Source organism: Sphingomonas sp. AC449 (genome assembly GCF_979253475.1).
In genome coordinates this window covers 387,934-502,230 of sequence record NZ_CEEDCZ010000002.1, presented here as the reverse complement: position 1 = coordinate 502,230, position 114,297 = coordinate 387,934, and the positions used below count along the sequence as shown (strand labels likewise).

General features: G+C 67.4%; 107 protein-coding genes, 1 tRNA gene, 1 pseudogene and 2 riboswitches (2 of these 111 cut by a window edge). Of the genes and pseudogenes, 45 read left to right on the top strand and 64 right to left on the bottom strand.

All coding sequences use genetic code 11. The annotated features are described in order from the left end of the window. From AC0CH3_RS05925 to AC0CH3_RS05905, 5 genes are all read right to left on the bottom strand, one after another. Nucleotides 1–860: the 5' portion of an NAD(P)H-dependent flavin oxidoreductase gene (locus tag AC0CH3_RS05925; RefSeq protein ID WP_056021641.1), read on the bottom strand. 544 nt of this gene lie to the left of the window's left edge; only the first 860 of its 1,404 coding nucleotides appear in the window; its start codon is at nt 858–860; the stop codon falls past the left edge of the window. A gap of 62 nt (nt 861–922) precedes the next feature. After that, complete coding sequence (locus tag AC0CH3_RS05920) at nt 923–2,065, bottom strand: glycosyltransferase family 4 protein (RefSeq protein ID WP_354302605.1); 1,143 nt, start codon at nt 2,063–2,065, stop codon at nt 923–925. A 67-nt stretch (nt 2,066–2,132) separates the two neighbouring features. Continuing rightward, a complete protein-coding gene (locus AC0CH3_RS05915; RefSeq protein ID WP_354302603.1) occupies nt 2,133–3,242 on the bottom strand; it encodes a glycoside hydrolase family 130 protein in 1,110 nt (369 codons plus the stop codon). A 168-nt stretch (nt 3,243–3,410) separates the two neighbouring features. Continuing rightward, nucleotides 3,411–4,169 carry an SDR family oxidoreductase gene (locus AC0CH3_RS05910; protein WP_354302601.1) on the bottom strand — a complete coding sequence of 253 codons (759 nt, stop codon included), beginning with the start codon at nt 4,167–4,169 and terminating at the stop codon, nt 3,411–3,413. A gap of 63 nt (nt 4,170–4,232) precedes the next feature. Continuing rightward, nucleotides 4,233–5,114: an alpha/beta fold hydrolase gene (locus AC0CH3_RS05905; protein ID WP_056022334.1), complete on the bottom strand. Its 882-nt coding sequence runs from the start codon at nt 5,112–5,114 to the stop codon at nt 4,233–4,235. Nucleotides 5,115–5,151: 37 nt separating this feature from the next. Between AC0CH3_RS05905 and AC0CH3_RS05900 the strand changes: the two genes are divergently transcribed. Together AC0CH3_RS05900 and astD are read left to right on the top strand one after the other, a co-directional pair. Continuing rightward, nucleotides 5,152–6,519 carry a protein adenylyltransferase SelO family protein gene (locus AC0CH3_RS05900; protein ID WP_354302599.1) on the top strand — a complete coding sequence of 456 codons (1,368 nt, stop codon included), beginning with the start codon at nt 5,152–5,154 and terminating at the stop codon, nt 6,517–6,519. Nucleotides 6,520–6,556: 37 nt separating this feature from the next. After that, the gene (gene astD / locus AC0CH3_RS05895) at nt 6,557–8,008 is read left to right on the top strand and encodes a succinylglutamate-semialdehyde dehydrogenase (RefSeq protein ID WP_354302857.1); all 1,452 of its coding nucleotides are present in this window, start codon (nt 6,557–6,559) and stop codon (nt 8,006–8,008) included. A gap of 31 nt (nt 8,009–8,039) precedes the next feature. Here astD and AC0CH3_RS05890 read toward each other — a convergent pair whose 3' ends face one another. Then, a complete protein-coding gene (locus AC0CH3_RS05890) occupies nt 8,040–9,860 on the bottom strand; it encodes a DUF885 domain-containing protein (RefSeq protein ID WP_354302597.1) in 1,821 nt (606 codons plus the stop codon). Between the two features lie 161 nt (nt 9,861–10,021). On the opposite strand from AC0CH3_RS05890, the gene cobA (AC0CH3_RS05885) reads away from it, so the two are divergent. From cobA (AC0CH3_RS05885) to AC0CH3_RS05865, 5 genes are all read left to right on the top strand, one after another. Next, nucleotides 10,022–10,825 carry a uroporphyrinogen-III C-methyltransferase gene (gene cobA / locus AC0CH3_RS05885; protein WP_354302595.1) on the top strand — a complete coding sequence of 268 codons (804 nt, stop codon included), beginning with the start codon at nt 10,022–10,024 and terminating at the stop codon, nt 10,823–10,825. Further along, the gene (locus AC0CH3_RS05880) at nt 10,822–11,118 is read left to right on the top strand and encodes a DUF2849 domain-containing protein (RefSeq protein WP_465237696.1); all 297 of its coding nucleotides are present in this window, start codon (nt 10,822–10,824) and stop codon (nt 11,116–11,118) included. Before cobA (AC0CH3_RS05885) ends, AC0CH3_RS05880 begins: the two co-directional genes overlap by 4 nt. A gap of 237 nt (nt 11,119–11,355) precedes the next feature. After that, nucleotides 11,356–12,987, top strand: a complete 1,632-nt coding sequence (locus AC0CH3_RS05875) for a nitrite/sulfite reductase (protein WP_354302591.1) — start codon at nt 11,356–11,358, stop codon at nt 12,985–12,987. Then, nucleotides 12,980–13,420: a DUF934 domain-containing protein gene (locus AC0CH3_RS05870; RefSeq protein ID WP_056021613.1), complete on the top strand. Its 441-nt coding sequence runs from the start codon at nt 12,980–12,982 to the stop codon at nt 13,418–13,420. The genes AC0CH3_RS05875 and AC0CH3_RS05870 overlap by 8 nt, the downstream gene beginning before the upstream one ends. Continuing rightward, nucleotides 13,413–14,165, top strand: coding sequence for a phosphoadenylyl-sulfate reductase (locus tag AC0CH3_RS05865; RefSeq protein WP_354302589.1), 753 nt, complete (start codon nt 13,413–13,415; stop codon nt 14,163–14,165). The genes AC0CH3_RS05870 and AC0CH3_RS05865 overlap by 8 nt, the downstream gene beginning before the upstream one ends. A gap of 162 nt (nt 14,166–14,327) precedes the next feature. Here the strand turns inward: AC0CH3_RS05865 and AC0CH3_RS05860 are convergent, their stop codons facing one another. Further along, the gene (locus AC0CH3_RS05860) at nt 14,328–15,818 is read right to left on the bottom strand and encodes a replicative DNA helicase (RefSeq protein WP_056021608.1); all 1,491 of its coding nucleotides are present in this window, start codon (nt 15,816–15,818) and stop codon (nt 14,328–14,330) included. Nucleotides 15,819–15,962: 144 nt separating this feature from the next. Between AC0CH3_RS05860 and AC0CH3_RS05855 the strand changes: the two genes are divergently transcribed. From AC0CH3_RS05855 to AC0CH3_RS05845, 3 genes are read left to right on the top strand one after another with little or no spacing between them, the layout of a single operon-like run. Then, the gene (locus AC0CH3_RS05855; RefSeq protein ID WP_354302587.1) at nt 15,963–16,445 is read left to right on the top strand and encodes a UPF0262 family protein; all 483 of its coding nucleotides are present in this window, start codon (nt 15,963–15,965) and stop codon (nt 16,443–16,445) included. A gap of 9 nt (nt 16,446–16,454) precedes the next feature. After that, nucleotides 16,455–17,132 carry a glycoside hydrolase family 25 protein gene (locus AC0CH3_RS05850; protein WP_354302585.1) on the top strand — a complete coding sequence of 226 codons (678 nt, stop codon included), beginning with the start codon at nt 16,455–16,457 and terminating at the stop codon, nt 17,130–17,132. Further along, a complete protein-coding gene (locus tag AC0CH3_RS05845) occupies nt 17,129–17,593 on the top strand; it encodes a cytidine deaminase (protein ID WP_156350422.1) in 465 nt (154 codons plus the stop codon). Before AC0CH3_RS05850 ends, AC0CH3_RS05845 begins: the two co-directional genes overlap by 4 nt. Before the next feature lie 11 nt (nt 17,594–17,604). On the opposite strand, the gene AC0CH3_RS05840 is transcribed toward AC0CH3_RS05845, so the two are convergent. Then, nucleotides 17,605–18,510 (bottom strand): Gfo/Idh/MocA family protein, encoded by a 906-nt coding sequence (locus AC0CH3_RS05840; protein ID WP_465237695.1) that lies wholly within the window; start codon nt 18,508–18,510, stop codon nt 17,605–17,607. Between the two features lie 139 nt (nt 18,511–18,649). Here AC0CH3_RS05840 and dcd point away from each other — a divergent pair, with 139 nt between their 5' ends. After that, complete coding sequence (dcd, locus tag AC0CH3_RS05835; protein ID WP_056021596.1) at nt 18,650–19,204, top strand: dCTP deaminase; 555 nt, start codon at nt 18,650–18,652, stop codon at nt 19,202–19,204. 91 nt (nt 19,205–19,295) lie between these two features. On the opposite strand, the gene AC0CH3_RS05830 is transcribed toward dcd, so the two are convergent. The 5 genes from AC0CH3_RS05830 to AC0CH3_RS05810 form a co-directional block, all read right to left on the bottom strand. After that, entirely contained in the window at nt 19,296–19,640 is a 345-nt protein-coding gene (locus AC0CH3_RS05830; RefSeq protein ID WP_056021593.1) for a tetratricopeptide repeat protein, read from the bottom strand. 201 nt (nt 19,641–19,841) lie between these two features. Then, on the bottom strand, nt 19,842–20,270 hold the full coding sequence (locus AC0CH3_RS05825; RefSeq protein WP_056021590.1) for an ExbD/TolR family protein: 429 nt from the start codon (nt 20,268–20,270) through the stop codon (nt 19,842–19,844). A gap of 33 nt (nt 20,271–20,303) precedes the next feature. Then, nucleotides 20,304–20,783 carry an ExbD/TolR family protein gene (locus AC0CH3_RS05820; protein WP_056021586.1) on the bottom strand — a complete coding sequence of 160 codons (480 nt, stop codon included), beginning with the start codon at nt 20,781–20,783 and terminating at the stop codon, nt 20,304–20,306. A 92-nt stretch (nt 20,784–20,875) separates the two neighbouring features. Beyond that, nucleotides 20,876–21,670, bottom strand: a complete 795-nt coding sequence (locus tag AC0CH3_RS05815) for a MotA/TolQ/ExbB proton channel family protein (RefSeq protein ID WP_056021583.1) — start codon at nt 21,668–21,670, stop codon at nt 20,876–20,878. A gap of 50 nt (nt 21,671–21,720) precedes the next feature. Then, nucleotides 21,721–22,401, bottom strand: coding sequence for an energy transducer TonB (locus tag AC0CH3_RS05810; RefSeq protein ID WP_056021581.1), 681 nt, complete (start codon nt 22,399–22,401; stop codon nt 21,721–21,723). A 223-nt stretch (nt 22,402–22,624) separates the two neighbouring features. Between AC0CH3_RS05810 and AC0CH3_RS05805 the strand changes: the two genes are divergently transcribed. Further along, entirely contained in the window at nt 22,625–23,701 is a 1,077-nt protein-coding gene (locus tag AC0CH3_RS05805) for a hypothetical protein (RefSeq protein ID WP_465237694.1), read from the top strand. A gap of 1 nt (nt 23,702) precedes the next feature. Here the strand turns inward: AC0CH3_RS05805 and AC0CH3_RS05800 are convergent, their stop codons facing one another. After that, nucleotides 23,703–23,987 carry a Rossmann fold domain-containing protein gene (locus tag AC0CH3_RS05800; protein ID WP_354302577.1) on the bottom strand — a complete coding sequence of 95 codons (285 nt, stop codon included), beginning with the start codon at nt 23,985–23,987 and terminating at the stop codon, nt 23,703–23,705. A gap of 4 nt (nt 23,988–23,991) precedes the next feature. After that, nucleotides 23,992–24,363 carry a dihydroneopterin aldolase gene (locus tag AC0CH3_RS05795; protein WP_056021574.1) on the bottom strand — a complete coding sequence of 124 codons (372 nt, stop codon included), beginning with the start codon at nt 24,361–24,363 and terminating at the stop codon, nt 23,992–23,994. Nucleotides 24,364–24,503: 140 nt separating this feature from the next. Between AC0CH3_RS05795 and AC0CH3_RS05790 the strand changes: the two genes are divergently transcribed. From AC0CH3_RS05790 to AC0CH3_RS05775, 4 genes are all read left to right on the top strand, one after another. Further along, nucleotides 24,504–25,013 (top strand): GNAT family N-acetyltransferase, encoded by a 510-nt coding sequence (locus AC0CH3_RS05790; protein ID WP_354302575.1) that lies wholly within the window; start codon nt 24,504–24,506, stop codon nt 25,011–25,013. A gap of 127 nt (nt 25,014–25,140) precedes the next feature. Further along, nucleotides 25,141–25,737, top strand: a complete 597-nt coding sequence (locus AC0CH3_RS05785; RefSeq protein ID WP_333996429.1) for a DUF1285 domain-containing protein — start codon at nt 25,141–25,143, stop codon at nt 25,735–25,737. After that, the gene (locus AC0CH3_RS05780) at nt 25,734–26,330 is read left to right on the top strand and encodes a CoA pyrophosphatase (RefSeq protein WP_354302573.1); all 597 of its coding nucleotides are present in this window, start codon (nt 25,734–25,736) and stop codon (nt 26,328–26,330) included. The genes AC0CH3_RS05785 and AC0CH3_RS05780 overlap by 4 nt, the downstream gene beginning before the upstream one ends. Further along, a complete protein-coding gene (locus AC0CH3_RS05775; protein ID WP_354302572.1) occupies nt 26,321–27,532 on the top strand; it encodes a CCA tRNA nucleotidyltransferase in 1,212 nt (403 codons plus the stop codon). The genes AC0CH3_RS05780 and AC0CH3_RS05775 overlap by 10 nt, the downstream gene beginning before the upstream one ends. Here AC0CH3_RS05775 and AC0CH3_RS05770 read toward each other — a convergent pair. Continuing rightward, on the bottom strand, nt 27,519–29,180 hold the full coding sequence (locus AC0CH3_RS05770; protein ID WP_354302571.1) for a putative bifunctional diguanylate cyclase/phosphodiesterase: 1,662 nt from the start codon (nt 29,178–29,180) through the stop codon (nt 27,519–27,521). The genes AC0CH3_RS05775 and AC0CH3_RS05770 overlap by 14 nt on opposite strands. Nucleotides 29,181–29,300: 120 nt before the next feature. Further along, nucleotides 29,301–31,550 carry a DNA topoisomerase IV subunit A gene (gene parC / locus AC0CH3_RS05765; RefSeq protein ID WP_056021558.1) on the bottom strand — a complete coding sequence of 750 codons (2,250 nt, stop codon included), beginning with the start codon at nt 31,548–31,550 and terminating at the stop codon, nt 29,301–29,303. 230 nt (nt 31,551–31,780) lie between these two features. Here parC and AC0CH3_RS05760 point away from each other — a divergent pair, with 230 nt between their 5' ends. The 6 genes from AC0CH3_RS05760 to purQ all read left to right on the top strand — a co-directional run bounded on the left by AC0CH3_RS05760 (nt 31,781) and on the right by purQ (nt 36,994). After that, nucleotides 31,781–32,677 carry an alpha/beta hydrolase gene (locus AC0CH3_RS05760; RefSeq protein ID WP_354302569.1) on the top strand — a complete coding sequence of 299 codons (897 nt, stop codon included), beginning with the start codon at nt 31,781–31,783 and terminating at the stop codon, nt 32,675–32,677. A gap of 34 nt (nt 32,678–32,711) precedes the next feature. Beyond that, nucleotides 32,712–33,926: a kynureninase gene (gene kynU, locus AC0CH3_RS05755; protein WP_354302567.1), complete on the top strand. Its 1,215-nt coding sequence runs from the start codon at nt 32,712–32,714 to the stop codon at nt 33,924–33,926. 139 nt (nt 33,927–34,065) lie between these two features. Beyond that, a complete protein-coding gene (locus tag AC0CH3_RS05750; RefSeq protein ID WP_354302565.1) occupies nt 34,066–35,154 on the top strand; it encodes an acyltransferase family protein in 1,089 nt (362 codons plus the stop codon). A gap of 147 nt (nt 35,155–35,301) precedes the next feature. Continuing rightward, nucleotides 35,302–36,081, top strand: a complete 780-nt coding sequence (gene purC / locus AC0CH3_RS05745; protein ID WP_031396310.1) for a phosphoribosylaminoimidazolesuccinocarboxamide synthase — start codon at nt 35,302–35,304, stop codon at nt 36,079–36,081. Beyond that, entirely contained in the window at nt 36,082–36,312 is a 231-nt protein-coding gene (gene purS, locus AC0CH3_RS05740) for a phosphoribosylformylglycinamidine synthase subunit PurS (protein WP_031439802.1), read from the top strand. Between the two features lie 13 nt (nt 36,313–36,325). Then, complete coding sequence (gene purQ / locus AC0CH3_RS05735) at nt 36,326–36,994, top strand: phosphoribosylformylglycinamidine synthase subunit PurQ (protein WP_333996421.1); 669 nt, start codon at nt 36,326–36,328, stop codon at nt 36,992–36,994. 120 nt (nt 36,995–37,114) lie between these two features. Here purQ and AC0CH3_RS05730 read toward each other — a convergent pair whose 3' ends face one another. Next, nucleotides 37,115–37,864, bottom strand: coding sequence for a queuosine precursor transporter (locus AC0CH3_RS05730; RefSeq protein WP_354302562.1), 750 nt, complete (start codon nt 37,862–37,864; stop codon nt 37,115–37,117). A 58-nt stretch (nt 37,865–37,922) separates the two neighbouring features. Between AC0CH3_RS05730 and AC0CH3_RS05725 the strand changes: the two genes are divergently transcribed. Beyond that, nucleotides 37,923–37,999, top strand: a tRNA-Arg gene (locus AC0CH3_RS05725). A gap of 7 nt (nt 38,000–38,006) precedes the next feature. Here AC0CH3_RS05725 and AC0CH3_RS05720 read toward each other — a convergent pair. After that, nucleotides 38,007–39,665: a glycoside hydrolase family 43 protein gene (locus AC0CH3_RS05720; protein ID WP_354302560.1), complete on the bottom strand. Its 1,659-nt coding sequence runs from the start codon at nt 39,663–39,665 to the stop codon at nt 38,007–38,009. Nucleotides 39,666–39,859: 194 nt separating this feature from the next. Between AC0CH3_RS05720 and AC0CH3_RS05715 the strand changes: the two genes are divergently transcribed. From AC0CH3_RS05715 to AC0CH3_RS05690, 6 genes are all read left to right on the top strand, one after another. Further along, on the top strand, nt 39,860–40,042 hold the full coding sequence (locus tag AC0CH3_RS05715) for a hypothetical protein (protein WP_354302558.1): 183 nt from the start codon (nt 39,860–39,862) through the stop codon (nt 40,040–40,042). A 136-nt stretch (nt 40,043–40,178) separates the two neighbouring features. After that, nucleotides 40,179–40,499: a hypothetical protein gene (locus AC0CH3_RS05710; RefSeq protein ID WP_235532360.1), complete on the top strand. Its 321-nt coding sequence runs from the start codon at nt 40,179–40,181 to the stop codon at nt 40,497–40,499. Between the two features lie 34 nt (nt 40,500–40,533). Further along, entirely contained in the window at nt 40,534–40,899 is a 366-nt protein-coding gene (locus AC0CH3_RS05705) for a CsbD family protein (protein WP_056021520.1), read from the top strand. A gap of 3 nt (nt 40,900–40,902) precedes the next feature. Then, nucleotides 40,903–42,435: a helix-turn-helix transcriptional regulator gene (locus AC0CH3_RS05700; protein WP_354302556.1), complete on the top strand. Its 1,533-nt coding sequence runs from the start codon at nt 40,903–40,905 to the stop codon at nt 42,433–42,435. Further along, entirely contained in the window at nt 42,432–42,662 is a 231-nt protein-coding gene (locus tag AC0CH3_RS05695; RefSeq protein ID WP_354302554.1) for a CsbD family protein, read from the top strand. Before AC0CH3_RS05700 ends, AC0CH3_RS05695 begins: the two co-directional genes overlap by 4 nt. Nucleotides 42,663–42,700: 38 nt before the next feature. Then, nucleotides 42,701–43,582 (top strand): hypothetical protein, encoded by an 882-nt coding sequence (locus AC0CH3_RS05690; RefSeq protein ID WP_354302552.1) that lies wholly within the window; start codon nt 42,701–42,703, stop codon nt 43,580–43,582. 95 nt (nt 43,583–43,677) lie between these two features. On the opposite strand, the gene AC0CH3_RS05685 is transcribed toward AC0CH3_RS05690, so the two are convergent. From AC0CH3_RS05685 to AC0CH3_RS05675, 3 genes are all read right to left on the bottom strand, one after another. Continuing rightward, complete coding sequence (locus AC0CH3_RS05685) at nt 43,678–45,495, bottom strand: DUF885 domain-containing protein (RefSeq protein ID WP_465237693.1); 1,818 nt, start codon at nt 45,493–45,495, stop codon at nt 43,678–43,680. Nucleotides 45,496–45,585: 90 nt separating this feature from the next. After that, nucleotides 45,586–48,585, bottom strand: a complete 3,000-nt coding sequence (locus AC0CH3_RS05680) for a glycosyl hydrolase family 28-related protein (protein WP_465237692.1) — start codon at nt 48,583–48,585, stop codon at nt 45,586–45,588. Nucleotides 48,586–48,730: 145 nt separating this feature from the next. Next, nucleotides 48,731–48,931 (bottom strand): helix-turn-helix domain-containing protein, encoded by a 201-nt coding sequence (locus AC0CH3_RS05675; protein ID WP_056022313.1) that lies wholly within the window; start codon nt 48,929–48,931, stop codon nt 48,731–48,733. Nucleotides 48,932–49,306: 375 nt separating this feature from the next. On the opposite strand from AC0CH3_RS05675, the gene AC0CH3_RS05670 reads away from it, so the two are divergent. The 5 genes from AC0CH3_RS05670 to AC0CH3_RS05650 all read left to right on the top strand — a co-directional run bounded on the left by AC0CH3_RS05670 (nt 49,307) and on the right by AC0CH3_RS05650 (nt 56,189). After that, nucleotides 49,307–50,653, top strand: coding sequence for a GntP family permease (locus tag AC0CH3_RS05670; protein WP_354302855.1), 1,347 nt, complete (start codon nt 49,307–49,309; stop codon nt 50,651–50,653). Nucleotides 50,654–50,681: 28 nt separating this feature from the next. Next, the gene (locus AC0CH3_RS05665) at nt 50,682–51,374 is read left to right on the top strand and encodes a FadR/GntR family transcriptional regulator (RefSeq protein ID WP_235532340.1); all 693 of its coding nucleotides are present in this window, start codon (nt 50,682–50,684) and stop codon (nt 51,372–51,374) included. Nucleotides 51,375–51,531: 157 nt separating this feature from the next. Beyond that, complete coding sequence (locus AC0CH3_RS05660; RefSeq protein ID WP_457325629.1) at nt 51,532–54,528, top strand: TonB-dependent receptor plug domain-containing protein; 2,997 nt, start codon at nt 51,532–51,534, stop codon at nt 54,526–54,528. A gap of 78 nt (nt 54,529–54,606) precedes the next feature. After that, nucleotides 54,607–55,713 carry a Gfo/Idh/MocA family protein gene (locus tag AC0CH3_RS05655; RefSeq protein ID WP_354302544.1) on the top strand — a complete coding sequence of 369 codons (1,107 nt, stop codon included), beginning with the start codon at nt 54,607–54,609 and terminating at the stop codon, nt 55,711–55,713. Further along, a complete protein-coding gene (locus tag AC0CH3_RS05650; protein ID WP_354302542.1) occupies nt 55,710–56,189 on the top strand; it encodes a cupin domain-containing protein in 480 nt (159 codons plus the stop codon). Before AC0CH3_RS05655 ends, AC0CH3_RS05650 begins: the two co-directional genes overlap by 4 nt. Before the next feature lie 9 nt (nt 56,190–56,198). Here AC0CH3_RS05650 and AC0CH3_RS05645 read toward each other — a convergent pair whose 3' ends face one another. Next, nucleotides 56,199–57,251, bottom strand: coding sequence for an SMP-30/gluconolactonase/LRE family protein (locus tag AC0CH3_RS05645; RefSeq protein ID WP_457325626.1), 1,053 nt, complete (start codon nt 57,249–57,251; stop codon nt 56,199–56,201). 218 nt (nt 57,252–57,469) lie between these two features. Here AC0CH3_RS05645 and AC0CH3_RS05640 point away from each other — a divergent pair, with 218 nt between their 5' ends. Continuing rightward, nucleotides 57,470–60,625, top strand: coding sequence for a helicase-related protein (locus AC0CH3_RS05640; protein ID WP_354302540.1), 3,156 nt, complete (start codon nt 57,470–57,472; stop codon nt 60,623–60,625). A gap of 57 nt (nt 60,626–60,682) precedes the next feature. Here the strand turns inward: AC0CH3_RS05640 and AC0CH3_RS05635 are convergent, their stop codons facing one another. Then, nucleotides 60,683–60,868 carry a hypothetical protein gene (locus AC0CH3_RS05635; protein ID WP_465237691.1) on the bottom strand — a complete coding sequence of 62 codons (186 nt, stop codon included), beginning with the start codon at nt 60,866–60,868 and terminating at the stop codon, nt 60,683–60,685. Between AC0CH3_RS05635 and AC0CH3_RS05630 the strand changes: the two are divergent. The 3 genes and pseudogenes from AC0CH3_RS05630 to AC0CH3_RS05620 form a co-directional block, all read left to right on the top strand. Beyond that, nucleotides 60,786–61,226, top strand: a pseudogene (locus AC0CH3_RS05630) (SLC13 family permease); the annotation flags it as partial. The gene AC0CH3_RS05635 and the pseudogene AC0CH3_RS05630 overlap by 83 nt on opposite strands. 94 nt (nt 61,227–61,320) lie before the next feature. After that, nucleotides 61,321–61,965 (top strand): ArsB/NhaD family transporter, encoded by a 645-nt coding sequence (locus AC0CH3_RS05625; RefSeq protein WP_465237690.1) that lies wholly within the window; start codon nt 61,321–61,323, stop codon nt 61,963–61,965. Nucleotides 61,966–62,024: 59 nt separating this feature from the next. Continuing rightward, the gene (locus AC0CH3_RS05620) at nt 62,025–63,320 is read left to right on the top strand and encodes an MFS transporter (RefSeq protein ID WP_354302536.1); all 1,296 of its coding nucleotides are present in this window, start codon (nt 62,025–62,027) and stop codon (nt 63,318–63,320) included. On the opposite strand, the gene cobF is transcribed toward AC0CH3_RS05620, so the two are convergent. Genes cobF through cbiE form a run of 6 tightly spaced genes read right to left on the bottom strand, consistent with a single transcriptional unit; the run spans nt 63,281 to nt 68,573 of the window. Continuing rightward, nucleotides 63,281–64,096: a precorrin-6A synthase (deacetylating) gene (gene cobF / locus AC0CH3_RS05615; RefSeq protein ID WP_354302535.1), complete on the bottom strand. Its 816-nt coding sequence runs from the start codon at nt 64,094–64,096 to the stop codon at nt 63,281–63,283. The genes AC0CH3_RS05620 and cobF overlap by 40 nt on opposite strands. Beyond that, nucleotides 64,093–64,848: a uroporphyrinogen-III C-methyltransferase gene (cobA, locus tag AC0CH3_RS05610; RefSeq protein ID WP_354302533.1), complete on the bottom strand. Its 756-nt coding sequence runs from the start codon at nt 64,846–64,848 to the stop codon at nt 64,093–64,095. The genes cobF and cobA (AC0CH3_RS05610) overlap by 4 nt, the downstream gene beginning before the upstream one ends. Further along, nucleotides 64,845–66,158 carry a cobyrinate a,c-diamide synthase gene (locus AC0CH3_RS05605; RefSeq protein ID WP_354302531.1) on the bottom strand — a complete coding sequence of 438 codons (1,314 nt, stop codon included), beginning with the start codon at nt 66,156–66,158 and terminating at the stop codon, nt 64,845–64,847. Before AC0CH3_RS05605 ends, cobA (AC0CH3_RS05610) begins: the two co-directional genes overlap by 4 nt. Beyond that, entirely contained in the window at nt 66,155–66,940 is a 786-nt protein-coding gene (cobM, locus tag AC0CH3_RS05600; RefSeq protein WP_354302529.1) for a precorrin-4 C(11)-methyltransferase, read from the bottom strand. Before cobM ends, AC0CH3_RS05605 begins: the two co-directional genes overlap by 4 nt. Further along, on the bottom strand, nt 66,937–67,380 hold the full coding sequence (locus tag AC0CH3_RS05595; RefSeq protein ID WP_354302527.1) for a cobalamin biosynthesis protein: 444 nt from the start codon (nt 67,378–67,380) through the stop codon (nt 66,937–66,939). Before AC0CH3_RS05595 ends, cobM begins: the two co-directional genes overlap by 4 nt. Then, the gene (cbiE, locus tag AC0CH3_RS05590; RefSeq protein ID WP_354302525.1) at nt 67,362–68,573 is read right to left on the bottom strand and encodes a precorrin-6y C5,15-methyltransferase (decarboxylating) subunit CbiE; all 1,212 of its coding nucleotides are present in this window, start codon (nt 68,571–68,573) and stop codon (nt 67,362–67,364) included. The genes AC0CH3_RS05595 and cbiE overlap by 19 nt, the downstream gene beginning before the upstream one ends. Between cbiE and AC0CH3_RS05585 the strand changes: the two genes are divergently transcribed. Then, nucleotides 68,572–69,321, top strand: a complete 750-nt coding sequence (locus tag AC0CH3_RS05585) for a cobalt-precorrin-6A reductase (RefSeq protein WP_465237689.1) — start codon at nt 68,572–68,574, stop codon at nt 69,319–69,321. The genes cbiE and AC0CH3_RS05585 overlap by 2 nt on opposite strands. On the opposite strand, the gene cobJ is transcribed toward AC0CH3_RS05585, so the two are convergent. The 7 genes from cobJ to AC0CH3_RS05550 form a co-directional block, all read right to left on the bottom strand. Further along, nucleotides 69,297–70,046: a precorrin-3B C(17)-methyltransferase gene (cobJ, locus tag AC0CH3_RS05580; RefSeq protein ID WP_354302522.1), complete on the bottom strand. Its 750-nt coding sequence runs from the start codon at nt 70,044–70,046 to the stop codon at nt 69,297–69,299. The genes AC0CH3_RS05585 and cobJ overlap by 25 nt on opposite strands. Next, nucleotides 70,043–70,792, bottom strand: coding sequence for a precorrin-2 C(20)-methyltransferase (cobI, locus tag AC0CH3_RS05575; protein WP_465237688.1), 750 nt, complete (start codon nt 70,790–70,792; stop codon nt 70,043–70,045). The genes cobJ and cobI overlap by 4 nt, the downstream gene beginning before the upstream one ends. Next, nucleotides 70,789–71,418, bottom strand: coding sequence for a precorrin-8X methylmutase (locus AC0CH3_RS05570; RefSeq protein ID WP_354302518.1), 630 nt, complete (start codon nt 71,416–71,418; stop codon nt 70,789–70,791). Before AC0CH3_RS05570 ends, cobI begins: the two co-directional genes overlap by 4 nt. Continuing rightward, on the bottom strand, nt 71,419–72,564 hold the full coding sequence (locus tag AC0CH3_RS05565; protein ID WP_354302516.1) for a cobalamin biosynthesis protein CobG: 1,146 nt from the start codon (nt 72,562–72,564) through the stop codon (nt 71,419–71,421). Beyond that, entirely contained in the window at nt 72,561–75,845 is a 3,285-nt protein-coding gene (gene cobN / locus AC0CH3_RS05560; protein ID WP_465237687.1) for a cobaltochelatase subunit CobN, read from the bottom strand. Before cobN ends, AC0CH3_RS05565 begins: the two co-directional genes overlap by 4 nt. Before the next feature lie 5 nt (nt 75,846–75,850). Next, entirely contained in the window at nt 75,851–76,915 is a 1,065-nt protein-coding gene (gene cobW / locus AC0CH3_RS05555; RefSeq protein ID WP_354302513.1) for a cobalamin biosynthesis protein CobW, read from the bottom strand. Between the two features lie 137 nt (nt 76,916–77,052). Continuing rightward, nucleotides 77,053–77,268, bottom strand: a riboswitch (cobalamin riboswitch). Between the two features lie 105 nt (nt 77,269–77,373). Further along, entirely contained in the window at nt 77,374–78,363 is a 990-nt protein-coding gene (locus AC0CH3_RS05550; RefSeq protein ID WP_457325734.1) for a HoxN/HupN/NixA family nickel/cobalt transporter, read from the bottom strand. A 228-nt stretch (nt 78,364–78,591) separates the two neighbouring features. Then, nucleotides 78,592–78,803: riboswitch (cobalamin riboswitch) on the bottom strand. 256 nt (nt 78,804–79,059) lie between these two features. Here AC0CH3_RS05550 and AC0CH3_RS05545 point away from each other — a divergent pair. Both AC0CH3_RS05545 and lexA read left to right on the top strand, forming a co-directional pair. After that, nucleotides 79,060–80,244, top strand: coding sequence for a molybdopterin molybdotransferase MoeA (locus AC0CH3_RS05545; RefSeq protein WP_354302509.1), 1,185 nt, complete (start codon nt 79,060–79,062; stop codon nt 80,242–80,244). Between the two features lie 67 nt (nt 80,245–80,311). Then, nucleotides 80,312–81,025 carry a transcriptional repressor LexA gene (gene lexA / locus AC0CH3_RS05540; RefSeq protein WP_354302508.1) on the top strand — a complete coding sequence of 238 codons (714 nt, stop codon included), beginning with the start codon at nt 80,312–80,314 and terminating at the stop codon, nt 81,023–81,025. Between the two features lie 337 nt (nt 81,026–81,362). Here the strand turns inward: lexA and AC0CH3_RS05535 are convergent, their stop codons facing one another. Further along, nucleotides 81,363–83,573 carry a ComEC/Rec2 family competence protein gene (locus tag AC0CH3_RS05535; RefSeq protein WP_457325615.1) on the bottom strand — a complete coding sequence of 737 codons (2,211 nt, stop codon included), beginning with the start codon at nt 83,571–83,573 and terminating at the stop codon, nt 81,363–81,365. Nucleotides 83,574–83,612: 39 nt separating this feature from the next. Here AC0CH3_RS05535 and gltX point away from each other — a divergent pair, with 39 nt between their 5' ends. The 3 genes from gltX to AC0CH3_RS05520 are packed head-to-tail and all read left to right on the top strand — an operon-like array spanning nt 83,613 to nt 86,601. Next, nucleotides 83,613–85,058: a glutamate--tRNA ligase gene (gltX, locus tag AC0CH3_RS05530; RefSeq protein WP_465237686.1), complete on the top strand. Its 1,446-nt coding sequence runs from the start codon at nt 83,613–83,615 to the stop codon at nt 85,056–85,058. A 25-nt stretch (nt 85,059–85,083) separates the two neighbouring features. After that, the gene (locus tag AC0CH3_RS05525) at nt 85,084–86,367 is read left to right on the top strand and encodes a citrate synthase (RefSeq protein WP_056021445.1); all 1,284 of its coding nucleotides are present in this window, start codon (nt 85,084–85,086) and stop codon (nt 86,365–86,367) included. Nucleotides 86,368–86,400: 33 nt separating this feature from the next. Continuing rightward, on the top strand, nt 86,401–86,601 hold the full coding sequence (locus AC0CH3_RS05520; protein ID WP_056021442.1) for a hypothetical protein: 201 nt from the start codon (nt 86,401–86,403) through the stop codon (nt 86,599–86,601). Here AC0CH3_RS05520 and AC0CH3_RS05515 read toward each other — a convergent pair. From AC0CH3_RS05515 to AC0CH3_RS05500, 4 genes are all read right to left on the bottom strand, one after another. Continuing rightward, nucleotides 86,575–87,990: a sensor histidine kinase gene (locus tag AC0CH3_RS05515; protein WP_354302504.1), complete on the bottom strand. Its 1,416-nt coding sequence runs from the start codon at nt 87,988–87,990 to the stop codon at nt 86,575–86,577. The two genes, AC0CH3_RS05520 and AC0CH3_RS05515, sit on opposite strands and share 27 nt — an antisense overlap. Beyond that, entirely contained in the window at nt 87,990–89,096 is a 1,107-nt protein-coding gene (locus tag AC0CH3_RS05510; RefSeq protein ID WP_354302502.1) for a DUF2336 domain-containing protein, read from the bottom strand. Before AC0CH3_RS05510 ends, AC0CH3_RS05515 begins: the two co-directional genes overlap by 1 nt. 56 nt (nt 89,097–89,152) lie before the next feature. After that, entirely contained in the window at nt 89,153–90,334 is a 1,182-nt protein-coding gene (locus AC0CH3_RS05505) for a hypothetical protein (RefSeq protein ID WP_354302500.1), read from the bottom strand. A gap of 143 nt (nt 90,335–90,477) precedes the next feature. Further along, nucleotides 90,478–90,771: an Hpt domain-containing protein gene (locus AC0CH3_RS05500; RefSeq protein WP_354302498.1), complete on the bottom strand. Its 294-nt coding sequence runs from the start codon at nt 90,769–90,771 to the stop codon at nt 90,478–90,480. Nucleotides 90,772–90,954: 183 nt separating this feature from the next. Between AC0CH3_RS05500 and AC0CH3_RS05495 the strand changes: the two genes are divergently transcribed. Next, nucleotides 90,955–93,147 carry a coiled-coil domain-containing protein gene (locus AC0CH3_RS05495; protein WP_333996390.1) on the top strand — a complete coding sequence of 731 codons (2,193 nt, stop codon included), beginning with the start codon at nt 90,955–90,957 and terminating at the stop codon, nt 93,145–93,147. A 22-nt stretch (nt 93,148–93,169) separates the two neighbouring features. Here AC0CH3_RS05495 and AC0CH3_RS05490 read toward each other — a convergent pair whose 3' ends face one another. From AC0CH3_RS05490 to AC0CH3_RS05385, 22 genes are all read right to left on the bottom strand, one after another. After that, complete coding sequence (locus tag AC0CH3_RS05490; protein WP_056021424.1) at nt 93,170–93,451, bottom strand: DUF1467 family protein; 282 nt, start codon at nt 93,449–93,451, stop codon at nt 93,170–93,172. 4 nt (nt 93,452–93,455) lie between these two features. Then, complete coding sequence (locus tag AC0CH3_RS05485) at nt 93,456–95,093, bottom strand: ribonuclease J (protein ID WP_333996389.1); 1,638 nt, start codon at nt 95,091–95,093, stop codon at nt 93,456–93,458. Nucleotides 95,094–95,148: 55 nt separating this feature from the next. After that, the gene (locus tag AC0CH3_RS05480) at nt 95,149–95,946 is read right to left on the bottom strand and encodes a type III pantothenate kinase (RefSeq protein WP_056022295.1); all 798 of its coding nucleotides are present in this window, start codon (nt 95,944–95,946) and stop codon (nt 95,149–95,151) included. A 66-nt stretch (nt 95,947–96,012) separates the two neighbouring features. Then, nucleotides 96,013–96,699, bottom strand: coding sequence for a biotin--[acetyl-CoA-carboxylase] ligase (locus AC0CH3_RS05475; RefSeq protein WP_457325606.1), 687 nt, complete (start codon nt 96,697–96,699; stop codon nt 96,013–96,015). A 47-nt stretch (nt 96,700–96,746) separates the two neighbouring features. Next, nucleotides 96,747–98,192, bottom strand: coding sequence for an NADH-quinone oxidoreductase subunit NuoN (gene nuoN, locus AC0CH3_RS05470; protein WP_354302495.1), 1,446 nt, complete (start codon nt 98,190–98,192; stop codon nt 96,747–96,749). Next, on the bottom strand, nt 98,192–99,724 hold the full coding sequence (locus AC0CH3_RS05465; RefSeq protein WP_354302493.1) for an NADH-quinone oxidoreductase subunit M: 1,533 nt from the start codon (nt 99,722–99,724) through the stop codon (nt 98,192–98,194). Before AC0CH3_RS05465 ends, nuoN begins: the two co-directional genes overlap by 1 nt. After that, nucleotides 99,724–101,829: an NADH-quinone oxidoreductase subunit L gene (nuoL, locus tag AC0CH3_RS05460; RefSeq protein ID WP_354302491.1), complete on the bottom strand. Its 2,106-nt coding sequence runs from the start codon at nt 101,827–101,829 to the stop codon at nt 99,724–99,726. Before nuoL ends, AC0CH3_RS05465 begins: the two co-directional genes overlap by 1 nt. A gap of 5 nt (nt 101,830–101,834) precedes the next feature. Continuing rightward, nucleotides 101,835–102,143 carry an NADH-quinone oxidoreductase subunit NuoK gene (gene nuoK, locus AC0CH3_RS05455; RefSeq protein ID WP_443019319.1) on the bottom strand — a complete coding sequence of 103 codons (309 nt, stop codon included), beginning with the start codon at nt 102,141–102,143 and terminating at the stop codon, nt 101,835–101,837. After that, nucleotides 102,140–102,751 carry an NADH-quinone oxidoreductase subunit J gene (locus AC0CH3_RS05450; RefSeq protein WP_056021408.1) on the bottom strand — a complete coding sequence of 204 codons (612 nt, stop codon included), beginning with the start codon at nt 102,749–102,751 and terminating at the stop codon, nt 102,140–102,142. Before AC0CH3_RS05450 ends, nuoK begins: the two co-directional genes overlap by 4 nt. Before the next feature lie 125 nt (nt 102,752–102,876). Then, nucleotides 102,877–103,362, bottom strand: coding sequence for an NADH-quinone oxidoreductase subunit NuoI (gene nuoI, locus AC0CH3_RS05445; protein ID WP_031393837.1), 486 nt, complete (start codon nt 103,360–103,362; stop codon nt 102,877–102,879). Further along, nucleotides 103,359–104,405: an NADH-quinone oxidoreductase subunit NuoH gene (nuoH, locus tag AC0CH3_RS05440; protein WP_056021405.1), complete on the bottom strand. Its 1,047-nt coding sequence runs from the start codon at nt 104,403–104,405 to the stop codon at nt 103,359–103,361. Before nuoH ends, nuoI begins: the two co-directional genes overlap by 4 nt. Beyond that, entirely contained in the window at nt 104,402–106,408 is a 2,007-nt protein-coding gene (gene nuoG, locus AC0CH3_RS05435) for an NADH-quinone oxidoreductase subunit NuoG (RefSeq protein WP_354302488.1), read from the bottom strand. Before nuoG ends, nuoH begins: the two co-directional genes overlap by 4 nt. Further along, nucleotides 106,408–107,709 (bottom strand): NADH-quinone oxidoreductase subunit NuoF, encoded by a 1,302-nt coding sequence (nuoF, locus tag AC0CH3_RS05430; RefSeq protein WP_056050371.1) that lies wholly within the window; start codon nt 107,707–107,709, stop codon nt 106,408–106,410. Before nuoF ends, nuoG begins: the two co-directional genes overlap by 1 nt. After that, nucleotides 107,709–108,377 carry a complex I 24 kDa subunit family protein gene (locus tag AC0CH3_RS05425; RefSeq protein ID WP_055877907.1) on the bottom strand — a complete coding sequence of 223 codons (669 nt, stop codon included), beginning with the start codon at nt 108,375–108,377 and terminating at the stop codon, nt 107,709–107,711. The genes nuoF and AC0CH3_RS05425 overlap by 1 nt, the downstream gene beginning before the upstream one ends. Beyond that, nucleotides 108,377–109,588, bottom strand: a complete 1,212-nt coding sequence (locus AC0CH3_RS05420) for an NADH-quinone oxidoreductase subunit D (protein WP_443019380.1) — start codon at nt 109,586–109,588, stop codon at nt 108,377–108,379. The genes AC0CH3_RS05425 and AC0CH3_RS05420 overlap by 1 nt, the downstream gene beginning before the upstream one ends. A gap of 20 nt (nt 109,589–109,608) precedes the next feature. Then, the gene (locus AC0CH3_RS05415; RefSeq protein ID WP_465237685.1) at nt 109,609–110,457 is read right to left on the bottom strand and encodes an NADH-quinone oxidoreductase subunit C; all 849 of its coding nucleotides are present in this window, start codon (nt 110,455–110,457) and stop codon (nt 109,609–109,611) included. Beyond that, on the bottom strand, nt 110,454–111,002 hold the full coding sequence (locus tag AC0CH3_RS05410; RefSeq protein ID WP_082445964.1) for a NuoB/complex I 20 kDa subunit family protein: 549 nt from the start codon (nt 111,000–111,002) through the stop codon (nt 110,454–110,456). Before AC0CH3_RS05410 ends, AC0CH3_RS05415 begins: the two co-directional genes overlap by 4 nt. Beyond that, the gene (locus AC0CH3_RS05405) at nt 110,993–111,367 is read right to left on the bottom strand and encodes an NADH-quinone oxidoreductase subunit A (RefSeq protein WP_056021392.1); all 375 of its coding nucleotides are present in this window, start codon (nt 111,365–111,367) and stop codon (nt 110,993–110,995) included. The genes AC0CH3_RS05410 and AC0CH3_RS05405 overlap by 10 nt, the downstream gene beginning before the upstream one ends. 399 nt (nt 111,368–111,766) lie before the next feature. Next, complete coding sequence (locus tag AC0CH3_RS05400) at nt 111,767–112,579, bottom strand: inositol monophosphatase family protein (protein WP_056021390.1); 813 nt, start codon at nt 112,577–112,579, stop codon at nt 111,767–111,769. Between the two features lie 162 nt (nt 112,580–112,741). Continuing rightward, nucleotides 112,742–113,305 (bottom strand): elongation factor P, encoded by a 564-nt coding sequence (gene efp / locus AC0CH3_RS05395; protein ID WP_056021388.1) that lies wholly within the window; start codon nt 113,303–113,305, stop codon nt 112,742–112,744. A gap of 73 nt (nt 113,306–113,378) precedes the next feature. After that, nucleotides 113,379–113,978, bottom strand: coding sequence for a M23 family metallopeptidase (locus AC0CH3_RS05390; protein ID WP_354302480.1), 600 nt, complete (start codon nt 113,976–113,978; stop codon nt 113,379–113,381). 4 nt (nt 113,979–113,982) lie between these two features. Then, on the bottom strand, nt 113,983–114,297 hold the final stretch of the coding sequence (locus AC0CH3_RS05385; protein ID WP_465237684.1) for a L,D-transpeptidase family protein. It continues 702 nt past the right edge of the window; 315 of the gene's 1,017 nt are visible here — the last part of the coding sequence; the start codon falls outside the window, past its right edge — the gene reads right to left on this strand; its stop codon occupies nt 113,983–113,985.

The window sequence follows — 114,297 nt, the reverse complement described above, 5'->3', positions numbered from 1 at the left end:
TTGTGCAGCAGCACGTCGCCTTCCTCGATCTGCGTCAGCGCGTTCTTCCAGCCCTCGGGAATCGGGCTTTCGCGCGTCAGCAGCGGGCGCGTGCCGAACTGGAACGCGATCGTGCCGAGCTCGGGATTGTCGATCCAGTCGTTCCAGTCGCGTAAGTACCAGACGCCGCCCGCCATCACGATCGGCACGTCGTCGGAGATGCCGCCCTCGCGCATCACGTCGCGCAGTTCCTTGACGCGCGGATAGGGATCCTGCGGCTTGAGCGGATCCTCCGCGTTCGACAGGCCGTTATGCCCGCCCGCGAGCCACGGATCCTCGTACACGACCGCGGCGAGCCATTCGGCCGCCTTCGAATAGGCGCGCTTCCACAGCGCGCGGAAGGCACGGCCCGAGCTGACGATCGGCAGATAGCTGACGCCGTAGGACGCGGTGATCTCGCTGAGCTTGTAGGGCATGCCCGCGCCGCAGGTGACGCCCGCGACCTTGCCGCGCGTGCGCTCGAGCACGCCGTGCAGGATCCGCTGCGCGCCGCCCATTTCCCACAGCACGTTGATGTTGATCGCACCCTTGCCGTCGGCGATCTCGTACGCGCGCTCGACCTGCTGGACCGCACCGTCGATCGCGTACTGGACGAGCTCCTCGTGCCGGTCGCGCCGCGTCAGCGCCGCATAGACCTGCGGGATGATCTTGCCGTCGGGATCGTAACTATCTGCATTCACGGCGGAAACCGTACCGATGCCGCCCGCTGCAGCCCAGGCGCCGGCGGACGCGTGATTGGTCGCAGCGACACCCTTGCCGCCTTCCACGAGCGGCCACACTTCGCGACCGTTATAGACGATAGGCTTCAGGCCCTTGAACACGACGTCACCTCTCCCGGAAAATACGGCCCCCTATATCGCAAGGACGCAACGTGCGAGCAAATTCAGAGCGGGGTCAACGCGCCCGGCCGCCCCAGCGCCTCTTCATACAGCGTCCGATAGCGCGCGATCATCACCGACTCGTCAAATTCGGCCGTCGCGCGCGCGCGGTTCGCAGCGCCGATCGTCGCGCGCAACGAAGCATCGGACACCAGCGCCTGTAACGCGTCGCGCAGCTTTACCTCGTCGGCATTGGCGGTGATGAAGGGCGCGTTTTCCGGCGACACCATCCGGGCGACATCGCCCACCGGATAGCTCGCGATCGGCAGCCCCGCCGCCATCGCCTCGACCACCGATATCGGAAATTGCTCGCTGCGCGACGAGAGCGCGAGAATGTCGAAATGACCGATGTAGCGATAGGGGCGGTCGAGAAAACCGGGCATTACCAGCACTTTGCCAAGCCCCATTGCGGCGGCGGCCTGCTGGATCCGAGCGCGTTCCGGACCCTCGCCGATGATCACCAGCCGCACGCGCCCCGACACGCCGCCGACCGCACGCACCAGCGCGGCCAGGTCCTTCACCTCGCGCAGTCCGGCGAGCGCGCCGATCACGACCTCCTTGCTGTTCGGGACGAACCCGGGGATCGCCTTGGGGTCGGGCTTTTGCGCGTAATAGGCGGTGCCGATGCCGTTCACGATCCGGTGGACGCGCTCGCGGGGTTGTTTCCACGTCCGCAGCGCGATGTCCTCGAGCACTTCCGAGGGCACCGCCAGCGCGTGCGCCGCCCCCAGCGCGAGCCGGCGATAGATGTTGCGCTCGATCTTGAGGCCACCCGCTTCGTCCGCGTTGAAGCCGTCCTCGTGGTGGACCAGCGGCGGCGCCCCCTTGCCGAACGCGCGGCGCGCCATCGCCCCGTCGATCGCGCCCCAATTATACGTCAGCACGAGGTCGAACCGCCGCATATACTGCGCGATCGCCTCGTAGCGCTTGACCGACGGCTTGCCGGTCAGCGGCGGCGGGTTCTGCGCGATCTCGTACCGGATGCCCTTGGCGATCGACGCCTGCGCACCCAGCGCATCGGGCACGCCCGACACGATGCTGTGCTTCGCGCGATCGCCGAACGCGTTCATCAGCCGTACCGCCCGCGCCTCCTTGCCGCCGAGATCGAACGAGGAATGGAGGTGGAGGATGTTGACGGGAGCAGCCATGCCCGAGCGATGCCGATTCCCGCCGCCGGGTTCAAGGCTCAACAGCGTTTTCGCATGGTCGCCGCATTCAGGCTGCGAAGACCTGCTTCGGGATATGCGTGATCCGGCACGCCAGATCCGCCTCGCCGCTCGCGACGACGTAGAAATCGCCTGCGTCCGCGATGCCCGTCGTGAAGACGACATTGTCGAGATACAGGCTGTCCTTCAGCGGCTCGGTGAGCGCGGGGCTGGGCTCGAGCAGCGGGGCGTGCTCGGTCGCGAGCGTGATCGACGGATCGTCCTTGTCGAGGATCGACCAATAGGTGCGATAGATTCCGACCACGCCCGACGGCTCGACACCGTGCCACAGCGTCAGCCAGCCGCGATCGGTGAGGATCGGCGGGGCGCCGCCGCCCATCCGCGCGGTCGACACGGTCGCGGCATGCGGCCGGATGCCGGGCTTGTCGTGCGGCTTCCAGTGCAGCGCATCGGGCGAGCGCGACAGGTTGATCGAGGGGCCGGCGCGCCACTCGCTGCCCGGCGGATAAGCGAAATACAGGTCGCCGAGCGGCCGCGTCTGCGCCCAATATTGCCCATCGATCAGCCCTTCGAAAATCAGCATGTCCTTGTTCTGGTGATCGAGGACGATCCCCTCGAGCTGCCAGTCGAGCGCGTCGTCGGACGAGTAAAGCGTGGTCGAATGCCGCTCCGGGCTGACCGAACAGGTGGTCATCAGATAGCGGTCGCCGACCTTCGAGATCCGCGCATCCTCGACCCCGTAGCACTGGTACGACGTCCGCGGCGCGATCGCCTTGTCGTAATGCACCGCGACGACCGAGCGGCCCTCGGGGTCGAGCTCGACGGGCAGCAGCCAGGACAGCGAGGTCAGCGCCATCACCTTCCACCCGCCGCCGCGCATCATGAACTTGCGTGGATCGGCGGTGTCGACGAGCTGCAACGGCCATGGATCGAGCAGATAGGCGCCGTCCTGCCAGCGGATCGCATGGACGTTGCCGCCCTTGATTGGCTCGCGCAGCGCCTCGGCCACGCGCACCATCATCAGGAGGTTGCCGTTCGCCAGTCGCGTCATCCCGGGATTGAACGCGCCGAGGACATAGGTCTCGGCGGCGACCTTCCCCGCCAGCGGCGAGCGCGACAGGTCGATGTCCGCGGGGGTGAAGACGAGCTGATCGAACATGCTATTCTCCTTGATGCGAAAGGCGATACCGCCAGTTCCTGATCGTCATCCTGACGAAAGTCAGGATCCAGAGCCACGAAAGACGGCCCTCGGGCACCCTGAATCCTGACTTTCGTCAGGATGACGGTGCGGGTGTGGCCTTCGACGAGGCTGCGCCGTCCGCCTGCGTTATTCCCCCTCGAGCGCGCGGGGCACGATGACGAGCTGCTGGATCACACTTCGCGTCGGCTGCGTCAGCAGGAATTCGACGCCTGCCGCGATGTCCTCGGCGCGCAGCATCTGCTCGGCCGCGACCATTTCCCGCTGCTTCTCGTCGGGCACGTCGGGATATTGCATGTGGGAGCCGACCTTGCCCGGCTCGATCAGCGACACCCGGATCCCCTTCGGCCCCAGTTCGCGACGCAGCGCCTCGGCAAAGCCGGCGATCCCCGACTTGATGCCCGCATAGACGGTCGAGCTTGGTCCCAGGATATGCGCGCTGAGCGAGCCGATCAGGACGAGGTCGCCGATCGGCGTCATCCGGTGCGCGGCATGATGCGCGCTGAGCAGATAGGCGGTGAAATTGACCGCGATCGCATAGCGCAGCGCGTCCTCGTCCATCTGCGTCAGCCCGCCTGCAGCGACCGCGGCGTTGACGACGGTGATGTCGAACCCGCCGAGATAGGCCTCGCCCGCATCGAAGAACGCGCGAACCTTGTCGGGATCGGCCAGTTCGGTGATCATCCCGTCGCCGTCACCAACCTCGCGGATCAGGGCGAGCGCATCGTGCAGATACTGTTCGTCGCGTCCGCAGATATAGACCTTCGCGCCTTGCGCCGCGAGCAGCACGGCGATCGCCCGGCCGATCCCCGTCGTCCCGCCCGTGATTATCGCGCGGCGGCCTTTGAGAGGGCGGACATGGGTATGCGCGTCGGCAGGTGAGGTCATGAAGTATCCCGAGTGAGTAAAGCCTGGAGGACCGCGTACGAGCGATGTCCGTCGCATCTTCCCTTAGGTCGCGACGGCCGCCCTCTCAAGCGCACGGTCGAGCAGCCGGTCGATCGGCCCATGCAGCATCGTCTCGCTCAGCGTCGGCGAGTGCCCGACCCCCGGCACCGTCACGAGCTCGGCCTCGTCGAGCGACGCCGCCATCCGCTCCGCCACCGCGGCCGACAACAGGTCGGAGCGGCCGCCGCGGACGATCAGCGTCGGCACGTCGCGCAACGACCCCAGGGCCTGCCACATGTCCGGCCCCGCCTCGTTCCCCGGGACCCTAAACGGCTCGGCGATCTTCAGGTCGTAGTCGAGCACGATCCGCCCCGCACTGTTCAGCCGGTAAAGCCGCTTGGCCATCGCCAGCCAGTCCTCGATCGACCAGTCGGGATAGACGTCGGCGTTGTTCTCCGCGACGCAGCGCGCGGCATGCATCCAGGTCGGGAAGACGCTCGCCTTGCCGACATAGCCCCTGATCCGCGACAAGCCCTGCGCATCGATCTCGGGGCCGACGTCGTTGAGCAACGCGGCGACCATCCGGCCCCGCGCGGGCCCGCCCATCAACATCGTCACGATCCCGCCCAGCGACGTACCGAACGCGACATAGCGATCGATCCCCTGCTCGGTCAGCAGCGCCTCGACATCCTGGACATAGGTGAGTGGGACATAGGACATCGGGTCCTTCGCGAACGCGCTCTCTCCACGGCCCCGGAAATCGACCGCGATCACGCGCCAGCGCCCCGCAAGCCGGGCTGCCAGCGCGTCGAAGTCGCGCGCGTTGCGCGTCAGCCCGGGCAGGCACAGGATCGGCGGCCGCCCCGGCTCGCCCCCCGGATAGTCGCGCGCATGCAGCCTGAGCCCGTCGTTGGACCACCAATAGAGATTTTCGTAAGCGGCCATGGTTGCGTCCTTCGGGTAGCGGCCACCATATCGCTGCATGCCCATCGACCCGCAAGCCTCCCCAGCCTATCGCCCCGAAACCACGCTGCTCACGCTCGGGGATGCGTTCTTCGATCCCGTCGCGGCGGCGGATTTTCCCGACACCATATTGCGCTTCCGGAACGACCGTGCCGCCGCACAGGTCGGGCTCGCAGGGCTCGACGACGCGGAATGGACCCGGCATTTCGGACGCTTCGCGCCATTGCCGGACACGCTGCCCGGCCCGCTCGCGCTGCGCTATCACGGGCACCAGTTTCGCAACTACAATCCCGATCTCGGCGACGGCCGCGGATTTACCTTCGCGCAGATGCGCGACGATCGCGGCCGGCTGATGGATCTCGGCACCAAGGGATCGGGCCAGACGCCGTGGAGCCGCGCGGGCGACGGTCGCCTGACGCTGAAGGGCGGTGTGCGCGAAATCCTTGCGACCGAGATGCTCGAGGCGCTGAACGTCCCGACCTCGCGCACGCTGTCGCTGATCGAGACGGGCGAGCGGTTGCAGCGCGGCGACGAGCCCAGCCCGACGCGCTCCGCCGTCCTCGTCCGGCTGAACCACAGCCATGTCCGCATCGGGACGTTCCAGCGGCTCGCCTACGAGCGCGACGAGGCCAGCCTGCGCAAGCTCGTCGGCTACACGCTGCGCAACCTTTATGGAGAGGACAGCGACGACCCTGTCCTGCTGCTCGACCGCGTCGTGGCCCGAACCGCGCGCCTCGCGGCACGCTACATGGCGGCGGGCTTCGTTCACGGCGTTCTCAATTCGGACAACATCAACGTGACCGGGGAGAGCTTCGACTACGGCCCGTGGCGGTTCGCGCCGACCTGGGACCCGGGGTTCACGGCCGCCTATTTCGATCACGAAGGCCTGTACGCCTTTGGCCGTCAGCCCGAGGCAATCCACTGGGACGTGATGCAGCTCGCCGTCTCGCTCAGGCTTCTTGCCGAAAGCGAACCGCTGATCGCGGCCCTCGACACGTTCGGCCCACGCTACCAGGCCGAGGTCAGCGAGGCGATCCTCTGGCGCCTCGGCGTCCAGCCAAGCGATCCGGATGGCGATCGTGCACTGGTCCAGGCGACCGAGTTGGCGCTTCGCACGACAGGCGGCAGCCTCGATCGCTTCTTCTTCGATGCGTTCGGGGGCGACCTGCCGCCGGAATATGGCGCGCCATGGGACGACGTCCGAACGCGACTCGCCGGCTATGCCGCGCGCAAGGATCGCGCGCATCCCTATTGGTCGGGAAGCCCGTGCAGCATGCTGATCGACGAGGTCGAGTCGATCTGGTCGGGCATCGCCGACCGCGACGACTGGGGTGCGCTCGGGGCCAAGATCGCGGCGATCAGGGCGATGGGAGAGGCGCTCGCCTGATCCCGCGGCCAGCAACGCGATGCAGACGCCGAGCGCCATGGTGGAAACGGCCTGGAATTTCGGGCAAGAGCCGGACATGGCCGACGAAATTCTTTCCTACGAACCTGCGACCGGTGTCCTGTTGTGGCGCCACCTGATCGGCGATGTCGATGCCGAAGTCGGCATGGCGCGTGGCGGCTGGGCCGGCTGGGCATCGAAACCGCTCGCGTTCCGGATCGAGACGATGCGCCGCTTCGCCAACGTCGTCCGCCAGCGCAACGACGAATTCACCGACCTAATCGCGCGCGAAACGGGCAAGCCGGTCTGGGAAGCGCGGAGCGAAGTCGAGACGGTCATCGCCAAGGTCGACATCTCGGTCAGCGCTTATGCCGAGCGCACCGCGCAGCGCCGGATGGAGGCGCCGATGAACAGCCGCGTCGCGCTGCGTCACAAGCCGCATGGCGTACTTGCCGTGCTCGGCCCGTATAATTTCCCCGCGCACCTTCCCAACGGACACATCGTCCCCGCGTTGATCGCCGGCAATGCGGTGGTGTTCAAGCCGTCCGAAAAGACCCCGGCGACGGGTGCGTTCCTCGTCGAATGCTACCGCGCGGCGGGCGTGCCCGAGGACTGTATCCGCCTGCTCGTCGGCGGCCCCGCCGAGGGCAAGGCGCTCGCCGCGCATCCCGATATCGACGGCCTTCTGTTCACCGGCTCTGCGCATACCGGGCTCGCGCTCAATCGCGCCTTTGCCGAAAAGCCCGAGAAGATCCTCGCGCTCGAGATGGGTGGCAACAACCCGATCATGGTCTGGGACACGCCCGACCTTCACACCGCCGCGGTGCTCGTGGTCCAGTCGGCTTTCACCACCGCCGGGCAGCGTTGCACCGCCGCGCGACGGCTGATCGTCCAGGAACGCCTCGCGCAGCCGCTGCTCGACACGATCGAGGCGATGATCACGCGGATCATCGTCGACCACCCGCATGCCAACCCGGCACCCTTCATGGGCCCGGTGATCGACAATGACGCGGCCGATCAACTGACCGAGAGCTTTCTTGCCCTGCTGATGCGCGGCGGACGCCCGATCCGGCATCTCGAGCGCCCGGTCGACACGCTGCCGTTCCTGCGTCCGGCAATGATCGACGTCACCGACATGGCGGACCGCCCCGACCTCGAGCTGTTCGGACCGATTTTGCAGGTCTTCCGCACCGACGATTTCGACGCCGCGATCGCCGAGGCAAACAACACGCGCTACGGCCTGTCCGCCGCGCTGATCAGCCAGACCCCGTCGCTGTACGACCGTTTCTGGGCGAACATCCGCGCCGGGATCGTCAACTGGAACAAGCCTACCAACGGTGCCTCGTCAGGCGCACCATTCGGCGGCGTCGGCTGGTCGGGCAACCACCGGCCGAGCGCCTATTACGCCGCCGATTACTGCGCCTACCCCGTCGTCAGCAGCGAATCCGAAACCGCGCGCGCCAGCATCGGCATCGGTCTGCGCGACGCCTGACGCGGGGCGACAGGCGGCGCCGCACACGCCGTCATTTCACCCCGCTGAGCCAGTCGTCGATCTTCTTCTCGAGCACGGGCATCGGCAGCGCGCCGGTATCGAGCACCTGCGCATGGAACGCGCGCGGATCGAACTTTGCACCCTGCGCGGCCTTGGCCTTCGCCTTCACCCTCATGATCGTCAACTGCCCGATCTTGTATGCCAGCGCCTGCCCCGGGATCGCGATATAGCGCTCGACCTCCGCGGTGGCATCGGTTCGTCCCATCGGGGAATTCTCGAGCATATAGGCGATGGCCTTGTCGCGGCTCCAGCCCTTGGCATGGATCCCCGTGTCGACCACCAGCCGCATCGCGCGCAGCATCTCGTCGTTCAGCCCGCCCATCCGCTGATACGGATCGGTCTCGACGCCGAGCTCCTTCCACAGCGTCTCGGCATACAGCGCCCAGCCTTCGACATAGGCGGTATTGCCGCCGAACCTGATGAACGCGGGCAGCGCGACGTTTTCCTGTGCCAGGCTGATCTGGTAATGATGCCCCGGCACCGCCTCGTGCAGGTACAGCGTCTCCATCCCCCAGAGATAGCGCGTCGGCAGGTCATAGGTGTTGTAGTAGAAGATCCCCGGCCGCGTCCCGTCGGGCGTCCCCTGCTGGTACGAGCCGCCGGCATCGGTCTTCGCGCGGAAATCGGGAACCGGGCGGATTGCCAGCGGGCTCTTGGGGACCAGCGAGAACTGCGTCGCGATCCGCGCATCGACGCGCTTGCCGATCGCCTCATAGCCCAGCCGCACCGCATCCGCGGTCTTGGGCTGGAATTTCGGATCGGTGCGCAGATAGTCGAAGAATGCTGGCAAACTGCCCTTGAAGCCGACCGCAGCCTTCTGCGCCTCCATCTCGCGCGTGATGCGTGCGACCTCGGACAGGCCGAGCCGATGCACCGCGTCGGGCTCGAGCCGCAACGTCGTGCTGTCCTCGATCCGCTGCGCGTACAGCGCCGCCCCCCCCGGCAGCGCCGAAAGGCCGACCGTGTCACGCGCCTTGGCGAGATATTCGTTCGCCAGGAAGTCGCGCATCCTCACATGCGCCGGGTTGATGACCTCGCGGACCTGCTTTGCATATGCCGCGGTGAGCCGCGTCCGGTCCCCAGCTGGAATCGATGCCGGGAACAGCGTCACCGGCGCATAGAAGGTCGATTTCTCGACGCCCTGCGCGATCAAATTGTCGAACTGGCCGATCATGTTGCGCACGACGAGCTTGGGCTGCGTCACCCCCTTTGCCATGCCTTCGCGCATCAGCGCGATCGCGCGGTCGAACACGGCTGCGTACCCCGCGTTGCGGCGCAGGTTATTGTCATAGTCCATGACCGTCTTGAACGGCGCCCCGCCGGTGCCCGACGCGAAATCGGGATAGAAGGTCTGGAACCCGCCGAAGTGATTGATCGGCAGCAGCCGGTCGATGGCGACGATGTCGGGTGCAAGCCCCCGCAACGCCACCTCCTTGCCATAGCGGAACACGTCGTACGCGATCTGGTCGACGCGGGTCAGCTTGCTGCGGTCGATCGCGGTGATCGCCGCGAGGTCGCTCTCGGCGTTGCGCCGGTCGCGCGCGGTGCGTGCGTCGGTGAGATACTCGCCGAAGCTTGCCGCATAGCGCAGATCGCCGCGGAAGATCGCCTGGATCGGATCGTTGCGAAGATCGCGCTCGTCGCTGTCGTAGAACAGCCGCTTCAGCTTCGCATCCTCGGGCCCGTCGCCGGGGATCGGCGTGGGCGGCGGAAGCGCCTGGCCCGCCGCCGGCACCGCGCCGATGAGAGTGGTCGCGAGCAGCAAGGCGGCAAGGCAGATCGGGCGCTTCATCAAGATATCCTCACGTCGCTGGATCGACGATTAATCACCGGCCCTATCGCGCCGATTTCGACGCCACCAGTCCACAAACGGCATTTGGGGAAAGCAGGACTAGGATCGGGCCAAATAATGCTGGTGTCGCCTTTCGCACGGCGAGCCCCCATCTCCTTATCATGGCTAGTTTGTTGGATCCGAACGCGCGTGGGCGCGTCATTCTCGTCGGTGCCGGTCCCGGCGATCCCGGGCTGCTCACCGTTCGTGCGGTCGAGGCACTCGGGATCGCCGATGTCGTGGTGCATGACGGTCTGATCGATCCGCGCGTGCTCGATTTCGCATCGCCCCGGGCGCAGCGCATCTCGGTCGCCAAGCAGCGCGCGCGTCACACGCTGCCGCAGGAGGCGATTAACGCGCTCATCATCGCGCACGTCAAGACGGGGGCCGTGGTCGTCCGTCTCAAGGGCGGCGATCCCTTCGTCTTCGGCCGCGGCGGCGAGGAGGTTGAGGCGGTCCGCGCCGCGGGCCTGCCCGTCGAGGTGATCCCGGGCGTCTCCGCGGCGCTCGGCTGCGCGGCCGAAGCGATGCTGCCGCTGACGCACCGCGATCATTCCAGCGCGGTCAGCTTCGTCGCCGGTCAGTGCAAGGGGCTGACCGAACAGGACTGGTCGGGTCTTGCCGGACAGGGACGCACGCTCGTGATCTACATGGGCATCGCGACCGCGACCGACATCGCCGACAAGCTGATCGCCGACGGCGTCGCGCCGGACATGCCGGTCGCGGTGCTCGAACGTGGGACATGGCAGGGCTCGCGCGCGATGCGGACATTGCTGGCCGATCTCGGACCGATGGTGGCCCGCGAACGTGTCGCCAGCCCGGCAATCATCGTGGTAGGCGAAGTCGTCGAACTGTCCGACGCGACCGACAAGCTCGCGCGTTGGGCTCGGGTGGCAGATGCTATGGGTGACGAGGTGCAGGCGTGAGAGTGCTGACGGGAAATGATCTGCCGACGGGCGACGTCATATGGTGGACCGGCAATGGCTGGTCGCGCCATATCGAGGACGCGGTCGATGTCGGCGTGGCGGGTGAGTCGATCCTCCAGGCGGAGGAAGGCGCACGCCGCGTCAACGTCCCCTATCTGATCGAGGCGACGCAGACCGACGACGGCCCCCGCCCTGCACATATCAAGGACCGTATCCGGGCGCTTGGGCCCACAATGCGGCCCGACCTGACCCTCAAACCCGCGGATCCATCTGCGGGGAGCTGGGTCATATGATTCACGCGAAGGCGCGAAGGCGCGAAAAAATCAGTGAGAAGGTGGTTCGCGCGGAGGCGCGGAGACGCGGAGGTGTTGCGCGTGCCGCGCAGCGGTACTCAAACTCGCTGATCGAGACAGATCCGATACCCGCTGACGCGGGTTCTTTCTTCTCCGCGTCTCCGCGCCGCCGCGTGAACCCGATCTTCTTCGCGCCATCGCGCCTTCGCGTGAACCAAATTCTACCGGGAACCCCCCATGTATAAGTACGACGAATACGACCAGGCCATCGTCGACCAACGCGTCGACGAGTTCCGCGACCAGGTCCGCCGCCGCCTTTCGGGCGAGCTGACCGAGGACCAGTTCAAGCCGCTGCGGCTGATGAACGGCCTGTATCTCCAGCTGCATGCGTACATGCTGCGCGTCGCGGTGCCCTACGGCACGCTCGACGGCCGGCAGATGCGGATGCTCGGCCATATCGCGCGCAAGTACGATCGCGGCTACGGCCATTTCACGACGCGGCAGAACATCCAGTTCAACTGGATCCAGCTCGACCAGACCCCGGACATCCTCCAGGAGCTGTCGACGGTCGAGATGCATGCCATCCAGACGTCGGGCAACTGCATCCGCAACATCAGTTCGGACCAGTTCGCCGGCGCCGCCGCGGACGAGGTCGCCGATCCGCGCCCCTGGGCCGAGCTGATCCGCCAGTGGTCGACGTTCCACCCCGAATTCACCTACCTCCCGCGCAAATTCAAGATCTGCGTGATCGCGGCGGACGAGGATCGTGCGGCGATGCGGCTGCACGACATCGGCATCGGTCTGCACGTCCGCGACGGTGAACTCGGCGCGAAGATCTATGTCGGCGGCGGCATGGGCCGCACGCCGATGATCAGCCACGAGATCCGCGATTTCGTCCCCGCTGACGACCTGATGAGCTATCTCGAGGCGTGCCTGCGCGTCTATAATCGCTACGGCCGCCGCGACAACATCTACAAGGCGCGGATCAAGATCCTGCTGCACGAGATCGGCCCCGACGAATATCGTCGCCAGGTCGAGGAGGAATTCGCCGCGGTGAAGGGCCTCGGCCTCGATCCGCCGCGCGCCGAGCTGGAGCGGATCACGAGCCATTTCGGCGCGCCCGCGTTCGAGAAGACCGCGTCCGCCGAGATCGACCGCAGCGATCCCGACTTCGCGGTCTGGCTCGACCAGAATGTGAAGGCGCACAAGCAGCCGGGCTATGCGATCGTCAACATCAGCCTGAAGCCCGTCGGCGGCATCCCCGGCGACGCGTCGGCGGACCAGATCGACGTGATGGCCGATCTCGGCACGCGCTACAGCTTCGACGAGCTGCGCGTCACGCATGCGCAGAACATCGTCCTGCCGCACGTCCGCATCGCCGATCTGCACGCGGTGTGGTCGACGCTCAACGAGGCGGGTCTGGCCGAGGCCAATCTCGACCTGATCAGCGACATCATCGCCTGCCCCGGCCTCGATTATTGCAGCCTCGCCAATGCGCGCTCGATCCCGCTCGCACAGAAGATCGCGACGCGCTTCGGCAGTCTCGACCGCCAGCGCGACCTGGGCGAACTGAAGCTCAAGATCAGCGGCTGCATCAACGCCTGCGGGCATCACCATGCCGGGCACATCGGCATCCTCGGCGTCGACAAGAAGGGCACCGAGAATTACCAGCTCTCGCTCGGCGGCTCGGGTGCGGAGGATGTCAGCCTCGCCAAGATCACCGGCCCCGGCTTCTCCGAGGACGGCGTGGTCGACGCGATCGAGCGCGTTACCGACCGGTATCTGCAGGTCCGCGACCCCGGCGAGCGGTTCCTCGACACCTATCGCCGCGTCGGCTTCGAAACGTTCAAGGAGGCGATCTATGGTTGAGTATCCGGACCAGACGCTGCTCCGCTTCCGCGACGACGAGCCGCATGACGAGCCTGCGGTGACTCTCGATTCGTTCATCGGCCAGAGCAATGCGGCCGCCGTCCGCCTCGAGGCAGGCGACGATGCGCGCGCGCTCTTGCCGCAGATCGACCAGCTCGCGCTGATCGAGGTGAGCTTTCCCGGCTATCGCGACGGGCGCGGCTATTCGACGGCACGGATCCTGCGCGAGGCGGGCTATACAGGCGAACTGCGCGCGCAGGGCGACGTGCTTGTCGACCAGATCCCGCTGATGCGCCGCTGCGGCTTCGATAGCTTCGCGCCGCAGGCGCCGATCGACATCGACGTGCTCCGCGCCAGCCTCGAACGCTATGACTCGCCCTACCAGAAGGCGGCGGACGGCGCGGTGCCGATCTGGAAGCTGCGCCATGGGTGAACCCGCGCGCCAGCTCGACATGATCGACGTGACGCCCGCGTTCACCCGCGCGGATGCGCAGGCGATGCAGGCGCGGTTCGAGGGCGTGTCCGCGCAGAACATGCTGCGCGAACTGCTGGCGGGCGAGTTGCGTGGGCGGATCGCGGCGGTGTCGTCATTCGGCGCCGAATCGGCGGTGCTGCTGCACATGGTCGCGCAGGTCGATGTCGAGGTGCCGGTGGTCTTCACCAACACGCAGAAGATGTTCGGCGAGACGCTGGCGTACCGCGACGAACTGGCGGAGCGGCTCGGCTTTACCGACCTGCGCGTATTCCGACCCGATCCGCGGTTGCTCGCGATCAAGGACAAGGCGGGCCTGCGCTGGTCCTACGACCCCGACGGCTGCTGCGACCTGCGCAAGGTCGAGCCGCTGCGGCGCGCGCTCGCCCCGTTCGATTCGTGGATTTCGGGCCGCAAAGGCTTCCAGTCGGGGACGCGCACGGCGTTGCCGCGGTTCGAGGAGGATGAGGGCCGGCTGAAGATCAACCCGCTCGCGGATTGGGACAAGGTCAAGCTCGACGCCTATTTCGCCGAACATGACCTGCCCCGGCATCCGCTCGAAGCGCAGGGCTATCTCTCGATCGGCTGCGCGCCGTGCACGACGAAGGTGGCCCCGGGCGAAGATCCGCGCGCGGGCCGGTGGCGCAGCTTCGACAAGGTCGAATGCGGCATCCACGCCCCCGGCGGCTACGACCCGGTCATCTGATCCGTGTCCCTCTCCCCGTCGGGGAGAGGGAGGGAGGAGCCGGAGGCGACGGAAGGGTGAGGGGCGTTGGGAGGCAACGTCCCGAACCTCACTCCCCTCACCCTTCCCACGGCAAGCGCCGCGGGCCCCTTCCCTCTCCCCCGCGGGGAGAGGGAGATACACTCAATACTCGGCCAGATCCGAGAACTTCGTGATCGTCGGATCGAACTTCATCCGCACCTTGCCAGTCGCACCGTGACGCTGCTTGGCGATGATCAGCTCGGCCAGGCCATAGACGCGCTCCATTTCCGCCGCCCATGACGCGTGATCCTCGAAGATCTTCGCGCTGTCGCCTTCGGTCGGGCGCTTGGGCTCCTTAGACGCGACGTAATAATCCTCGCGGTACACGAACCAGACCATGTCCGCGTCCTGCTCGATCGACCCCGATTCGCGAAGATCCGACAGCATCGGCGTCTTGTCCTCACGCGATTCCACCGCACGCGACAGCTGCGACAGCGCGAGCACCGGCACGTTCAGATCCTTCGCCAGCGTCTTCAGCCCGCGCGAGATCTCCGAGATTTCCTGGACTCGGTTGCCGTCCTTGCTCTTGCCCGACCCCGACAGCAGCTGAAGATAGTCGACCACGACCAGCCCGATCTCGTTGTTGTGGCGACGCTGCAACCGGCGGACGCGCGTGTGCAGCGCGCCGATCGACAGACCGCCGGTATCGTCGATGAACAACGGCAGGTTCTCGAGCTCGGCCGCGGCGGCCGCGAGCTGCGCGAACTCGGTGCGGCTGATCTTGCCCATGCGGAGCGATTCGGACGAAATCTGCGACTGCTCGGCGAGAATACGCGTCGCCAGCTGGTCGGCGGACATTTCGAGGCTGAAGAACGCGACCTTTGCGCCGACCGAGTCCTTCGGCGCGATCCCGTCGGCCATGTCGCGCATCCAGCGCCGCGCGGCGTTGAACGCGATGTTGGTGGCGAGCGAGGTCTTGCCCATGCCCGGACGCCCGGCGAGGATCATGAGATCGCTGTGATGCATGCCGCCGATCTTCGCGTTGATCGAATCGATGCCCGTGGTGACACCCGACAGGTTGCCGCCCGAGTTGAGCGCACGCTCGGCCATCTTGACCGCCGCGGTCGTCGCCTGCGCGAACGACTTCACCGAATTCTCTGAGCCACCATCGGCCGCGACCTTGAACAGCTCTTCTTCGGCGAGCTCGATCTGCGCCCGCGGATTGACCTCTTCCGACGTATCCATCGCCCGGTCGACGAGCGTCCGCCCGACCGAGACGAGCGCACGCAGCATCGCGAGGTCGTAGATCTGCTGCGCGAACTGGCGCGCCCCGATCAGCCCGGCGCCGCTGCCCGTCAGCCCGGCAAGATACGCCGGTCCGCCCAGCTCGCGCATGCCCTCGTCCGCGTCGAACATCGGCCGCAACGTCACCGGCGTGACCAGCATGTCGTTGCCGCGCAGCGTCTTGATCGCCGCGAAGATCCGGCCGTGGACGGGTTCGAAGAAATGCCCGGGCTCGAGCTTGTCGACCAGATCGTCGGCGAGCCGGTTGTCGATCATCATCGCGCCGAGCATCGCCGCCTCGGCTTCGACGTTACGGGGTAGCTGCTGCGGCTCGGCCACAGCGGGGACGGGAAATGCGAGAGTTGCCATGCCGCGTAATACGCACTGCGCCGCGCCGCTCCAAGCCGGGTGCGTCAGAATGATGGGGATAAGTGGCGAAGCCGTGACGGCACGACCTCATGCGGCTGCAGCAGAGAAGTGACAGGCGTAACGACCACCGCTATCGAACGTCGCATGGCCGACCCGCGGATCATCGACGTACAGCTCGACGAGCGCACCATCGCGTGGCGCACCGCGGACATCGAACAGGAGCGGCGGATCGCGATCTTCGACCTGATCGAGGGCAATCACTTCGCGCCGCAACGCCAGCATGCCGACGGCTATGCCGGCCCCTACCGGATCAAGCTCGAGACCGAGGAAGGTCGTCTCGGCATTCATATCCACCGTGAGGACGACACGCATCTTGAGACACTGGTGCTCGCGCTCGGCCGTTTCCGCCGACCGATCAAGGACTATTTCGCGATCTGCGACAGCTATTACCAGGCGATCCGCCAGGCGACGCCTGCCCAGATCGAAACCGTCGACATGGCCAGGCGGGGCATTCACAACGAGGCCGCCGAACTGCTCAAGGATCGCCTGGCGGGCAAGATCGAGGTCGATTTCGACACCGCGCGCCGGTTGTTCACGCTCATCTGCGTGCTGCACCTGCGCGGTTGAGCAACGCTGATGGCGAATACCATGCTGAAGATCGCGACGCTGTTGTTCGGCGCCGGCGGGCTCGGGATCGGCGGCTGGGCCTATGCGACCCAGTGGCATCCGGCGACAGCGCTCTACCCGTTGCAGGGCATCGATCTCGGCGAGAACCCCCCGCCGGTCGAGTGGGGCACGGTGCGCGCGCGCGGGGCCGACTTCGCCTACATCGTCGCGACCTCGGGCAGCGACCGGCGCGATCCCGCGTTCGAAGCGAACTGGGCCGCGCTGCCCGAGGCAGGGCTGCGGCGTGGCGCGGTTCACGTCTATTCGCTCTGCCAGCCCGCAGTCGACCAGGCGAACGCGTTCAACACCTTCGTTCCCGCCGCGAAGGATGCGCTTCCGGTCGCGATCGACATCCAGTTCCGCGACGATTGCACCGCGCGCCCCGACAAGGCCACGCTCGTGAGCGACCTGACGCGGTTCGTGACGATGGTCGAGACGCACACGGCCAAGCCCGTGCTGCTCCGCATCGGCAAGTCGGTCGAGTCGGCCTATGGATTGTCCGCTGCACTGCCGCGACCGATCTGGGCGATGGCCGATATCGTCACGCCCGATTATGCGGCGCAGCCGTGGCGGATGTGGCGTGCAAGCAGCTTTCGCCGCATCGAAGGCATCAAGGGACCGGTGAATTGGGACGTAGTGGCACGATGAGCGAGATATTCGATACCGAGCAAGCAACCCGCCTGATCGCTGCGGCACGCGATGCGGCGCGACATGCACATGCCCCCTATTCGCGGTTCGCGGTGGGGGCCGCCGTGCTGCTCGAAGACGGCAGCATCGTCACCGGCGCGAATGTCGAAAATGCGAGCTACGGGTTGTCGCTCTGCGCGGAGACCGTCGCGATCGCGTCGGCAAGCGCGCAGGGCCGGCTTCGCGAGGTCGTGGCGATCGGCGTGATCGGCGGCGCAATGGATGCGGATGGCAGGGCGACCGGGATCGCCCCCGTCAGCCCGTGCGGCCGATGCCGCCAGGTGATCAACGAGGCCGCACAGCTGGGCGGTCGCGATCTGCCGGTTCATTGCGGTGCGGCCGAAGGCGATGCGATCCGCAGCTATTCTCTGTCCGACCTGCTGCCCGACGCCTTCGGCCCCGCGGATCTCGGGATCCGCTGACCCCTGTCGTATCAGGTCCGCAGCGGACGTCGGTCCCCGTCCGCATGCCGTACGATCGCCTCGCACAACCGGTGCGTCTCGACGATATCGGCGGCATCGGTCGCTAGCCCTGTCCGGACCGCGTCGAGAAAGTCCGCGCACATCGCCTCGAACCCGCGTTGGCGCGCGACCGGCGTCCAGTCGCCCCGACGGCGGTGGCGCTCGACGCCGTCACGCTCGATCGAGTCCGACATATTCGACACCGACACCGTGCGGTCATCGCCGATGACGGTCAGCCGCTCCTCGTCGAGTCCCGAGTCGCGCTGCATCGTCCCCACCGCGTGAAAACCGTCCCCCGCGAGCGTCATCGTTACACCGTGCAGCCGTCGGTCGCGAACGATCGTCTCGATCGTCACGCGCGGCGTCGCCACCGGTGCGAGGAAGCGTAATGTGTCGACGACATGGATGAAGTCGTCGAATACGACGCGACGTGGAGTGTCGGGCTGCGCGTACCGGTGCTTTTCCATCAGCACGAACGACCGGGCCGTGTCGCGCAGCGCGGCATAGCCGGGTGCGTAGCGGCGATTGAAGCCGACACGCAGCAGACATCCCTGCATCACGGCAAGGTCGACCAGCCGCTCCGCCTCTTCCCATGAGTCGGCGAGCGGCTTGTCGACGAACACCGGGATACTCCGGCGCAACAGCGTTTCGACCATCGCCGGGTGCGCTGCCGTCGCGCTGTGGACGAACGCCGCGTCGAAGCCCGTTGTCGCAAGCGCGTCGTCGAGGCTCGAATGCAGCCCCGAGATCCGATACATCGTCCCGAGGCTGGTCAGCGTGGCGGGATCGCGCGTCGCGAGATGGACCTCGAGCCCAGGCGTCGACGCCAGCACGGGGAGATACGCCTTCCGCGCGATATCGCCCAACCCACATAGCAATACGCGCATCCCGTCCCCCATCCCTCGGCGATGGATCGCCGGCAGGCGCCCTTCTCTATCGTCGGTTCGCGCGCTGTCGAGCTTCCCCCTTGCCGTGGCGCGTCATCCGCGCGAAAGCCCCGCGCGAAGGGGAGCTATCATGTCCGTCATGTCCGACCGCTGGATCCGCGAGCGCGCGCTTGGCGACGCGATGATCGAGCCATTCCACGAAGCACAACGACGCGACAGCTGCATCAGCTACGGCCTGTCCTCCTATGGCTATGACGCCAGGGTCGCGGACGAGTTCAAGATCTTCACCAATGTCGACAGCGCGATCGTCGATCCGAAGAACTTCGACGCGAACAGCTTCGTCGACCGCAAGACCGACGTTTGCATCATCCCGCCGAACAGCTTCGCGCTCGCGCGGACCGTCGAATATTTCCGGATCCCGCGCGACACGCTCGTGATCTGCCTCGGCAAGTCGACCTATGCGCGCTGCGGGATCATCGTCAACGTGACCCCGCTGGAACCCGAATGGGAAGGCCATGTGACGCTCGAATTCTCGAACACCACGCCGCTCCCCGCCAAGATCTATGCGAACGAGGGCGCCTGCCAGTTCCTGTTCCTGCAGGGCAACGAGCCATGCGAGGTGAGCTATGCCGACCGCGCCGGCAAATATATGGGACAGCGCGGCGTGACGCTGCCCCGGCTCTAGACGCGGGCATCCGCTTACATATCAGGAACGATGCAAGGCGCGACGGGTAGCCCCCGCGCGCCGAACACCCCCTCGCGTAACGCTTGCGGCTTTACCGCGTGGCGAGCTGTACCGACGGCGTGCCGAGCGCACGGCGGGCCAGCTCATGCGACGACACGACTTCACCCGATGGCATGTCCATCGCGACCGGACGCCGCTCGAGCACCTCGGCGTACAAGGCGCGGGCCGCGGTCGCGCGTCCCGTCTTGCGGTACACCGCGGCCAGATTGAGCATCAGTTCGGGCCGATCCGGATAGATCTGTCGCTCTGCGACAATGCTGCGTTCGGCGGTCGCGAGATCGCCCGCCACGATCGCCTGATACCCGTTCTGATCGGCGGCCAATGCCGGAGCCGCGACACCGGCGAGCGCGAGGATCACCAACCCGGAAATGCGCATGACTTCGTCTCCTATCGCCCTTCCTTGCCGGAAGGTTTCACTTTTGTGACACTGGTGTGTCACTTCCGTGACCGAGTCGCAAGACGTGATTCTTACTGCGCAGGACCGAGACGGATGGGCGGTGCGGCATCCCCGGCGGACAAACGAAAAGGGCGGCCCGTGAGGACCGCCCTGGACGTCGTTGTGTAGCTGTCGCGTGACTTAGAAGTCGTTGCGATACTGCTCGTTGCCGATGAAGCCGAGCTTGCTGATCGCCGACCGCTTCACGACGGCCAGCGTGCGATCCACGACTTCGTACCGTGCCTGCGGATCAGGCTGGAAGTGAAGTTCGGGCTCGGGGTTCATGCTTGCCGTCTGGTCGAGATACTGACGCAGCGTCACCTCGTCGACCGGCGACCCATTCCACGCAACCGTGCCCGCGGCATCGATCGAGATCTTGTTCTTCTCGGGGTCGATCGGGTTCTGCGGCGGGTTCGGGCTGTTGACCGGAAGGTCGACCTTGACCGCGTGCGTCTGGATCGGGATCGTGATGATGAACATGATGAGGAGAACGAGCAGGACGTCGATCAACGGCGTCATGTTCATTTCCATCATCGGCGAGCCGTCTTCTTTGCCGCCGCTCATTGCCATATTATGCTACTCCTAAATACGTCCGAGCGACCGTCAGCGTTCGGTGGTGCCGCCGGGGGGCGGCTCGGAGATGAAGCCGACGCGGGCAAAGCCGGCGCGCTGCATCGTATAGATCGTCCCGCCGATGCACTTGTACGGCGTGTTCACGTCGCCGCGGATATGCGCCTCGGGCAGTTCAAGACCGGCAGCGTTCACGCCACCCTGACGATCGATCTCCGCCTTCAGCTTGGCCACAGCGCGATCGAGCAGCTCGGTCGACGTGACCGGGGACAGACCCCAATACACCGCACAGCTGCCATCGGCATTGGTGGTCACCGACAGCGAGACGTTCTCGGGCTTGGTGGTCGTCGGATCGAACTTAACCTCGGGAAGCTTCAGCTGCACTGCCTGGACCGCAACGGTGGTCGTCACCAGGAAGATGATCAGGAGCACGAGCATGACGTCGACCAGCGGCGTCGTATTGATGTCCGATATCGAACTCTCGGTGGAATCGCCACCAACACTCATCGCCATGTGCGAACTATCCTATCCATTTAATCGCCGCCGGAACCGCCGGCGGCAATGAAGCGGGGCCGCTGTCGCCAGCAGCCCCGCCTTTTCGCGTCTTAGTTGGCGCGCGGCACGCCACCGGTCTGGCCGGCGGTCGTGGTCGGCGTGACAGGCTTCACAGGAGCAGGCTTGGCACCCGATGCGAGGATCGGACGCACGGCGCCGTTCGAAGCAAGGAAGCCCAGCACGTCGTTCGAGAAGGCCGACAGGTCCTCTGCGATCGACTTGTTGCGGCGCTGCAGCCAGTTGTACGACAGAACGGCAGGAACCGCGACGACCAGACCGAGCGCGGTCATGATCAGTGCTTCACCGACCGGGCCTGCGACCTTGTCGATCGATGCCTGACCCGATGCGCCGATCTTCACGAGCGCGCGGTAGATGCCGATAACCGTACCGAACAGACCGATGAACGGCGAAACCGAACCGACCGTCGCGAGGAAGGCGAGACCGCCACCCAGCTTCGAGTTGATCGCGGCTTCCGAACGCGCCAGCGAACCGTGCAGCCAGTCATGCGCCTCGACCGGATCGGTCAGCTTCGAATGCTGCTCCTGAGCGGCCAGGCCGTCGTCGACGATCTGCTTGTAGGCCGAGTTCTTCTCGAGCTTGGCCGAACCCTCGCGCAGGCTGTTCGACGACCAGAAGGCCTGACGGACGCGCTTGCCCTGGCCGATGATCTTCTGCTGCTCGAACAGCTTCGAGAAGAGGATGTAGAACGACACCACCGACATCAGCACCAGGATGCCGAACACGGTCTGCGAAATCAGACCGCCTTCGCGAAGTGCCGCTTCAAGGCCGTACGGGTTGGCTTCGGCTGCTGCGGGCGCCGCCGCGGCAAGGATAGTGGTGAACATGGTCGGATGATCCTCTTAAGATTCGTTGGTCTGTTGCGCCGAGACGCGGATTAATTTTCCGGCAACGTCCACCGGATACGCTGCGTCGCACTCGATCGCATCGGATTGCCGTTCTGGTCGAGCGCCGGCGAGTAGCGACCACGTCGCGTCATCGCGGCACACGCTGCACGATCGAGAGCAGGCGAGCCGCTCGACGTCGTGACGGTGCAATTCTCGACGCGACCCTGGGCGTTGATGTCCCAGCGCATCGCGACCGCGCCCTGCTCACCCGCACGGATGGCGCTTGGCGGATAGTCGTCGACGCTGACCCACGAAGCCGGGTTGCCCTTCGCGCCGGCAGCCTTGCTGACGGCCGGAGGTGCAGGCGGTGCCGGTGGCGACGGCGGCGCGGGAGGCGCCGGCGGAGCGGTTGGCTGGCTCAGCGGGATGATGTTCGACGTCGTGATCGCAGGCGCAGGCGACGGCGTCACCACGACCGGCGGCGGCACCACGACAGTGGTGGGCGGCGGCGGCAGGTTCGGCTGGTCAGGCGGCGGCGGCGGGGGCTCGTCCGGCGGAGGAGGCGGCGGTGGCGGCTCCACGTCGAACGTGTTTAACTTTTCGGTGGCCTTTTTCACGTACTGGTACGCGAGGCCGGTGACGAAAGCATAGCCCAAGGCAGCGTGAATCAGCGCGACGATGATGATCGCGACGATTTTGCCTGAGGACATCTTCTGGTCAACATAGGCCATTCAGCAACGACACTCCCTTATTCTGTCTGCCTTCACGCGGTCGCGCATGGGGGCAGGCGCAACGCAAACGTGTGCCGTGAAGCAAAATTCCACGCGGCAGTGCCTAATGTCTATCGCCACGTCCTGCGACACGCAAACGCTTTGTCAGACGCAACAAACGTACAAGCGCTCGATGGCAGATTTATTTCTGTAACGTTCATCCGCCATCGCGTAGCCAAGGGCGATGACCCTGACCCGCCACATTCCGTCGATCCTTACTATTTCGGCTCTGTTTGCAACGACGTCCGTGCCCTGGCAGCAGGTCGGCGCGCAAACCCCGCCACAGGCGTCGCCCCCCGTCCTGACGGTGCCCGGTCCCGTGTCGGGACAGGATGCCAACCCCGGCCCGGCGTCACCCCCCGAGGCGAGACCCGGCCCGGCGACCGACGGCCTCACGACCATGACGCCGGAGGAGCTTGATCGGCAGTGGAATGCCGGAACGACGGGCGATTCGGGCGCCGCACCTGTCCCGATCCGGGGCGACGGCGCTTCCGTTTCGTCGCAAGGCGGCGATGCCGGCGCTGGCTATGCGGATCTGGCCGACCTGATTCTCGGCGCGCCGGTGATCGCCGACGGCGTGATTCGCTCGACGACGCGGATCAAGGGCGCGGAGGCTGCGGACGTGGTACCGGGGCAGACGCGCTTCTATGTCGAGCTCGACGTCACCGCGCTGATCCGCGGCAGCAACGGCGTGGCGCCGCGGATCGGCTATCTGCTGGACGTCGCGCCGGATGCAAACGGGCGCCCCCCCAAGCTGAAGCGCGCGCGCGTGCTCGTGTTCGCGCGTCCGGTCGCGGGCACGCCGACGCAGGTCCAGCTGGCCGGCCGCACCGCGCAGCGCGACTGGACCCCGGAGCTCGACACGCGCGTGCGCGCGATAACAAAGGCAATCCTGGCGAATGACGCGCCGCCCGTGATCACGGGGACGGGCAACGCGTTCCATGTCCCCGGTGCGCTCCCGGGCGAAGGCGAGACGCAGATATTCCTGACGACCGCCGACCAGCGCCCCGTCTCGCTGTCGATCCTGCGCCGTCCGGGCGAACAGCCCCGCTGGGCGGTGGCTTTGAGCGAGATCGTCGACGAGGCGGCAGGCCCCCCGGCGCGCGGCACCCTGCTCTGGTACCGGCTCGCCTGCGGCCTGCCCCCGGCACTGCCCGACCGCAGCACGGCGTCGCTCGCGCCTTCGGATGCGCAGATCGCGCGTGACGACTACCGGTTCGTGATCGCCGCGCTTGGTTCGTGCGGCCGCGCGCCGAGCTGAGCTAGCGCAGTTCGAGAATCTGCCCGGTCGTCGACCGCGCATTGTCGAGAAACGCGGCCGCGCTCGCGACGACATCGGGCGCGGTCGTCGCACCGGGCGCGACGGCGTTGATGCGCACCCCCGGCGCATATTCGACGGCGAGCGGCCCGACGGCCGCACGCGACAGCGCCGCCGCGAGCGGATCCGCACCGGGCGCGATCACGACCACGATCGACTCCGCGCCATCGGCGGCGGCGTCGCGCACCAGCGTGGCGATGTCCCCGCCGCGTGCAAGCGTCAGGATCACGCGGTCAGCGCCGATGGCGGACCAGCGTGATGCCGATCGCCTCGCCTGCCTCCGCGATCGCCAGCTTCACGATCTTGACGACGACCCGCTGGACACGCGCGTCCTGCAGGAACAGCGTCTCGCAGATATGATCGGCGACCGCCTCGATGAGCGTGAAATGCACCCCCTCGGGAAGCGCGGTCGTCGCCGCATGCTTGAGATCGAGATAGTTCTTCGACGCCGACAGCGGCGTATCGGGGTCGAACCGGCTCGGGCACGTCAGGTCGACGGTAAGCGAAATGCGCAGCGGTTGCGGCAGGTGCGTCTCCTCCGAATAGATTCCGGTGAGCACCTGCACTTCCATGTCGTGCACTTCGAGCTGAAGACTGTCTTGCATCGGCGCGCTCTAGCAGAGCCGTTACCGGAGGGAAGCCCGTGCGCCATCGTCGCGCGCGATCGGTTCCGCTTGCGTTCGACGCCGCCCTGCGTAAAGCGCGCGGCCCCGGACGCGCTCCCGTACCGGCGCTGGAGACACCGGTGATCGAGATCATCCCCCTGCACGACGTATCGGCCGATGCCGTCGAAGCGCTGCTCGACGAGGCGTTCGGCGCCGATCGCCATCGCCGCACGGCCTATGTGATCCGCGGGTCCGCGACGGCGATCGCGTCGCTCAGTTTTGCAGCGATCGAGGAGGGCACGCTGGTCGGGTCGATCCAGTGCTGGCCGATCGCGCTTGTCACCGCGGCCGGACAGCTGCCGCTGGTGATGGTCGGCCCGGTCGCGGTCGCGCCCGGCCACCAGGGCAGCGGCGTCGGACGGACGTTGATGCGCAGCGCGCTGGCGGCCGCGGAGGCGACCGGCCTTGGCGACGCGATGATGCTGATCGGCGATCCCGACTATTATGGCCGGTTCTTCGACTTCAGCGCGGAGCGTACCACCGCCTGGGACGCCCCGGGTCCGGTCGAACGCCACCGCCTCCTGGCGCGGGGACCCAGGGTTCCCGACATGCCCGGCCTGCTGGCGCCACGCGCGCGGATCGACGCCTGACGCCCCCGGGAGAAGCGGATAATGGCGCTGCGCGGGACCGTTTTGGTACATATCAAGCGTCATCAATCACCCCGCTTTGACCGTACCAAGGCTTTACGACAGGCCCGCCGCTCCTTACCTCGCGCCAATGCCCATGGACCCGCTTCCCGACCTGTCCTCGTTGAGCCTCGCCGAGATCGCACGGCTTGCCGACGAGCAGAAACTGCCGCCCGTCGACAAATGGAACCCCAGCCACTGCGGCGATAGCGAGATGCGCATCGCACGCGACGGCACTTGGTATCACCAGGGCACGCCGATCGGCCGCGAAGCGATGGTCCGGCTGTTCTCGACGATCCTGCGGCGCGAGGCCGACGGCAAGTACGTCCTGGTGACCCCCGTCGAGAAGCTGGACATCGTCGTCGAGGACGTCCCCTTCGTCGCCGTGGAAGTAAAGGCGGATGGCGCGGGTGCGTCGTCGCGGCTCACCTTCCGTCTCAATACCGGCGATCTCGTGACTGCGGGCGAGCGGCATCCGCTGCGGTTCGTCGAGGATGCCGACGGGCCCCGGCCCTATCTGATGGTGCGGGGCGGCATGGAGGCGCTGGTGGCGCGGTCGGTCTATTACGAACTCGCCGAGCGCGCGATTGCCAGCGACGACCAGCCCGTCGGGCTGTGGAGCGATGGCATGTTCTTCGCGCTGCAGCCCGGTACCACGCAGGATCCGCCGGAAGACATTGCTGCGTGAGCTTGGCCGATCGACTGCACGCCGCACTGTCGCGCGACGTGGCGCCCGATGTCGTTCTGCTCAGCGGCGATCATCCGGATATTAAGACATCCCCGGACGTACCTGCCTGGCCCGCGGCGGTGCTCGTGGCGATCACCGAGCGGCGCGAACCCGGCGTCATCCTGACGCAGCGGACCGAGACGCTGCGCAAGCATGCCGGTCAGATCGCCTTTCCCGGCGGACGCGTCGATGCCGGCGAGGACGTCGTCACCGCGGCCTTGCGTGAAGCCGAGGAAGAAATCGCGCTCTCACGCGACCATGTGACGGTCATCGGGCAGGCCGACGGCTATCGCACCGTGACTGGGTTTCAGGTCACGCCGGTGATCGGGGTGGTCCCCCCCGACCTTCTGCTCCAGCCAAGCGAGGCCGAGGTGGCAAGCGTGTTCGAGGTCCCGCTGGCGTTTCTGCTCGATCCGGACAACCACGTGGCGGCACAGGTCGAATGGCAGGGACGGATGCGGCAGTATTACGAGATCCTGTGGCACGACCGTCGCATCTGGGGCGCAACCGCCGCGATGATCGTCAACCTTGCACGGCGGCTGCAATGGGCGTGACCCTGCCGCAGGCGGCGTGGCGGACGCGCCCGGGTCTCGTGGCGCTCACCGCGGTGCTCGGCGGCGGCGCGGAATCGCGGTTCGTCGGTGGCGCGGTCCGCGACACGCTGCTTGGCGTCGCCCCCGCCGCGCCCGACGCGCTCGATGTCGACATCGCGACCCGCCATTCGCCGCAGGAGGTGCTCGACCGGCTTGCCGACGCGCGGATCAAGGCGGTCCCCACGGGGCTCGCGCATGGCACGATCACCGCGGTCACCGAAGGCGGTCCGGTCGAGATCACGACGCTGCGACGCGATGTCGCCACGGACGGCCGCCATGCGACGATCGCCTATACCGATGACTGGCGCGAGGACGCCGCGCGCCGCGACTTCACGATGAACGCGCTCTACGCCGACCCGGCGAGCGGCGAGATCTTCGACTATTTCGGCGGCCTCGACGACCTGTCCGCCGGGCGCGTGCGCTTCATCGGCGATCCCCGCCAGCGTATCGCGGAGGATCACCTGCGCATCCTGCGGTTCTTCCGCTTTCACGCGCGGTTCGGAACCGAGGCCGACGCGGCCGGGCTCGAAGCCTGCACCGAGCGTGCGAACGACCTCATGGCGTTGTCGCGCGAACGTATCGCCGCCGAGCTGCTCAAACTGCTGGTCGCGCGGCGTGCGGTATCGGTGATGGGGCTCATGGTCGAACGCGGTATCTGGCGTGCGGTGTTGCCCGAAATCGATGCGGACGGCGTTGCCCGGCTCGCCGCGCTGGCCGAGCGGGAGCACGCAGCGGATATCCCGCCCGATCCGATCCGTCGCCTCGCCGCGCTGATCCCGACCGCCGACGGCGATAGCGTGGCCGCGCGGCTCAAGCTGTCGAACACCAATCGCAAGCGCGTCGTCGCCGCGACGCAGGGTGCCGGCGACGAGGGGCCGCGTGCGCTCGCCTATCGCTGCGGCGTTCCCGGCGCGATCGACCGGTTGCTGATTGCGGGCGACGATATCACCCCGATCGCCGACTGGACGCCGCCCGCCTTCCCGATCAGCGGCGGTGCGCTCGTCGAACGCGGGTTGCGCAAGGGTCCCGACGTCGCGGCGATGCGCCGGCATATCGAAACGCAGTGGATCGTCGAGGGTTTTCCCGATGCGGCGCGGGTCGATGCGATCGCCGATTCGGCGGTCCGCGACGCGCTTGCCGAACCGCGCGCTATTTCAGGCTGATCGATGCAAAGGCCGCGTCCGCTTCGAGCGGCCGCGCGAAGACATAGCCCTGCCCATAGGTGCAGCCCAGCGCGCCGAGCGTCTGCGCGAGTTCGTTGGTCTCGATTCCCTCGGCGGTGGTCTTCATGTTGAGCGCCTGCGCCAAGCTCAGGATCGCGCGCACGATCGACACCTTGTCGCGATCAGCGAGCATGCCCGTCACGAAGCTGCGATCGATCTTCAGAATGTCGATCGGCAGCTTCTGCAGATAGGCGAGGTTCGAATAGCCGGTGCCGAAATCATCCATCGCGAGCGTCGTGCCGAGATCCTTCAGCGCATGCATCGCGGTCGCGATGCCATCGGGATCGGTGACGATCGCGCTCTCGGTCAGCTCGAGCGTGAACCGGTCGCCGGTCAGCCCGGACCGGCGCAACGCGGATTCCACCACCGGTGCGATCGCGTCGCGCTGCAGCTGGATCGCCGAGAGGTTGACCGCGACGCGGACACCGCATGATCCGCCCGCGGCGGCGTCCCATGCCGACAGCGTCCGCGCGGCCGCATCGATCGCCCAGCGACCGAGCGGCACGATCAGCCCGCATTCCTCGGCAACCGGAATGAACTTGGACGGCGGCACTTCGCAACCATCGTCGTCGGTCCAGCGCGCAAGCGCCTCGAACGCGACGATCCGCTGCGTCGCGAGATCGCAGATCGGCTGAAACGCGAGCCGGAGCCGGTCGTTCTCGATCGCACGCCGCAGCGCGGTCTCGAGCCCGAACTGTTCGCGCGCGATCGTGAATTCCTGGCGCTTGTACGTCTCGGAGCGCCCCGTGAGCTTGCCGCGCTTGACCGCGAATTGCGCGTTGCGGATCAGCTCCGCGATGTCGCCCGGCTCGTCCCGGCCATAGGCGATGCCGATCGAGCATTCGACGCGAATCTCGTAATCGGTTAGCCGGAACGGTGCGACCAGCGTGCGCTGAATCCGTTCGGCCAGCCGGTGCGCCTCGTCGGGGTTTTCGTCGATCGTCATCAGGACCGCGAACTGATCCCCGCCGATCCGCGCCAGCGTGTCGCACGCGCGCAGCGCCCCCTTGATGCGACGCGCGACGGTGATCAGCATCTCGTCGCCCGCGAGCGATCCCAGACATGCGTTCAACCGGCCGAACCGTTCGAGATCGATCGCCAGCACCGCGTGCGAGTCGCGATGCTCGATCCCCTCGACCAGATTCTCGAACCCCTCGCGGTTCGGAAGCCCGGTCAGGCTGTCGGTCGTCATCTCGCGCTGCATGCTGCGCTCGGTCTGAATCCGCGATGTCTGGTCGATGAAGCTGATCGTGCACCGGTCATGGACGTGCGGCCCGCTCCGCGCGATCGTCACGCGGTAGAAGCGGCAGTCGATCGCCTCGCCCAGCGACCAGTCGAAGTCCGTCCGCGTCTGCGCCGACCGGATGAAGGCCGTGATCCTGGGCGTCAGATCCGCCAGCATCGGCGAGCGGCCCGGCACGACGCCAAGCCCCGCCAGACGATAGGCGCGATTCATCGCATAGAAATCGAGTCGCCCCGAATCCAGCGTCACCTGGACCATCGGGATCGGGATGAGTTCAAGCCCTCGCGCGACCAGTTCGGCCGGGACGATCGGTGGCGCTTCGGCGTCGTGGAGGACCGATTCCATGCCCCCTCGTACCCAAGCTTCGTTAATACGGCATAAAATTTACAAAAGACCCGCAGTGACTGGAACTGCAACCGGTTGGCAATGTTTCGGCCGCGGACGCCGGTCTATCGCCGCGTCACTCTAGCCAAACCGGTTGTCGCGCGGGAACCCGGTCGGTGGCATCCGCCCCGCCGCGCCGCGCGCGGTACGCCACGGTCCCAGATCCGCCTCGGTCCGCGTGCGCTTGGTCTCGCCGCCCATCGCCCAGCTCAGCCCGTTGGCGAACACGAAGGTGATCGCATCCGCCAGCCCGCCGTCGCGGTAGCGTTGCAGCTGCACCCCCTGCCCGCGGCTCATCTCGACCAGCTCGTTGATCGGAAACACCAGCAATTTCCGGTTATCGCCGATCGCTGCGACATAATCGTCCGCGGGATCGACCGGGCGGACCAGCTTGACCTTCTCGCCGATTCGCGGCGTCATCACCGTCTTGCCCTTGCGCGTCTCGGCGATCACGTCGGCTGCGGTCGCGATGAAGGCGCGGCCATCGGTCGCCGCGACCATCAGCTTGGCCTGCCGCGCCGCCGGCAGCAGCGCGACGATCCCGACGCTGCCGTCGAGATCGATCATCGCGCGCACCGGCTCGCCAAACCCGCGCCCGCCCGGCAGCTTGTCCGCCGCCAGCGTGAAGAACCGCCCATTCTCGGCCGCCAGCAACAATTTGTCCGTCGTCTGCGCGTGGAAGGCGAAGGCGGGGCCATCGCCCTCCTTGAACTTCAGCGCCTCGGGACTCGCCAGGTCGTTATGCCCGCGCATCGCCCGGATCCAGCCGCGCTGCGACAGGATCACGGTGATCGGCTCGCGTTCGATCATCGCCTCGAGCGGGATGTCGCGCGTCGGTGCGGCCTCCTCGATCGTCGTCCGCCGCTTGCCGAGCAGCGTCTCGGCGCCATAGCGGTCGCGGATCTTGCGCAGGTCCGCCTTCATCCGCTTCTTCTGCAGCTTGGGATCGGCGAGCAACGCGGTCAGCGACGCCTGTTCCTTGTCGAGCTTGTCGCGCTCGGTCTTGATCTCGAACTCTTCGAGCCGCCGCAGCGATCGCAGCCGCATGTTCAGGATCGCCTCCGCCTGACGATCGGTGAGGTTGAACTCGGCGATCATCACCTTTTTCGGCTCGTCCTCGGTGCGGATGATCTCGATCACGCGGTCGAGATTGAGATAGGCGACCAGATAGCCGTCGAGCAGCTCGATCCGGTCGGCGATCTTTTCCAGCCGGTGCTGCGTCCGCCGCGTCAGCACGACGAACTGATGCTCGACCCACGCCGCCAGCGCCTCGCGCAAGCTCATCACGCGCGGCGTGCGATCCTTGTCGAGCACGTTGAGGTTGAGGCTCACCCGCGTCTCGAGATCGGTCAGCCGGAACAGCCCGTCCATCAGCACCTGCGGATCGACCGTCCGGCTCCGCGGCTCCAGCACGATGCGGATCTCGGCGTCCGATTCGTCGCGCACGTCCGCCAGGATCGGCAGGCGCTTGGCGTTGATCAGGTCGGCGATCTGTTCGATCAGCTTGCCCTTCTGCACGCCATACGGGATCTCGGACACGATCAGCGTCCACATGCCCCCCTTTTCGCGCTCGATGCTCCAGCGCGCGCGCACCCGGAACCCGCCGCGCCCGGTGGCATAGGATTCGCGGATCACCGCGGGGGGATCGACGACCAGCCCGCCGGTCGGAAAATCCGGCCCCGTCACATGCGCCAGGATCGCGTCATTGTCGGCATCGGGCTGATCGACCAGCAGGATCGCCGCCTCGATCAGCTCCGCGGCGTTGTGCGGCGGGATGCTCGTCGCCATCCCGACCGCGATCCCGCTCGCGCCGTTGGCGAGCAGATTGGGGAACATGCCGGGGAACAGCTCGGGCTCCTCGTCCTCACCATTGTACGTCGGGCGAAGATTGGCCGCATCCTCGTCGAGCCCGTCCATCAGGTCGACCGCGACCTGCGTCAGCCGTGCCTCGGTATATCGGTAGGCGGCGGCATTATCCCCGTCGATATTGCCGAAATTGCCCTGCCCGTCGACCAGCGGATAGCGCAGCGAGAAGGTCTGCGCGAGACGGACCATCGCGTCATAGACCGACTGGTCGCCATGCGGATGATATTTGCCGATCACGTCGCCGACGACGCGTGCGCATTTCTTGTAACCCTGGCTCGGATCGAGCTTCAGCAGCCGCATCGCCCAGAGCAGCCGCCGGTGCACCGGCTTCATCCCGTCGCGCACATCGGGCAACGACCGCGCGGTGATCGTCGAGAGCGCATAAACGAGATACCGCTCGCTCAGCGCGCTGTCGAAGGGGGCGTCGACGATGGAGTCGAAGGGATCTTTGAAATCGGTGACCATAGATTGATGTGGGATAGCAAGCGCCGCGCGAAGGTTCCACTGTTGTTCTCAACACCCCCAACAGGCTCGAAACGCCCGCGCCGATCCTCCCTCCTCCCCGTCATCCTGACGAAAGTCAGGATCCAGAGCCAGGCCCCCAACCCATCTTGCACCAACCCGCAACGTTCGCCACCGTCCCACCACAACCGCCTCGCACCCGCCGCCTAATCCTGGAAAGACCCCGCAACCCCATGATCCGCCTTGCCTTTCTCGCGCTGGCCGCCATCACCTCCCCGGTGACCGCAGAACCGCCCGCACGCAAACTCCTGACCTGGCCCGACCTCGTCAAACGCCCGAAGCCCAGCCCCGACGCGACCATCGCCTATGGCCCCGACCAGATGCAGAAGGTCGATGTCTGGCGACCAGCGGGCAAGGGCCCCTTCCCCGTCGTCGTGATGGTGCATGGCGGGTGCTGGACGACGAGCATCGCCGATCGCAGCCTGATGAATTGGGTCGCCGACGATCTGCGCAAGGACGGCATCGCGGTCTGGAACATCGACTATCGAGGAGTCGACCGCGCCGGCGGCGGTTATCCCGGCACGTTCGAGGACGCGGCGAAGGCGACCGACGCGCTGAGCGCCAACGCGGCGACGTTCAATCTCGACACGCGTCGGATCGTCGCGATCGGCCATTCCGCGGGCGGCCATCTCGCACTCTGGCTTGCCGCGCGCGCGAAACTCGCCCCGACCAGCCCGCTCCACACCAGCACACCGCTGCACATCGACCATGTCATCAGCCTCGGCGGCCTGCCCGATCTCGAGGCGACGGCAGCCACCCCCGCCAATGGCTGCGGCACCGAGGTCGTAGCCAAGCTCGTCGGCAAACCCAGCCCGGCCCGCGCGGACGTCTACGCCGACACCTCGGTCCCGCGCCTTCTCCCGCTCGGCGTCGCGCAGGATCTGGTCAACGGCCGCGAGGACCGGATCATCCCCTTCCCCTTCGCCACAGACTATGTCGCCAAGGCAAGAACCGCAGGGGACACCGCGGTCCTCCACACCATCCCGGCGACCGGCCATGTCGAGCTCGTCGCGCCCGAGACGCCCGCCTGGGCGGAAGCGAAACGGCTGATCGCGGCCGCCCTGAAATGACCCTAGACCCGCCCGCACCCACAAAGGCTCGACCATGACCCTCGACGAAGCCCGCGCACTCGACGCCGCCGATCCTCTGGCAGCGTACCGCGAGCAGTTCGCGCTGCCCGACGGCGTGATCTATCTCGACGGCAACTCGCTCGGCGCGCTTCCCAGGGCGACGCCCGCCGCGCTCGCCGACGTCGCGACTCGCCAATGGGGCGACCGCCTCATCCGCAGCTGGAACGAAGGCTGGATCGACGCGCCCCAGCGGATCGGCGGCAAGATCGCCCCGCTGATCGGCGCCGCCGCGGACGAGGTCATCATCGGCGACACGACCTCGACGCATCTGTTCAAGGCACTGGTCGCCGCGCTCCGCGCCAACCCCGACCGCCACACCGTCCTGAGCGAGTCGGGCAATTTCCCGACCGACCTCCACATCGCCGAGGGCGCGGTCGCCTGCGTCCCCGGCGCCCGGCTAAAGGTGGTCGCGCGCGCGGATCTCGCAGAGGCGCTCGACGAGGACACCGCGGTGCTGCTGCTCACCCATGTCCACTACAAGACCGGCGAGCGCTTCGACATGACCGCCTGGACCGCCCGCGCGCAGGCCGCGGGCGCGCTGATGCTCTGGGATCTCAGCCACAGCGTCGGCGCGGTGCCGATCGACCTGAGCGGCGCGGGCGCCGATCTGGCGGTCGGCTGCACGTACAAATATCTCAACGGCGGCCCCGGCGCGCCCGCCTTCCTCTACGTTGCCAAGCGCTGGCAGGAAGCCCTGGCCAGCCCGCTGTCCGGCTGGATGGGCCATGCAGCCCCGTTCGCGTTCGAGGATGCCTATCGCCCCGCGCCGGGGATGAAACGCTGGCTGGCGGGCACCCCCGCGATGCTGTCGACCGCGGCGCTCGAAGCCGCGCTCGATCTCTGGGCGGACATCGACCAGCACGCGGTCGCCACCAAGAGCGCGCAGCTTTTCGACATCCTCGCCGCCGCCGGCGACGCGCTCGGCCTCGAATGCGTGAGCCCGCGCGATCCCGCAAAGCGTGGCAGCCATATCAGCTTCCGCCACCCCGACGCCTATGCCCTCACGCAGGCGATGATCGCCCGCGGCGTCATCGGCGACTTCCGCGACCCCGACATCCTCCGCCTCGGCCTGACGCCCTTGTACCTGAGCCACGAGGAAGTCTGGCGCGCGGGCGAGATCCTGCAGAAGGTCATTGAAACCGGCGAATGGCGCGCTCCTCAATATAGTCAAAGACTTGCGGTCACCTGATCATTTGCGCGCAACGTTGATCCTTATGATTTCCGGACCACGCTCTATCTTTTGTCACAACCCTCGCTAGCTCTGCACTTGCAGCCTGCTGACCAATACAGTCGCTGCATGGCAGCAGCGGTGCAGCGGGGGCGCAGGCATGACGAATCAGCGATCGGGGCAGGCCGAGTTATACGGCGTACAGATGTTGCGCGCGGTCGCCGCGCTTGCAGTGGTCGTTCATCACACGCTCGAGCAATCGAACGGAGCGGTTCACCGATTCAGTCCGGACTGGCTGACCATATCGGGTGCGTCCGGGGTCGACATATTCTTCGTCCTCAGCGGCTTCATCATGCTCCACGTCAGCTTCCGCGGCACCGACGCGCCGCCGACGCCGGGCGCCTTCCTTCTCCGTCGTGCGACGCGGATCTACCCGTTCTACTGGCTGTGCTGCCTTGGCGTCCTGACGATCTCGGCGATGGGATTCCTCGCCACGCATCATTTTCCGGCGAGCAGGGTCGTCGCCGCCCTCCTGTTGCTCCCGGGCGACACGATTCTCGGCGTTTCGTGGACGCTCGTCTACGAGGTCTATTTCTACCTGTTGTTCGCAGCGACCCTCAAGGCGCGCTCCGCGACCGTGTCGGTGTTTGCCACGACGGCGGCGATCCTGGCGTTGCAGGTCGCCGGGGCGCTTCTGCCTGCAAGCGACACGGCGTCGTTCCTCACGAGTCCGTTGCCGCTAGAATTCTGCTTCGGACTCGTCCTGGCCTACGCCCATGCGGCCTGGAGTCGCCGGAACCGCAGCTGGCCCGTGCCGCCGATCTTGGCACTGGCGCTGATGGGGCTGATGGCTGCCGCGCCGCTGTTCGTCGTGCATGACGGCACGGCCGGCCTGCCGGCACTGCCGCGGGTGTTCGCCTGGGGCATTCCCGCGACCCTTGTCGTCGCCAGCGCGCTCTCGATCGGCGCACCACGCGGCGCGATCGTCCGGTTCCTCGTCCTGCTCGGCGACGCGTCCTATGCGCTCTACCTCACGCACGTGTTCGTCATGATGGGCTATGGCCGCGTGATGAAGATCGAGGCGTTCCGTCACCTGCCCCAGCAGGGCTTTGTCGTGCTGATCGTGCTGCTTTGCCTGGCCGTCGGGCTGGTCGCGCACCTCGTTCTCGAAAAGCCGCTGCTGGCCGTGGTCCGTCATGTGACGCGCCGCCAGCCTCGTCGCGCAGCACCGATCGACCAGCCCGCGTGATCGGCGCCGCGCGTAACGCATACCGGATAGCGTACCGATCCGATTGCACCCCCCGCGCCCTTCGCCTATAGGCGCGGCCTATCCCGGCTCCGGCTCCGCGATCCGTTTCGTGGGGGCCGGGGCCGCTCACTTTTCAGGGGACCGCGCATGGCTCGCCGCCGCCAGATCTACGAAGGCAAGGCCAAGATCCTCTACGAGGGTCCCGAGCCCGGCACGCTGATCCAGTATTTCAAGGACGACGCCACCGCGTTCAACGCCCAGAAAAAGGGCACGATCAACGGCAAGGGCGTGCTCAACAACCGGATTTCCGAGCACATCTTCACGCTGCTCGATCATATCGGCGTGCCCACGCACTTCATCCGTCGGCTCAACATGCGCGAGCAGCTGATCCGCCAGGTCGAGATCGTCCCGATCGAGGTCGTCGTGCGCAACGTCGCCGCGGGTTCTATCTCGAAGCGTCTCGGGATCGAGGAGGGCACCAAGCTGCCCCGCACGATCATCGAATATTACTACAAGGACGATGCGCTCGGCGATCCGATGATCTCCGACGAGCATATCGCCGCGTTCGGCTGGGCGAGCCAGGAGGAGATGCACGACATCGCCGACCTCGCGATCCGCGTGAACGATTTCCTGTGTGGGCTGTTCGCCGGCGTCGGCATCCGCCTCGTCGACTTCAAGCTCGAATTCGGCCGCATCTTCGACAACGACTATGGCCGGATCATCCTCGCGGACGAGATCAGCCCCGATGGCTGCCGTCTGTGGGACATGGAAACCAACGAGAAGATGGACAAGGATCGCTTCCGCCGTGATCTCGGTGGCGAAGTCGAAGCCTATCAAGAGGTTGCACGCCGTCTTGGCCTGTTACCCGAAGGTGGCGACAATTCGGTCCTCGACCTCGAAAAGCATCGCAAGAACCGGGGCAAGTAAATGAAACTCAAGGTTTTCGTGACACTCAAGCCCGGCGTGCTCGATCCGCAGGGCCGGGCGATCCATCATGCACTCGGCAGCCTCGGCTTCGACGGCGTGCAGGACGTTCGCCAGGGCAAGCTGATCGAACTCGAGGTCGCCGACGATACCGACGATGCGACGATCGACGGCATGTGCCGCAAGCTCCTCGCCAACACGGTGATCGAGAACTACCGGGTCGAGAAGGCATGAAGGTGATACTGTCATGAAGACTGCAGTCATCGTGTTCCCAGGCTCCAACTGCGACCGCGACATCGCCGTCGCGCTGGAGGAAGTGACCGGCGTCAAGCCGCTGATGGTCTGGCACGGTGACGCGGACCTCCCCGCGGATGTCGGGCTGGTCGCAGTGCCCGGCGGCTTCTCCTACGGCGACTATTTGCGCTCGGGCGCGATCGCCGCACGCTCGCCGATCATGCGCGCGGTCGTCGAGCAGGCGGGCAAGGGCCTGCCCGTGCTCGGCATCTGCAACGGCTTCCAGGTGCTGACCGAAGCGGGTCTGCTCCCCGGTGCGCTGATGCGCAACGAGGGGCTGAACTTCGTCTGCCGCGACGTCGCGCTGACCGTCGAGACCGCGCAGTCGCGCTTCACCTCGGGCTACAAGGCGGGTGAGCGCGTCTCCTTCCCGGTCGCGCACCACGATGGCAACTACTTCGCCGACACCGAGACGCTCGACCGCCTCGAGGGCGAAGGCCGCGTCGCGTTCCGCTATGCCGAAAGCGTCAACGGCTCGGCGCGCAACATCGCGGGCCTGCTCAACGACAAGGGCAACGTGCTCGGCATGATGCCGCACCCCGAACGCCGCATCGAAGCGGCGCATGGCGGCACCGATGGTCGTCGCCTGTTCGAAGGCCTGATGGAAGCCGTCAGCGCCTAAACCGTCAGCGCCTAACCCGTCAGCGCATAGACCGTCATCCTGGGCTCGACCCAGGATCCAGGGCCAAGAACGGCATCGTTTGTGGCTCTGGATCCCAGCCTCCGCTGGGATGACGGACCGTCAAACCCGCGTGCGGAACGGCGAGAAGTTCGTCCCTTCGTCATAGACGTCGAAGCCCTCGCGGCGCTTGAGCCATCCCACCGCGAGATAAGTCAGCGGCGTCAGCAGCACCTCCCACGACACCTTCAGCGCGAACTGGCTGACCATCACCAGCAGCATTGCCTCGACCGGCCAGTCGGGCGCGCCGTAAAAGGCGAGCGGATAGAAGATCAGGCTGTCGAACGCCTGCCCGACGATCGTGCTGCCGATCGTGCGCGTCCAGAGCATGCGGCCCCCCGTCCAGATCTTCATCCGCGCGAGCACGAAGCTGTTCGCGAACTCCCCGACCCAGAAGGCGGCGATCGACGCGAACACGATCCGCGGAACCTGCCCGAACACCGACTCATACGCGGCCTGCCCGGTCCACCCGGCATCGGGCGGCAACGCGACCACGACCGCGGACATCACGACCATGAACAGCATCGCGCCGAACCCCGCCCAGATGCAGCGGCGTGCATAGGCGTAGCCATACACCTCGGTCAGGATGTCGCCGAGCACGTAGCTGACGGGGAAGAACAGGATCCCTGCCCCGAACGGCCAGACCCCGATCAGCGGCAGATCGATGACCGCGCGCTTGCCCGCCCCGATGACGTTCGACAACAGCAATATGGTGACGAATGCCGCCATCACGAAGTCGAAATAGCGGAACCGGCCGCGCTGTACCGCATGCGCCGCGACGGGTGCGGGGGGAACGTTTTCGACGATATTCATCGCCGGGTTATGATCATGGTTCCAAGCCCGCGCAATGCGCGCTAATCGGTGGCCGTGCGCGCCCGTAGCTCAGTTGGATAGAGCAAGGAGCTTCTACCTCCTCGGTCGGGGGTTCGACTCCCTCCGGGCGCGCCAATCTTCGTCATTGGCTTGATCGCGACCAGCTATAGGGACCTACCAGCGTCCCCGTGAACCCGCCTGCGGTGCGCGTCGACAGGAACCGCGCATCGACCTTGTCCGCCAGCGTCCGGCTGGTCCCCGCAACCGTGTAATCGAAAGCGAGCGTCCCGCCGTCGGCACGAAGCGTCAGCGTCACCGGCCCCGTCTTCTGGAGCGGTACCGATCCGACCAGTCGCTCGGCGCCCCCCTTGTCGCGCGTGTAGAGTGCGACGACGGGCGTGCCTGCAACGCGCGTGATACCGAAGAACAGATAGCTCGCGTCGCTCTGCATCGCGACGAGCCCCGCCCGGTCGCCGTCCTGCGAGGGGGTGAAGCGGACGGTCGTGCCGATCGTCGCGACGTGGTGCTGCTGGCGGCGTCCGACAAAGCCGGGAACGCCGGTGATGTCGCCGATCGGCGCGCCGCCGGTGATCACGAGGTCGCCGCGATCGAGCGTGTAGAACGGCGCCCGTGGCGTCCGCACGCCGACCCACTGCATCGCGAGCGTCTTGCCGTCGAACTCGTCGACATAGCCGAAATCGCCGCTGGTCGGCAGCACGGGCTTCGCGCCGCGCGGCAAGGCCGGGGCGGTTGCGGCGAACGGGATCGTCTTCCCCCGGGGCAGGATCACGGGCCAGCCGTCCTTCCACGTCACCGGGAGCAGGAACGTCTCGCGCCCGATATTGTAAAAATCGCCAGTATAGGGGCGCACGGCAAGGAAGCTCGCCCACCATTGCCCGGTCTGCGTCTCGATCAGCGTGGCATGCCCCGCGGAGGTGATCGCATCGGGCCGATCGGCGGGAAGGTCGCGCTGCGTCAGGATCGGATTGCCGGCATAAGGCTGGTATGGCCCGCGCAGCGCCTTGGCGCGCAGGATCACCTGCGAATGATTGACACTCGTGCCGCCCTCCGCCGCGCTCAGATAGTAGAAACCGTCCTTGCGGAAGATATGCGGCCCCTCGATCCAGACCGGCTTCTTGGTGATGTCGACCCCGCCATTGATCAGCTGCGTGCTCTCGCCGACCATCTTGCCGGCCCGCCAGTCATATTCCTGGATCCAGATCGCGCGGTGCCCGTCGTACCGCGGCGGCTCGTCGGGCGCCCGGTTGTTGACGATATAGGCGCGGTCGCCCTCCCAGTAGATCGAGGGGTCGATCCCCTCGAACGGCAACCAGATCGGGTTCGACCAGGGTCCGGCCGGGTCTCTGGCGGTGATGACGAAATTGCCTTTGCACTCGACGCAGGTGTTGACGATGTAGAACACGCCGTCGTGATACGAGATGTCGGGCGCGAAGACCGCCTGCGAGGTGCGCATCCCCTTGAAATCGAGCTGCTCGGGGCGATCGATCGCATTGCCGATCTGCGTCCAGTTGACGAGATCCTTCGAGCGGAAGATCGGCAGGCCCGGGAAATGCGCGAACGACGACAGCACGATGTAATAGTCGTCGCCGACGCGCGTGATCGACGGGTCGGGATAATAGCCCGACAGGATCGGGTTGCGATACTCGCCGGGACCGACCGTCACGCGCTCCTGCGAGCGCCCCTCATAGGTGAACCGGCTGAACCGCGCCGGCTCCGCGGCGAATGCGGCCCCTGCGAGAAGCGGCAGGGTCAAGGCTGCTGACAGCGTTCGAAGTCGCATGGGATAAAGATCCTCGTCCATTGGCGCGCGTCCACCTCACCGTGTGGATCGCGATTGATACCGCTCCCATGACAGTAATCGCATCATGCCGCCGATGAAAAGGTCCGCGGGGCGCCCACTGACGATTCTACCCCCCGGCATAGTCCTTGCGGATCACGCACAGCGATCTGTCGGCGTCTATCAACGCGGCAAACATGAGGGATGCCACTGTGATGACGACGGACCAGATCGATCAGGCGAAGGACGAAGACGACGCCGCCTATTTCCAGCGCCGTGCCGAATGGCATCGGGGCCGCGCGAGCGTCGCGGACGATGTCGCGACGCGGCGACTTCATGAGAAATTCGCCCGGATGTACCACGACAGGGGTGCTGACTAACCCGGAGCAGGATGGTATTTTTGGCCCAATTATAGACACATAAATACCAGGAACTTGCGAACAGGCTCGCGGTTTAAGCGTCCGGTCCGGATGCGGTGATGCGCCCGGCAGAGCCGGAGATGCAGCCTTGAAAAGAGTGATCGCGATCATCGCGCCGTTCGCACTCGCCCTGCCCATCGTTGGATGCGCGGCTCCCGCCACGCGCATTTCGACGGGCCTGCAGCGCTATGGCCTCGACGCCTCGCGCGCGGATTGCGTCGGCACACGGCTCCAGGCCAACCTCTCGCTCGGCCAGCTCCAACGTCTGGGCAAGGCGGCCACCGCCTATCGTCGCGACGACACGACGCCAGGCGTGCTTACCCCGTCCGATCTGATCCGCGTTGCGGGCGAAGTGAAGGATCCGGCGATCGCGCTGGAAGTGGGCAAGGCCGCCGCGGGCTGCGGCGTGCTGCCCTGAACCCCATCGATCCACTCAACCAAAGGATGACGACATGAACAAGGACGAATTCCAGGGCGGTACGCGCTATGTCGGCGGCAAGGTCGAGAAGGCCGTCGGCGACACCGTCAACAGCCGCGACTGGCAGGTCGACGGCGTCGTCGACCAGGTCGCGGGCGGCGCGCAGAACCTCTATGGCCGCGCGAAGTCCGCGATCGGTGATGCGGTCGACGGCGCACCCGAGCTTGCCGACAAGATCGGTGCCGAAGCGCGCGATGCCGGTGAGCGTGCTGCCGAGGCTGCCCGTCGTGGCGCGCATGCAGCGCAGGCATCCGCCGAGGATGCCCCCCTTCTCTGGGCACTCGGCGCCGCTGCGATCGGCTACGGCATCGCATGGCTCGTCCACGGACGTCGCGACTAAGTCATGGCGACCGCCCCTGTCCTCAAGACGCTTCGTGACTCCGCGGATCTGCGCCACCTGCGCCAGATCATCGCGGGGCTCGACGAAGGCGTGATCCTCGTCGACCCGGATCAGTCGATCCTGTGGGCGAACGATGCCGCGCTGGGGATGCACGGGGTCGACGCGGTCGAGCAGCTCGGCGGCACGGTCGATGATTATCGACAGCGCTTTCAGCTGCGCTACCGCAACAATCACAAGGTTGCGGGCGACGATTACCCGATCGAGCGTGTCGTGTCGGGCGAGGCGTTTTCGGAAGTCGTCGTCGAGGTCGCGGTCGCGGGCGAGGACGAACCGCGCTGGACGCATCAGGTGCGGAGCCTCGTCCTGACCGACGACAATGACGAGCCGGAATGTCTCGTCATGATCATCCAGGACGTCTCGGCGCAGTTCGAGGCGGAGGATCGGTTTCAACAGTCGTTCAACGCCAACCCCGCGCCGGCGATCATCTGTCGGCTGGCGGATCTGCGCTATGTGAAGGTCAACCAGGGTTTCCTCGACATGACCGGTCATACGCAGGACGCGGTGCTGGGCGAAACGCTCTATGCGATCGACGTGCTGGCGAACGCCGAGAAGCGCGACCTCGCCAAGGAACGGTTGTGCCAGGGGCGGACGATCCCGCAGATGGAAGCCGACCTGACCCTGCCCGACGGCAGCACCAAGCTGGTGATCGTCGCGGGTCAGCCGATCGACATGGGCAACGAGCCGTGCATGCTGCTGACGTTCGCCGATCTCGAGCCACGCCGGAAGGCGGAAACCGCGCTGCGTCAGAGCGAGGAACGCTTCACGCGGACCTTCGCCTGGGCGCCCGTCGCGCTGGCGATCGGTACGCTCGACGGCAACCGGCTGTGCGACGTCAACGAGACGTTCACCGACCTGACGGGCTTTTCGGCGGACGAGATCATCGGCCGACCGCTGAGCGAGGTCGGCCTGTGGGAGACGCCCGGCCTCGATGACGCGATCGACGCGGAGATCCGCGCAGGCCGGTCGATCCGCGACCGCGAGGTGCGGATCAGGACCAAGGCGGGCGACGTGCTCGACGGGATCGTGTCCGCCGAACAGATCGAGCTCGCGGGCGAGACCTGCGTGCTGTGGGCGATGCGCGACATCAGCGTGCGCAAGGCGTCGGAACGCGAGCTGGTCCGCGCGATCGAGGCGGTGATGCAGGATACGAGCTGGCTCAGCCGGTCGATCATGGAAAAGCTCGCGCGGATCCGCACGCCGCAGGCCGAACCGCCGGGCGTCGGGCTCGACGAACTCACCCCGCGCGAACGCGACGTGCTCGCGTTGATCTGTCGCGGGCTCGACGACAAGTCGATTTCGCGGACGCTCGACGTCTCGGGCAACACCGTGCGCAACCACGTCGCGCGAATCTATTCGAAGATCGGCGTCAATCGCCGCAACGCCGCCGCGGCCTGGGCGCGCGCGCGCGGCTTCGACGGCGAATCGGTGACGATATCGCACGATCGCGGCACCCCATCGCTGGAGACTGCATCATGACCACCCCCAAGCCCAAAGGCGCCAAGGAAGACGGCATCGAGCCCGCGGGCGCGGCCTCGAAGGGCCGTGCGCGGCAGGCGAAGGGATCGGTGCAGGAAGCGATCGGCAAGATCATCGGCAACCCGGTGGTCGAGCAGCAGGGATCGCGCGAGACCGCGGCCGGCGCGCGTCAGGCGCGTGCCGAACACCCCGCCACACCCCCCATCGATACGGACGACAAGGACTGAGCGCGTCCGTCGACAGCTTTGATACAACAGGAGATTCTATGACGACCAATGTGACACCCGGCGTTTTGCCGGTCGACGACGCACGCTACGGCAAGGGCGTGACGCGCCTGTCATGGGGCGCGATCTTTGCGGGCGTCGTGCTCGCGGTCGCGGTTCAGCTCGTGCTCGGCATCCTAGGCACCGGCATCGGCCTGACGATGGTCGATCCGGTCGAGGGAACGACGCCGGGCGCGGCGGGCTTCGGCATCGGTGCCGGGATCTACTGGCTCATCACCACCGTCATCGCGCTTGGCGCGGGTGGCTATGCGGCGGCGCGCGTTGCCGGCGTGCATGACCGGTTCGACGGTCTGGTTCACGGTCTGGTCGTCTGGGGCGTGACGCTGATCCTGACGATGTACCTGCTCACCTCGGCCGTCGGCGGGATCATCGGCGGGGCCTTCCGCACCGTCGGTTCGGTCGCATCGGCTGCCGGCACCGGTATCGGTGCTGCAGCACCCAAGGTCGCCGATGTCGCCGGCGTCGATACGGGCGACGTCCGCGAGGAGGCCGCTGCCTATCTCTCCGACGCACCGTCCGATCCGGCACGGATGACGCCGGAACAGGCGCAGAAGGAAATCGCCAAGGAGCTCCCCGCGCTTGCCCGTGGTGGCCAGGACGGCGTCCAGGCCGAGCGCCGGATCGTCGACATCGTCGCGGCGCAGCGCCAGATCAGCCGTCCCGAGGCTCAGGCGCAGGTGACGCGTGCCAAGGCGCAGTTCGTCAAGACCAAGAACGAGACGATCGACACCGCCAAGTCGGCGACCGACACCGCCGCCGGTGCCGCCGCAGGGACGTCGTTCATGATCGTCATCGCGCTGCTGGTCGGTGCCGCTGCAGCCGGCTTCGGGGCAACCACCGCGACGCGCCGCCGCCGCGTCTGAACGAAGACGGCGTCGATCATCCCCGTGATCGACGCCGCTCCGCCTATCGTGACGGCGACCGGCCCTGCCGATGTCGCCGTCACCCCCGGTCGTGCCTATTTATGCGCGGCGATGTAGCGCTCGACCTGCTCGTCCAGAACGTCGAGCGGCAGCGCGCCCTGGTCAAGTACCGCCTCATGGAAGTCGCGGATGTCGAACTTCGGCCCCAGTGCCTGTTCGGCGCGCTTGCGCAGCGCGGTGATCTTGAGCTGCCCGACCATGTAGCTGGTCGCCTGGCCCGGCCAGTTGAAATAGCGATCGACTTCGCGGGCGATATCAGTGTCCGAGACCGAGCTGTTCGCCTTGAAATAGGCGATCGCCTGCTCGCGTGTCCATCGGCGTGAATGGATGCCGGTATCGAGCACGAGCCGGATCGCGCGCCACACCTGCAGCGACAGCATCCCGAACCGGTCATAGGGCGTCTTGTACACCCCCATCTCGTTCGCGAGCCGCTCCGAATACAGCCCCCAGCCCTCGATATACGCGCCATATCCGCCGAACTTGCGGAACTTCGGGATGCCGGTCAGCTCCTGCTGTCGCGCGATCTGAAAATGATGACCCGGCGCGCCTTCGTGCGCGGCGATGCCCGCGACCTGAACCTTTTGCGTCTGGTTCATGTCGACGAGGTTGACGTAATAGATGCCCGGCCGCGATCCGTCCGCCGACGGGGGATTGTAGAACGCGGTCGACGCGGTCCCCTCACGCCATTTCTCGACCGCGCGCACCTCGAGCGGCGCCTTGGGCAAGGTCCGGAAATAGCGCGGTGCCGCCACCATCACCGATGCGATCACACCGCGCGCGTCACCCAGATATTGCTCGCGACCCGCCGCCGTATTGGGATATTTCAGCGCCGGATCGGTCCGGATTTTGTCGAAGAACTGCTCGAGCGTACCCGTGAACCCGACCTCGCGCTTGATCGCCTCCATTTCCTGCCGAATCGCTGCGACGTGTTTGAGGCCGAGTTCGTGGATCTGGTCCGCGGTCAGGTCGGTGGTGGTCGAATTCTTGAGCCGGTCCGCATAATAGGCCGCGCCGTTCGGCAGGCTCCACGCCCCGAAATTGCCCTTCGACAGCGGCTCGATCGCGTCGAGCGTCGCAAACGTCGTGTCGTAGCCGCGACGGAACGGCCCCGTCAGCGCGGCGCGCGCCTCCGCCAGCAATTTCGTCTTGGTCGTCGCGGGCGCATCCAGCGCCGCGACCTTCTTCGCGAAGTCGGCCATGATCGTCGAATCCGGCCCCGTGTCGAACGGCGCACCCGTGATCACCGCGCGCGCATCGGCGCGTGCGGGGGCGAAATTGACCTTGTTCGGAATGATCCCGGCGGCGGCCTGAGTCCGCATCGTCGCCGACACCTCGCGCATCACCCGCTCGGTCTCGCGAAGCCGCGCGATATAGGCCTGCGCATCCGCGACACTGGCCACCTTGTGGTTGTTGATCAGCAGCACGGGGATGTCCCCCGCCGGGCTGCCATTGGTCGACACCGGGAAACGCAGCGTCCGGAACGGCAGCGAGGCCCGGCCACGCGCGACCTCATATTCGAACAGTCGGTAGCTGACGCGCGCGCTTTCGCCGAGCATCTCGGGCTTGAACTGCGCATGCATCGCGACGAGCTGCCGCTCCGACAGCGCCTGCGACCGCAGCGCCGCGGCGTCGGTATAGTCGTCGAGCCGATCGTAATTCGTCTTCAAGCCCAGCTGCGTCTGCGATTCCGGGCTGAGCGCGAGTTGCGCGTCATAGGACTCGTCGAGAAACGCGAGCAGCGCGGCGTCCTGCACCCCGGTCTTCGACGCTTGCGGCGTCTGGGCCGGTGCGGACACACCCGTCAGGACGAGCGGGATCGTCGGCAACAGCATGAGGGCAAGGGCGAAACGCATGGCAGTCTCCTGTGGGAATGCGCGCTTCTCGCCCGCCGCCCCGCCCGACGCAATCGCACCGTCCCGCTTTTTCGCGCCCGCCGCCCCGCCTCAGAGCGCGGTCGCGTACAGCGCGTGATGCGTCAGGATGAACAGCGTACGCGCCCCCTCCCCGCCGATCACCAGCTGGAGCGGGCGGTCGGGCACGTCGATCCGCCGTGCCAGCGCGCCGTCGGGCCGATAGACGAACACCTGCCCGTTCGCGACATAGACGTTGCCCGCCGCGTCGCGCGTCGCGCTCTCGCCGCCGCGATCGGCGACGATCTTCAGGTCGGTTACCTGTCCTGCATCGCCGACCAGCCCGCTATACGTCCGGTTCTCCGATCCGTTGGTCAGGACGACGCGCTCGCCGGGCCGGGTGCCGACCAGCCCATAGGCGTCGAGCGTGTCCGACCAGCGCCACCCGCGATGATCGTCAGGCCCCTGGTTCCACACGCGAAACGCGGGCAGCGACAGCGATCCGTCGGGCGAGACGTATTCCTGCGCGCGCGTCTCGCCCAGCTTGGCGGCGAACAGGTCGGCCATCGTCGGGTATTGATAGGTAACAGGGTCGATCCGGTCGTCGAATTCACCGTTTGCCCACACGTTGACGGGCATCAGCGTGCGCGATCCGCGGTGCGGCCGGGTCGCGGTGGGTGCGATCACGCGGACGTCGTCAGGCTTGGCGGGATCGATGCTGTACACGCTGCCGTCGCGGCCCGCCGAGGACTGCACGAGCAGGCTCCCCGAGCCGTCGACCGCGAGGTTGACCGCATCGAGCGGCGCATCCGCAACGATCGACAGCCCGCCCGCCTTGGTCCAGCTGTGGATGCGCTGGAAATGACGGTCGATGAAGTACAGTTTGCCCTGCGCGTCGACCGCGCCGCCGGCGATCGAGAAGAAGCCGCCCGCGAGCTTTTCGACGCCGGCCGAGACGGGGATCGCCGAGGTCGTCGCGGCCAGCGCGGGTGCCGCCGGGACATCGAGCCGCGCAAACTCGCGCTCGCGCACCTGTTGCTGCCGTGTCACGTCGAGGATCGCGTTCTCGAACGGGTATTTGCTCGCGCGCAAAAACGTCCCGCACCCCTTGGCGTCGCAGCTCGCGAACCCGCTCTCGGCGTTCACATGGACGTTGCGAAAGCGGATATCGCCCGAGGCGTAGAGCTTGACCGCCGCGTCCATCGGTCCGGCGGTCCGCGTGACGCGGTAGCCATGGTAATTGGCGAACAGGATATTGCGCGAGTTCCGCATCTCGGTCGAGACCGCCTCGACACCGTCGCGTACCTCCTGTTCGGTCTGGGGTGCGAGGAATTCCCAGTTCTCGACATGATCGAGGACGATTTCCGCCCGATAGTGATGCTCGGCCGACAATTGATAGACGTGCCCCGGCGTGCTGGTGTTCGACACGTAGAACCCGGCGGATGCGAGCGTGTTCGGTGACCAGAGCGCGGCAAAGGTGCCGCCGCCACCATCGGTCACCCAGATGCTGGGATATTGGCCGTCGAAGCGCGCGCGGGGGTCGCCGAACCCGATCGGGCTCCCCTTGGTCAGCACGGTCCCGCCGCCGCCCTGGATCTTGACGTCGTTGACCAGCGACGCCTCGCCCGCGCGCCAGAGCAGCGCGGTCGCACGCGGATTGACACCCCCCGTCCACAGCCCGAGCCCGGACACGATCGCATCGCCCCCCTTTGCACTCTGGATCAACGCCTTGGCGCCGCCGACCCCCATATAGGCGGGCGTCTCGTCGGGCAGATAGACGTGCGTCAGGCTCGGATGCAGGGCGATCAGGACGCTGTCGGGGCGCAGCTTGAGCGTCTCCGTCACGCGGTACCGACCCATCGGCAGATACAGCACGCGGTGCGTATCGATCGCACGTTGCAGCGCGGCGGTATCGTCGGTCGTATCGTCGCCCTTGACGCCCAGATCGCGGACGTTCGCCCACGACCGTACCGGTGGCAGTGCGCGGATCGCAGGCGCACGCCGGGCCGGCAAGCGTGACAGCGGCGCCATGTCGATATCGGTCGCATAGGCGCCGATCGTCCCGAGACCGGCGAGCTTCAGCCCGTAAGAGAAGTCCTTGACGCGGTAGCGCGCGGCGGCACCGGCGATCGTCTTTCCGCTGTCGCGGAAGCTGACGAAGGTCGGGGTGTTCGCGGCGACCGCATTGTCGAAGCCGATCTGCGTGAAGACGCTGTTCTCGGCGGATATGACGACGCCCGCGCGGCTGACATTCTCGAACCGGACGTCCTTGCCCCACAGCGAGTCCGAATGGCCACGGTCGATCTCGATCCCGACCGGCGTGTTGCGGAACGCGACGTTCACCAGCGTCAGGTCGACCTCATGTTCCCGGATCGCCGCATCGCGCTGCCCGTCAAAGTCGGAATCGATCAGTGTGAACTGCCACGCCGGCGACGTCTTTTCGGACATGATCCCATAGCGACCGCCGAAGAAGCGAAGGTCCTCGAACTCGTTGCCTGCCTGATACACGCCCGCCAGACCCGAGCCGATATGGAAGTCGCAGTGCCGGATGAACCCGTGCTGCGCGACGCGAAACCGGACCGCGACCGCGCCGGCATTGCCCGTGCCGATGCGGAAATCGACGTTCGAGATCGCCGAATAGAAGGTGCTCGATGTCGCATCGAAGATGCTCGGGTCGAACGGCACGCTGGTGCGCGGCGGCACGGGCGCCTTGCCGACGCGGTACTGGTCCTCGCCCGTGAAGCTGACCATCGCCGCGACGCCCGACCCGAACCCCTGCGCGCCGTCGCCCAGCAGGATTTCGGGTCGCGTCGCACCGACGCCGAAAATTCGAACGGCAGACCGCACAAAGATCGTCCGGCTGATCCGGTATCGGCCCGACGGCAGGAACACGACCCCGCCCTTCCCGTCCGCCGCGGCGGCATCGATCGCCTGCTGGATCGCGGCGCTGTCGTCGGCCCGCCCATCGCCGACCCCGCGGACGGTGATCGCGCGCGGATCCCCCGGCGCACTGAGATAGACCGAGCTGGTCTTCGCCAGAGCCGGGGTCGGGAGCAGCAGCGCCACCCCGCAAAGCAGCCATCTCACATCCATCATCCGTCTCCCGTCGCTGGTCGCGTCGTGTAGGGCCAGGCCGTTCGCGCATAGTGTGCCCCGGCCGTAGTCGTCGTCGTCGTTCTCGTCGTCGGGCATGGCTTCCGTCCGGCGCAGAGCGCACCGGCCGCGCCACGCGGCGGTGCTAGGATCCGCCGATCGCAAGGCCCTGCGCGACGATCGCCGCCTGCGTCCGGTTGCGGACGTTGAGCTTGCGCATCAGCGCGGTCATGTGGACCTTCACCGTGGCCTCGGCGATCCCGAGGTCGAACGCGATCTGCTTGTTGAGCAATCCCGAATGAACGCCGCGCAGCACCTTGATCTGCGTCGGCGTGAGACGGGGCATCGTACCGTGCGCCCCCGGCGTACCGTTCGCGGCTGCGGCTGCGGCTGACGGATCGCGGATGTCGAATGCGGTCGCTTCCATGGTCATCCTCCCTGTTTTCGCGGCCTTTTGTGGCGGCGGCACATCACCGCGACCCGGCTTCGACTGTTGCTTCTGCGATCCGGTTGTGCGGATTCGGTTGGACAGGTTTTCGGTATGGCGCGTTCATTTGTTCCCAATCAAGCCTTTTTCTTGCCAGATTGAAAAAGTCTGTCGTACAGATCCCGCCGTAAGCGACAGGCGAAGACGCCGTCGGATCGAGAGGACATGCACGATGGCACGACCCCAGCAGACCCGATCTGCGCTGCCGACATCACCCCTGCCGGGCACGCATCGGTGATCGGCAGCGACTTGCGCCTAGTCATCGCGGCGGTCTCGGGGATCCTGCTCGCGGTGATAATGATCGTGCGCGGGCGGCTGCATCCGTTTATCGGCCTGCTATGCGGTGCCTTCACGGTCGGCCTCCTCGCCGGATTGCCGCTGCCCGACGTCGCCAAGGCGGTGCAGAAGGGCGTGGGCGACATCATCGGCGGAACCGGGCTCGTCGTCGCGCTGGGGCTTTCGCTCGGCGCAATGCTGCATCTGTCGGGCGCCGCCGCGTCGCTTGCCAAGGGGGCATTGCAGCTGACCGGCGCGCGCGCGGCGCCCTGGGCGACGCTGGGCATCGCGATCATCGTCGGGCTGCCGCTGTTCTTCGAGACGGGGCTCGTGCTGCTGCTCCCGATCGTGGTTGCCGCCGCCGAGGAAATGGCGGGCAGCGATGCGGCGGACCGCGACGCCGCCAAGCTCAGGCTGATCATGCCCGCGCTCGCCGGGCTGGGCGTGGTGCACGCGCTGGTCCCGCCGCATCCGGGGCCCCTGCTCGCGGTCGAGGCGCTCGGCGCCAATCTCGGGCGGACGATGCTCTACGGCATCATCATCGCCATCCCCACCGCGATCCTCGCCGGCCCCGTGCTCGCCCGGTTCACGACGCGCGGCGTGCGGCTGGTCGAGCCGGTGCTCCACGACGCCGGGCTGTCGATCCCTGCCCCGCCCCGCCCCTCCGCGCTGCTGATCGTCCTGCTCCCCGTGCTGATGATCGCGACGGGCGAGCTCGGCCAGATGATCCCCGGGCTCAAGGGCACCGCATGGCTGGTCGCGGCGAGCAACCCGGTGATCGCGCTGCTGCTGACCAACCTGCTTGCGCTGCCGCTGCTGTTCGGGCGACGCCTGCGCGAGGCGGCGATCCAGGACGCGGTGTGGCACGAGACGATGGGCGCCGCCGGCGCGATCCTGCTCGCGATCGGTGCAGGCGGTGCGCTCAAACAGGTGCTCGTCACCGCCGGACTGTCCGACCTGCTCGCGCGGACGGTGCTGATGTACGCGATATCGCCGTTGCTGCTCGGCTGGCTGGTCGCGGTCGGGATCCGCCTCGCCGCCGGGTCGGCGACGGTCGCGACGATCACCGCCGTCGGGATCATGCCGGGCGTCGTCGCCGGGTCGGGCGTGTCGCCCGAACTTGTCGTGCTCGCCGTCGGCGCGGGCTCGGTGTTCTTCAGCCACGTCAACGATCCGGGCTTCTGGCTGGTCAAGAGCTATGTCGGGACAAGTACCGCGGACACGTTCCGGACGTGGTCGATGCTGGAGACGACGATCTCGGTGGTGGGGCTCGCGATGGTCATGGCCATGAGCTATGTCGTCTGATTCCAATACCCTGTCTCAGGAGGCTCGCGTGGAACGGTCGCTCCCGGCCGAAGGTCGACTGGCGGATCGCGCCTATACCGCGATCGTCCAGATCATCGCGCGCGACGGGCTCGCGGTCGGCGACCGGCTTCCCGCCGAGGCACAGCTCGCGGCGACGTTCGGCATGTCGCGGACGATCGTCCGCGAGGCGCTTGCCCGGCTGGCATCGGACGGCATCACCCAGGCGCGCCGCGGTGCAGGCTCCTATGTGAAGCGCCGTCCGTCCGAACGGCTCGGCACGCATATGCCGATGGATGCGCTGGCAACGACGCTCGGGACGTACGAGGTGCGGTTCGTGCTCGAGGCCGAAGCCGCGCGTCTGGCGGCGCAACGCCGGTCGCGCCAGCAGCTCGATGCAATCGAACGGACGCTCGAGGCGCTTCGCGCCGCGCTGCTGTCCAACGCCCCCGCGCATGACGAGGACTGGCTGCTCCACCGCGCGATCGTCGAGGCCACCGCGAACGCAGCGTTCGTCCATGTGTTCGACCATCTCGAGGACGCGGTGATGCGGATCCTGCGTGCCGGCGTCGACATCTCGCGGTCGCGCCCGCCAGAGGCGATCAAGGCGATGATGGACGAGCATGACGCGATCGTCGAAGCGATCCGCGCACAGGATGCCGACGGCGCCGCGCTCGCGATGCGCTGGCACCTGTCGCAGGGGCGCAAGCGGCTGATGCCCTGACGACCCACCGGCCGGGCGCGACGGCCGGCCCCCGACCCAATTGCGACGTTGGTCGTAGATGCCCGATGCCCCGCCATATCGTACACCATCGCTGCAACGAAACGGGGTAGAACTGGACAGCCAGTCGACGTCCCCGTGCATGAAACGGGGATGGATGATGAAAACGCACGCCGGGCGCACTCTCGCAACAACATTTGGTACCGCTACCAGCCTCTATGTCCTCGCGACCGCGCTGGCCTGTGCGCCCGCCTTCGCGCAGACCAGTCCCGCGCCTGTGCTCCAGCCCACGCCCGCCGCCCCGCCGCAGGACAGCGCGGCAGCGCCACAAGCCGCGTCCCCCGCGGACATCGTCGTCACCGGCACGCGCATCACATCGAGCGGGTTCAACGCGCCGACGCCGACGACGGTGATCGGCGAGGATCAGATCCTCAAGAACGCACAGCCCAACATCTTCAACGCGATCGCGCAATTGCCCTCGCTTCAGGGATCGACCGGCGCATCGACGGGCACGTTCAGCACGTCGAGCGGTACGCAGGGGCTCAGTTCCTTCTCGCTGCGCGGGCTCGGTCCGATCCGCACGCTGACGCTGCTCGACGGACAGCGCGTCGTCGGCGCGAACGTGACGGGGGTGCCGGACATCAGCATGTTCCCGCAATTGCTGGTCAAGCGCGTCGACGTCGTCACCGGCGGCGCGTCCGCGTCCTACGGCTCGGACGCGGTCGGCGGCGTCGTCAATTTCATCACCGACACGCGGTTCACCGGGTTCAAGGGCAATATCCAGGGCGGCATCACCAACTATGGCGACGATCAGCAGGCGCTGGTCCAGGCGGCGTTCGGCAAGGCGCTGCTGGGCGACCGGCTGCACCTGATCGTCAGCGCCGAATACGACCATGAGGACGGCGTCGGCCCGGGCGATTTCGGTACCGATCTCGCCAAGGGGCGCGACTGGTACCGCGCGACGACGCTGGTCAACACGGGGCAGGCGAACAACGGCCTGCCGCAGTTCAACTACCGCGATTATGCGCAGCCCTATCAATATGCGCGGTTCGGGTTGATCAACAACGGCCCGCTCCAAGGCATCGCGTTCGACCAGAACGGTGCGCCGTTCAACTTCAACTACGGGTCGAACGGACGACCGACGGGCACCGGCGGCGTGACGGGGTGCTTTCCCGGCAACAGCTTCTGCGTCGGCGGCGATCTGTCGGGTGCGCCGGGATCGGGCGCGTCGCTCAAGTCCGCGCTCGAACGCCTCAACGGCTTCACCCGCGTCGGGTTCGATTTCGCCGACAACAACGAGGCGTATGTCACGGTCAACCTGGCGCAGGTGAAGACCAGCAACCAGCCAAGCCCGGGCTACAACCGCCCGAACCTCACCGTGCAGTGCGCCAATCCGTATCTGCCGCAGCTGGTCCGCGACCGCTGCGCGACCGCCGGCATCACGCAGTTCGGATTCGGCACCAGCAACGGCAATTTTCCCGATCCGCTCGTGCAGACCGACCGCCGCCAGTACCGGTTCGTCGGCGGGCTGAAGGGACGGTTCGACGTCGGCGGCACCGCGTGGAATTATGACGGCTATTACGAGCACGGCATCACGCTCGCGCATATCGATGTCGACAACACCGTGCTGCAGAACCGCTATGTCGCCGCCGCCAACGCGATCACGCTGAACGGCGCGATCGTCTGCGCGGACGCCGCCGCGCGTGCCGCCGGATGCCAGCCGATCAACATCTTCGGCGGCGCGCAGCCTTCGTCGGCGGCACTCGCCTATGTCACGCCCGCAAACGGTCCGCTGCAGCGGACCAAGCTGACGCAGGACGTCGCCAGCCTGAACTTCTCGGGCGAACCGCTCAGCCTCTGGGCGGGACCGCTCGCCGTCGCGTTCGGCGGTGAATATCGCCGCGAGTTCTACCGCGTGCACGGCGATCCCTACGGCGCCGGCGTCACGCCGCTCAGCCCGAACAGCGCCGACTATCCCGCAGACCCGCTGCTCAACTCGACGCTGGGGAGCAACTGGGCGGCGGGCAACTACAAGAACGGCGGCGGCAAGTACGAGGTATATGAAGGCTTTCTCGAACTCAACCTGCCGCTGTTCGGCAGCGACGCGGTCGGCCGCGCCAATCTGAACGGTGCGGGCCGCGTCACGCATTACAGCACGTCGGGAACGATCTGGGCGTGGAAGGTCGGCGGCACCTGGGAGACGCCGTTCGACGGCATCCGCCTGCGCGCGGTGACGTCGCGCGACGTGCGTGCGCCCAATCTGTCCGAACTGTTCGCCGCGCCGACCGTCACGACGCTGCCCAATTTCACCAACCCCTTCCCGCCCGGCGGCGGCGTCCAGGCGTTCCAGAACACCATCGGCAATCCGAACCTGAAGCCCGAAATCGCGCGCAATACCGAAGCCGGCATCGTCCTGTCGCATCCGTCCTGGCTGCCGGGGCTGGGCCTGTCGTTCGACTATTACAGCATCAAGCTCGACGGCGTGATCTCGACGCTGTCGGCGGACCAGATCGTCCGCTTCTGCTTCGAGGGCAATCAGGCGTTCTGCGGCGGCTTCGTCCTCAACAGCCCGACGCAGGGGGGCAATTTCATCAACGTCCAGCCGTTCAACCTCGCCTCGTGGAAGACCAGCGGGTTCGACATCGAGGCGAGCTATCAGTGGAAGCAGCCGCTCGGCCTGCCGGGCAATTTCACGATCCGCGCGCTCGGCACCAATGTCCGCGAATTCCTCGTGAAGGCCGGCATCGAAGGGGTCGCGACGGTTGATCAGGCGGGTGCCAACAATGGTGCGACCCCCGACTGGAAATGGCTTGCGACGCAGAGCTACGACAACGAGGTCTTCAGCCTGACGCTGCAGGAACGCTGGTTCTCCGACGGCAATTTCGGCAACCAGTATGTCGTCTGCACGACCGCCTGCCCGATCTCGACCGCGAACCATCCGACGATCGACTACAACACGATGAAGGGCGCCTTCTACTTCGATCTCGGCGGATCGGTGAACCTCTCCAAGCAGGTCAGCCTCTTCTTCAAGGTCGACAACATGTTCGATCACGACCCCGAGCCGGCACCGCAGACGAACACCGGGCTCGACGTCAACCCCGCGCTCTACGACACGCTCGGCCGCTTCTACCGGCTCGGCATGCGCGCGCGGTTCTGATCGCCGGCCCCGCGGTTGCGCCCGACCGCGGCCCGGTCCACCATGTCCTCGATCAAGTCGCATAGGAGAGAAATCGCCATGGACATCGCACGACGCGATCTCATCATTTCGGCAGCAGCGCTGACGCTGACCTCGGGGGCCTGCGCGGCGGAGCGTTCGGACAGGCCGCTCGGCTACGCGATCGTCGGGCTCGGCTCCTACGGTCTCGGCGTCATCATCCCGCAGTTCAAGAACTGCACGCACAGCCGGCTCGCGGCGATCGTCAGCGGTGATCCCGCCAAGGCGAAGCGCGTCGCGGCCGAGTATGGCCTGCCCGCCAGCGCGATCTATTCCTACGCCAATTTCGACTCGATCCGCGACAATCCGGACATCGACATCGTCTATGTGTGCCTGCCCAACGCGCTCCACGCCGAATACACCATCCGCGCGGCCAAGGCGGGCAAGCACGTCATGTGCGAAAAGCCGATGGCGGTCTCGGTCGCCGAATGCGAGGCAATGATCGCCGCGTGCAAGACCGCGAACCGCAAGCTGATGATCGGATATCGCTGCCATTTCGAACCGTTCAACGTGGAGGCGATGCGGCTCGCGCGGGCGGGCGCCGCGGGAAAGATCCGCTATGTCCGCTCGGAACATGGCTTCACGCAGGGCGATCCGTCGAAATGGCGTCTGAAGCGCGCCTTGTCGGGCGGCGGTTCGTTGATGGACATGGGCATCTACAGTCTGCAGGCGGCGCGCTACATGACCGGCGAGGAGCCAATCGCGGTGACCGCGCGCGAATCCACCGACCGCCGCGACCCGCGTTTCGCCGAGGTCGAGGACATGATCGACTGGACGCTCGAATTTCCCTCGGGCGCGATCGCCGGCTGCCAGTCGATGTACAGCGCGAACCAGAACCATATCCTGTTGATGGGCGACAAGGGGCGGATCGAACTCGAGCCCGCGACGCGCTACGAGGGCAACCAGATGTGGACCGGCAAAGACGGTCGCGAGCAACAGGTCACGCCGCCGCCCGGCCCCGCCAGGACGCAGTTCGCCGGCCAGCTCGATCACCTCGCGCAATGCGTTCGCAGCGGCCGCGAACCGATCGTGTCCGGCGAAGAGGGCTTGCGCGACATGCGGATCGTCGAGGCGATCTATCGCTCCGCGCGCGAGGGGCGGACGATCCGGCTGGGCGGCACGGCATGATCGCGGCGAACGGCCTCAAGGCCGCCGCACTCGCGCTGTCCATGGCGAGCGTGCCGACAATGGCGCAGACGGCCGACCCGACGAGCTTTGCCACCGGTCCCGACGTGACCGCGCAGGTCGCGGCAATGGCGAAGGCGATGAAGCCCGGTCAGGGCTTTGCCTGGCAACCGCTGGTCCGCGACGGCAGGACGGTCGCGGCGCTCGAATATTGGAAGGCGCCCGGCCGCCCCGCGGTACATCCGGCAGAGGCCGAATATGCGATCGTCATCGCCGGCAAGGGTACGCTGCTGTCGGGCGGAACGCTGGTGGCACCGCGGCCCGTCAAGCCGGAGCTGACCGAGGGCGACCGTATCGTCGGCGGCACCACCCGGTCGCTCGCGCCGGGCGACGTCCTGCTGATCCCCGCGGGCGTCCCGCATTGGTTTGGGATCATCGGCGACCGGCTCGTCCTGCTGGGGATGAAACTGCCCCGCTGACGCCGGCGATCAGCCCTGCCACCCCGCGCGCAGCGGCAGGCGCAGCACCCGGTCGTTCGCCGCCATGTAGAGCGCGCCACCACCCTCGCCGAACGCGCAATTCGCGATCGGTGCGCCGGTCGCGATCAGCGCGATCGGTTCCGCCTCGGGCGTCATCATCATCATGCCGCCGGGTACCGAGCAGACCAGGGTCCCGTCGCGCGCGACCTTCATCCCGTCGGGGAGCCCCGCGCCGCCAGCCGCCTTCATCGGTGCCGCGTCGAGCAGGACACGGCGATTGCGCGCCTGTCCGCGCGCATCGAGATCATAGACCATGATCCGCGGAGCGACCTCGTCCGACACCGATACATAGAGCCGCCGTTCGTCGGGCGACAAGGCGATCCCGTTCGGCCGCGTCAGCGTCGCGTCGAGCAGGTCGATGCGACCACCCGGCCACCGCCGGTACACGCCGTTGACGCGCATTTCCTTAAGCGGTGAATCATCCCCCTCTGCCAGCCCGTACGGCGGGTCGGTGAAGTAGATCGCACCATCCCGCGCGACGTGCATGTCGTTCGGGCTGTTGAAGCGTTTGCCCTCGAAACGCTCCGCCAGCACCGTCCGCCGTCGCGTCGCGAGATCGAACCGGTCGATCGTCCGGCCGCCGCTGTTCGCGAGCAACAGCCGACCCTGCCTGTCGAGTGTCAGCCCGTTCGCACCGGGTTCGCGAATGAGCTTGGGATCGGTGCCCCCAGCCCCGGAGGGCGTGAGGAAGACGCTTGTCCCCGATGCGCGCGTCCAGCGTCGCACGATGTTGGCAGGCGGATCGGAGAAAAGCAGATAGCCGCCGTCCGGCACCCAGACGGGCCCCTCCGCCCAGCGAATCCCCGTCGCGATGACCTCGACCCGCGTCCCCGGCGCCACGATGCGATCGAGCGCGGGCGACATGCGGTTGAGGGTCGGCACGCCGATTTCGGCCGCGCGTGCAGCCCCCCCGAGCAGCGCGATGCAGCCGACGGCCAGACCACTCCTCACGGCATCCGTAAGCACGCGGCGTCGATCGGGCGTGAACGGCAACTCGGTCAAATCTTCATCTCCTGCCATCCCCGCACAGGCGACCAGTCTAGGCATCACCGCACGCCCGCGCCACGGATCATTTCACGCGCCGTCGGCCCGAGGGAATTTTACAAAAGGTTCACCGCCCCGCCCAGTATTTTTATCTTGCTCGCCCGGCATGTCGCTGGGAACGCTGGTGTTCTCGCGCCGTTCAGAAAATGCGCGGCAATGGCCCGCAGGGAGTGGCCATGCTTAAGCGTACCGACAATATCACCCTGCCGGGCGAAACCGATCTCCGGCAACAGGCCAGCCTGCCCGCGATTGTCGCCGCGGACATCGTGGCAACGGACGCCGCACGCTGCATCCTCGTCGTCGAGGACGACCAGCGCGCCGATCTGATCGCGCGGCTTGCCGGCGCGTTTGCCCCCGACACAACGGTCGTCCATCTCGTCGCGAGCGATGCGCTGCCCGGCGATGACGCCCCCGCCAGCGCCGCCAATATCGGCCAACGCGTTGCCGCGCTGCGGCGGCTGCGGATCGCTGCGACGGCGTCGTCACCCGCCCCGATCCTGCTCGTCCTCTCCGCCGAGGCGAGCGCGGTCCGCTACGCTGCTCCGTCGGCATTCGACGAGGCACCGCCGCTGTTGAAGGTCGGCGAGCCGATTGATATCGCCGGCCTGCCCGATCTGGCCGAACATCTGGGCTATGTCGTCGACGACCGCGTCGACGAACCCGGCGAGATCGCGGTACGCGGCAACGTCGTCGACATCTTCCCTGCCGACCAGGTCCATCCGGTGCGGATCGCGTTCGAGGATGGGATCGTCACGAGCATTCGCCCCTATGACGCGGTCACGCAACGGGGTCTCGACGATGTCGCCGAGGTGATGATCGGTCGCGCAAACGAACCCGCGCTCGGCGAGGGTGTCTCGATCACCGACCATCTGCCCGACGCCGCGATGTATCTCGATCCGACCGTTGCTGCACGCCGCGCACGCTTCCTCGCGCTCGCGCTCGACGGTGCGGCGAAGCGGTCGGTGGCACCCAGGCTGGTCGACGCGGCGGCATGGGACGCATCGACCAAGGCGTCGCGCATCATTCGCGACGACGAGCCTGTCGAGCAGACCCCGCGCTTCGTCGAACGCCGCGATCCGGTCCGAGCGTTCCGCCGCTACGCCAAATCGGTGACCGCCGATGCACCGCTGGCGATCGCCGGGTCAGCACGCGACCTCCGCTTCCTGGCCCCGCGTCTTGGCATGGCGGTGGAAAGCGCCGCGACGCTCGACGACGCGCGCAAGCTACCGGCGGGCACGATCGCCTTGCTGTGCGCGCCGGTCGAGCGCGGGTTCGTGCATGACGGCCTGACGATCGTCGCCGCCGCCGACCTGCTCGGCAGCCGCGCGAGGCTTGACGATGGTCCGATCTCGACCGGCATGGGCTTCGACGAGGGACGTGCGCTCCACATTGGCGATCTGGTCGTCCACGAGGATCACGGCATCGGTGCGGTGCGGGGTATCGAGACCGTCCAGATGGACGAGACGACCGCGAGCGACGCGATCGTCCTCGAATATGCCAAGGGCGCACGCCGCCTCGTTCCCGTCGCCGAAGCCAACCGGATCTGGCGTTATGGCGCGGATGCCGATGCGGTGACGCTCGACACGCTCGACGGCGGCAGCTGGAACAAGCGGCGCGCAGGCATCGACGCGGCGATCGCCGAAAGCGCGCGTGCGCTGAAGGATCTCGCCGCCGAGCGCAGCGCGCGGACGACCGATCCGATCGCGCCGGACCCCGCAGCGTACGAGACGTTTGCGGCAGGCTTCAAGTTTTCCGAAACCCCCGATCAGGCGCGCGCGATCGCCGCGGTCCGCTCGGACCTCGCCAGTGGCACGCCCATGGACCGGCTGATCGTCGGCGATGTCGGCTACGGCAAGACGGAAGTGGCGTTGCGCGCCGCCGCGCTGGTCGCGCTGGCAGGCCGTCAGGTCGCGCTCGTCGCGCCGACCACCGTGCTCGTCCGCCAGCATCTCGATACGATGCGCGCGCGCTTTGCGGGATCGGGCTACGAGGTTGCGTCGCTGTCGCGCCTGTCGAGCACCGCGGAGCGCAAGCGGGTCTGCGCGGGTCTTGCCGACGGATCGATCGCGGTCGTCGTCGGGACCAGCGCGCTGGGTGCCAAGAGCGTCACCTACAAGGACCTCGCGCTCGTCGTGATCGACGAGGAACAGCGGTTTGGCGCGAAGGCCAAGCAATCGCTGCGCGAAATCGGCGCCGGGCACGTGCTCACGCTGAGCGCGACACCGATCCCGCGTACGCTCCAGTCGGCGATGGTCGGGCTTCAGGCGATCTCGATCATCGCGACGCCGCCAGCGCGACGCCAGCCGATCCGCACCACGATCGCCACGTTCGACGAACTCGCGGTCCGCAAGGCGCTGCGCCGCGAACGCGCGCGCGGCGGTCAGAGCTTCGTCGTCGTGCCGAGGATCGAGGATATCGAACCGCTGGCCGAAACGCTGCGCAAGCTCGTTCCCGAGCTAGGGCTCGTCGTCGCGCATGGCAAGATGGATGCGACCACGCTCGATGAGGCGATGGCCGGGTTCGCGGCAGGGGACGGCGACGTCCTGCTCGCGACTAACATCATCGAGGCCGGGCTGGACGTCCCCCGTGCCAACACCATGATCGTGCATCACGCGGACCGCTTCGGACTGTCGCAGCTGCACCAGTTGCGGGGCCGGGTCGGTCGCGGCGGGCGGCGCGGACAGATCCTGTTGCTGACCGCGGGCGACGCGACGATCGCGGACGCCACGATGAAGCGCCTGCGCACGCTCCAGGCATTCGACCAGCTCGGTGCGGGGTTCGCGATCAGTGCGCGCGATCTCGACATGCGCGGTGCGGGCGATCTCGTCGGCGAGGAGCAGGCCGGGCACATGAAACTGATCGGCATCGATCTGTACCAGCATCTGCTCGGTCAGGCATTGAAGGTCGCGCGCGGCGAGGCGGCGGATCGATGGCAGCCTGTGCTGAACCTCGGGATCGGCGGCATGCTGCCCGAGGACTGGATCCCCGAGACCGATCTTCGCCTGACGCTCTATGGCCGGCTCGCGCATCTGAACGACGTGGCCGCGCTCGACGCGTTCCAGGTCGAGCTCGAGGATCGGTTCGGCACGGTGCCTGACGCTGCTCTCCGTCTGCTCGATGCGGCGCGGATCGGCGCGCTCGCGTGTCAGGCGGACATCCGCCAGATCGACGTCGGCCCCGGGGCGATCGCGCTCACGATGGGCGATCCCAAGGCGACTCTGCCGCCGCCGTTCGAGGCGTCGAAGCGGCGCTGGCTCGTCCGCGAGCGGATCGACGACGTCGACCGCCGCATCGAGCGGACGCGCGAACTGCTCGGAGAGCTTACTGAATAAGCGCGATCGCACGCCGATCAGCAATCCCACGTCATCATATCCTTCGACCACCAAACCCTAGAGACGGACCGACACGGTGATGCTGGCAACGGGTGCGACCTGGGGTATCTGCGCTGCGGCGACGGCCGGGATCATCGCGCGGCCGTTCCGCTGGCCCGAGATGGTCTGGGCAGTATCGGGCGCGACGCTGCTGCTGCTGCTCGGCCTGCTGCCGGTGCCGCTGGCGCTCGTCGCGGTCGGCAAGGGGATGGACGTCTATCTGTTTCTCATCGGTATGATGCTGCTGAGCGAGACCGCGCGCCAGAACGGATTGTTCGACTGGGTCGCCGCCGCCGCGGCCCGCCATGCCGGGGGATCCAAGCCACGGCTGTTCCTGCTCGTCTACGCCGCCGGGATCGTCACCACGACGTTCCTGTCGAACGACGCGACCGCGGTCGTGCTGACGCCCGCGGTCTACGTTGCCGCGCGGCGTGCCCGAGCAGAGCCGCTGCCGTTGCTGTTCGCATGCGCGCTGATCGCCAACGCCGCGAGCTTCGTGCTGCCGATCTCGAACCCCGCCAATCTCGTGCTGTACGGCGGGACGATGCCGCCTCTCGGACAATGGTTCGGGTCGTTCGCGCTTCCCTCGGTCGCATCGATCGTCGTCACTTTCCTCGCGCTGCGCTGGGTCGAGCGCAGCCGGATCACCGGCACCTGTGCCACCGGGGATTCGCCGGACGCCGGGACCGCCACGCTGTCGCCGGGGGGGCAAGGCGGTCCTCGCCGGGATCGTCGCCACCGCCGCGATCCTGCTCGTCGCATCGGCGCGCGATGTCGAACTCGGCCTGCCGACCGCGATTGCGGGGATCGCGACCACTTTGGTCGTCTGCGCGCTGACTCGCAGGTCGGTGGTCGCCATTGCGCGCGACGTGTCGTGGAGCGTCTTGCCGCTGGTTGCGGGCCTGTTCGTGCTCGTCGAGGCGCTCGATCATACCGGCGTCATCGGACGGATCGCCGATACGCTGCGCACGATGTCCGCCGATCCCGTACAGGCGGCGGCGGTCGCGGGATCGACGCTCGCCTTCGGGTCGAACCTCATCAACAACCTGCCCGCTGGGCTGATCGCGAGTACCGCCGTCGTGCAGGCGCATCCGCCGCGGATCGTCGTCGATGCGTTGCTGATCGGCGTCGACCTCGGCCCCAATCTGTCGATCACCGGATCGCTCGCGACGATCCTGTGGCTGCAGGCGATCCGCCGCGAAGGCGAGGATGTCGGCTTCTGGCAGTTTCTCAGGATCGGCATCGTGACGATGATCCCCGCGCTGATCGCCGCGCTCGGCACCCGCTTGCTGATCGGCTGACGCATGACCCCGCTTTCCGCCCCCGTACCGCCCCCCTTTCCCGCCGCTGAGGATCACGCATGGCAACGCTAGCAACATCGGTTCCGTCGGGACGCTCCGCCCCGCCGCGCAAGACGCCGCGCAAGACGCCGGGCAAGACCCCGGGCAAGACGCCGGGCAAGACGCTCGATGCGCTCAACTTCTTCCTGGCCGACGTTCGCGATGGTCTCGGGCCCTATCTCGCCATCTACCTGATCGCGGTTCGCGGTCCCGCGCATGGCTGGAACGAGGCGACGGTCGGGCTGGTCCTGACGATCGCCGGGATCGTCGGGCTGCTCGCGCAGACACCTGCAGGCGGGCTGATCGATCGCAGCAAGAACAAGCCGCGGATCGTCATGGCCGCCGCTTTGCTCGTCACGATCTCGAGCATCTCGCTGCCGATCGTCTCGGGCTTCACCGCGGTCGCCGTGACGCAGTCGATCGCTGCGGTTGCCGGTGCGGTCTTCGCGCCGGCGATCTCGGCGATCACGCTCGGGCTGGTCGGCGCAAAGCATTTCGCCAAGCGGGTCGGGCGCAACGAGGCGTTCAACCATGCCGGCAACGCCGTCTCCGCGGCACTGGCGGGGGCGTTGGCGTGGAAGTTCGGCCCGGTCGTCGTGTTCTGGCTGATGGGCGCGCTCACCGTTGCGAGCATCTTCACCGCATCGCACGTCCCCAACGACCAGATCGACAACGCGGTCGCGCGCGGTCTGGACTGCGAACCGGAGGAGGATTGCGAGGAGGCGAGCGGCTGGAAGACGCTGGTGGAGAACCGTCCGCTGATGGTGTTCGCGGCGATCGCCTTCCTCTTCCACCTCGCGAACGCGGCGATGCTGACGTCGGTCAGCCAGCTGCTCGCCAAGACGCTGGGCAAGGATCAGGCGACCTCGCTGACCGCGGCCTGCATCGTCGCCGCGCAGCTGGTGATGGTACCCGTCGCGATCTTCGTCGGGCGGCACACCGAACGGATTGGGACAAAGCCGATCTTCCTCGTCGCCTTCGCGTTCCTCGCGGCGCGCGGCGCCTTGTACACGGTCTCGGACGCCCCCTATTGGCTTGTCGGGGTCCAGGCGCTCGACGGCATCGGCGCAGGGATCTTCGGCGCGCTGTTCCCGGTCGTGATCGCCGACCTCACCAAGGGCTCGGGCCGGTTCAACGTCAGCCAGGGCGCGGTGGCGACCACGCAGGGGCTTGGCGCGGCGCTGTCGGCGACGCTGGCGGGGTCGATCATCGTTTGGGCCGGCTACAGCGTCGGCTTCCTCACGCTCGCCGCGATCGCGGCCTGCGGCTTCGTGCTCTATCTCGTCGCGATGCCCGAGACGAAGACGCACGACTGATCCCGCACCGGATCATGCACGCCGCGACGCAGCAGATAGGTGTCCATGATCCAGCCATGATCCGCCCGCAGCCGGGCGCGTGCGCGCGTGATCGCCGGTCCCGCCTCCACCAGCGGACCGGCGATCAGCGCCTCGTGCGGCATGCCGAGATAGGCCCCCCACCAGATCGTAACCTCATCCGGCACCAGCGTGGTGAAGGCGCAGCCGCCGTCGAGCATCACCGCGAGCGTATCGATCCCGTCGGGCCAGCCCTCGTCGCGCAACCGGCGCCCCGTCGTGATCAGCACGGGCGCCGCGATGTCGTTGAGCGGTATGGCGTGCGCCGCGGTCAGCGCCTGCAGGCTGGTGATCCCGGGAATGACCCGCACGGTCAGCGCCATGCCACCCGCCCCCAGCCGTGCGGCGATGCGCAGGCTGCTGTCGTACAGCGACGGATCACCCCAGACGAGCAACGCGACGCGCCCGCCTCCGCGGGGGAGATGCTCCCCGATCCGCGCGGTCCATACGTGGGCGATGGCATCATGCCAGCGGTCGACCGCAAGGCGGTAGGGCCCGGCCTCGTCGCGTTGGGGCAGGTCGAACTCGACGATCCGCGTCGATGCCGGTGTCGTCAGCATTTCCGCGCAGATCGCGCGGCGCAGGTCGATCAGGTCGGACTTGCGGTCGCCCTTGCGCGGCAGCAGGATCAGATCGGCGGCATTCATCGCCGCGACCGCTGCACGCGTCAGGTGATCGGGGTTGCCCGTCCCGATGCCGATCAGGTCGAGCGCGATCACGGCTCCATCAACGGGCCGTAGAGGATCAGCGCGGGTTTGCTCGACACCGAATTCCTCAGGCTTTCGGCGAGCGATGCGATCGTCGCGCGCGTCAGGCTCTGGTCGGGGTGCCCGACATTCTCCGCCATCAATGCGGGCGTGTCGGGGGCGAGCCCGTGGTCGATCAGGCTGGCGGCCAGCGCGGGAAAGGTGCGCTTGGGCATGAACACCACCGTCGTCGCATCGGCATCGGCGAGCGCGGCCATGTTGCGCTGCTCGGGCAAATGGCCGGTGACGTCGTGCCCGGTGACGAACTGGACGCGCCGCGCCGCCAGCCGCCGCGTCAGCGGGATCGCCGCTGCCGCCGCCGCCGCGCTTGCCGCGCTGACGCCGGGAATGATCTCGAACGCGATGCCTGCGTCGCGCAGCGCGAGGATTTCTTCCTCCAGCCGCCCGAAGATCCCCGCGTCGCCGGATTTGAGGCGGACCACCCGAACGCCCGTCCGCGCATAATCGACGAGCAGTTGCGAGACGTGCGCCTGGCTTGGCGAAGGGCGCCCCGCGCGTTTGCCGACCGCTATCAGGTCCGCGCCCGTCCGCGCGTGGCCGAGCACCGCCCCCGATGACAGGTCGTCGAACAGCACCGCGTCCGCCGCTTGCAGCCGCGCGACCGCCTTGAGCGTCAGCAGTTCGGGATCGCCCGGCCCCGAGCCCACGAACGAGACGAACCCGGCTGCTGGCGTATCGGAGCCCGTATGGCTCTGCTCGGTCATCCGGCGGCTGCAATCATGTGGAAGAACGATCCCGTTGCGTGGCCACGATGCGATCCCGTCTCGGGCACCGCGGCGCCCTGCGCATCGGCGACACGGGCGAGCGGGGCATCGGGCTGTTCGATGATCGTCGAATAGTGGAATTCATGCCCCGCGAGCAAGTCGCCCGCGGCGAACCCCGCCATCGGCGCCTGCAACGCCGCGCGCCGATAGCCCAGGTGCATCTTGCGCTGCGCATAGCTGGTGACGAGGCCCAGCAGTCCCGCCATCCGGTGCGCGACACCGTCCGCGTCGATGAGAGCCTCGCCGAGCGCCATGTAGCCGCCGCATTCGCCGTGGACCGGGCGCGTGCGGGCATGCTCGACGAGCGTCGTGCGGAAATTTCCCGCCTGCGCCAGGCGACCGGCATGGAGCTCGGGATAGCCGCCCGGCAGCCAGACGATGTCGGCATGGCGCGCGGGCGCCTCGTCCGCGAGCGGCGAGAAGGGCAGGATCTCCGCCCCCGCATGTCGCCAGCCTTCGAGCACGTGCGCATAGGTGAACGAGAATGCCGCGTCCTGCGCCAGTGCGATCCGCTGTGCAGGCGGCCGCTGCCAAACGGCGGGCATGTCGGCCGCCTGGTTCGCGACCGCCGCCGCCGCCGCCCGCAGCGCCGGCAGGTCGACATGCGCGCGCAGGAAGGTGGCATAGGCGTCGATCTGGACCTCGAGCTCGGGATGCTCGATCGCCTGGACCAGCCCGAGATGCCGTTCGGGCAGCTTCAGGTCGCCGCGTCGCGGCAGCGCACCGAACACGCGGATCCCCGCCGCCGCCATCCCGCTGCGCGCCAGCCGCTCGTGCCGTTCGCTGGCGACGCGGTTGAGGATCACCCCCGCGACCGTCACGCTCGGATCGTAGCGGCTGAAGCCGAGCGCGGTCGCGGCGGCGGACTGCGCCTGCCCCGACACGTCGATGACCAGCACGACCGGCCAGCCCATCCGCCGGGCGATGTCCGCGCTGGCGCCGTTGCCGACCGCGCCGGGGGTCGCGACGCCGTCGAACAGCCCCATCGACCCTTCCGCCAGCGCGAGATCCGCATCGCTGCTCCGCGCCGCGATCGTATCGAGGATCGCCGGGGGCATCGCCCAGCTGTCGAGATTGTACGACGCCCGCCCGCTCGCCGCGCGGTGAAAGCCGGGGTCGATATAGTCGGGCCCGCATTTGAACGGTTGCACGACCAGCCCGTCGTCACGCAGCGCCCGCAGCAGCCCGAGCATCACGGTGGTCTTCCCCGTGCCGGAGGCGGGTGCGGCGACCAGCAGGCCCGGCGTCACGCCTCGTGCTCCGCAAACCGCGAATCCGCCGATTGCGGGCGGAAGCGGCGGTCATAGTCGACCGCGTACAGGCTGCTCTCGGCGAAATCCGTGGGGTCCAGCACGCGCCCGACGAGGATCAGCGCGGTCCGCTCCGACTGTCCCGCGACCGCCCCCTGGATCGTCGCCAGCGTCGCGCGGACGATGTGCTGGTCGGGCCAGCTCGCGCGCCATACCACCGCGACCGGGCAATCCGCGCCATAGGCCTGGGTCAGGTCGGCGACGACCTTTGCCAGGTTATGGACCGACAGGTGAACCGCGAGCGTCGCCCGCGTCGCGGCGAATGCCGCGAGCGTCTCCGCGGGCGGCATCGTGCTCGCGCGGCCCGGCGTCCGCGTCAGCACCACCGACTGCGCGAGTTCGGGGAGCGTCAGCTCGACCTCGAGCGCGGCGGCGGCGGCGGCGAAGGCGGGGACGCCCGGGGTGATCGTCACGGGGATTCCCAGCGCGCGCAGCCTGCGCAACTGCTCGCCCATCGCCGACCAGATCGACACATCGCCCGAATGCAGTCGCGCGACATCGTGTCCGGCGTCGTGCGCGACACGGATCTCGTCGATGATCTGGTCGAGCGACAGCGATGCGGTGTTGATCACCCGCGCGCCAGGCGGGCAATGGTCGAGCATCGCCGCCGGGATCAGCGAGCCGGCATACAGGCACACGCGCGACGCAGCGATCCGATCGCGGCCGCGCAACGTCAGCAGATCGGGTGCGCCCGGTCCGGCGCCAATGAAATGAACCGTCATGCGTGGAATCCTCGGCAAGTGCCCCGCGCGATGGCGCACGTCGCCATCCGGTCGGGAGAGATGTGGCGGCTGGTCAGCAACACCGCGTCCGGCCCTGCCGCGGCGAGGGCCGCCGCCTCGGCGACGCTCCCCGTCGCGCGGTGGCGGATGCTGGCGATCGACCGCGTCGGCGTCCGCATCGCCTGCAACGCGGCGGGCGACACGCCAATGACGGTCAGCGGACATCCGCGTGCTCCCTGCTCCGCACGCTCGGCCGCAACACGGTCGGCCGCGAGAAGGTCGGCAAGGGCCTGCACGAGCGCGATCTTGTCCTGCGGTACCGCGAGGATCTCGACCGGCGGGCATCCGTGCTGCGCAGTCGCCAGCGCCGCACGCAGCGCGTCGAGCCCCGCTGCGGCACGAAAGCCGAACCCCGCGACGATCACAGGACGACGCTCCATTGCACCACCGGATAGCGCGCCTGCCAGCCACGCCGCGTGCCGAGCGGAACCGCCTCGGCCAGCTCGATCCGCAGCAACGTCCCGCCGTGCACCGCATGCCATTCGCCGAGCAGCGCTTCCGATTCGAGCGTCACCGCGTTGGCGACCAGCCGCGTACCAGCGGGAAGCGTCGTCCACAAAGTGGTCAGCAACGCGCGCGAAAGCCCCCCGCCGATGAACACCGCATCCGGCGGGGCATGGCCTGCGAGCACTTCCGGCGCCCGCCCCTCGACCACCTCCAGCCGCTCGGCGCCGAGCGTTGCTGCGTTCGCACGCGCACGCGCGGCGCGCACCGGATCGGCCTCGAACGCCAGCGCCTGCATCGACGGATCGGCGAGCAGCCACTCGATCCCGACCGATCCCGACCCCGCGCCGATATCCCACAGCCGCTCGCCCGGCCGGGGCGCGAGCGCGGACAGCGTCAGCGCGCGAACCGGGCGCTTGGTGATCTGGCCGTCATGCGCGAACCAGCTTTCGTCGATCCCGGACGCGCGCGGCATCACCGCCCCCGCCCCGGCAAACACGATACCGACCGCGACCGGATGCGCGACGTCGTCGAGCCCGAACGTGGCGGCCGTCGTTTCGCGATGCCGTTCTCGCGGGCCCCCGATCGCCTCGAGGACGTGCATCCGCGACGCACCGAACCCCAGATCGGACAGATACTCGGCCAGCGCCCGCACCGCCGCGCCATCGCGTACGAGCACGATCGCGCGCGCATCGGGCACGACATGACGTCGCAGCCTCGTCAGCGGTGCGGCGTGGAGACCCAGGCAGGTCGTCGTCTCGATGCTCCAGCCGAGCCGCGCCGCGACGAGCGTGAAGGTCGAGAGCGCGGGATGCGCCACCCATTCGTCAGGCGACAGATGCCGCGTCACCGACGTCCCCGCGCCGTACCAGAACGGATCGCCCGACGCGAACAGGACCACCGCACGCCCGCGCTCGGCGAGCAGCGCGTCGATGCCGGACTCGAACGGGACCGGCCATGGTCGGCGCTCCGCCTTTCCTTCGCCGGCGAGGTCGGGCATCAGCGCGAGGTGGCGCGCGGCGCCGGTCACGATGTCCGCGCGCGCGATCGCCGCCTTCGCAGCGTCAGACAGTCCCGCTGCGCCGTCTTCGCCGATCCCGACGATCGTCAGCCAGGGAGTGTCAGCCATGCCGAATATCCTGATCCTGGGCGGCACGACCGAGGCCAGCGCGCTCGCCGCACGACTGGCGACGCGCGGCGATCGTGCGGTGCTGAGCTTTGCCGGACGCACGGCCTCGCCACGGGCGCAGCCGATCCCGGTGCGCATCGGCGGGTTCGGCGGCGTCGATGGCCTTGCGACGTATCTGCGCGATCACCGCGTCACGCATATCGTCGATGCCACGCACCCCTTTGCCGCACGGATGAGCGGCAATGCCGTCACCGCCGCGGCGCGGGCCCGCGTGCCGCTGATCGCGCTGACCCGCCCCGCCTGGGCACCCGCCGCGGGCGATCGCTGGACGCGCGTGCCGGATCTCGATGCCGCCGTCGCCGCGCTCGCCGAACCGCCGCGACGCGTGATGCTGGCGCTCGGGCGGATACATGTCGACGCGTTTTCGGCGCAGCCGCAGCACCAGTATCTGTTGCGCTTCGTCGACCAGCCGGAGCGCGCCCCCGCGTTGCCGGATCATTGCCTCGTCGTCGATCGTGGACCGTTCGACGTCGCCGGCGACCGCGCGCTGATGGACGCGCACGGCATCGACCTCGTGGTGTGCAAGAATGCAGGCGGGCCGGGCGCGGTCGCCAAACTCCACGCCGCGCGCGCGCGCGGCATCCCGGTCGTCATGATCGATCGCCCCCCGCTGCCCGCCCGACGCGCGGTGCACGGTGTTGAGGACGTCCTGCGCTGGCTCGATCACGACGCCGACCGCGGGGTATAGAGGATCGGCCCCACGGGCCGCGCGATGATGCGCGTCTGGCTCGATCCGACGATCACCATCGTCCGCATGTCTGCCATCGCGCCGCGCGCATCGGGCAGCGGCACGATGGCCAGCATCTCGTCCGGGGTCGACACCGCGCGCGCGAACAGCACCGGACGCGCGTCGCGGCAGGTCACCCGGAGGACCGCGAACGCGTCGTCGAGCGTGTCGGGCCGCGCCTTCGACCGGGGATTGTAGAAGGCGATGGCAAAGTCCGCCTCCGCCGCAAGACGTATCCGGCGCTCGATCATCCCCCATGGCTTCAGATTGTCCGAGAGGTTGATCGCGCAGAAGTCATGCCCCAGCGGCGCGCCCGCCCGCGCGCTTGCCGCGAGCATCGCGGTGATGCCGGGGAGCACGCGGATATCCAGCGCGCGCCATCCCGCCGGCCCCGCCTCGAGCGCCTCGAACACCGCCGCCGCCATCGCGAACACGCCCGGATCGCCCGACGACACGACGACGACGCGCCGCCCCTCGTCCGCCAGACGCAGCGCGTGCGCCGCCCGGTCGAGCTCGACGCGGTTGTCGCTGGGATGCAGCGTGAGACCGTCTCGCGCCGCGACCCGCGCGACATAGGGGACATAGCCGATCACGTCGGTCGCCTGCGCCAGCGCCGCGGTCACCTCGGGCATGACGAGGTCCGGATCGCCCGGCCCGAGCCCCGCGATCGCCAGCCACCCGGTCATGGCCGCCGCCCCTGTCCGTGGATCAGCAGGATCGAGAAATAGGGCGTCACCGCGTCCGCCTCGCCCAGCCGCGTGACCCGCTGGTCCTGCATCGCCGCATGCTCGACCAGCCATGCCTCGTCCTCGCGCCCCGCCGCCGCCACCGCACGGCGGAGCTTGCCCAGATGCCGGCCGATCTTCATCACCACCAGCGCGTCGGTGTCGCGGATTCGCCGGACGAGATCCTTCTCGGGCAGCGTCGCCATCAGCACGGTGAGGACGTCGTCGCCCCAGGTGATCGGCGCGCCGCTCGCGGTCCATGCGCCCGACATCCCCGTGATCCCCGGCACGACGCACACCGGCGCGATCGTCTGCAACCGGGTATAGAGGTGCATGAACGATCCATAGAAGAACGGGTCGCCCTCGCAGAGGACCACGACATCCTCGCCGCCGCGCACCAGGTCCGCCAGATGGTCGATACAGCCCGCATAGAAAGCGGACAGGCAGTCGTTGTAGCGCGGATCGGCGACCGCGATCTCGGTGGTGACGGGATATTCCATCGCGAATTCGGTGACGTCGTCGCGCAGCATGCCGTCGACGATCCTGCGCGCATGACCGCTGCGTCCGGCCTTGCGGAAATAGGCGATGTGGCGCGCACCGCGGACGAGGCGGTCGGCGCGCACGCTCATCAGGTCGCACGCCCCCGGCCCGAGGCCGACGCCGTGGATCGTGCCGCATCGCACCGCAGAAGGCTGCGCATTGCTCATTCCGCCGCGCTCGCCAGCGCGTTGACCGCGGCGACGGTGATCGCGCTGCCCCCCAGCCGACCCTCGACGATCACGCAGGGCACGGGTTGCGCCGTCCACAGCGCGTCCTTGGATTCAACCGCGCCGACGAACCCGACGGGACATCCGATGATCGCCGCCGGCCGGGGACATGCGGGATCCTCAAGCATCGTGAGCAGATGGAACAGCGCGGTCGGGGCATTGCCGATCGCGACGATCGCGCCCGCCAGATGCGGCCGCCAGGCCTCCAGCGCGGCGGCCGACCGGGTCGTCGCCATCGCGGTCGCGAGCACGATCGTCTCGGGCTGGTGCAACGTGCAGATCACCGCATTCTCCGCGGGCAGCCGCGCGCGCGTGATCCCCTCGCTGACCATCCGCGCATCGCACAGGATCGGCGCCCCGGCGCGCAACGCGGTGCGAGCGGCGTGGCCGAAATCGGGTGAAAAGCGGATATGCGCAGCGAGTTCGACCAGCCCGGCGGCGTGGATCATCCGCACCGCGACGGGCTCGTCGCCGGGCGCGAACCGCGCGAGATCGGCCTCGGCGCGGATCATCGCGAACGACTGGCGATAGATCGCCGCGCCATCGGTTTCATAGGCGTAGGGCATTCAGGCGGCTCCGAAATGGGCGAGGATCTGCGCGGCGTCGAGACCGGCATGCACGGGCGTCGCGCCGGCGCGCGCGTCGAAGGCGAGGTCGAACACCCCGTCGCGCGCCGTCAGCACGACATCGGCCGGCGCCGCGCGCGCGCATCCCTTCGCACAGCCAGAAACGTGGAGCCGGCCACCGACATGCGGCGCCACTTGTCGCGCCAGCGCGCGCGTGGCCGCATTCGCCTGCGGACAGGCGGGTGCGCCGACACAGGCATCGGCGCGCAGCACGGGGGCGATCGGGTCGACGATCAGCGCGTCTCCGTCGGCCGGGAGCCGGATCGCCGCAGCGGCTTCGCAGAGCAGCATGCGCCAGGGCGTCACACGCACCGCACTAATCGCCGGTTCGGCCTCCAGCCACCGCATGAACGCCGCCGCGGCGATCCGCCCGAACGGCAGCGCAACCGCCAGCCCGAGCGGATGGACGCCCGGCCGGATACGGGGCGCGGGCATCGCGGGCGGCTCCTGCTCGCGCGCCCATGTCGGCAGCGCCGCGGCATGCCGTGCCATCCGGCCGCTGTCCGCGCCGCCGGTCTCGACGAACCAGCGTGCGAGCGCGACCAGCGTATCGATCTCACGCCCCTGCTCGAGCGGCGTGCCGCGGTGCCGCCCCTCCGCACGCAGGATCAACCCGCCCGACGCCCCCCGTTCGATCCGGAAGTCCGCCGGTGCCTCGTGCAGCACCGACGCGGTCCCGGCATCGATCGCGAAGCCGACCTTGCCCGGCAGCTCGGGGAGCTCGGCGATGCGCGCATACATGGCCTGCGCGAGGCGGTGCGTATCGTCGCCCGGCACGTGATCGGGCGCGACGAGAAGTGCCGCGCGCGTCTCAACGCCGGGGGCGGGATCGATCAGCCCGAGCTCAAGCAGCGCGTCGATGAGCGCGCGCCAGCTATCGTCGCGGACGCCGCGGATCTGCAGCCCGGCCCGACTGGTCGCGTCGATCTCGCCATTGCCATGTCGCAGCGCTGCCCGGCACAGGCCAAGCAGCGCCGCACGCGGGACCCGCCCGAGCCGTGGCCGGACGCGCACGAGCAAGCCATCGCCCGCCATCATCGGCCGCCATGCATCGGGGCACCAGCCCTTGACGACGAACGCGCTCAAGCGGGCATGCCGAGCTGCGCGAGGATCGAGTTGCGCCGCGTCGGCCACAGATTGGCGGCATGCAGCGCGGCAAAGCGCGCGTGCATCGCCGCCAGTGCCGCGGGATTTGCGGCCTCGAGGAATTCCACGACCGTTTCGCGTGCCAGCGTCGCATCGAAATACAGGTCGATCAGCTCAACCGAGACCGCGTCGGCGAGGTGCGCGAACGCGCCGAGGTGATCGAGCGTCGCGGCGATCTCCGCCCCCCCGCGAAACCCGTGGCGCAGCATCCCGTCGACCCAGGCGGGGTTCGCCGCCCGCGCATGGACGACGCGCGCAATCTCTTCGCGCAAGGGGCGTGCGCGCGGTCGATCCGGGTCGCGCGCATCGAGGTGGTACAGCGCGGCGCTGCCACCCGCGACCGACTGCGCCGCCGCGAATCCGGCCTCGTGCGCCGCATAATCCGCGGCGAGCAGCAGGTCGGTCTCGGGCAGGTCCTGCACATGAACGAACGCGTCGGCCGCGGCAACGCGGTCGCGGATACCGTGCGGATCGGAGACGTCGCGCCCGTCCTCACCCCCTTCTCCGTCAAGCGCATGGCTCGAAGCCGCAAGCCATGCCTCACCCGCGGCAAGACGGGCGTCGGCGGTATAGGTCTCTGCCGCGTCCCCCATCGCCAGCCCGTAGCGACCCGGCCCAGGCCCATAGACGCGCGCGGTCGTCGCCTGTCCGACGAAGGGATTCCACGCCGGCGGCTCGTCACGTCGCCCAAGCGCGCGGACGGCCTGTCCGAACATCGCGCACAGCGTCGGGAATGCATCGCGGAACAACCCCGACACGCGCAGCGTGACGTCGATGCGTGGCCGGTCGAACTGCGCAAGGGGGAGGATCTCGATCCCCGTGACGCGGTCTGACTGCAGGTCCCACACCGGTTCCGCGCCGAGCAGGTGGAGCGCCATCGCGAATTCCTCGCCCGCCGTGCGCATCGTCGCCGACGCCCACAGATCGACCACGATCGTACGCGGATAGTCGCCGTGATCCTGCAGATGCCGCCGGATCAGCTCGTCGGCGAGCGTCACGCCCTGCGCATGCGCGGTCCGCGACGGCACCGCGCGCGGATCGGTGGTGTACAGGTTCCGCCCCGTCGGCAGCACGTCCGCGCGTCCGCGCCACGGCGAACCCGACGGCCCTCCCGCGACGCGCTCGCCTCGCAGCGCCGTCAGCAGCCCGGTGCGTTCCGCTTCGCCCTGCTCGCCGCGACCATAGACGTGCAGCCCGTCGCCGAACTGGCTCTCCTTCACGTCGCACACGAACGCATCGATCCGCGTGATCGCGTCCGCGGACGATTGCGTGGTGTCGAGGTTCAGCGTCGCGGCGAGCCCGGTCGCGTTCGCCTCGTCGCGGATGTCGCGTTGCAGCCGGTCGCGTCGCGCCGGATCGAGCCCGTCCGCATTCGAGAATTCGTCGAGCAACGCCTCGAGCCGGCCGAGCCCTGCGCCGCTCCGCGTCCGCTCGAGCGGCGGGGGAACATGGCCGAGCGTGACCGCGCCGATCCGCCGCTTGGCCTGCGCGGCTTCGCCCGGATCGTTGACGATGAACGGATAGATTACGGGCATGGCCCCCACCAGGACCTCGGGCCAGCACGCGTCCGACAGCGCCACCGACTTGCCCGGCAGCCATTCGAGTGTCCCGTGCGCGCCGACATGCACGAGCGCGTCGGTCCCCCGCGCCTGCAGCCAGAGGTAGAAGGCGGCATAGGCATGACGCGGACACCGCGACAGGTCGTGATACTCCTCGGTCCGCACGTCGCGCCGTCCGCGCTCGGGCTGCAGCGCGACCAGAATGCCACCATACTCGACCGCGGCAAACCCGAACGCGCCATCGACGCACGCGGGATCGCTGTCGGGCGCCCCCCAGCTCCGCTCGAGATCGTCGCGCACGTCGCGCGGCAGTCGCGCAAGCGCCGCCTGATACGCCGCGAGCGGCCACGTCATCCGCTTCGTTGCCAACGCGGACCCGGGCTTTTCGCGCGGTCCCTCGCCGAGCGCATACCCCGCCACCGCCAGATCCTCGAGGATCGCGTCCGTCGATGCCAGCGCATCGAGGCCGACCGCATGCGCCATCTGGTACGCCTTGCCCGGATAGGTCGACAGCACGATCGCGACCCGCCGCCCGGCAGCCGGCTTGCGCGCGAGACCGACCCAGGCCGTCACCCGCGCCGCGATCGCAGCGATCCGGGCCGGGTCGCCGCGGTGTTCGCGACGCGCATATTCGAGCGCGCGGTCGCGCGCGCCATCCTCCTTGAAGCTCGCGACGCCTGCGAAGAGTCGCCCGTCGACCTCGGGCAGCACGACGTGCATCGCGAGATCGGCCGGGGACAGCCCGCGGCTCGAACCGGCCCAGGCGGCGCGATCGGAGGTCGCCAATGCGATCTGGAACACGGGCACCCCTGCACCGTCGAGCGGTGTCGTCTCGCCTGCGCCCCGCGCCGAAAACGCGGTCGCGTTGACGATCGCCGCGGGTGCCAGCGCCGCGACCCAGCGCGCCAGCCACCCGGCCGCGTCGGGCGCCTTCAGCGACGGCGCGAACAGGCCCAGCACGTCAAACCCGTGTCCGGTGAGCGCGGCATGCAACGCCTCGATCGGATGCAGGTCCGCCGCCGTCAGATAGGAGCGATAGAAGATCAGCAGCACGCGCGGGCGCCCGGCGGTCAGCGCGAACGCCGCGGGGCACGACACGCCCCCGCCCGGCTGCCACCCACCGACCTCGGCGATCGTCCGCACGCCCGGCACCGGCCCCGCATACAGCCCCGCCGCAAGCGCGAACTGCGCGAGCGCCGCCTGCGCCGCGACCGTGCCGCCGGTATCGCAGAGCATCGCCAGCTGCCGGAGCGTCGATACCGGGATCGTCGATGCGGCATCGAGTCTCGGATCGATCCGCCCATCGGCCGACAGCACCGCCAGCGCGATCCCCTTTGCGCGCGCGAGCGCCTCGACCTGTTGCAGGCCATAGCTCCAATAGGCGCGGCCACCGATCAGCCGGATCAGCACCCCCTTCGCACCCGCCAGCGTCCGCTCGACATAGGTATCGACCGAGAGCGGATGCGCGAGCGTCGACAGGTTGGCGAGCCGGACCGACGGCAACGGGCTTCCCGCCGCATCCGCGCGCCGCCACCCCGCCGCGAATGCGCCGAGGTCGCTGTCGGAAAACGACAGGACGACAAGGTCTGCGGGGGTCTGCGCGAGGTCCTGCGGGACCGCGCTTTCCTCCAGCCCATGCGTCTCGCGAAAGACGACGTGCATCGCCGTCAGGCGTCCAGCGCGGCCCGGATCTGCACCGCGTCGATGCGATCATGCTCGGCGATGACGACCAGCTGCGTGCGCCGCGGCTCGTCCGCGCGCCACAACCGGTCATATTGCGTCCGCACGCGCGCGCCGACCGCCTGCACCAGCAGCCGCATCGGCTTGCCCGCGACCGCAGCATAGCCCTTCACGCGCAGGATATCCGCGCTGCGGGCCAGCGCCTCGATCCGCGCGGTCAGCGCGGCGGGGTCGGCGATCTCGCCAAGCTCGACGACGACGCTGTCGAAATCGTCATGCTCGTGATCATCCTCGCCGTCGTGATGCGAGGGGCGTGCGGCGATATCGTCCTCCGCCGCCGCGCCCAGCCCCAGGATCACGCGCGGGTCGATCACCCCGTCGGTCAGGTCGATCACCGGCAGCGGCCGTGCCGACTCCGCCGCGATCACCGTACGCGCCCTCGCCACGCCCTCGGGCCCGGCGAGATCGACCTTGGTGAGCAGCACCAGATCCGCGCACGCCAGCTGGTCCTCGAACACCTCGGACAGCGGCGTCTCGTGATCGACGCTCGGATCGGCGGCGCGCTGCGCATCGAGTGCGGCGAGATCGGGCGCGAACCGCCCGGCCGCGACCGCCTCGGCATCGGCGAGCGCGATCACGCCGTCGACCGTGATCCGCGAGCGGATCGCGGGCCAGTCGAACGCCTTGAGCAGCGGCTTGGGCAAAGCGAGCCCCGACGTCTCGATCAGGATATGGTCGGGCCGCGGGTCGAGCGCGAGCAGCGTCTCGACGGTCGGGATGAAATCATCCGCGACGGTGCAGCAGATGCAGCCATTGGCCAGCTCGACGACGTTCTCGGCCGGACAATCGGGAATCGCGCAGCCCTTCAGGATGTCGCCATCGATCCCGAGCGTGCCGAATTCATTGACCACCACCGCAAGCCGCCGCCCGCCCGCATTACGGATCAGGTGGCTGATCAGCGTGGTCTTGCCTGCCCCCAGGAACCCGGTGACGATCGTGACGGGAACCTTGGCCAGGCTCGGGGGGGCCGGATTCGGCTGGATATCGGACATGCTTGCTCTCCACGGCGTCGGAACGACGGCCACGGACAGACGCACGTCCGCAGCCACACGCACGCACGACCTTGCGGCCGCACATGTTCGTCGCTCAGACGGGTTACCGTGCCGCGACCATCCCCTGGATCAAGGCAAGAGCGACCATAACGCTGGCAGGTCTCCTGGCTCGCGGGTCAAAGCTCGATGCACGCCTTCCCAGGTCCGCGACCCAGTGGCTGCCCCCGCGCTGGAGGGCCCGTGCGTCTCGCTCACCGCTTACAGTTGCAGGGACAGCCGCGGCATTGGGAGCAAAGCCCCCGCACCGCATTCCCATTCAAGCCCCGAAGGGCACCGGCGCGATCAACGAGGATCGGTAGAACCAATCCTCGAGGACCAACTTAGAGCAATTCGCAAAGGCTGCCAATGCACATCGCCCTCACAATCCTCCCCCTGGCGGGGGAGGATCAGCGAAGACCCTACCCCCGCACCACCTCGATCTCGTCGAACCGCTTCCACCGATAGATCGCAAAGCTCAGCACCCAGCACGCCACGAACAGCGCGATGATCGCGAACCCGAGCCCGTTGAAATTCTCCCCCAGCGCGGCAGCAGCGTCCCACACGCCGCCGCTCAGCCCCAGCTTCGACCCGATCAGCGCCAGCGTCTCGATCCCCCCGATCGCGATCGCGACGATCGCCGAGATCAGCGTGATCGTGATGTTGTAGTACAGCTTGCGGATCGGCTTCACGAACGCCCACTCGTACGCGCCGAGCATCACCACCCCGTCGGCGGTATCGACCAGCGCCATCCCCACCGCGAACAGCACCGGCAGCACCAGCACTGTGCCGATCGACAGCCCGTCCGCCGCCTGGCTCGCGCTTAGACCAAGGATCGCCACCTCGGTCGCGGTGTCGAACCCCAGCCCGAACAGGAACCCGAGCGGCGCCATGTGCCAGCTTTGCGTCACCAGCCGGAACATCGGCCGGAACAGCCGCGCGAGCAGCCCGCGGTTGCCGAGCAACAGGTCGAGATCCTCCTCGACATAGGCTCCACCGCGCCGGACGTGCCCGAACGTCCGCCACACCGATCGCAGGATGATCAGGTTCATCGCCGCGATCGTGAACAGGAACAGCGCGGAGATCATCGTCGCGACGACGCCGCCGACCTGCTTGAACGCCTCGAACTGCGACAGCGCATTGGCGGTCAGCGCGATCGCGACCGCGGCGATCAGGACAATCCCCGAATGCCCGATCGCGAACCAGAATCCGACCGCGATCGGCCGCTGCCCCTCCTGCATCAGCTTGCGCGTCACATTGTCGATCGCCGCGATATGGTCGGCATCGACCGCGTGACGCAGACCAAGCCCCCAGGCGAGCAATGCGGTTCCGAGCATCAGCGGCTGTGCGTGGAACAGCGAGAACGCCCACCCCCACGCGGCGATGTTCGCGGCGACCAGCATCGCGAACATCACACCCACACGCTTACGCACGGAGCCTCGCACCGGTCGTTCGATCGTCAAGCTCGTCATGTCTACCCCCCGGCGTCCGACGCGGGCGGGGGCCTGCCGCGCGAACGGCCGGGACGTGCGCCGGCCGGACGCCATGAGCGGCCGGCACGCGTCGCCGATGCGGCCCCAGCCACATGGTCGTCGCTCAGACGGCGCAGGCCGTGCCTCGGTCACCCCCTGGACCGGGACAAGAGCGACCAGACGCCGGCAGGTCTCCTGGCTCGCGGGTCAAGGCTCGACGCACACCTTCCCAGGCCGGTGGCCCAGTGGCTGCCCTTTTTGAGGGGGCGCGTGCGTGTCGCTCGCCGCTTACAGTTGCAGGGACAGCCACGGCATTGGGGCGAACCCCGCACCGCATTCCCATTCAAGCCCCGAAGGGCACCGACGCGATCTGTGCCGATCCGGGTTGCGCCGGATCAGCCAATCCAGGTTAGCGCGCTTTGCCGCGGCTGACGACAGGATTTGCATGCGGCACCGTCGCGCACCGCGATCCGCAACGTCTCGGCGGGTCGGAACGTTATCGCACCATCGCCACCCGTAACGCGGCCCGCTATCCCCGTCCGCGGGGTCATACGAGTAGCCGCCTACCCCCATTTGCCTCCAGCCCCCGTATCCATCCCCCTGCATCCTTTCCCACGCCTGCCCACCGGAGCCTTCATGCCCCCTCTCGTCCCCGTTGCCGAAGCCCAGGCCCGCCTCTTCGCGATGGCTGCGCGCGTTCCTGCCGAGCATGTTCCCCTGCGCGCTGCGATCGGGCGCTGGGCGGCGGAGGATATCGTCGCGCGCCGGACCCAGCCCGCGACCGACCTTTCGGCGATGGACGGCTATGCGATCCGCTTTGCCGACATGCCGGGGCCGTGGCGCGTGATCGGCGAAAGCGCTGCGGGCCGCTCCTTTGCGGGCATTGTCGGCGCGGGCGAGGCGACGCGCATCTTCACTGGCGCGGCGATGCCCGCCGGCGCGGACACGGTGCTCGTCCAGGAAGAGGCCGCGCGCGACGGCGACCGCCTGTCGCTCGATGGCGAAGGCCCCGCGTACGAAGGCCGCAACACGCGCCGGAAGGGCCTCGACTTCGCCACCGGCACGCGGCTGATCGCCCAGGGCGACCGGCTGAGCCCGGCCCGCATCGCCGTTGCGGCAACCGGCGGGCATGGCGCGCTCCCCGTCGGGCGGCGCCTGCGCGTCGCGGTCGCCGCGACCGGCGACGAGCTCGTCCCCGCCGGTTCGACCGAGGATCCCGTCCCTTTGCCCGAATCGAACGGCATCATGCTGGCGGCGCTGCTCGCCGATCTGCCCGTCGACATCGTCGATCTCGGGATCCTGCCCGACCGTCTCGACACGCTGCGCGACGCATTTGCGGGCGTCGACGCCGACCTGCTCGTGACCACCGGTGGCGCGTCGGTCGGCGACCATGATCTTGTCCGCCCCGCGATCGAGGCGGCAGGCGGCAGCATCGACTTCTGGCGGATCGCGCTTCGCCCGGGCAAGCCGATGATGGCGGGGACGCTCGGTCGGACGATGCTGCTCGGCCTGCCCGGCAACCCCGTTTCCGCCTTCGTCACGGCGATCCTGTTCGTCCGCCCGGTCGTCGCGCACATGCTCGGCGCGCGCGATCCGCTCCCGCAGACGACGCACGCGCTGCTCGGCGAGGATCTGCCGCCGAACGAGTCGCGCACCGACTACATGCGCGCCGAACTCCGCGACGGTCGCGCCTATGCCTCGACCATCCAGGACAGCTCGATGCTGCTCACGCTCGCGCGGTCGACCTGCCTGATCGTCCGCGACGGCGACGCGCCCGCAGCGCGTGCGGGCGACTCGGCGGAAATCCTCATCATCGCCTGACGGATCGCTTGACGCCGGCCATTGTGTTCCATAGAAGTTCCTCGTCTGTTCCGGACGGAGAACCGCTATGCTCACGCGCAAGCAGCACGAGCTTGTCTGCTTCATCAACGATCGCCTCGCAGAGACGGGCGTTTCGCCCTCGTTCGAGGAGATGAAGGACGCGCTCGACCTGAAATCCAAATCGGGCGTCCACCGCCTGATCAGCGCGCTCGAGGAGCGCAATTTCATCCGCCGCCTGCCGAACCGCGCGCGCGCGCTCGAAATCCTGCGGATGCCCGAGCGCCCGGACATGCCCGCGACGAAATCGGCTGCTGCCAAGGCCACGCCCCCGGCCGCTCCGGCAAACGCCGAGCCGTCGCCCAGCGTGCGCCCGGCGCATATCCCGGTCGCCGCGAACGACGTCGTCGAGATTCCGCTGCACGGGCGGATCGCCGCAGGCGTGCCGATCGAGGCGTTCGAAGGCAGCTCGATGCTGGCCGTCCCCGCCGCCCTGCTTGGCTCGGGCGAGCATTATGCGCTCGAGGTGTCCGGCGATTCGATGGTCGATGCGGGAATTCTCGATGGCGACTATGCGCTGATCCGCCGCACCGAGACCGCCCGCGACGGCGAGATCGTCGTTGCACTGATCGAGGACAGCGAGGCGACGCTCAAATATTTCCGCCGCGAAGGCGCGATGGTCCGGCTCGACCCCGCCAACCGCTCCTATGATCCGCAACGCTACGCCCCCGCGCAGGTCCGTGTGCAGGGCAAGCTGTCGGGCATCCTGCGGCGTTACGACTGACTATGGGGTCCCCAGGAAGGTAGATGACGAAGCGGTCGACTCCCTCCTGCCCTTATCGACAGACGTCAGGACCGGGAAAGAAGAGCGCCTCACTCCAACTCCGGATCTGACTTACCCCCGTCATCCTGACGAAAGTCAGGATCCAGGGCCAAGAGCGTCGTCCCGTACGTCCCGGATCGGCAAACCTGTCGGCGAGGGCCCAGGCTCGATGCGGGAGCCGGAACTGATCCAGCCCGCACGATACAGCAAAGCCATTACGGCCAACGGTCCACCCGCCAGAAAATCTCGCCAGTAGTAACGCGAGCGCGTTGCCATCCCGCGCGTCAGTGCGCTCCGCTTACGACCAGGACCGGACCCGACGCCCGGCCTCGTGACCGAACCGCCCCGCGGATCGTTCGAGCGTCGGGGGCATACGCCAGGGATGCCGATCACCGGGTTCGAGGACCGTCGCCACCCGCCCAGTCCGCAACGTCAGCGCGACACCGCCGGTATGTTGCAGCGTCGACCGGTCAAGCCTCAGCCACCGCGGCTCGCACTTCCTTGGCAGCCCCCGTTCGCTGACGACGATATCCGCCGCGCGACACGCGGCGACGAGGTCGGCGATCGGCACGCGATACATGCTGCGCGTCGCCAGCACGCGCCAGCGTCGCCCGTCTGCCACGACATCCGTCATGCACAGGTCGCGGCTGCACCGCGCATCGGGCTGATCCGCCAGCAGCAACGGCTCGCCGTCGACCCCGCCATTTTCCGCCAGCGTATCGCGCACATACGCCCCCGCCCGGTCGCGCAGCAGCGCCAGCCCCGCCGCCGTCCGCACCGCGACGTGCCGCCCGTCGCCGGTTACCAGGATATCGGGCGGCGGCGTCGTCAGCGCCCAGATCGCGCCGATCGCGAGCGGGATCGCACCCAGCCGCCGCCAGCGCGTCCGCCAGACCGCGATCCACAGCCCGCCGGTCACCATCGCCGCGAACGCCGCGTCGGGCATCGCAGGCAGCGATCGGACCGCGCCGGGTGCCGCGGCAACCCGGCGTGCCAGCCAGAGCAGTGCGTCAAGCGGCAGCTGAACGAGGGGCCAGACGATCCCGCCAACCCCGACCCCGTCGAGCAGGAGCGCCAGCGCCTCCAGCGGCATGATCACGAACGTCGTCAGCGGGATCGCGACGATGTTGGCGAACGCGCCGTAAACGCCCGCCTTGTGGAAGTGATAGACGGCGATCGGCATCAGCGCGATCTCGACGACCAGCCCGGTCAGCAGCAGCGATCCGAGCCCGCGGGCGACCCGCGCCAGACGCCCCTCTTCGTGCGCACCGAAGAATTCCCGGATCGCAGGATGTTCGTGGAGCGCGATGATCGCCGTGATCGCGGCGAACGACAACTGGAAGCTTGGCCCCGCGGCAGAGTCCGGGCGCACCAGCATCACGCACATCGCCCCCGCCGCGACCAGCCGCAACGTCATCGCCTCGCGCCCCATCGCCAGCGCCGCGAGCACGAGCAGCGCGGCAACGCAGGAACGGATCGTCGGCACCTGGCTGCCCGTCAGCAACGTATAGCCGATCGCAGCGGCGGCCCCCGCCATCGCCGCGATCAGCGGCAGCCGGACGTGGCGCGCCAGCCAAGGGAACAACGCGAGCAACCGCATCACCACGAGCATCGTCGCCGCGACCGCCGCGGTGATGTGCAGTCCGCTGACCGACAGGAGATGCGCCAGCCCGGCACGGCGCATCGCCTGCGAATCCGCGTCGCTGATCGCCCCGACATCGCCCGTCGCCAGCGCCGCGGCGATCCCCCCCGCACTCCCCGTCAGCCGCGATTCGATATGCTGCGACAGCGTCACGCGTATCCCCGCCCCGCGACCGCTCGGCACGATCACCCGGACCGGCGCGAACCCCCTGCCGGTCGCGCCGATCTCCGCGAACCACGCGACGCGGGCAAAGTCGTAGGCGCCCGGAACGGCCGGCAACGCGGGCGGCATCAGCCGCGCGCGCAGACCGATGATCGCACCACGCCCGAGCGGCGTCGGCATGTCGTGCTCGGCGAGGTTGACGCGGATCCGGTAGGGCAATGCCACCGGCCGCCCTTGGCCATCCGCGCCCGCACCGTCGGGCAGCAGCGTCAGACGCACGAGTTCGCGGTCGACCAGCGGCTCGATCGATTCGACCCGCGCCCGGAACGTGGCGAAGGCCGGGCCGCCAAGCACGGGTCGCGCGACGCTGTCCGATCTCAGCCAGGTCAGCCCGAGGCCGAGCCCCGCGGCCAGCGCCCCGATCGCGAGCGCGCGCGCCGCGCGCCCGCCCTGCCCAATCGCCAGTCCCGCCAGCGATATCGCCGCCAGCATCAGCAACGCGACGCGCCACGCCGCCGGACCGGGCAGCGCGAACCACAACGCGATCCCGCCCCCCGTCATCACCGGCAGCCACAAGGCGAGCTGATCGCGCTCCGCCTCCAGCCAGCGCTCGACCGCGATGCCTGCCGCCACCGCCCATTGCGGCACGCCCATTTGTCGCCGCCACGGACGCATGCTAGGGGCGGCGACGGCTGTCATGGCCATCGTTTCTCCATCGTTTCTACAGTCTGGGAGCACCCGCGGTTGGGCGCAATATCTGATACGGATGCCGTCGGTTCGGCCGCACCCGTGGTTACCCGTTTCGCTCCGTCGCCGACGGGGTTCCTGCATCTTGGCGGCGCGCGCACCGCGCTGTTCAACTGGCTGTTCGCAAAGGCGAATGGCGGCAAGTTCCTGCTCCGGATCGAGGATACCGACCGGGTCCGCTCGACCCAGCCGGCAATCGACGCCATTCTGGACGGAATGCGCTGGCTCGGGCTCGACTGGGACGGCGATGCGATCATGCAGTTCGCCCGCGCCGACCGTCACGCGCAGGTCGCGCACCAGATGGTCGAGGCGGGGCACGCCTATCGTTGCTACATGACCAACGACGAGATCGCGGCGATGCGCGCCGAGGCGCAGGCGGCCAAGAAGCCGCTCCGCATCCGCAGCCCGTGGCGCGATCGCCCGGCGAACGAGGCGCCCGACCTGCCGCATGTCGTCCGCCTGCGCGCACCGCAGGAGGGCGCGGTCACGATCGAGGACCGGGTCCAGGGCGCGGTCACCGTCCGCAACGAGGAGATCGACGACCTCGTCCTGCTCCGCTCCGACGGTACGCCGACCTACATGCTCGCGGTCGTGGTCGACGATCACGACATGGGCGTGACGCACGTGATCCGCGGCGACGATCACCTCAACAACGCGTTCCGCCAATTGCCGATCTACCGCGCGATGGACGTAATCGAGGGCGGCTGGCCCGATCCGATCTACGCGCACATCCCGCTGATCCATGGGTCCGACGGCGCCAAGCTGTCGAAGCGCCACGGCGCGGTCGGGATCGAGGCGTATCGCGACGAGATGGGCATCCTTCCCGAGGCGTTCGACAATTACCTTCTCCGGCTCGGCTGGGGGCATGGCGACGCGGAGATCATCAGCCGCGATCAGGCCGTCGACTGGTTCGACCTCGGCGGCGTCGGCAAGTCACCGTCGCGCTTCGATCTCAAGAAGCTCGAAAACCTCAACGGGCATTATATCCGCGAGGCCGACAACGCACGGCTCGCGCAGCTCGCGGCGGATCGTCTCGGCCATGACCTGCCGACCGGCGGACTGGGCCTGCTCACGCGTGCGATGCCCGTCCTGAAGCCGCGTGCCGCCAACCTGAACGAACTGGCCGAGGGGTCGAATTTCCTCTTCAGCCAGCGTCCATTAGCGATGGACGACGCCGCGGCGAGCCTTTTGCAAGGTGAGGCGAGTGCGATTTTGGGGAACGCCCATGCTGAACTTGACGCGCTCGACCAGTGGGATACGGAGGCCCTCGAAGGCGCGGTACGGCGCGTGGCCGAAGCGCGGGGCCTCAAGCTTGGCCAGGTCGCGCAACCACTCCGCGCCGCGCTGACGGGACGCAAGACGTCACCGGGAATATTCGACGTGCTCGACCTGCTCGGGCGCGACGAGAGCCTCGGTCGGATCGCCGACCGGATGGCAAGCTGATAAGATTTCGAGGAAGGATACAAGCATGAGCGAGACCGCAAACCTCAAGGTCGATGGCAAGGAATTCGATTACCCGGTCATGTCGGGTACCGTCGGCCCCGACGTCATCGATATCCGCAAGCTGTACGCACAGACGGACAATTTCACCTATGATCCGGGTTTCACTTCGACGGCATCGTGCCAGTCAAAGCTGACCTATATCGACGGTGACGCGGGCACGCTGCTGCACCGCGGCTACACGATCGGCGAGCTCGCCGAGCAGTCGAACTTCATGGAAGTCGCCTATCTGCTTCTGAACGGCGAGCTGCCGAGCGAGGACGAGCTCGCGACCTTCTCGAACACGATCACGCGCCACACGATGGTGCACGAGCAGCTCGCGCAGTTCTTCCGTGGCTTCCGTCGCGATGCGCATCCGATGGCGATCCTGTGCGGCGTCGTCGGCGCGCTCTCGGCCTTCTATCACGACTCGACCGACATCCATGATCCGGCACAGCGCGTCATAGCGTCGCACCGCCTGATCGCCAAGATGCCGACGATCGCCGCGATGGCGTACAAGTACAGCGTCGGCCAGCCGTTCGTCTATCCGGACAACACGCTGAGCTACACGGGCAACTTCCTGAAGATGACGTTCGGCGTCCCCGCCGAGAAGTATGTCGTGAACCCGATCGTCGAGAAGGCGATGGACCGCATCTTCATCCTCCACGCCGATCACGAGCAGAACGCGTCGACCTCGACCGTCCGTCTGGCCGGGTCGTCGGGCGCCAATCCGTTCGCGTGCATCGCGGCGGGCATCGCCTGCCTGTGGGGCCCAGCGCATGGCGGCGCGAACGAAGCCGCACTCAACATGCTGCACGAGATCGGCACGGTCGATCGGATCCCCGAGTTCATCGCGCGCGCAAAGGATAAGAACGATCCGTTCCGCCTGATGGGCTTCGGTCACCGCGTCTACAAGAACTACGATCCGCGCGCGGCCGTCATGCAGACGACCGTCAAGGAAGTGCTCGGCGAGCTGGGTGTGACCGATCCGGTGTTCGACGTCGCGATCGAGCTCGAGCGTCTCGCGCTCAACGATCCGTATTTCATCGAGAAGAAGCTGTTCCCGAACGTCGATTTCTATTCGGGCGTCATCCTCTCGGCGATCGGCTTCCCGACGTCGATGTTCACCGTTCTCTTCGCGCTCGCCCGCACCGTTGGCTGGGTCGCGCAGTGGAACGAGATGATCACCGATCCCGACCAGAAGATCGGCCGTCCGCGTCAGCTGTACAGCGGCCCGACGCAGCGCGACTACACGCCGATGGCATCGCGTTGATGCGCGTCCCTGCCTCGAAGATCGGGTGCTGAGATGAAGTTCAGGCCGATCCTGATTGTCATCGGCGTGGTCTGCACGCTGATGGGGTTCCTCTGGATCGGCCAGGGCCTTGGCTACGTCCATTGGCCGCAGTCGAGCTTCATGCTCGATCAGCGGCCATGGGCGGACCGCGGCGCCGCGCTCGCCGTCTTAGGGCTGGTGCTGATCCTAGTCGCGCGCCGCCTGCGTCGGTAACGTCAACACGAAGCGCGCGCCCTCGCCAGCCGCGCTGTCGATTGTCAGGTCACCGCGCATTGCACGCGCCAGCCGCCGCGCAATATAGAGCCCCAGCCCGTTGCCGCCGGGCTCCGACGGATCGACCCGCTCGAATTTCTCGAAGATGCGCGTCTGATCCGCAAGCGCGACGCCCTTGCCCTCGTCCGCGACCGTTACCGTGGCGCGATCACCCTGCGTGCTCGCGGTCACGACGACCGTGCCCCCTTTTGGCGAATACCGGACCGCGTTGCCGATCAGGTTGACCAGGATCTGCAGCACGCGGCGGAAATCACCCTGCGCGGCGATGCTTGCGTCGAACGCCGGCCGCGCGACGCCGACATCCGCGTTCGCCGCCCTGACCGACAGCAAACCCGCTGCCCGACGTGCGATGTCGGCGACGTCGATCGGCTCCGGCAGCAGCGTGAAATCGGGTCGTTCCACGGCCTGCAGATCGACCAGGTCGTCGACGAGCGCGAGCAGATGACGCCCGGCATTGGCAATATCCGACGCATAATCCGCATAATCGTGTCGCACCGGGCCATCGGCCTGAGCATGGATGCTGTCCGCGTTCGCGACGATCCGCGCCAGCGGCTTGCGGAGCGCGCGGTCGAGCCCCGCGGTGAAGGTCGGCGACAGCTGATCCGACTCCGGTCTGGCCTCGACCACCCCGCGATCGCCGCCCGCGGTGAGATCGGTAACGACCTGAACGCCCCCCACATACCCGGCAAAGGCGCCGTGCGCGTCATGCCGCGTCTCGGCGGAAATACGGACCCGCAGCCCCGTCCCCTGAAACCGCGCGGGCAGCATCGCGAGCGCGCGCCGCTGCGACAGCGCATCGAGGATCGCCGCGCCCTCGTTCTGGTCGGCATCAAGCGCGACCATCGCCGAGATCGGCTGGCCGAGCAGCGCGAGCGGATCGAACCCGTATCTGGTCCCCGCGTCGAGCGAGACGAACGTCAGATGCAGGCTCGCGTCGGTCTCCCAACGCAGATCCGCCCCGGTAGCCTGAAAGTCGAGCACCGCACGGCGTGGCGAGGCGGGCGCCCTGGACGGCTGGACCTCGCGCCAGCCACTGACGGTCAGGCGGATATGGTCGCCATCGGGCTGCGCGCGGACCCACAGGTCGATATCGACATCGTCGTCGGCGATGACCGTCCCGCGCGAGACGATGATGCCGAGCCTTTGCGACAGTTTCGTGATCGCAGCGAGCTGCGGCACCGCGAGCGGCGCGCCGATCATGCCGCCCGCGCGCGTGTTCAACGCCACCAGTACCGGGTCCGCCGACAGCAGCACGCCGTCGCGCGCGACCGCGGCCTGCGCCACGGCCGGATCGTCGGCCGGGTGATGAAACGAAGCGTGCGTCGTCATTACCGGTCAGAACGCGTGAGCGCGCGCAACGCAACCCGGAAATCGCGGTGGAGCGAGAGCGGTGCGATCGCGGCCCGCGCATCCGCCTCGGTGACCGCCATGATGCCGTCCAGCGCCTCGGCGAAGCTCTCGACATCGCGCCGTGGATCCGCCTCGGACAGCGCAAGCCCGATCCGCGCGATCGTCTCGCGGTCGAGGTTGTTCGCGCGCAAGGCAAGCCAGAGCTGGTCGCCCTCGGGATCGACGACGATCGCCCGCGCCTGGTCGAAATCCATACCCGTCGCGGAGGCCAGCACCGCGATGAACAGCGCGAGCCGGCGGTCGCCCAGCGCCTCGACGAGCAACGCGGGCAGTTCGTCGGGTCGCGCGTCGATCGCGAGTGCGAGCCGCGCGGCGACCGCCTCGAGCCGCTCGCCTTCGTCGTGCGCCGCCAGGCAGCGCAACGCGGCGTCGGTGATCGCCCGGTCGCTCTGCACCACGCCCCCGGTCGCGGACGGTACGCCCGCATCCTTCATCAGGTCGTGAAGGCCCTCGCGGATCGCGGCCGCGACCCACCAGACGAGCCGGTGATGCAGTTCGGCGGGAAGTTCGCTCCGCGCGCCCGCCCCCGTCTCGTTGGCGGTACGCCGCCGGCTGTCCGCCACCAGCAGCGCGGTCGCGGCGGTCGCGACGATCGTATCCGGCACCGCGGCCAGCCGGACGAGCAGGCTGGCGGTATCGGGCCCGGAAATCGCGGTCGGCAGCGCCTGCGCGATCAGGTCGTGACGAACCCGCGCGATCAGTTCGCCCATCAGATCACGGTCGCGCAACAGTCCGGCGCGCGTGAGCCGCAGCATCGCGCCGCCCTGCGTCAGCATCGCCTCCGCGCGTGCAGTCTCTCCCGCCGCCACGAGCAGCCGCGCCGCATGCCGTCGGATATCGGTCTCGATTCCCCCGACAACACCGCGCAGCCACTGCGCGATCAACGCACGCGCGCGGTCATCCAGTCGTGCGGGCGTGTCGAGGAAAAAGTCGGCGATGGCGCCGTCGAGCCGATCCTCGCCGCGCAACCGCGCGCGCTCTGCACGCGCGATCGCATGCAGGCGGGAGAAAGCGGCATCACGCATCGGGTCAGGACCAACCGACATTTCGCCGGGACTAGCGGCTTGTCGTTAAAACGAGACTAAGGTTGAAGACGAAGTCGTTCGATTGCCGCGGCAAGTGTCACCGTTGCATAGGCCGCCGCGGCGGCGAGGCCGGCCAGCGGAAACCCGATGAGCTCGAACAGCGTCACGACCAGCAGATACGCCGGTGCACTACCCCACCACAGCCGTCGCTCGCGCTCGACGATCGCGCGTTCACCCAGCGCGGCGATCGCGACGAGCGCGGTCGCGACCGCCAGCATGGTGTTATCGCCGCTGTACCCGGTCGTGAAATAGGCGAATACCAGCACCGCCAGCGCGCAGACGACGCCGATGCCGCGCGTCTGGACCACGGCGACGGCTTCGTCGTCGCGCAGCCCGCTCAGCACCGCCCCCATCGCCAGCCCGATTCCCGCCACGCTCGCGAGCACGAGGCCCGTGGTCAGCCAGCCGAACCCCATCGCGACCAGCCCGACCAGCGCGACGCCCACCGCGCCGCCGCCGACCGCGGTACCCGCGACGTTCCGGTCGACCAGCATCGGCAGCGCGAGCCGCGCGATCGGCGCCAGTACATAGCGGTCGAACCAGCCGCTGCGTCCCGAGACGATCGTCGCGAGCACCGCGCGGCCACGCTCCTCGAGCGTGCGTGCCTCGCGTTCGATCCCGTGGCCGCTGCGAATCGCGTCGGTCGGCAACAGGATCTGCACCGCGCGCGCCTGCACCGCCATCCGAAGCAGCGTCGATTGCAGATCGTAATCCTGCGGCAGCCCCGCCACTTCGGCGATCCGCGCAGGGTCGAGACGTGCGACACCCGCCCAGGCCATCTGCCCGCCGACCCGCTCGAAGCCGGGCCCTGCATCGTCCTCGGGCACGACGAGCAGCGCATCGCCGCCCTCGTTGGCGATCGCGGCCACGATGCTTTCGGTCGTCACGAGCCCGTCGCCGAGCATCAGCACGCGTGCAAGCGGATGAAGCTTTTCCATCGCCTCGCTCGCGGACCGGACCGTGTCGACGGTAATGCCGCGGCGGTTGATGCGGTTGATCGCGCCGAGCAGTTCGGGAGTCAGCCGCGCGACGACGACGATCATCTGCCGTACGCCCGCGGCGATCAGCAGTCTGGCCTGATACTCGATCAGCGTTACGCCGCTGAACGGCAGGGTGGCGGCAAGACGATCGGGACGATCGTCGGCGTCATGAATAGCGAAGAGAAGCCCGGCAAGCATCTGCGGCTGTTAGGCTCCATAGCGCGAGATGCAAAGCCCGCGCAGCATGCCGATAGGACCGTTCGTCCGCGCGGGCCTGCCAAACGCCGGGCCTGATGCAGATCAATTCCGCATTATATCGCGCGCGGATGCGATCGGGCGCGCTAGAGACGCGCTACCTCGTGATGGATCCGGCGCATCACCTCGGTATCGTGCGGCGTGCTGTCGATCGCCGCCGTCGCCGCCGCCATCAACCGCACCGCACCAAAGCTTGCCGCAAGCCCCTTCATGCGCCGTGCGGCGAGCGTCCACGCGTCTATGTCGGTCGACATCCTCATTTGCGTCAGCGCCGCCTCGACGCTGGCAATGAACGCGAGCCGCAGCTCCGCGATCAGCAGCGGTTCGTCGCCCACCGCGGCCGCGAGCGCCGCATCGATTGCTCCGGGATCATACGCCATGAGCCGACCCCTAGATGCGATAGGCTTAAGAGGAGGTTGCGCTATTCGCTTTGTCGATCGCGAAATCATGGTAAAACCCAGATCATGAACGGGGGTTCTTCCATCATCGGCCTACGTGCGGAGCCCGCACCGGACCCGTTTCGTGCGGACGTCCCACCACCGCCTTTGAAGGGACCCGCGTCCGTGTTCACCGAAGACTATAACGATCCGACCGACGACGCATGGGACCAGGGCCGCACGCTCGCGCTCGTCGCGGGTGGCGTCGTCGCGGTCTGGCTCGGCAGCATGGCATGGATCGTTCGCGGCGCCATCGGCAGCATCGATCCGGTCACGCTCGTGCAGTTGATCGCGGCGCTGTGCGTCGTCCCCGCGCTGGTCGGCATCATCTGGCTGCTCGCGATGCGCACCAGCCGGAGCGAGACGCTGCGCTTCGGGGTGACCGCGCGCGCGATGCAGGACGAGGCGGCGCGTCTCGAGCGCACGGTTGCCGCGATCGCGGGAACGATCGACCGTAATCGTGCCGATCTCGCCGATCAGGTCGATACGCTGATGACGATGGGCGACACCGCGCATCAATTCCTCGGGGCGATTGGCGCCGGGTTCGCGACCGAGATCGAACGCGCCGATGCGCACACCCGCAGCTTGGTCGCGGCCGCGGATGCGACGCAGACCTCGCTCGGCGTCCTGCTGGCCTCGCTGCCGCGTGCGCAGGCGGAGACCGAAACGATGGCGGACAATCTCCGCCAGATCGGCCTGTCGGCGAACACGCATGCCGCCGCGCTCGACGCACAGATCGTCGCGCTCGCCGAGCGCGGACGCGAGGCGGATGCGATGGCGAGCGGTGCCGCACAGCGCCTCGCTGCGCATATCGTCCGCATGGAGGCGACCAGCGAGACCGCAGGCGCACGGCTCGAGGATGTCACTGATTCGATGTCCACCGCGGTCGACGCGCTGCTCGGCCGGACCGCCGACGCGGTCGACGAGGCGCGCAAGGGGATCGCCGCGCAGGGCGACGCGATGCTGGCGATGGTCCGCACCAACCACGCCGCACTCGACACGGCGACGCGCGAGAGCGCGGAGGCGCTCGCCGACCAGGTCGCCAGCGTCGAGGATGCGATCGGACGCGTCGCGCAGCGGCTCGACCAGCAACGCGCATCGGGCGATGCGATCGTCGACACGCTCAATTCCGGGCTCGGCGGCGTCGAGACGCGGATCGAGACGCTGCACCGCCAGGGGCTCGAGCGGACGCAGTTGCTCGCCGCATCGATCAGCGCGCTTGGCGGGTCTGCCGATGCGATGACCGAGGCGCTCAAGTCCGGCGAGGCGATGGCCAACCGGACGATCGGCACCACCGAATCGCTGCTGATCGCGCTCGACGCCGCCGCGCGCGAGATCGACGAGACGTTGCCCGACGCGCTCAGCCGTCTCGATGCGCGCGTGGGGCAAAGCAAGGCGATCGTCGTCGCGGCAAAACCCGAATTGCTCGCGCTCGTCACCGCCGCCGAGAGCACGCACGACGCGATCGATGCGATTGCCGGCGTCATCGCCGAACAGCGCCACGTCCTCGACCGGCTTTCGCACACGCTGATCGAAACGCTCGCCTCGGGTCGCGCGAAGGCCGATGCGCTCGGTCAGATGGTCGACGAGACGATCGGCCGCACGAACAGCTTTGCCGAAGACGCCGCTCCGCGCCTCGTCGAGGCGCTGCTGCGTGTCCGCGAGACCGCCAGTGCCGCTGCCGACAATGCACGCGAGACGCTGGCCAAGGTCATTCCCGACGCCGCGGCCGCGCTCGAGGCTGCCAGCAGCACCGCGATGCGCCGGGTGACGAGCGATACCGTCGACCGCCAGATCCAGGCGATCGCCGAATCAGCGGACGCCGCGGTCGATGCCGCAACGCGGGCCACCGAGCGGCTCGCACGACAGGTTCAGGTGGTTGCCGACCAGACCGCGATCGTCGAGACGCGGATCGAGGACGCGCGCAGCGAACGCGAGACCGCCGACCGCGACACGTTCGCGCGCCGCGTCTCGCTGCTGATCGAATCGCTGAACTCCGCCTCGATCGACATCACCAAGACCTTCGCGCCCGAGGTGTCGGACAGCGCATGGGCAGCGTATCTCAAGGGGGATCGCGGCGTCTTCACGCGCCGCGCGGTCCGGATCCTCGACGCGGGAGAGGTTCGGGCGATCGCGGGGCTGTACGACGAGGATGCGGGCTTCCGCGAGATGGTGAACCGCTACATCCACGACTTCGAATCGATGCTGCGCTCGATCCTCGCGCAGCGCGACGGCTCGCCGCTGGGCGTGACGCTGCTGTCGTCGGATATGGGAAAGCTCTACGTCGCGCTCGCACAGGCGATCGAGCGGCTGCGCTGACGCCGCGGGGCGTCGCTGGCGTTTAGCGGCGGACCATGTCGCGGGTGTCGAAGAAGTCGACCATCTGCGGCGTGACCCAGCCATAGTGGTAATTGAGCTGGAAGAGCACGAACAGCGCGGTCGCGACGATCGTCACGCGCCACGCTACGCGGCCTGCGCTGAATTCATGCGGTGCGCTTTCGGACTGGCCGGGGACATGATCGCCCCCGGCCTCGCGCGTCGTCCGCACGCCGAACGGCAGGACCAGGAACACCGAAAACGCCCAGAACAGGACGTAGATCGCAAGTGCCGAGGTCCAGCGCACGGGCTCAGCCCTCGATCAGCAGGACGTCGACGATCGGCTTCTTGCCCGTCCAGCGCGTCGAGACCTTGCGCACGGCGAGCCGGACCTGCTCGCGCAGCTTGTCGATGTCGCGCTTGCCGCCCCGCACCGCATCCGCGGTCGCCTTGACCGCATCCGCGACGAACGCCGCACGATCCTCCTCGACCGGCACGCCCTGAACGCGAACCTGTGGCTGGCCGAGCATCCGCCCGTCCTTGCCGATCGCGACCGCAACCGAGATCTGGCCGTTGATCGCAAGCTTGCGACGCTCGTTCAGCGTCGTGCCGTCGGCGGGCAGGATGACGTCGCCGTCAAGCACGAGGCGCCCCACGGTGGCGTTACCGATCTTGACCGGGCCCTTTGGCGCCAGCCGCACGATGTCGCCGTTGCTCTGCACCAGCGCGCGCGGAATGCCCTGTTCGAGCCCGAAGCGCGCATGCTCCATCATGTGGCGCATCTCGCCATGCGTCGGCACCAGTACGTCAGGCCGCAGCCAGTCGTACATCTGCGCAAGCTCGGGCTGACCCGGATGCCCCGAAACATGGACATGCGCCTGACGCTCGGTGATCATCCGGATGCCCTTGGCCGCCAACGTGTTCTGGATGCGGCCGATCTGCACCTCGTTGCCCGGGATCTGCTTCGACGAGAAGATCACCGTATCGTCGGGGTCGAGCGTAATCGTGTGGCTGCCATTGGCGACCCGTGCGAGCGCCGCGCGCTCCTCGCCCTGCCCGCCGGTCGCGATGATCAGCACCTTGTTCTTGGGCAGCCGCATCGCGGTGTCGGGATCGATCGTCTCGGGGAAGTCCTTCAGATACCCCGTCGCGCGCGCGACCTTGATGATCCGGTCGAGCGAACGCCCGGTGACGCACAGCTTGCGCCCGGTTTCCTTGGCCACCTCGCCGAACGTGTGCAGACGCGCCGCGTTCGATGCGAAGCTGGTGATCATCACGCGGCCCTTGGCCTTGCTGACCTCCTCGAACAGACCCTTGCGGACCGTGCTCTCGCTGCCCGACGCGGTGGTGTTGAAGATGTTGGTCGAGTCGCAGACGAGGACGTCGACGCCCTTGTCGCCGATCGCCATGAACCCCTCGGGCGTGGTCGGGTTGCCGATCACCGGGTTCTTGTCGAGCTTCCAGTCGCCGGTGTGGAACACGCGGCCATAAGGCGTGTCAATCAGCAGCGCGTTCGCCTCGGGGATCGAATGTGACATCTCGACGAAGGTGAAGCCGAACGGCCCGAGCTGGAAGCTGCCCCCCATCGGGATCATCTTGAGCTTCACGCGGTTAGCGATGCCCTCTTCCTCGAGCTTGCCACGGACCAGCCCCATCGTGAACGGCGTCGCATAGATCGGCACACCGAGGTCCTCGGCAAGATACGGCAGCGAGCCGATATGATCCTCATGCCCGTGCGTGATGACGATCCCGAGCAGGTCGTCGATCCGGTCCTCGATGAAGGACAGGTCTGGCAGGATGACGTCGACGCCCGGATATTGCGGATCGGCGAACGTGATGCCCAGATCGACCATCACCCATTTGCCCTGGCAACCATAAAGGTTGACGTTCATGCCGATCTCGCCGGAGCCACCCAGGCCACAGAATAGAAGTTCGTTCTTCGGAGTCATTGATTACTTTCGGTATTACATGGAAATGCGGCCCGCAGGCCGGTCGGCGCGAGCCCTAGTGGCCCTTGATATGGTGGCGCGCCCACATCATCGCCAGCCCCTGGATCGTCAGGTCGGCTTCGATGACGTCGAACACGTCGGTCTGTTTTTCAAAGAGTGTCGCAAGGCCGCCCGTCGCGACGACCTTCACGGGGCGACCGATCTCTGCCTTCATCCGCGCGACCAGCCCCTCGATCATCGCGACATAGCCCCAATAGATGCCGATATGCATCTGCGAGACGGTATTGACGCCGATGACGCTGATATCGCCCGGTGCCTCGATCGCGATCCGCGGCAGCTTCGCCGCGGCGGTGACGAGTGCGTCGAGCGACAGGTTGATCCCCGGCGCGATGATCCCGCCCTTGTACGCGCCGGTATAGTCGACCACGTCGAACGTCGTCGCGGTCCCGAAGTCGATCACGATCAGGTCGCCCTTGTGCAGCGCATGCGCCGCGATCGTGTTGACCGCACGGTCCGCGCCCAGCGATGCGGGCTCGTCGACGTCGATCGCGATCCCCCATTCGACCGGCGCCTGCCCCGCGATCAGTGCCGTCGTATGGAAATATTTGGACGCCAAGACCTGAAGATTGTGCAGCGCGCGCGGCACGACGGTCGCGACGATGACACCCTCGATCGTCGAGCGGTCGTGCCCGCCAAGCTGCATCAACTGGCTCAGCCACACCGCATATTCGTCCGCGGTACGCCGCGGGTCGGTCGCGATCCGCCAGCGCGCGACGATATCGCTGCCGCGCTCGGTCTGGTTGACGAGCGCGAACACGACATTGGTGTTGCCGGCATCGATGGCGAGCAGCATGGGGCCTTCAACCTTTCCGTTCGCGTCGGGCATAGGCCAGACGTCGGGCGATGGCGACTGGCGGCATCACAGCAGAAAGACGTCGGCGGCGTGAATGACACGGCGCTCGCCCGACGCCACGCGCAGGATCAGCGCACCGTCGGCGTCCAGCCCCGCGAACAGCCCCTCGACCGTGCTGCCGTCTGGCAGATGCGCGGTGAGCGCGGTGCCGACCGGGTGCGCACAATCGACCCAGCGCTCGCGCACCGGCGCAATCCCCTCGGTGCGCCACCGCGAGACCCAGCGCGCAACGCCATCCGCCAGGATGTCGAGGAACATGGCGGGCTCGACGACCACGCCGTGCGCAGCGAGATCGGTCGTCCGGCGATCGGGCAGATCGGGGTGATGGGCGATGTTCACGCCGTAGCCGATGATGACCGCATCATCCGCGCGCTCGAGGAGGATTCCGGAGAGCTTCGCGTCCGCAAGCAGGAGGTCGTTCGGCCATTTCAGCGCGAGGATAGCGCTGGAGTCAGTCGTGCCCTGACAGATGCCGGCGACGAGGAAGGTCGAGACGGTTTCCTGCAAGGCGACCGCCGCGACGAGCGCAAGGCTCGCCGCCGGCGGGTCGCCTGCGCGGAGGCGGACCAGCGTGCTCGCGTAGAGATTGCCTTCGGGCGAATCCCACGCGCGACCCATCCGCCCGCGCCCCGCGGTCTGACGGACCGCACGCAGCCACGACCCGTCCGCCGCACCACTGCGTGCGAGCGCCATCAGGTCGGCATTGGTCGATCCTGTCTCCGCAACGGTCCTGATCGTGGTCAGAACAGCGCCCGTGCCGCAGCCATCGTCCAGGCACCGATCACCGGGATCAACAGATAGCCCGCTGGCGACACGAAAATCGCCGCCAGCGCGATCAGGCCGCCCTCGACCTTGTTGTCCATCGGCGCGAACGCCGGGGCTGGATCGTCGAAGTACATCGTCTTGACGACGCGCAGGTAATAATAGGCGCCGATCACGGATGCGGCGATGCCGACCACCGCGAGCGGGAACAGCCCCGCGTCGACCGCAGCGCTGAACACCGCGAACTTCGCGTAGAAGCCGAACAGCGGCGGGATGCCGGCAAGGCTGAACATGAAGATCGCCAGCGCCGCCGCGAGACCTGGCCGTGTCCGCGACATCCCCGACAGGCTGGCGATGCTCTCGACCGGCTGGCCATCGTCGCCGCGCATCTGCAGGACGACGAGGAACGAGCCCAGCGTCATCACGACGTAGATCGTCAGGTACATCAGCACGCCCGACACGCCCTCGGGCGTACCCGCGGCGAGGCCGATCAGCGCGAAGCCGACATTGTTGATCGACGAATAGGCGAGCAGTCGCTTGACGTTGGTCTGGCCGATCGCAGCAACCGCGCCGAGGATGATCGAGGCGAGTGCCGCGAAGATCACGATCTGGCGCCATTGGTCCGTCGCCGGCCCCATCGCTTCGACCGCGACGCGCACCGACATGGCAAGCGCGGCGACCTTGGGCGCCGACGCGAAGAACGCGGTGACCGGGGTCGGTGCGCCCTCATAGACGTCGGGCGTCCACATGTGGAACGGCACCGCACTGATCTTGAACGCGAGCCCGGCGAACACGAACACCAGACCGAACAGCAGTCCGAGCGATGGCGTCCCGGCATAGGCATCGGCGATCCCTGCGAACACGGTCGTCCCGCTGAACCCGTAGACGAGCGAGATACCGTAGAGCAGGATGCCGCTGGCCAGCGCGCCGAGCACGAAATACTTCAGGCCCGCTTCCGCCGACCGTCCGTCGCGCCGCATGAAGCTCGCCAGGACATAGGCCGCAAGGCTCTGCAGCTCGAGGCCGACATACAGCGTCAGCATGTCGCTCGACGATACCATGATCCCCATGCCGCATGCGGACAGGAGAATCAGCACCGGATATTCGGGGCGCAGATTGTCGCCTTGAGTGCGCGCGAAGAAGCTCGGCGCCATCATGATCGCGACCGCGGAGGCGATGTAGATCAGGACCTTGGCGAACGTGCCGAACGCGTCGGCGCGGAACATGCCGTCAAAGGCATAACCACCCGACGATGCCGGGCCGGTCAACGCGATACCCGCACCGACCAGGACGAAGACGGCAGCGATCGAAATCGCACGTGTGGCCTTCTCCCCACCCCAGGCGGCGACGAGCATGAGCGCAATCGCACCGAGCGCCAGCACGAGCTCGGGCAAGGTCATTGCGATGTTAGCGGCGTAATCCATCAGTGTGCCTCCCCGTGCGCGGCGTCATGCACGGTGGCGGGCTTCCCCGCAGTTGGGTTCGAGTCGCTGGCGGGCTTGGCGCGGTCGACGCGGGCGAGCAGCACGCTCACGTCCTTGCGCATCGGTGCCAGGAAGCTCTCCGGATACACGCCCATCCACAGCACGACGGCGGCGATCGGAGCGAGCAACCAGAATTCGCGTGCCGACAGATCGACCATCCCGCGAACGTCGTCCGACTTGATCTCGCCGAACACCACGCGACGGTACAGATACAGCATGTACCCAGCACCGAGGATGATGCTCGTCGTGCAAAGCAACGCCGTCCAGGTCGAGACCTGATAGGTGCCCATCAGTGACAGGAACTCCGCGACGAAGCCGCTGGTGCCCGGCAGCCCGATCGACGCCATCGTGAAGAACAGGAACAGGATCGCGTAGCGCGGCATGTTGATCGCAAGACCACCATAGCGCGAGATCTCGCGGGTATGGAGCTGGTCGTAGATCACGCCGACGCACAGGAACAACGCACCCGATACCAGGCCGTGGCTCAGCATCATGATCATCGCGCCCTCGATCCCCTGCCGGTTGAACGCGAACAGGCCGATCGTGACGATCGCCATATGCGCGACCGACGAATAGGCGATCAGCTTCTTCATGTCCGACTGCACGAGCGCGACGAGCGACGTGTAGATCACCGCGACCGCCGACAGGCCGAAGATCAGCCAGGTCAGCTGGCCCGAGGCTTCGGGGAACATCGGCAGCAGGAAGCGCAGGAAGCCGTATCCGCCGAGCTTCAGCAGCACGCCCGCCAGGATCACCGACCCTGCGGTCGGCGCCTGCACGTGCGCGTCGGGCAACCAGGTGTGGACCGGCCACATCGGCATCTTGACCGCGAACGACGCGAAGAACGCCAGCCACAGCCACGTCTGCACATGCGCCGGGAAGTCGTAATTCAGCAGCGCCGGGATGCTGGTCGTGCCTGCGGTCTTCGCCATGTAGAGCATCGCGATGAACATCAGGACCGAGCCGAGCAGCGTGTACAGGAAGAACTTGTACGACGCGTAGATCCGGTTCGCGCCGCCCCAGATGCCGATGATCAGGTACATCGGGATCAGGCCGGCTTCGAAGAACACGTAGAACAGGAACAGATCCTGCGCCGCGAACGTGCCGATCATCAGCACTTCGGTGAACAGGAACGCCGCCATGTACTCGGGCACGCGAGTCGTGATCGAGCGCCAGCTCGCGCCGATGCAGATCGGCATCAGGAACACGCTGAGCATGATCAGCATCAGCGCAAAGCCGTCGATGCCGAGCGACCAGCTGAACGGGCCGAAGATGCCCGGAGCATGCTCGACGAACTGCCACTGCGCGCCGCCGATGTCGTAGTTCATCCACAGCATGATGCCGAGGACGAAGTCGATTAGCGTTGCCGCCAGCGCGAGCATCCGCGCGGTGTTCGCCGAGACGAACAGGCACGCGACGGCCGCGATCATCGGGACCGCGATCAGGACGGAGAGGATAGGAAAGCCGGTCATCAATAGAGTCCGATCGCCCAGGTGACGGCTGCGGTCAGGCCGATCAGCATGACAAAGGCATAGGTGTAGAGATATCCCGTCTGGAAGCGGCCAGCGACGCGCGCGCCGATCTGGACCAGCCAGGCCGACCCGTCGGGGCCGAACCGGTTGATCGTCTTCTCGTCGCCACGGTGCCACAGGAAGCGACCTATCGCGAAGGCGGGACGGACGAAGATCAGGTCGTACAGCTCGTCGAAATACCACTTATGCAGCAGGAAGTCGTAGAGCACGCCGAACTGTTCGATCACCTTGCCCGGGAAGGACGGGTTCTTGATGTAGGCGTACCAAGCAGTCAGCAGGCCAAGCAACATCGCGATCGTCGCCGACAGCTTGATGAACAGCGGCACGCCGTGCATCTCGTGCATCAGATGTTCGCGGAACGCGAGTGCGCCCTTCCAGAACTCTTCGCCCGCGCTCGGCTCGATGAAGTAACCGTGGAAGACGAAGCCTGCGAGCACGGCACCGATCGACAGGACGATCAGCGGGATCAGCATCGGCAGCGGGCTCTCATGCGGGTGATACCCGCCATCGCCTTCCGCCGGTGCATGCGCTGCGTCGTGATGACCGTGCGGCGCGTGCCCTGCGTCCTCGGCCTGGGCCGGATTCGCATGGTGATCGTCGACATGATGCGCGTCATGCGCATGGTCATGGCCGTGAGCGTCGTGGAGCGCATGCTGGATATGCTCCGATGCGGCCCAGCGCGGCTTGCCCCAGAAGGTCAGGAACATCACGCGCCACGAATAGAAGCTGGTAAGCAACGCGACGAGCACGCCGACGAACCACACGCCCGGCTCACCCGCGGCCCAGCTCGCCTCGATGATCGCATCCTTCGAATGGAAGCCGGCGAACCCGAACGCGGTGTTGCCGAAGATCCCGGGGATGCCGACGCCGGTGATCGCGAGCGTACCCGCCATCATTCCCCAGAACGTCACCGGAATCTTCTTACGCAGGCCGCCATAGTAACGCATGTCCTGCTCGTGGTGCATCGCATGGATCACCGAGCCCGCGCCCAGGAACAACAGTGCCTTGAAGAAGGCGTGCGTGAACAGGTGGAACATCGCCGCGCCGTACGCGCCGACGCCCGCTGCAAAGAACATGTAGCCGAGCTGCGAACAGGTCGAATAGGCGATCACGCGCTTGATGTCGGTCTGGACGAGACCGCAGGTCGCTGCAAACAGGCAGGTCGCGGCCCCGACCGAGGTGACCACGGTCAGCGCGACCGGGCTCATCTCGAACATCGGCGACAGGCGGCACACCATGAACACGCCCGCGGTGACCATCGTCGCCGCGTGGATCAGCGCCGACACAGGCGTCGGGCCCTCCATGGCGTCCGGCAGCCAGGTGTGCAGGCCAAGCTGCGCCGACTTGCCCATCGCGCCGACGAACAGCAGCAGGCAGAGCACCGTCATCGTATCGAGGCGGTAGCCGAGGAAGCCGACCGTCGATCCGGCCATCCCAGGTGCAGCGGCGAGGATCTCGGGGATCGAGACCGTGCCGAACACCAGGAACGTGCCGAAGATGCCGAGCATGAAGCCCAGATCGCCGACGCGGTTGACGACGAACGCCTTGATCGCGGCGGCGCTGGCCGATGGCTTGCGGAACCAGAACCCGATCAGGAGGTAGGATGCGAGACCCACGCCTTCCCAGCCGAAGAACATCTGGACGAGGTTATTCGCGGTCACGAGCATCAGCATCGCGAAGGTGAACAGCGACAGATACGCAAAGAAGCGCGGCTGGTCGGGATCCTCGTCCATATAGCCCCAGCTATACAGATGGACGAGCGCCGAGACCGACGTGACGACCACGAGCATCACCGCGGTCAGGGAATCGACGCGCAGCGACCACGCGACGTTCATGTCGCCCGACTGGATGAAGTCGAGCAGCGGCGCGACGGTCGCGGTGCTGGTGCCCGCCATGAAGCCGAGGAAGATCGGCCAGGACAATAGGCACGACGCGAACAATGCGGCCGTGGTGACGATTTTCGCCGGCACGTTGCCGATCGCGCGATTGCCGAATCCGGCAACGATCGCGGCCAGTAACGGCAGGAAGACGATAAGCTGGATCAACCGTATTACCCCTTCATCCGGTTGACGTCGTCGACCGCGATGGTGCCGCGACCGCGGAAATAGATGACGAGAATGGCGAGACCGATCGCGGACTCACCCGCGGCGACGGTCAGCACGAACATCGCGAAGACCTGCCCGACGAGATCGTTCAGGAACGCCGAGAAGGCGACCAGATTGATGTTCACTGCGAGCAGGATCAGCTCGATCGCCATCAGGATGACGATCAGGTTCTTCCGGTTTAGGAAGATGCCGAGCACCCCCATCGTGAACAGGATCGCTGCGACGACCAGGTAATGGACGAGACCGATCGTCACAGTTCGACTCCCTGCCCGACGACCGGGCTCGTGTTGCGCGTGGCGTCCTGCGGACGGCGCGCGTTCTGGCGACTGATATTCTGCGTCTTGACCCCGCCACGCTGACGATGCGTCAGGACGATCGCCCCGATCATCGCGACCAGCAGGACGAGACCGGCGACTTCAAACACGAACAGATAGCGCGTGTAGAGCAGGTTCCCGATCGCCTGGATGTTGGGCACGGTGTCGGAGATCGGCGCTGCACGGCGCGCGAGCTGGATCGGCCCGGTGCTCCATGCGCCGACCGCGATCATGACCTCGGCTGCCAGCGCGACGGCAAGTGCCAGACCGATCCCGAAATAGCGCGCGACACCCGCGCGCATCTCGGTGAAGTCGATGTCGAGCATCATGACGACGAACAGGAACAGCACCGCGACCGCACCGACATAGACGATGACGAGCAGCATCGCGATGAACTCGGCGCCGACCAGGATCATGAGACCCGCGGCGTTGAAGAAGGCAAGGATCAGCCACATCACCGAGTGGACCGGATTGCGCGACGCGATGGTCATCGCACCCGACAGCACGACGACGAACGCGAACAGATAGAAGGCGAGTGCCTGGATCACGGTATCACCCTCCGCGTCACACCAGCAAAAGCTGGGGCGTTCCGGTTGCAGAGCGCGCCCTCGCGGCACGAGATCCCAGCCTGCGCTGGGATGACGGAGTTAATCTGGGTCATCGCGGCGCTCGCTTAACGGTACGGCGCATCGGCGGCAAGGTTCGCCGCGATCGCGCTTTCCCAACGGTCGCCATTATCGAGCAGCTTCGACTTGTCGTAGATCAGCTCTTCGCGCGTCTCGGTCGAAAATTCGTAATTCGGCCCCTCGACGATCGCATCGACCGGGCACGCCTCGGCGCACAGCCCGCAATAGATGCACTTGGTCATGTCGATGTCGTAGCGCGTCGTCCGGCGCGAACCGTCGTCGCGCGGCTCGGCCTCGATCGTGATTGCCTGCGCGGGGCACACGGCCTCGCACAGCTTGCACGCGATGCACCGCTCTTCGCCGTTGGGATAACGACGCAGCGCATGCTCGCCGCGGAACCGCGGGCTGACCGGGTTGCGCTCGTACGGATAGTTGATCGTCGCCTTTTCCTTGAAGAAATAGCGAAGCGTCAACGCGTGCGCCTTCACGAATTCCCAAAGCGTAAACGACTTGATGATCTGAGCGACGCTCATGAACCCACTCCAACGCGCATCAGCATGAGATAGCCCGACACAAGGAAAACCCAGAACAGCGAGACGGGAAGGAAGATCTTCCAACCCAGCCGCATCAGCTGATCATAGCGATAGCGCGGCACGGTCGCCTTGACCCAGCTGAACAGGAAAAAGAAGAACAGGATCTTCGCGAACAGCCAGATGATCCCCGGCACGTAATAGAGCGGCGCCCAGTCGACGGGTGGCAGCCACCCGCCCCAGAAGAGCGTCGCGTTGAGCGCGCTCATCATGATGACGTTGGCATATTCGCCGAGCCAGAACAGCGCGAACGCCATCGACGAATATTCGGTCTGGTACCCGGCGACGAGCTCGCTCTCCGCCTCGGTCAGATCGAACGGCGCGCGCTGCGTCTCGGCGAGGCTCGAGATGAAGAACATCACCGCCATCGGAAACAGCAGCGGGTTGAGGATGTACCCGTTGAAGAACCAGACATGCGACTTCTGCGACAGCACGATCGTCGACAGGTTGAAGCTGCCCGACCACAGCACGACCGAGATCAGGATGAAGCCGATCGCGACTTCGTAGCTGACCATCTGCGCGGCCGCACGCAGCGCCGAGTAGAAGGGGTATTTCGAGTTCGACGCCCAGCCCGACAGGATCACGCCGTACACGCCGAGCGACGACGCCGCGAGCACGTACAGCAGCCCGACGTTGATGTTGGCCAGCACGACGCCGGTCTGGAACGGGATCACCGCCCACACGATCAGCGCCGTGGTGAAGGTGATGATCGGCGCCAGCAGGAACAGGCCGCGATTGGCCGCGGCCGGGACGATCGTCTCCTGCAGGAAGACCTTGAGGCCGTCCGCGAAGCTCTGCAGAAGGCCAAAGGGGCCGACGACGTTGGGACCGCGACGCAGCGCCATCGCCGCCCAGATCTTGCGATCGGCGTAGATGATCATCGCCACCGCGAGCATCAGCGGCAGCGCGATCGCCAGGATGTCGATGATCGTCGCGATGAAATACGCCCAGCCATAGCCGAGCGCCGGTTCGAACCAGGAGATCATTCGGCCGCCTCCGCAAAGTCTTCCCCGTGGAGAAGTTCTGCCGAACAGCGCTGCATCGTCGGCGATGCGCGGCAGATCGCGTTGGTCAGGTAGAAGTCCTTGATCGGATAGCCGGCGAGGACGCCGTGGGCACCCTCATTCCCGGCGTGCGTGCCCGAAGGCACCGCCCAGTCGAACGTCGCGAGCGCCTGGTGACGCAGCGCGGGAACGGCAGCGAACATCTCTTCGCGCAGACCCTCGAAGCTGTCGAACGGCAGCGTGTGGCCGAGCGTGTCGGACAGCGCGCGGAAGATCGACCAGTCGTCACGTGCGTCGCCCGGCGCGAACACCGCGCGCTCGCCGCGCTGGACGCGACCCTCGAGGTTGACCCACGTTCCCGACTTCTCGGCATAGGTCACGCCCGGCAGGATGACGTCGGCAGCCGCCGCGCCCTTGTCGCCGTGATGCCCCACGAACACCTTGAAGCCCGCGAACTGGCTGAAATCGACCTCGTCGGCGCCGAGGAAGAAGCCGAGCTTCGCCCCCATCACGTCAGCGATGCCGCCCGTCTGCGCATAACCGAGCATGAGCCCGCCCATCCGCGACGCCGCCATATGCACGACGTTGAAGCCGTTCCAATCGTCCTTGATGAGCCCAAGCGTGTCGACGAGCTTCAGCGCCGCCGTATGGCCACCCTTCAGCGCCGCGCCACCGACGATCACCATCGGACGCTCGGCCTTGCCGAACGCCTCGGTCACCGCGTCGGGCAGATTGCCAAGCAGCGCCAGATCGTCGCCGAGCCACTCGACCTTGTACGTCAGCTCGGTCTCCGGCCCGATCGCGAAGACCTTCGCGCCCTTCTTGATCGCCTTGCGCACCCGCGTGTTCACCAGCGGCGCTTCCCAGCGCAGGTTGGTGCCCACCAGCAGGATCGCGTCGGCCCGCTCGGTGCCGGCGATCGTCGTGTTGAAATTGACCGCGGCGATGCTCGACGTGTCATAGGCCATGCCGGTCTGGCGGCCTTCGAGCATCGTCGAGCCCATCTTCGCGAGCAGCGCCTTGGCGGCGTACATCGTCTCGCAATCGACCAGATCGCCCGCGACCGCCGCAACGCTCGACCCGGCGTTCACCGCCTTGATCGCCGCGAAGGCCTCGTCCCACGTGGCGGGAACCAGCTTGCCGTTCACGCGGACATAGGGCTTGTCGAGACGACGACGCACGAGACCGTCGATCGCGTGGCGCGTCTTGTCGGTCGCCCACTCCTCGTTCACGTCCTCGTTGATCCGCGGGACACAGCGCAGAACCTGGCGACCACGGCTATCGAGCCGGATGTTGGTGCCGACCGCGTCCATGACGTCGATCGTCAGCGTCTTGCGCAGTTCCCACGGACGCGCCTCGAACGCATAGGGCTTCGACGTCAGCGCACCGACCGGGCAGAGGTCGACGACGTTGCCCGACAGCTCGCTCTTGACCGCATTCTCGAGATACGAGGTGATCTGCATGTCCTCGCCGCGGAAGATCGCACCGATCTCCTCGACGCCGGAGACTTCCTCGGCAAAGCGGATGCAGCGCGTGCACTGGATGCACCGGGTCATGACCGTCTTCACGATCGGACCCATATATTTCTCGGTGACCGCGCGCTTGTTCTCGTCATAGCGCGAATGGCCGCGGCCATAGGCGACCGACTGGTCCTGCAGATCGCACTCGCCGCCCTGATCGCAGATCGGGCAATCGAGCGGATGGTTGATCAGCAGGAATTCCATGATGCCCTCGCGGGCATTCTTGACCATCGGCGAGTTGGTGAAGATCTCCTGCTTGTCCGCCGCCGGCAGCGCGCACGACGCCTGCGGCTTGGGCGGACCAGGCTTCACCTCGACCAGGCACATCCGGCAATTGCCGGCGATGCTCAGACGCTCGTGATAACAGAAACGCGGGATCTCCTTGCCGGCAAGCTCGCACGCCTGCAGCACGGTGGCGCCCTGCGGCACCTCGATCTCTACGCCATCGACTTTGACTGTAGGCATTACTCTGCGGCTTCCATCATCGGCGCGGTATCGCCACCACGTTCGCGGATACGGCGCTCCATCTCTGGGCGGAAATGCTTGATCAGGCCCTGAATCGGCCACGCTGCGGCGTCGCCGAGCGCGCAGATCGAGTGACCCTCGACCTGCTTGGTGACCTGCTGGAGCATGTCGATCTCGGACAGCTCGGCGTCGCCGGTGCGCATCCGCTCCATCACACGCCACATCCAGCCGGTGCCTTCGCGGCACGGCGTGCACTGGCCGCAGCTCTCATGCTTGTAGAAGTACGAGATGCGGCTGATCGCGCGGACGATGTCGGTCGACTTGTCCATGACGATGATCGCCGCGGTGCCGAGGCCCGAGCCGACCGCCTTCAGGCCGTCGAAGTCCATCGCGCAGTCCATGATCTGCGCGGCGGGGACCAGCGGCACCGACGAGCCACCCGGGATCACCGCGAGCAGATTGTCCCAGCCGCCACGGATACCGCCGCAATGCGTCTCGATCAGGTCGCGGAACGAGATGCTCATCTCTTCCTCGACCACGCAGGGCTTGTTCACATGGCCGCTGATCTGGAACAGCTTGGTGCCGCGGTTGTTCTCCGCGCCGAAGCTCGAGAACCACGCCGCACCACGCCGCAGGATCGTCGGCGCAACCGCGATCGACTCCACGTTGTTGACCGTCGTCGGGCAGCCATACAGCCCCGCGCCCGCCGGGAATGGAGGCTTCAGCCGCGGCTGGCCCTTCTTGCCCTCGAGGCTTTCGAGCATCGCGGTCTCTTCGCCGCAGATATAGGCGCCCGCGCCGCGGTGGACGAACACGTCGAAGTCGTAGCCCGACCCGCACGCATTCTTGCCGATGAAGCCGCGATCATAGGCCTCGGCGACAGCTGCAAAGAGCGTCTCGGCCTCGCGGATATATTCGCCGCGGATGTAGATGTACGCGGCGCGCGCGCGCATCGCGAACCCTGCGATCAGCGCGCCCTCGATCAGCTTGTGCGGATCGTGACGGATGATCTCGCGATCCTTGCAGCTGCCCGGCTCGGATTCATCGGCGTTGATGACGAGGAAGTTCGGCCGGTCGGGCTTTGGCTCCTTGGGCATGAACGACCATTTCGTGCCGGTCGGGAACCCTGCCCCGCCACGGCCGCGCAAGCCGCTCGCCTTCATCACGTCGATGATCGCGTCCTGGCCGAGCGCCATCAGGTCCTTGGTATTATCCCAATCGCCGCGCATGATCGCTGCGTCGATGTTCCACGGCTGGAAACCGTAGACGTTCGTGAAGATGCGGTCCTTGTCGGCGAGCATCAGGCCCACTCCCCCCGGTAATCGTGGTTCGCGTCGACCATCGCCTTGAGCGAGGTCGGGCCGCCTTCGGGGCAGCTCGCACGGCGGCCGAACTGCGGCCCCGGCGTCGGCGTACCGCCATTGGCGAGCGCCTCGAGGATCTCGGTCGTCTTGTCGTAGTCGAGATCTTCGAAGTTATCGTCGTTGATCTGCACCATCGGCGCGTTCGCGCAGGTGCCAAGACACTCGACCTCGGTCAGCGTGAACATGCCGTCGGGGGTCGTGCCGCCCTTGACAAGGCCACGGTTCTTGCACGCTGCCAGTACGTCGTCCGACCCGCGCAGCATGCACGGCGTCGTGCCGCAGACCTGCACGTGATAGCGGCCGACCGGCGCGAGATTGAACATCGTGTAGAAGGTCACGACCTCGTACACGCGCATGTACGGCACGCCGATCTGACGCGCGACAAACTCGATCACCGGAACCGGCAACCAGCCCTGGGTCTGCGTTTCCGCACCGACCTGTCGCTGCGCGAGATCGAGGAACGGGATCGACGCCGACTGTTCGCGGCCCTTGGGGTAGCGCCCGAGGATCTCGTTCGCCTTGACCTGGTTCTCGTCCGTCCAGGCGAACGAGCCCCAGCGTGCGCGGGTCTCTGCCTCGTCGGGGATTTTCGGAGCTTCAGCCATCAGCGGTCACATTCACCAAAAACGATATCCATCGCGCCGAGGATCGCGGTCGTATCCGCCAGCATGTGGCCCTTCGCCATGAAATCGAAGGCCTGGAGATGCGAGAACGCGGTCGGGCGGATCTTGCAGCGATACGGTTTGTTGCTGCCGTCGGCGACCAGATACACGCCGAACTCGCCCTTGGGGCTCTCGGTCGCGACATAGACGTCGCCGGCGGGCACGTGGAAGCCCTCGGTGTAGAGCTTGAAGTGATGGATCAGCGCTTCCATCGACTGCTTCATCTCGCCGCGCTTGGGCGGCACGACCTTGCGGTCGAGCGACGCGATCGGCCCCTCGGGCATGTCGCGCAGGCACTGCTTCATGATCCGCGCGGACTGACGCACTTCCTCGACGCGCACCATGAACCGGTCATAGCAGTCGCCGCGCGTGCCGACCGGCACGTCGAAGTCCATCTTGGCATAGACGTCATAGGGCTGCGACTTGCGCAGATCCCAGGCGATGCCCGAACCGCGGATCATCGGACCCGAAAAGCCCCATTTGACCGCATCGTCGCGGCTGACGACCGCGATGTCGACGTTGCGCTGCTTAAAGATGCGGTTGTCCGCGACGAGCGAGATCGCGTCCTCGAACAGCCGCGGCAGCCGCGTGTCCAGCCAGTCGCCGATATCGGCGAGCAGCTTGAGCGGCGCATCCTGATGCACGCCGCCGGGACGGAAATAGTTGGAATGCATGCGCGCACCGCTCACGCGCTCGAAGAAGTTCATGCAATCCTCGCGGATCTCGAACATCCACAGGTTCGGCGTCATCGCGCCGACGTCCATGACGTGGCTGCCGAGGTTGAGCATGTGGTTCGAGATGCGCGTCAGCTCGGCGAAGAACACGCGCAGATACTGCGCGCGCTCGGGCACTTCGAGGTCGAGCAGCTTCTCGACCGCGAGCACCCAGCTATGCTCCATGCACAGCGGCGAGCAGTAATCGAGACGATCGAAATAGGGCAAAGCCTGCGTGTACGTCTTGTACTCGATCAGCTTCTCGGTGCCGCGGTGAAGCAGCCCGACATGCGGGTCGACGCGCTCGACGATCTCGCCGTCGAGCTCCATGACGAGGCGGAGAACGCCGTGCGCCGCGGGATGCTGCGGACCGAAGTTGATCGTGTAGTTCTGGATCGTGACGTCGCCGGTCGTGGGATCGGCTGCATCCGCCTCGCCCAGAAGCTCCTCTACGTAGAGACTCACTGGTTCTGTCCTCCACCCTTGGTCGGGATCACGTCCGACTCCACGGGCTTGTCCTGCTTCTGGTTGCCCGGATCGGGCTCGCCCGCACCGCTCTGCGAGGTGTTCTGGACGTCCTTCCTCGCATAGGGCTCGCTCGGCGCGTCGGGCGCCTTGGTCGTGCTCTGCGCCGCATCCGCCTTGACGATCGTATCCGCCGAGAGCGGCGTCTGCGCGCCCTTGGCCTGTGGCAGCGCGCCCTTCTCGTCGCCCGGAAGGACGTATTCGGCGCCCTCCCACGGACTCATGAAATCGAACGTGCGGAAATCCTGCGCGAGCTGCACCGGCTCGTACACGACGCGCTTTTCCTCTTCCGAATAGCGCAACTCGACATAGCCCGTCAGTGGGAAGTCCTTGCGCTGCGGATGACCGCGGAAACCATAATCGGTCAGGATGCGACGCAGGTCCGGGTTACCGCTGAACAGCACGCCGTACATGTCGTACACCTCGCGCTCGAGCCAGCCGGCGACCGGCCAGATGTCGGTCACCGACGGCACCGGCTTGTCCTCGTCGGTCGCGACATGCACGCGCAGGCGGTGGTTCCGCGTCAGCGACAGCATGCAATAAACGACCTCGAACCGCTCCGCGCGATCGGGATAGTCGACGCCGGCGATTTCCATGAGCTGCTGATAGGCAAGCCCCGGCGTATCGCGCAGCGCGATCATCGCGTCGTACAGGTCCTCGCGACGGACGTGGAGGGCGACCTCGCCGACCTTGTCGACCGCGTCGAGCAGCATGCCGCCGAGCGCGGCGCGGGCCGCGTCGATGGTGCCGTCGTTCGCCGCATAGGCTGGTGCGGGCGCCCTCACCGTTCGATACTCCCGGACCGCCGGATCTTCCGCTGCAATTGCATGATGCCGTACAACAGCGCTTCCGCGGTCGGCGGGCACCCGGGGACGTAGATGTCGACGGGTACGATTCGGTCGCAACCCCGCACGACGCTATAACTATAATGATAATAGCCGCCGCCGTTCGCGCACGACCCCATCGAGATCACGTATTTCGGCTCCGACATCTGGTCGTAGACGCGACGCAGTGCGGGTGCCATCTTGTTGCACAGCGTGCCCGCCACGATCATCACGTCCGACTGACGCGGCGACGCGCGCGGCGCAGCGCCGAAACGCTCGAGATCATAGCGCGGCATGTTCACGTGGATCATCTCGACCGCGCAGCATGCGAGCCCGAACGTCATCCACCACAGCGAGCCCGTGCGGGCCCACTGGAACAATTCCTCGGTCGACGTGACCAGGAAACCCTTGTCGGTCAGTTCGCCATTGAGGCTGTCGAAAAAGCCCTGATCGGGTGGCACCAGCGAGCTGGGCGAACCGGGTGCGGGCTGAAGCTCTACTCCCAATCGAGTGCTCCCTTCTTCCATGCATAGGCGAGGCCGAGGGCCAGTTCGCCGATAAAGATCATCATCGAGATCCACGCGGTCCAGCCGAGCGTGAACACCGAGACAGCCCAGGGGAACAGAAACGCCGCCTCGAGATCAAAGATGATGAAGAGGATGGCGATCAGGTAGAAACGGACGTCGAACTGGCTGCGAGGGTCTTCGAATGCGGGAAAGCCGCACTCATACTCGCTGAGCTTCTCGGGCGTCGGCTTGTGCGACCCGGTCAGCCGCGAAACGGCCATCGGCAGGAAGACGAACGTGCTCGACAGCGCGATCGCGACGCCGAGAAACAGGAGGATGGGTAGATATTGCGACAGGTCGACCAAAGGGGTTCTCGCATGTGCGAACAGATGGGGAGCCTTTAGGCCGATGGGCCCCGTGGGGCAAGGCTGGGAGCCCGTGAGAATCACTCGCAACAGCTGTATCAGCCCGTCGGGACACCTGCGTTACCCGGTACGGGCGAGGTAGCTGCAGGCGTAAAAGCGGTGCGACGTCACCGGATCCGGCCAGCAATTCCCGGCCGGTTCTGGACCAAGCGGCAGGGCAGATCACCGATCCAGAGGGGACACGGGGCTGCTGATGCTGGCGGATCCGATCCTCCCCCGCCAGGGGGAGGTGTCGCCGGAGGCGACGGAGGGGGAGGACACGCGACCAAGGTGATCCCCGAACGCCCCCTCGGCCAGACCAACGCCCGCCCCCTCGCGGGAGCGGAACCGTCGTCCGGCTCAGCGCAGCGCGCCGGCCACCAGCTTATGCAGTCGCGAATGCAGCGCGTCGTTCGCGGCAAGGAACTCGTTGCGCTCCATCGCGCGGTCGCCGCCGCGGAAGTCGGTGACGTAACCGCCCGCTTCCTTGACCAGCAGCATCCCCGCGGCAACGTCCCACGGCTTCAGGTTGGATTCCCAGAAGCCGTCGAACCGCCCGGCCGCAAGCCAGGCGAGATCGAGCGCCGCGGCACCGAGACGACGGATCCCCGCGACCTCGGGCGCGACCGCACCGAAGATCCGGCTCCATTGCGCAAAATCGCCGTGTCCCAGAAACGGGATCCCCGTCGCGATCAGCGATTCGGACAGGTCGCGACGCGACGACACGCGCAGCCGCTGGTCGGTCAGCCAAGCGCCGCGCCCCTTCTCCGCCCAGAAGCTCTCGTCGGTCAGCGGCTGGTACACGAGCGCGGTCGTGACCTCGCGCTTGCCGTTCGCCATCGGCTCCTCGACCGCGATCGAGATGCAGAAATGCGGGATGCCGTGAAGGAAGTTCGACGTGCCATCGAGCGGGTCGACGATGAAGCGCGGCTTGTTGGGATCGCCGGCGACCTCGCCGCGCTCCTCCATCAGCATGCCCCAGTCGGGACGCGCGTGGCTCAGTTCTTCGAAGATAGTCTGTTCGGCGCGCTGGTCGGCCTGGCTGACGAAGTCGGCGGGCCCCTTGCGGCTGACCTGGAGCTGCTGGACCTCGTTGAAGTCGCGACGCAGGCGCGGCGCGGCCTTGCGGGCGGCGCGCTCGATGACGGTCATGATGCCGGAATGGCTTGGCATTTTAATCCTTTCAGCCCCTCCCCTTCAGGGGAGGGGTTGGGGTGGGGCAGTGCCGCAGACGCAGGCCGCGGGCAAAGCCCGCGTCGTCGGCCGGGCCATGCCCGCCGGCCGGGCCGGCGGGTCGTGCGGATAGCTTAAGCTATCCGTCTCGGCCGCTCGGCCTCAATCAGCACGCCTTACATAGGTCTGCTCGTACACATCGACGACGATCCGCGTGCCGGCACCGATATGCGGCGGCACCATCACGCGCACGCCGTTCTCGAGCACCGCGGGCTTGTAGCTTGACGACGCGGTCTGCCCCTTCACCACGGCGTCCGCCTCGACGATCAGCGCCTCGATCGTGTCGGGAAGCTGGACCGAGATCGGCCGCTCTTCCCAGAGCTCCATCACCACGTCCATGCCGTCCTGCAGGAACGCCGCGGCGTCGCCCAGGATGTCGGCGTCGAGCGTGATCTGCTCGTAATTGACCTTGTCCATGAACGTCAGCGCGTCGCCGTCGCGGAACAGATACTGGAAGTCGACGGTGTCGAGCCGCACCTTCTCGACGCTCTCGGCGGAGCGGAAGCGGGTGTTGTTCTTGCGGCCGTCGATGAGGTTCTTCATCTCGACCTGCATATAGGCCCCGCCCTTGCCGGGCTGCGTGTGCTGAATCTTGACGGCGCGCCAGATGCCGCCCTCATATTCAAGAATGTTGCCGGGACGAATCTCGACCGCGTTGATCTTCATGACCGATTCCTGCTGGAAAGAGCTAGGGGCCGTCCGCCAGGCAAGGCCGTGCGGAAACCCGAAGCCGCGCGCTTTAGCGGGATGCCCGGGTTCCGGCAAGCAGGGGGTACGGGTTGACGTCCTCCCCCTGCCACCAGCGGTCTTGCGGCTGCGTCCGCGTGACCGCGAAATGCAGATGGTAATTGCCCGGCCCCGCATCGCCGGTATCGCCGACATAGCCGAGGTGATCGCCAGTCTTGATCGCCATCCCCTCCCGGACTCCCGCGGCATAGCCCGCGAGATGCGCGTAATAATAGGTCCAGCGCCGGTCGTGCGACCGGACATAGAGCGTGATCCCGCCGAGCGTGCTGTCGAAAAGCTTCTCGACGCGACCCGGCGCGGCGGCGACGACGACGGTGCCGCGCGGTGCCATGATGTCGGTGCCGCGGTGCCCCCGCGTGCCGTCACCGCGCGCATCGTCCCAGCTGTCGGCGATCGCGCCGGCACGCACGCCAATCACGGGCACTGCCAGCCTGCCCGGCGACGCGCTGGTCGAGTCCTCCGCGGGCGCCGCTTCACCGGCTTCCCGCTCGACCGCCGCGGGCGCGCCGCCGCTGCCGAACGACAGCATCGATGCGAACCCGCCGCCGATCACCACGATCAGTCCGAGCATGATCCAGAACGTCCGGGTCATCGACTCAGGCCTGGAATTTCGCCTTGGTCCCCGGCTTGACCATCATCGACAGACGCGCGGCATCCCAGTTGGTCAGGCGGATGCAGCCATGGCTTTCGGCGCGACCGATCGTCTCGGGGCTTGGCGTCCCGTGGATCCCGTAATGCGGCTTGGAGAGGTCGAGCCAGACCACGCCGACCGGACCATTCGGCCCCGGCGGCAGCATCTCCTTCTGCTGGCCCTTCTTCGCATCCCAGAACAGCGCCGGGTTGAAATGGAACTTCGGGTTATAGTCCGCGCCCTTGATCGTCCACGTGCCCAGCGGCAGCGGATCGTGGCT

Bases quoted from the DNA above. Each gene is read 5' to 3' on its own strand.
- cobA (WP_354302595.1), top strand. From the start codon at position 10,022: ATGGCTAGTTTGTTGGATCCGAACGCGCGTGGGCGCGTCATTCTCGTC.
- AC0CH3_RS05400 (WP_056021390.1), bottom strand. From the start codon at position 112,579: ATGCCAAGCCATTCCGGCATCATGACCGTCATCGAGCGCGCCGCCCGC.
- purS (WP_031439802.1), top strand. From the start codon at position 36,082: ATGAAACTCAAGGTTTTCGTGACACTCAAGCCCGGCGTGCTCGATCCG.
- AC0CH3_RS05805 (WP_465237694.1), top strand. From the start codon at position 22,625: ATGACCCTGACCCGCCACATTCCGTCGATCCTTACTATTTCGGCTCTG.
- cobJ (WP_354302522.1), bottom strand. From the start codon at position 70,046: ATGACCGGGTGGCTGGCGATCGCGGGGCTCGGGCCGGGCGATCCGGAC.
- cobN (WP_465237687.1), bottom strand. From the start codon at position 75,845: ATGCACGTCGTCTTTCGCGAGACGCATGGGCTGGAGGAAAGCGCGGTC.
- AC0CH3_RS05855 (WP_354302587.1), top strand. From the start codon at position 15,963: ATGGCCGACCCGCGGATCATCGACGTACAGCTCGACGAGCGCACCATC.
- AC0CH3_RS05870 (WP_056021613.1), top strand. From the start codon at position 12,980: ATGGTTGAGTATCCGGACCAGACGCTGCTCCGCTTCCGCGACGACGAG.
- AC0CH3_RS05845 (WP_156350422.1), top strand. From the start codon at position 17,129: ATGAGCGAGATATTCGATACCGAGCAAGCAACCCGCCTGATCGCTGCG.
- nuoG (WP_354302488.1), bottom strand. From the start codon at position 106,408: ATGCCTACAGTCAAAGTCGATGGCGTAGAGATCGAGGTGCCGCAGGGC.
- AC0CH3_RS05860 (WP_056021608.1), bottom strand. From the start codon at position 15,818: ATGGCAACTCTCGCATTTCCCGTCCCCGCTGTGGCCGAGCCGCAGCAG.
- AC0CH3_RS05535 (WP_457325615.1), bottom strand. From the start codon at position 83,573: ATGGCCATGACAGCCGTCGCCGCCCCTAGCATGCGTCCGTGGCGGCGA.
- AC0CH3_RS05900 (WP_354302599.1), top strand. From the start codon at position 5,152: ATGCCCATCGACCCGCAAGCCTCCCCAGCCTATCGCCCCGAAACCACG.
- AC0CH3_RS05525 (WP_056021445.1), top strand. From the start codon at position 85,084: ATGAGCGAGACCGCAAACCTCAAGGTCGATGGCAAGGAATTCGATTAC.
- AC0CH3_RS05520 (WP_056021442.1), top strand. From the start codon at position 86,401: ATGAAGTTCAGGCCGATCCTGATTGTCATCGGCGTGGTCTGCACGCTG.
- AC0CH3_RS05425 (WP_055877907.1), bottom strand. From the start codon at position 108,377: ATGGCTGAAGCTCCGAAAATCCCCGACGAGGCAGAGACCCGCGCACGC.
- AC0CH3_RS05830 (WP_056021593.1), bottom strand. From the start codon at position 19,640: ATGCGCATTTCCGGGTTGGTGATCCTCGCGCTCGCCGGTGTCGCGGCT.
- AC0CH3_RS05595 (WP_354302527.1), bottom strand. From the start codon at position 67,380: ATGGAGCGTCGTCCTGTGATCGTCGCGGGGTTCGGCTTTCGTGCCGCA.
- nuoI (WP_031393837.1), bottom strand. From the start codon at position 103,362: ATGAGCGTCGCTCAGATCATCAAGTCGTTTACGCTTTGGGAATTCGTG.
- AC0CH3_RS05640 (WP_354302540.1), top strand. From the start codon at position 57,470: ATGCTTAAGCGTACCGACAATATCACCCTGCCGGGCGAAACCGATCTC.
- cobI (WP_465237688.1), bottom strand. From the start codon at position 70,792: ATGAGCAATGCGCAGCCTTCTGCGGTGCGATGCGGCACGATCCACGGC.
- AC0CH3_RS05680 (WP_465237692.1), bottom strand. From the start codon at position 48,585: ATGGATGTGAGATGGCTGCTTTGCGGGGTGGCGCTGCTGCTCCCGACC.
- dcd (WP_056021596.1), top strand. From the start codon at position 18,650: ATGTCCGTCATGTCCGACCGCTGGATCCGCGAGCGCGCGCTTGGCGAC.
- AC0CH3_RS05815 (WP_056021583.1), bottom strand. From the start codon at position 21,670: ATGTTCACCACTATCCTTGCCGCGGCGGCGCCCGCAGCAGCCGAAGCC.
- purC (WP_031396310.1), top strand. From the start codon at position 35,302: ATGGCTCGCCGCCGCCAGATCTACGAAGGCAAGGCCAAGATCCTCTAC.
- AC0CH3_RS05510 (WP_354302502.1), bottom strand. From the start codon at position 89,096: ATGCGTGATGCCGCTTTCTCCCGCCTGCATGCGATCGCGCGTGCAGAG.
- AC0CH3_RS05775 (WP_354302572.1), top strand. From the start codon at position 26,321: ATGGGCGTGACCCTGCCGCAGGCGGCGTGGCGGACGCGCCCGGGTCTC.
- AC0CH3_RS05850 (WP_354302585.1), top strand. From the start codon at position 16,455: ATGGCGAATACCATGCTGAAGATCGCGACGCTGTTGTTCGGCGCCGGC.
- AC0CH3_RS05480 (WP_056022295.1), bottom strand. From the start codon at position 95,946: ATGCTGCTCGCCATCGATGCCGGCAACACCAATGTCGTGTTCGCGCTC.
- AC0CH3_RS05825 (WP_056021590.1), bottom strand. From the start codon at position 20,270: ATGGCAATGAGCGGCGGCAAAGAAGACGGCTCGCCGATGATGGAAATG.
- AC0CH3_RS05570 (WP_354302518.1), bottom strand. From the start codon at position 71,418: ATGCCCTACGCCTATGAAACCGATGGCGCGGCGATCTATCGCCAGTCG.
- AC0CH3_RS05485 (WP_333996389.1), bottom strand. From the start codon at position 95,093: ATGACTCCGAAGAACGAACTTCTATTCTGTGGCCTGGGTGGCTCCGGC.
- purQ (WP_333996421.1), top strand. From the start codon at position 36,326: ATGAAGACTGCAGTCATCGTGTTCCCAGGCTCCAACTGCGACCGCGAC.
- AC0CH3_RS05500 (WP_354302498.1), bottom strand. From the start codon at position 90,771: ATGGCGTATGATCCCGGAGCAATCGATGCGGCGCTCGCGGCCGCGGTG.
- cobW (WP_354302513.1), bottom strand. From the start codon at position 76,915: ATGTCCGATATCCAGCCGAATCCGGCCCCCCCGAGCCTGGCCAAGGTT.
- AC0CH3_RS05655 (WP_354302544.1), top strand. From the start codon at position 54,607: ATGGACATCGCACGACGCGATCTCATCATTTCGGCAGCAGCGCTGACG.
- parC (WP_056021558.1), bottom strand. From the start codon at position 31,550: ATGGTCACCGATTTCAAAGATCCCTTCGACTCCATCGTCGACGCCCCC.
- AC0CH3_RS05620 (WP_354302536.1), top strand. From the start codon at position 62,025: ATGGCAACGCTAGCAACATCGGTTCCGTCGGGACGCTCCGCCCCGCCG.
- AC0CH3_RS05905 (WP_056022334.1), bottom strand. From the start codon at position 5,114: ATGGCCGCTTACGAAAATCTCTATTGGTGGTCCAACGACGGGCTCAGG.
- AC0CH3_RS05730 (WP_354302562.1), bottom strand. From the start codon at position 37,864: ATGAATATCGTCGAAAACGTTCCCCCCGCACCCGTCGCGGCGCATGCG.
- AC0CH3_RS05795 (WP_056021574.1), bottom strand. From the start codon at position 24,363: ATGCAAGACAGTCTTCAGCTCGAAGTGCACGACATGGAAGTGCAGGTG.
- cobA (WP_354302533.1), bottom strand. From the start codon at position 64,848: ATGACCGAGCAGAGCCATACGGGCTCCGATACGCCAGCAGCCGGGTTC.
- cobM (WP_354302529.1), bottom strand. From the start codon at position 66,940: ATGACGGTTCATTTCATTGGCGCCGGACCGGGCGCACCCGATCTGCTG.
- AC0CH3_RS05785 (WP_333996429.1), top strand. From the start codon at position 25,141: ATGCCCATGGACCCGCTTCCCGACCTGTCCTCGTTGAGCCTCGCCGAG.
- AC0CH3_RS05390 (WP_354302480.1), bottom strand. From the start codon at position 113,978: ATGACCCGGACGTTCTGGATCATGCTCGGACTGATCGTGGTGATCGGC.
- nuoN (WP_354302495.1), bottom strand. From the start codon at position 98,192: ATGGATTACGCCGCTAACATCGCAATGACCTTGCCCGAGCTCGTGCTG.
- AC0CH3_RS05715 (WP_354302558.1), top strand. From the start codon at position 39,860: ATGAGGGATGCCACTGTGATGACGACGGACCAGATCGATCAGGCGAAG.
- AC0CH3_RS05770 (WP_354302571.1), bottom strand. From the start codon at position 29,180: ATGGAATCGGTCCTCCACGACGCCGAAGCGCCACCGATCGTCCCGGCC.
- nuoH (WP_056021405.1), bottom strand. From the start codon at position 104,405: ATGATCTCCTGGTTCGAACCGGCGCTCGGCTATGGCTGGGCGTATTTC.
- AC0CH3_RS05550 (WP_457325734.1), bottom strand. From the start codon at position 78,363: ATGTTCGCGATGCTGGTCGCCGCGAACATCGCCGCGTGGGGGTGGGCG.
- lexA (WP_354302508.1), top strand. From the start codon at position 80,312: ATGCTCACGCGCAAGCAGCACGAGCTTGTCTGCTTCATCAACGATCGC.
- AC0CH3_RS05650 (WP_354302542.1), top strand. From the start codon at position 55,710: ATGATCGCGGCGAACGGCCTCAAGGCCGCCGCACTCGCGCTGTCCATG.
- AC0CH3_RS05475 (WP_457325606.1), bottom strand. From the start codon at position 96,699: ATGGCGCTCGCACGCAGTGGTGCGGCGGACGGGTCGTGGCTGCGTGCG.
- AC0CH3_RS05685 (WP_465237693.1), bottom strand. From the start codon at position 45,495: ATGCGTTTCGCCCTTGCCCTCATGCTGTTGCCGACGATCCCGCTCGTC.
- AC0CH3_RS05700 (WP_354302556.1), top strand. From the start codon at position 40,903: ATGGCGACCGCCCCTGTCCTCAAGACGCTTCGTGACTCCGCGGATCTG.
- astD (WP_354302857.1), top strand. From the start codon at position 6,557: ATGGTGGAAACGGCCTGGAATTTCGGGCAAGAGCCGGACATGGCCGAC.
- AC0CH3_RS05820 (WP_056021586.1), bottom strand. From the start codon at position 20,783: ATGGCGATGAGTGTTGGTGGCGATTCCACCGAGAGTTCGATATCGGAC.
- AC0CH3_RS05505 (WP_354302500.1), bottom strand. From the start codon at position 90,334: ATGCTTGCCGGGCTTCTCTTCGCTATTCATGACGCCGACGATCGTCCC.
- AC0CH3_RS05675 (WP_056022313.1), bottom strand. From the start codon at position 48,931: ATGCCCCGTCTCACGCCGACGCAGATCAAGGTGCTGCGCGGCGTTCAT.
- AC0CH3_RS05465 (WP_354302493.1), bottom strand. From the start codon at position 99,724: ATGACCGGCTTTCCTATCCTCTCCGTCCTGATCGCGGTCCCGATGATC.
- AC0CH3_RS05720 (WP_354302560.1), bottom strand. From the start codon at position 39,665: ATGCGACTTCGAACGCTGTCAGCAGCCTTGACCCTGCCGCTTCTCGCA.
- nuoF (WP_056050371.1), bottom strand. From the start codon at position 107,709: ATGCTCGCCGACAAGGACCGCATCTTCACGAACGTCTACGGTTTCCAG.
- cbiE (WP_354302525.1), bottom strand. From the start codon at position 68,573: ATGGCTGACACTCCCTGGCTGACGATCGTCGGGATCGGCGAAGACGGC.
- AC0CH3_RS05810 (WP_056021581.1), bottom strand. From the start codon at position 22,401: ATGGCCTATGTTGACCAGAAGATGTCCTCAGGCAAAATCGTCGCGATC.
- kynU (WP_354302567.1), top strand. From the start codon at position 32,712: ATGACCCTCGACGAAGCCCGCGCACTCGACGCCGCCGATCCTCTGGCA.
- AC0CH3_RS05695 (WP_354302554.1), top strand. From the start codon at position 42,432: ATGACCACCCCCAAGCCCAAAGGCGCCAAGGAAGACGGCATCGAGCCC.
- AC0CH3_RS05690 (WP_354302552.1), top strand. From the start codon at position 42,701: ATGACGACCAATGTGACACCCGGCGTTTTGCCGGTCGACGACGCACGC.
- efp (WP_056021388.1), bottom strand. From the start codon at position 113,305: ATGAAGATCAACGCGGTCGAGATTCGTCCCGGCAACATTCTTGAATAT.
- AC0CH3_RS05545 (WP_354302509.1), top strand. From the start codon at position 79,060: ATGCCCCCTCTCGTCCCCGTTGCCGAAGCCCAGGCCCGCCTCTTCGCG.
- AC0CH3_RS05875 (WP_354302591.1), top strand. From the start codon at position 11,356: ATGTATAAGTACGACGAATACGACCAGGCCATCGTCGACCAACGCGTC.
- AC0CH3_RS05515 (WP_354302504.1), bottom strand. From the start codon at position 87,990: ATGACGACGCACGCTTCGTTTCATCACCCGGCCGACGATCCGGCCGTG.
- AC0CH3_RS05760 (WP_354302569.1), top strand. From the start codon at position 31,781: ATGATCCGCCTTGCCTTTCTCGCGCTGGCCGCCATCACCTCCCCGGTG.
- AC0CH3_RS05910 (WP_354302601.1), bottom strand. From the start codon at position 4,169: ATGACCTCACCTGCCGACGCGCATACCCATGTCCGCCCTCTCAAAGGC.
- AC0CH3_RS05865 (WP_354302589.1), top strand. From the start codon at position 13,413: ATGGGTGAACCCGCGCGCCAGCTCGACATGATCGACGTGACGCCCGCG.
- AC0CH3_RS05920 (WP_354302605.1), bottom strand. From the start codon at position 2,065: ATGGCTGCTCCCGTCAACATCCTCCACCTCCATTCCTCGTTCGATCTC.
- AC0CH3_RS05750 (WP_354302565.1), top strand. From the start codon at position 34,066: ATGACGAATCAGCGATCGGGGCAGGCCGAGTTATACGGCGTACAGATG.
- AC0CH3_RS05705 (WP_056021520.1), top strand. From the start codon at position 40,534: ATGAACAAGGACGAATTCCAGGGCGGTACGCGCTATGTCGGCGGCAAG.
- AC0CH3_RS05915 (WP_354302603.1), bottom strand. From the start codon at position 3,242: ATGTTCGATCAGCTCGTCTTCACCCCCGCGGACATCGACCTGTCGCGC.
- AC0CH3_RS05660 (WP_457325629.1), top strand. From the start codon at position 51,532: ATGAAAACGCACGCCGGGCGCACTCTCGCAACAACATTTGGTACCGCT.
- AC0CH3_RS05585 (WP_465237689.1), top strand. From the start codon at position 68,572: ATGCCGAATATCCTGATCCTGGGCGGCACGACCGAGGCCAGCGCGCTC.
- AC0CH3_RS05890 (WP_354302597.1), bottom strand. From the start codon at position 9,860: ATGAAGCGCCCGATCTGCCTTGCCGCCTTGCTGCTCGCGACCACTCTC.